Here is a 113,488-nt window from a genome sequence, read left to right on the forward strand (position 1 = left end):
TGGCCAAGCCTCCAACCTGCTGGCAGCGGCGCAATCGAACCTCGCCAGCACGCTGGAGGAGCGGCAGGACGCCCTGCGGACCCTCTCCGTGGGTCTTGTCCAGCGTTCGGAGGAGATCGAACGCACGATGCGCGCGCTCGAGGGCTTCGTCGACGGCGCCTTCCAGCGCGCCGAGGAGCGCTCCGGCCAGGTGGCCGGCAACCTTCGCAGCGGCATCCAGTCCTCCTTCGCCGATGTCGGCCGGCTCCTGTCGAGCACCGAACAACGGGCCACGGAAGCAGCGGAAGCCATGCGCACCGCGCTTGCCGAGGCCGGCGGCGAAGCTGCCGCCTCCGTCGAGGGCGTGTTCGCCCGCGCCGAGGAGCGGTCGCGCCAGATCGCCGACGCGCTGCGCACCGGCGTCGAAAGCTCGATCGCCGACGCAAACAACACGCTGTCTGCAATCGAGGGCCGGGCGCTCAGCGCCTCCGAGGCCCTGCGCCAGGCCGTCGCCAAGGCCGGCGACGAAGCGAACCAGGCGCTCGAAGGCGCCTTCTCCAATGCAGAGGAGCGCGCGAAGGATGCAGCGACCCGCCTGCGTGGCAGCATCGGAGCTTCGGTCTCCGACGTCGAGCGGATGCTGGCCGAAAGCGGCAAGAAGTCGGACGGCGTTGCAACGCAGCTGCGCGAGGCCGTGCGCCAGGCGATCGATGAAGCGATCAACCGCTTCAGCGGCGCGACTGACGACATTCGTCGTTCCGCCGGCGAGATCCGCAAGGAACTCGACATGACTCGCGAGGAGTTGAAGCGCGGCGCCTTCGACTTGCCGGAAGAGGCCAAGGAAAACGCCGCGGTGATGCGGCGTGCCGTTGCCGAGCAGATCAAGGCACTGCAGGAGCTCTCCGAGATCATCGGCAAGTCTTCGACGCAGCTCGAGGTTGCCCAGCCGGTTCGCCAGCAGCCGGCGCTGGCCGCGCCCGCCCCGGTCGTTCAACCTTCCGTCGCGCCGCAGCAAGCCGTGGTCCAGCAGCAGCCGACGGTCCAGCAGCAGCCCGCTGCGCCGGCCGCGGCGCTGCGTGGCAGCCTGGGGCTTGAACAGGCGACGCGTCCTTTGCAGCCCGCCCGCCCGGCGGCCGGCGATGAGCGCGTCGAGGAAGGTGGCGGCTGGATGCGTGACCTGCTTCGCGCCGCCTCCCGCGAGGAGGAGCCGCAGGCCGCGCGTCCTCGGCCGGCTGAGAGCCAGCCTGTGACGCGGACCGGAGACAGCCGCAATCCGCGCCATGTCGTCGAGTCGCTGAACTCGCTTTCGGTGGATATCGCGCGGGCGATCGACCACGACGCGTCGGTCGAGCTGTGGCGCCGCTACCAGCGCGGTGAGCGGGACGTATTCACCCGCCGGCTCTATACGCTGAAGGGCCAACAGACATTCGACGAGATCAAGCGGAAGTATGATCGCGAGCCTGAGTTCCGCACCGCGGTCGATCGCTACATCGCCGACTTCGAAAAGCTGCTTGCGGATGTCGCACGCAACGATCCGGACAAACGCATCACCCAGACCTACCTGACATCAGACACCGGCAAGGTCTACACGATGCTCGCCCATGCGGCCGGACGCTTCAGCTGAAGGCCTGTCGTAATCTGAAGCCGAAGATCGTCACGGCCCCGTCGCAAGGCGGGGCCGCTGTTTTTGGGCGCCTGTGTTCTGATCGAGATCGCTGCATGCCCTGAGCTCCAACGCTCATTGTCGCGAGTCGAGCGTGAAAAGAGGGACCGTTCACTGTAATCTGTCAGAATGGTATCGTGGCGTCCGCAGATCGCCTCTCTCGCATGAAGACACGCGGTATCTTGGGGCGCCTGCACATGGAGGCGGAGATGAGACCGCGAATAAAAGTGCTGACGCTCGCCGTGAACGATCTGGAAAGGTCCCTCGCCTTCTATCGTGACGGCCTGGGCCTGCCGACCAAGGGTATCATCGGCGAGGAGTTTGAAGATGGCGCCGTCGTCTTCTTCCACATGGGCGGTGACCTGATCCTGGCGCTTTATCCGGCGCCTTCGCTTTCAAAGGATGCGAAGATCAGCGTGACGCAGGCGCGTCTCGGCGCCGTATCGATAGGACATATCGTCAGATCCAAAGAGGAGGTCGATACCATCATGAGCCAAGCTGTGGACGCAGGCGCCATTGTCACCGATCCCGCGTCTGACCGCTTCTGGGGCGGCTACTCCGGTTACTTCCACGATCCGGACGGACACTTGTGGGAGATCGCCTGGAACCCGCAATGGACAGTCGAGGACTGACAACAATCCGCAATCGATGCGCGAAACGGCACTTCATGCAAAAGGCCCCGGTTTTGCCGGGGCCCTTGAACAAGGTTTTCTGACAATACCAGCTTCAGATCAATGATCCTTGCTGGCGTAGACCGACTTCTTCGTCAGATAGATCAGGCCGGTGAAGATCAGCAGGAACACCATGACCATGAAACCGGTGCGCTTGCGGTCTTCGAGATGCGGCTCTGCTGCCCACATCAGGAATGCCGAGACGTCCCTTGCGTATTGATCGACGGTTTGCGGCGCACCGTCATCATAGGTGACCTGATCGTCCGACAGCGGTTTCGCCATTGCCAGCGCCGAGGCGCTCACAAAATACGGGTTGTAGTGCGTCCCCTCGGCGACCTGAACGCCTTCCGGCGGCTCCTGGTAACCCGTCAGCAGCGCGTGGATATAGTCCGGACCGCCTTCCTGGTAGGGCCAGAAGATGTCGAAGACGAATTGCGGGAAGCCGCGCTCGATGCCGCGCGCCTTGGCGATCAGCGAGAAGTCCGGTGGTGCGGCGCCATTGTTGGCGGCCGCCGCGGCTTCCTTGTTCGGGAAGGGCGACGGGAAGTGGTCGGACGGTACGGCCTTGCGCGTGAACATCTCGCCATCACCATTCGGGCCGTCCTGCACCTCGTAATTGGCCGCAAAGGCCTTCACCTGGGCGTCGGAATAGCCGAGACCATGCTCAAGCGTGCGGAATGCGACGAGCTCCATCGAATGGCAGGCAGAACAGACTTCGGTATAGACCTTGAGACCGCGCTGCAGCTGTCCCTTGTCGTAGTGGCCGAAGAGGCCGGCGAAGGTCCAATCCTGCTGTTCCGGCTTGTGCAGCGGATAGTGCGGCGTGGCGCCGGCGGCGTGCTCCTCGCCGCCTCCTTCCTCGCCCTGGGCCAAAGCCGCTCCCAGACCGAGACCGGCGACGACAGCGAGTGACAGAATGCCTGTAACAAGCTTTTTCATTGTTGTGAGTTCCTTATCAATCGCTGTTCCGGTCAGGCGTGCGCGGTCTTCGGCTGCGCCTTGGCATTCTGCTTCTCCAGCACCGCCTCGGTGATGGAGTTCGGAATGCGCTTCGGCGTTTCGATCAGGCCGAGGAGCGGCATGATGACGAGGAAGAAACCGAAGTAGTACAGCGTGCCGAGCTGCGACATCACGACGTAGAGGCCCTCTGCCGGGCGGGAGCCGAGCCAGCCGAGCATGATGGCGTTGGCGACGAAGATCCAGAAGAACAGCTTGTACCAGGGGCGGTAGACGGCCGAGCGTACCTTGGACGTGTCGAGCCAGGGCAGGAAGAACAGGACGATGATCGAACCGAACATCACCAGGACGCCGCCGAGCTTGGAGTCGATCGGGCCGATGTTGAAGGTGATGGCGCGCAGCATCGCGTAGAACGGCAGGTAATACCATTCAGGAACGATGTGAGCGGGGGTCTTCAGCGCGTCAGCCGGGATGTAGTTGTCCGGGTGGCCGAGATAGTTCGGCATGTAGAAGACGAACCAGGCATAGACGATCAGGAAGACCGAGACGCCGAGCGCATCCTTCAGCGTCGCATAGGGCGTGAAGGCCACGGTATCGGTCTTCGACTTCACTTCGACGCCGGTCGGGTTGGTCTGGCCGACGACATGCAGCGCCCAGATGTGCAGGACGACGACGCCGGCGATCATGAAGGGCAGCAGGTAATGCAGCGAGAAGAAGCGGTTCAGCGTCGGCTGGTCGACGGCGAAGCCGCCAAGCAGGAACTGCTGGATCCACTCGCCGACCAGCGGGAAGGCCGAGAAGAAGCCGGTGATAACCGTCGCACCCCAGAAGGACATCTGGCCCCAGGGCAGAACGTAGCCCATGAAGCCGGTCGCCATCATCAGCAGGTAGATGACGACGCCGAGTATCCAGAGGATCTCACGCGGTGCCTTGTAAGAGCCGTAGTAGAGACCACGGGCAATGTGCAGATAGACGGCGATGAAGAAGAAGGACGCACCGTTGGCGTGCAGGTAGCGCAGCAGCCAGCCATGGTTGACGTCGCGCATGATCTTTTCGACCGACTTGAACGCAACAGTCGCTTCGGCGGCATAGTGCATCGCGAGCACGACGCCGGTCAGGATCTGGACGATCAGCATCACCGACAGCATCGCGCCGAACGTATAGGCGTAGTTCAGGTTGCGCGGCACCGGATAGGAGACGAACGAGTCGTGAACGAGGCGCGGCAGCGGAAGACGGGAATCAACCCACTTCTCTATGCCTGTCGTTGGCGTGTAGGTTGAATGTTCAGCACTCATTATCAGTAGTCCCCTCAACCGATCTTGATAACTGTGTCGGAAACGAACGAGAAGGTCGGCACGGCGAGGTTTTCCGGAGCCGGGCCTTTGCGGATGCGGCCGGCCGTATCGTAGTGCGACCCGTGGCAGGGACAGAACCAGCCGCCGAAATCGCCGGCCTGGCCGAGCGGGACGCAGCCGAGATGCGTGCAGGAACCGATCATCACGATCCAGTTTTCCTTGCCCTCGCCGGCGGAGCGGTCGAGATCGGTCGCCTGCGCGTCAGTGGTGAGATTGGCGTTGCGCGCGACCGGATCCTTGAGCTCTTCGAGCGGCACGGCCTTCGCGTCCTCGACTTCCTTGTCGGTGCGGTTGCGGATGAAGACCGGCTTGCCGCGCCACTTCGCCGTCAGCGACATGCCGGGCTGAAGGCTCGAAACGTCGACCTCGATCGAAGCCAACGCGAGCGTCGAAGCATCCGGGCGCATCTGGTCGATGAACGGCCAGGCCGCCGCGCCAGCGCCGACGACGCCGGCCATGCCGGTAGCCAGATACAGGAAGTCGCGGCGAGTGGGCTCGCCCAAGGTCTCGCTTGAAGTGTCGTGTTCGCTCACGGCTAAACCATCCTCTCACGCAATGTGCGGAAACCGCATCCGCCCCCGGCGCGTTTCCTGTTCCTTCCCAGGTCTCGGAGCGCGCCCTGTCCTCATGCTGGCACCGACCAGGCTTGCTGCAGCAGGCTCCGGCAGGCGTCAGAATCCAGAGAATCCTGCACGCAGAATCCCCATCAATCCGGCGCGTTCTATGCTCGATCGCGAATTATGTCCAGCCTTCACAAGAGGAGGTGGGCAGATTGTCGCGGGGGAAAGAGGCAGCCAATGAGCACAAGGGCTTGACACAGTCGAGGAGCGCGTCGGGGCCCCCTATTCCGCCGCCTCTTCCTGCGCGATGAAGCCGCCGGACTGGCGCGCCCAAAGTTCCGCGTAGAGGCCGCCGCGCGCAATCAGCTCCGCGTGGCTGCCATCCTCGACGATGCGTCCGCGGTCCATTACCACCAGACGGTCAAGTGCCGCGATGGTCGACAATCTGTGAGCGATGGCGAGCACCGTTTTGCCCTGCATCAGACGCTCCAGATTGGACTGAATGGCGGCCTCCACTTCCGAGTCGAGCGCCGAGGTCGCTTCGTCGAGAACGAGGATCGGCGCATCCTTGAGCATGACGCGCGCGATCGCGATCCTCTGTCGCTGGCCGCCGGAGAGCTTGACGCCCCGTTCGCCGACATGGGCATCGAAGCCCCTGCGGCCGCGCTGGTCCTGCAGATTGATGATGAAATCAGAGGCTTCCGCCTTGCGCGCCGCTTCGATCAGTTGCTCGTCCGTCGCACCGGGGCGGCCGAAGAGAATGTTGTCGCGGATCGACCGATGCAGAAGCGACGTGTCCTGGCTGACCATGCCGATCTGGGCGCGGAGCGATTCCTGTCGGACCGCGGCGATGTCCTGCCCGTCGATCAGGATACGGCCGCCTTCAAGATCGTAGAAGCGCAGCAGCAGATTGACGAGCGTCGACTTGCCTGCGCCCGAACGGCCGACGATGCCGACTTTTTCGCCCGGGCGGATCGTCAGCGAGAAATCATCGATGACCCCGCCACCCTTGCCGTAGTGAAACGCCACCTGCTCGAACCGGATCTCCGGCCGCGTGACTTCGAGATCTGGCGCGCCGGGCCGATCCACAAGGCCGATCGACTGCGATACGAGCTCGGCCGAATTCTGGATGGTGCCGATATTGCGCATGATGGCATTGAACTGCGACATCATCCGACCGAGCAGCATGTTGAGCCGCAGCACCAGCGCCAGAGTGAAGGCAACGGCACCGGAACTGACGGACCCTGCAAGCCACAGATGGACGGAATAGACAGCGATCGCGGCGATCATCAGCCCGGAAACCAGCGCCTGGGAGGCCCGCACGCCCGTCAGCAGCCGGGTAAACGGGATGACCGCACCCTGGAAGCGGTCGAAACCGGCGCGGATATAGCGATCATTTTCCTCGTCGCTGCCGAAGAGCTTGAGCGTCTGGATGTTCGAATAGGCGTCGACCATGCGGCCGTTGAGCATCGACGCCATCTCCGCCGTCTCGCGGGCGTGCCTGCGGACGCGCGGAACGAAATAGCGGGCAAGCGACAGGAAGACCGCGATCCAGAAGGCCACCATCGCCGCCAGCCGCCAGTCGAGCTGGGCTACCAGCGCCATGGTCGACGCCGTATAGATGACGATGAACCAGATGACCTGCAGCAGGGAGACGATCAGGTCGCTCGTCGCTTGCGCGCCCGACCAGACCTTGGTGACGATGCGGCCGGAAAAATCGTTCTGAAAGAAGGTGAGCGACTGCCTGGCCACATGGACATAGGACTGCCAGCGCACCAGGTTGAGGAAGCCGGTGATGATCGCCTGCTCCTCGACCAGAGCCGCGAGCGCCACGGCCAGGAAGCGGAACACCAGCACGGTCAGCAGCATGAAGAGCAGCTCCGGGCCGTTGGAGGAGATCAGTCCGTTCCAACCATCCTGCGGCCGGACGGAGTCGAGCACGTCGACGAGCCGGCCGACGAAATAGAACAGCCCCGCTTCGAGCATAGCGACCAGCCCGCCGAGCGCCGCCATTGCGAGGAACGGACCCTTCGCCTGGCTCGCGTAGAACCAGGCGAAGCCCCAGAGCGATTTCGGCGGCTGCAGCCGGTCGCGCGGCGCGAAGGGTTTGATCCAATTCTCGAAGAGGGTGACGATGGCGCGCAGCATTGTTCAGATAATAGGGAGCTGAGAACGGACGGCAATCGGTTTTCCGCCGCCTGCCGATTACAAATGCGTAAGCTTTTGCCCTGAAGAGAAGCGTGAGGCGGCGGATTACTCCGCCGCCTCCTCTTTCTCGACATCGTCGGCGATGAAGCCGCCGGATTGGCGCGACCAGAGGTCGGCGTAGAGCCCGCCCTTGGCGACGAGATCGGCATGCGAGCCGGTCTCGACGATCCGCCCCGCTTCGAGAACGACCAGACGGTCCATTTCGGTCAGCGTCGACAGGCGGTGGGCGATGGCGATCACCGTCTTGCCAGCCATCAGGGCGAAGAGATTCTCCTGGATAGCCGCCTCGACCTCGGAATCGAGCGCCGAAGTTGCCTCGTCGAGAATGAGGATCGGCGCGTCCTTGAGGAAGACGCGGGCGATCGCGATCCTCTGCCGCTGGCCTCCGGAGAGCTTCACCCCGCGTTCGCCGACCTGCGCGTCGAGCCCTCGCCGGCCCAGATTGTCCTCGAGCGTCTGAATGAACTCCCAGGCGTTCGCCTTCTTTGCAGCGGCGATGACCTGCGTATCGGTCGCCTCCGGGTGCCCATAGGCGATGTTGTCACGGATGGAGCGGTGCAGAAGCGACGTGTCCTGCGTGACGACGCCGATCTGCGAGCGCAGGCTGTCCTGGGTGACGGCGGAAATATCCCGCCCGTCGATCCGGATCACACCTTCCTCGAGGTCGTAGAAGCGCAGCAGCAGGTTCATCAGGGTCGTCTTGCCGGCACCCGAGCGGCCGACGAGGCCGATCTTCTCACCCGGGCGGATGTCGAGCGACAGCCGGTCAATGACCCCTTTTGCCTTGCCGTAGTGGAAGCGCACGTCCTCGAAGCGGATCGCCCCGGTCTCGGCCTTCAGCGCCACTGCCTGCGGCTGATCGACGATGTCGTGCGCCTTGGTCATCATCCCCATGCCGTCATAGACAGTGCCGATGTTCTCGAACAGCGACGAGACTTCCCACATGATCCACTGCGACATGCCGTTGATGCGCATGGCAAGACCGATCGCAACGGCGATTGCACCGACCGAGATCGCGCTGGTGAGCCACAGGTAGAGGCCAAGCGCACCGACAGCGAAAAGCGCCACGCAGTTGTTCGTGTAGACACAAATGTGGAACAGCGTGACCTTGCGCATCTGGCGATAGACGGTGTCGAGGAACTCCTCCATTCCGGCGCGCGCGTAGGACTCCTCCCGCCCTGCATGCGAGAAGAGCTTCACCGTGCTGATATTGGTGTAGCTGTCGACGATGCGTCCCGTCATCATCGAGCGAGCGTCCGCCTGCTCCTTGGAGATCTTCTGCAGGCGCGGCACGAATGTGCTGACGATGACGACATAGACGGCCAACCAGATGGCGAGCGGCGCGACGAGCCGCCAGTCGGCCGCCGCGACGACGACCAGCATCGTCGTGAAATAGCTCACCACATAGACGAAGACGTCGAGGATCTTCATCACCGTCTCGCGCACGGCAAGCGAGGTCTGCATGACCTTCGTGGCGACGCGTCCGGCAAACTCGTTGGCGAAGAAGGTCATGCTCTGCCGAAGCAGATAACGATGCATCTGCCAGCGAGCGATCATCGGATAGTTGCCGAGCAGCACCTGATGCATGACGAACGAGTCGAGCGCCACCAGGCCCGGCAGGCCGACGAGGATCAAGGCTGCCATCCAGGCGAGCTTGCCTCCCTCGGTGGCCAGGAAGGTTTCACGCTCGGCATTGGACAGCCAGTCGACGACGTTGCCGAGAAATTGGAACAGCGCCACCTCGCCGATCGCGATCAGCATCGTGCAAACCGCCATGACGAGAAGCCACGGAGCCGCTGGCTTGCTGTAGTGCCAGCAGAAGGCAAAGAGCCCTTTCGGTGGAAGCGAGGCTTCTTCCGTCGGGTAAGGATTGAGGCGGGATTCAAACCAGCCGAACATTAGCTAAGCTCCTTCAGATATTTTGAAGGAAGGCGGGTCGCCCCGCATTCTTTATCTTTGGAAAATTCGAAACCGGAGGGGACGCCCCGAATCGAGCTGCGACCTCCGGGTAACCGGAGCGCGCGTCATTCGATCTACTGAAGGAAAGGTCGCGGAACCGGTCAGGCCTGGAAGGGCCAGGCTACTCGTGGGAGGCGTGTCAACATCAGAACGATCATGCATGCCTCCGTCGGTTCGCGTTGAAGAGGCTTGAGCTTTACCTCTATTCTCGCCGTTGCGCCAGATTGTCGCAGGCATTTTCCTGCCCATTTTTTCACCGGCATCCGGCCTGTTGCCAATACGGCACAGATTAGCGATGCGAAATTCAGCGATGTCATAGACGGATCTCTGCGGGCCGCACGCGGGTAGATCGGGAGGCAATTCGATGTCATAGGGGCTCGCGCACTTTTCCGTTTCACCAACTTCCGTTTTCGGTCGGCGCTCATGAACAATCTCCGAATCGCCCTCTACCAGCCGGACATTGCCGGCAATACCGGGACGATCCTTCGCCTCGCGGCCTGCCTCGGTCTTGCCGTCGACATCATCGAGCCGGCGGGCTTCGACCTTTCCGACCGCAATCTCAAGCGCGCCGGCATGGATTACATCGCGTCCGTCACGCTCACGCGCCATCTCAACTGGGAGCGTTTCGAGACATGGCGGGCGGAAAGCAGCAGACGACTCGTGCTTGCCTCCACCAGGGCCGCCGAGCCCTACACGCGGTTCGCGTTTCGAGACGACGACATTTTGCTCTTCGGCCGCGAAAGCGCCGGCGTGCCGGATCATGTCCATGACCGCGCCGATGCACGCATCTTCATTCCGATGGCACCCGGCCAACGTTCGCTCAACATCGCGATCGCGACCGCCATGATCGTCGGCGAGGCGATGCGGCAGACCGGAGCTTTCTGAGCCGGACGCACCAATCCTCATGCGGCGATCTCGCTGTAAGGCGTGGTCTTGCGGGCATGTTTCAGCGTGCGCGCCCACCAGGTGAGCCGGTCCATCATCAGGAACAGCGGCGCACGAAGCTCTTCCGGCTTGTAGAGATTGCCGGCCGCGTCGAATTTCGACCATGCCTTCGGAAGCGCCACCCCGTCCCTCAGCGTCACCGCATGCAGCTCTCCGAAGACCTGGCGCAATTGCTCGACGGCGCGGATCCCGCCTGAGGCGCCGCCATAGGAGACAAAGGCCACCGGCTTGGCGTGCCAGGGCTCGTAGACCGCATCGATCATCTCCTTCAGCGCTCCGGGATAGCCGTGATTGTATTCCGGCGTGATGACGATGAAAGCGTCCGCCTCGGCGACCTTTCGCTCCATCCACTCGGCCGAATCGGCCGATTTCTCACTGCGGGAGCTTCTCAAGCGCAATGGATCGATGATGGTCAGGCTGAAGACGTCGGATGTCGAAAGCTCGCGGATGAGCCAGCTGGCGACGGTATCGCAGAACCGGCCCTGCCGCGCGCTGCCATAGATCAGGGCAAGGGTCATCTTTTGTGTCATGCGGAATCAGCTCCTAGTTGTCGGTTACCGGGAGCTCATGCTATAGAACCTCAAGCTTAGTTGAGGTCAATAGCGCCGATGAAAAAAGACGACGGCAGTGATTTCAAGCGCGAACTGACGGTCGGCGAGGTCGCCGAACGCAGCGGCATCGCCGTCTCGACGCTGCATTTCTACGAGACCAAGGGGCTGATCCGCAGCAACCGCAGCCGGGGCAACCAACGGCGGTATCCCCGCGCGGTCCTGAGACGCGTCGCCGTTATCAAGGTCGCCCAGCGCACCGGTATCCCGCTTGCGGAAATTCAATCAGCTCTCTCGGTGCTTCCCGACGATCGGCCGCTGACCGTCGAGGACTGGGGCCGGCTGTCGGAGACCTGGCGGCAGCAACTCGACGATCGCATTGCCAAGTTGACGTCACTGCGCGACCAGCTGACCGGCTGCATCGGCTGCGGCTGCCTTTCGATGCGCGACTGCCCGTTGCGCAATCCCTATGACGTGCTCGGGTCCGAAGGTGCCGGGCCGCGCCTGATGGATCCTTCCGGCAGCGCGGCTGACGCGGAAAGCATACCCGGAGCTTGAGCGGCAGCCGGTCTCATCCGTTTGAGCAGGATCACGCTCGTCAACGTGCCCAGGGAGCAGAGGAGCGCAATCGAAAGGGCCCAGCCGTTCCCCGCTTGGTTGAGGACGAACGAGAAGAACGGAGGGGCGGCGGCAAAGGCAAGGTTGAGCGGCAGGCCGAGGCGCGCCATGACCAACGCATATTGCGCCTGCGAGAAGAAGACGAGCGGCATCGTCGCCCGGCTGACCGACATGGCACCGCTCGAAAGGCCATAGAGCATGAGGAAAAGCACGATCGACCATTCGCTTCCCCCGCCGAGGATCAGGGCCAGCAACGCCAGCGGCATGATAGAAGCCGCTACGAAGCCGGTCGCCAGCCCATCCCACCGGTTGCCGCCGAGGAAGTCGAAAAGCCGCGCCGAGAGCTGGACGAAACCGATCGCCGATCCGAAGCCGACCGCAAGATAGCCCGGCACGGCAAAGCTCCGGAAAAGGTCGATGACCACGAGTTGAAAGCCCCAGGTGACGAAGCCGTTCAGCGCAACTGCCGCAACGATAAGCGCGACAAGCCGCCAATGGCGACGGGCGTCAGGCTGTTCCGGCTTCCCGTCCGCGGCGGACCGAGACGCCCCGCCCGCCCTTTCGCGGCCGGGAAGACCGAAGAAATGCAGCGGCGCACAGACAAGCAACATCACCGCACCGTAGACCACGAGAGTGCCACGCCAGCCGAGCGCTGCCTCGAAGAAAACACTGACCGGCCAGGAAACACTTGGGGCCAGCGCCATGGCGAGCATCTGCGCCCCGATCGCGCGGCGCGCGCCCTCGCCGGCAATCTCGGTCAAATAGACATGGGCAGAGGTCGTCAGCGCTGCGGCACCGGCGACACCAAGAACGGACCAGGCAAAGAAGTATACGAACGGACCATGCGAGCTCGCGAGCAGCCACAAGCCGGGCGCGGCAAGCGCCGAACCGGCCGCGAGCACCAGCCGCGCGCCGAGCCGCGCATAAAGCGGCCCGAGCGGCGGTGAGCACAGCGCCATAGCCACCAGCATCATGGTCGGACCGAGATAGATCATCGATGGTTCGAGGCCGAGATCGCCAGCCATTCCCGCCGCCGTGACCGATACGAACATGAACATCGCGCCCCAGGCGACGATTTGCGTGACGGACAGGACAATGACCGAGCGGAAGACGGGCATGGGGTGGAGGCCGGTGAAGACGCAATCAGGAAGGGTGCCAAGAAGAGCGGCAGCAACTGTTAGCGCGCTCCCGCGGCCTTGGCGAGATCAATTGGGCATCACAGGAAGCTTTTGTCTCACGCACCGCTGGCAACGGAGCAGTCTTCGCCTCGAGCTGGAATGCGGGTCGTTCAGTCGGCGCTCGGCAGCCGCCGCATCGTGAACTCGATCTCGTCGCCTTCGAGTTGGCGCCAGCTCTCGACTTCCGTCCAGTAGGCGGCCTTCGGCCAGGTCTCGAACCATTCGCGCGCCTTGGCTCGGGCCGCACTTCTTTCGAGACGGAAGGTCTCGCGCACGAACAGCTTGTCGCCTCGTGCGGGGTGTTCCCGGCGGTGGCGGGCGATCTGGCGCCGCAAGCCATCGAGCGGCGGTCCTGGGGGTATCTTCGCCATGGCTGTACCTCTGATCATAAAGATAGGATGGGCACCGCTCGTTGGCCAGTCCAGCGTCCTCAGCCATCGCCCCGACCGAAATCGCCGGAGGCGTGTCGATGCGATAGACTGTCACGCGGACGGAGGCGCCGTTGCCATTCAGCTCAAAATATGGACTGTGGCGACGGCGACAGAATCGGGGCTTCCCTCTGCGGGACGCTGCAAATCGGAACCGGAATTCCCATGGAAAGACCGCAATTGCCGCAGGGGCTGCCTGCGGATATCGAAGACAAGAAGGCCGAGACGAAGGCCTGGTTCGAGAGCCTGCGCGATTCGATCTGCGCGGCATTCGAGTCGATCGAGGACGATCTGACCGGGCCGTTGTCGGATCGCCCACCGGGCCGTTTCGTCGGCAAGGACTGGCTTCGCGAGGAAGGCGCCGGCGGCGGTGGGCGCATGTCGATGATGGAGGGCCGCGTCTTCGAGAAGGTCGGCGTCCATACATCGACCGTTTTCGGCGAGTTTTCCCCCGAGTTCCGCAATCAGATCCCCGGCGCAAGCGATGATCCGCGCTTCTGGGCCTCCGGAATTTCGCTGATCGCCCATCCGGTCAATCCCAACGTGCCCGCCGTGCACATGAATACCCGAATGGTCGTGACCACGAGCAACTGGTTCGGCGGCGGCGCGGACTTGACGCCCGTCCTCGACCGCCGGCGCATCATGACCGACCCGGACACCGTCGTCTTCCACCGCGCCATGGAGATCACCTGCAACCGGCATCCGGTTGCCGACCATGCGAAGTTCAAGGAATGGTGCGACGAGTATTTCTTCCTCAAGCACCGGAACGAGCCGCGCGGCACCGGCGGCATATTCTACGACTGGCTGCACTCGCCCGAGGAGATCGGCGGCTGGCAGGCCGATTTCGCCTTCACCCGCGACGTCGGCAAGGCATTCGCCATCGTCTATCCGAAAATCGTCAGGGCAAATTTCAATACCCCATGGACGGAGGCTGACCGGGACGAACAGCTGGTGCGTCGCGGCCGTTACGTGGAGTTCAATCTCCTCTACGACCGCGGCACCATCTTCGGCCTCAAGACAGGCGGCAACGTCGAGTCGATCCTCTCGTCCCTGCCCCCGGTCGTGCGCTGGCCCTGACCACATCTTCGGCCCAACGAGGACGCGAACAAATCCCGGCTTGCGGCGTTTTCTCCGGAACGAGGGAGAATTCGCCGCATGATATTCAAGAAGCGCACATTCTTCGGGCACGAGCCCCAGAGAGAAACACCGGACCATCCGGCGGAGCTGGAGCGAAAGGTTGCCCATTGCCTCGCCGTCGCGCCGGGTCTTGACGCGGCCGACGTCACGGTGACCTGTAACGGCAGCAATGTCCTGCTTGGCGGCACAGTTGCCACGGAGGACGAAATCTTCCGCGCAGAGGAAGCGGCAAAGTCGGTCGCAGGCGTCGGCGAGGTAATCAATCGTATCGGGATTTCGAAAGTCGGCAGCGGTTGAATGGGCCGTCAGACCGCCTCGCAAATTCTTGTGAGTTGTACCTGGGCCGCCTTTGCCCCCTCATCTGCCTGCCGGCATCTTCTCCCCGTGATCACGGGGAGAAGAGGACCAGCCGCAACGTCGGCAATCAACTCAGCGGCGGTGGAGAGATTGATGGTGCGGGGGCGGCTTGCGCTCTTCGCCCCGCTCGCGGGGAGAAGATGCCGGCAGGCAGATGAGGGGCAAAGAACCCGGTCCGGTCCGTCCGGTCAAATCGACTTGAGCGTCCAGCCGACGATATCGGCCGCCACTTGAGCGAAGGCGGCATCGAGAGCGGCGACAAAAGCCGGATTGCCCGCACCCCGGACCGGCGCGACGGCGCGGAACGCCTGCTGCCTGCGGACGGTACCGTTGCGGTCATCCAATATCTTTGCAAAAATCTCGACCACGGCCGTGTCCGGGCCGTTGGTGGATATCTCGAACGCGCGGAGTTCGGTGATCAGCTGATAATCTATGGCCAGTCCCTGGCCCGGCTTGCCGACGCCGCGAACCTTGCCGGTGTTGTCGAAAGTCTGAACGAGCCGATCCTGGACCAGGCGCGGCAGACTGTCGCCCCATTGGGCCCTGGCGAGGAATTGGAGTTCCGACTTCGACAGGCGAACGACGATCTGGTCGCTGCCGAGTGTCTTCAGCGTCGTCGGCTCCGGCACCAGTATCTGGCGATTCGTCGCTGCCGGACGCTCGACCACCGGCACCGAGGCCAGGCTGAACGTGTCATTGACCGCCTGGCGCGTACCGCAGCCGGCCAGCAACGTCGCCAATGAAAGAACCGTGGCAAACCGGGCCGCTCCCGCTCCACGCCACGCTACCAGACCCGGAAAACCCATACGCCAAATATCCCCAAACAACGCGGCGCCGTCCGGCTCCCCGCCCCCACGCAACCGACCCGCGACCGGCGATCGGCGAATCACCGTCGCGTGCGGCCATCATATTGCTTAACTGTCTCGCCGCCGAATAGCAGGCGCTGTGGATTTCTGTCGAAATTGGAAATCGTGCTCTGCAGGCCCTGCACTGTTCGCCGCGTTTCGGAGACGAGCGTCTCCACGTCCCGCAGGCCGGAATTGGAGAAACGCCTCAGGTTGTCGGCAATCGGGCCTATCTGGGCATTGAGGTTGTCGGCCATGCGCCGGAACGATTCGAGCGTCGAACGGGCCTCGGCCGAAAGCGACGGCGCATTTGCGTCGCCGAGGAAACCGTCGATCTTCACGAGAATGCTGTCCACGCGGTTCGATGCCGCATTCAGCTTGTTCGACATCTCCGTGAAATCGGTGATCGTCTGGTCTATGTCCTCCTGGCGGGCGGATATTTTTCCGGCAAAATCGGACACCTGGGCCGCGACCTTGCGGGCATCGGCGCTCGCCGCGGAGATGTCGTTGACGACCAGCCCGACCTTCTGTGTATCGACGGCAGCCACCAGCGCATCGACACGCTTCAATGTCTGCTGCGCGTTCTTGCCGAACTGGTCATAGGTCTCGACGGTGCGCCTGAACCCGGCGATTGCCTCGGAGACGCCGCCGGAAGCGGCCTTGAGGTCTTTGCTCACCTCTTCGACATTGCTGACGATCGTGTCGACCTTCTTCGGATCGACCGCCTTGATCAGCCTGTCGGCGCTGGCAAGCGTGTCATCGAGCTTTTTCGACGCCGCGCTGACGGATCCGGATAGCTCTTCGACACTCTTCAGGAACTTGTCGATCGCGTCCGAATTGTCGGCGAGCGCTTTGGAGAATCGCTGCGCATTGCCGATCGTCGCGCCCAACGGGCCACGAACTTCCGCGACGAAACCCTGAATATCGCCGATGGCGCTGTTCGCTCGATCAAGGATCTGGTCGGCAGTCGCGAGCAGGCTCGTAACGCTGGACTGATCGGCGAGGATACGCGCCTGCGTCCCGTTTTCGAGTGCGGTCTTGAGGATGTTCTCGTCGCCCTTTCGCCCGCCGCTGAGTTCGATATACGCCGCCCCCGTCAGACCCTGGATTTCCAGCGTCGCCCTTGTCGACTTGAGCACCGGCGCATCGGCCGATACCTCCGTGATGGCGATAGAATAGCGCGGATCATTGGCGTCAATGGCGAGGCTGCGGACGGTACCGACATTGATGCCGTTGAACCGCACCGGTGAGCCGACCGACAGGCCGTTGGCAGAGCCCGGAATGTTGACGACGAGTTCGACCATCTCGCCGGTTCGGCCATATTGTGACATCCAATAGACGAAGCCGAAGGCAGCGGCGATCACGAACACCGTGAAAAAGCCGACAATGGCATAGTTCGCTTTAGTTTCCATCGGTTCCGACTACCTCTGCGGCCCTCGCCGCTCTTCTTACCTGCTTCGGCAACAGCTTCCGCCGAACTATTTTACCAGCTTTGCCGCATCAGTCGTGCACGATCGCCCTTGCCCTTTTGCCGCGGAAATAGGATTTCACCCACGGCTCGTCGCAGGCGAGCATGTCCTCGATGGTACCCTCGACCAGCACGCGCTTCTGGCCGAGGACCGCAATCCTGTCGCAGACCGAAAACAGACTGTCGAGATCGTGAGTCACCATATACACGGTCAACCCAAGCGTGTCCCGGAGTTTGGCGATCAACTCGTCGAACTCCGCCGCGCCGATCGGATCGAGGCCCGAAGTCGGCTCGTCCAGGAACACGAGATCGGGATCGAGCGCCAACGCCCTTGCGAGTGCGGCACGCTTGATCATACCCCCGGAAAGCTCGGAAGGATATTTTTCCGCGGCCTCCGGCGCCAAGCCTACCAACTCGATCTTCAGACGCGCCAACTCGTCCATCAGGTCTTGCGGCAGATCGAGATATTCCCGCATCGGTACCTGGATGTTCTCCCGAACGGTCAGTGCGGAAAACAGCGCGCCGTGCTGGAATAGAACGCCCAGCCGCATGTCGAGTGCGAGGCGTTCCTCGTCGCTTACCTTGTCGTATTCCGCGCCGAGGATCTCGATCGTTCCTGAGCGCTTCGGCAGCAGCCGCAGGACCGTGCGCATCAGGACCGATTTGCCAGTGCCGGAAGCGCCGACGAAGCCGAGGATTTCGCCGCGCAGCACGTCGAGATTGAGCTTGTCGAGGACGATGTTGTCGCCGAAGCCCACGGTCAGGTCGCGAACGGAAAGCACGGTCTCGCGCCCCGCCGCCTGTTCCAGTTGCTTCTCCATGACCGCCTGAACCATTTTTTCCGCCTGCCTCAGAAATCGATCGCCGCATAGAACATCGCGAACAGTCCGTCGATGAGGATGACGACGAAAATCGATTTGACCACCGACGATGTCACGCGGCGTCCGAGCGATTCCGCGCTGCCGCCGACCTTCAGCCCCTCGACCGCGGCCACGACGCCGATGATGAGCGCCATGAAAGGCGCCTTGATCATGCCGGCCGCCACGGAGGAGAAATCGACGGCCTCCTGCAGTCGGGCGATGAAAGTCGCTACCGTAATGCCCGAATAGGTCCAGGCAACGAGCGCCGCTCCGACGAGGGCGGCGAAGTTCGCAATAATCGTCAAAAGCGGCAGCGCGATCGTCAGTGCGACAAGGCGCGGAAAGACGAGTACGCCGACCGGGCTCAAGCCCATGACCTTCAGCGCGTCGACCTCCTCGCGCATCTTCATCGAGCCGATCTCGGCCGTGATTGCGCTGCCCGAGCGGCCGGCAATCATGATCGCCGTCAACAGCACGCCGATCTCGCGCAGTTGCAGGATGCCGACCAGGTCGACAACGAAGATTTCCGCGCCGAAGGACCGGAGCTGAAAGGCTCCCTGCTGCGCGATGATGGCGCCGATCAGGAACGACATCAGCGTGATGATGGGCGTCGCCATCACGCCCATGCGGTCGATCTGGTGGACGATCGCGGCCGGCGATACGCCAGCGTGACGCCCGAGCTTCATTTGCGCGCCGCGGACGGCCGAGCCGAGGATGTACATGGCGGCAACCGTGTCGGTCCAAATCGACACCGTCACTTCACCGATCGGCGCAAACAGTCGCTGGAAAAGCGGGTCCTTTCGTTTCGGGCGTTCGGGCTGCCGCAATTCACCGGGCAGTGCGCGCACCAGTTCGACGTAACGCTCACCGCCGTCGCTGAAACCAATCTCGCCCCCGGCCTCGCTGCCGATCCCGTTCATGAAACGGCGGATGATCCAGGCGCCCGCCGTATCCATCGCCGTGATCCCGGAGAAATCGAATTCGTTTCGGCCGCCGGCCGGCTTACCAAGCCGCTTCAGCCTGTCGGCCATTGCTTCTGCCGTCTGATGCCGCCAGTCGCCGCTGAACACATAGCGTCGGCCGGTTCCCCCGTCGGCCTCGGCGAGGGCGACATCGGCATCATTCTGGGAAGGCGCGCGCGTCACGTGATCTTGGTCTTTCCATTACTCTTCGATAACCTCTTAAACCAGATTCGATCTCAGGACAAAATCAGCTAAAAATTCAAAGTCGTACAGCAAGCTTTGTGCGGCCGAAAAGTCACAGCGATCGGCACAACCGACAGAGGGCGCCCGGCACCGCGGGCGCGCCAATTGGCCGGCGCGGATTGGCGGAGAACGCAATGCCGATTTCCCTTTCAGCAGCCGTCGAACACTTCCCCATCGCCGGCACCTTCACGATCTCCCGCGGCTCGAAGACGACGGCAGGGGTCGTCACCTGCCGCATCGGCGACGGCACCGCATCCGGTTGGGGCGAATGCGTGCCTTACGGCCGCTACGGCGAATCGATCGAGTCTGTACTGAGCGAGATCGAAGCCGTCCGGCCGCTGATCGAAGCCGGCATGACGCGGCTGGAACTGCAGCAGGCGATGAAACCGGGCGCGGCCCGCAATGCGATCGATTGCGCACTCTGGGACCTCGAGGCAAAGCAGCGGGAAAGATCGGCGGCCACGCTTGCCGGCTTACCCGATCCGGTCGCCCTGACGACGGCCTATACCATCTCGCTCGCCGAGCCCGATGAGATGTTGGCGCAGGCGACGAAATACGCCCATCGCGCCCTTCTGAAGGTCAAGGTGGGGACGGCTGACGATACTTCGCGGATCCTTGCCGTTCGGAAAGGCGCGCCGGCGAGCCATATCATCCTCGATGCCAACGAAGGCTGGACTTCGGAGAACCTCGCCCATCATTTCGCTGTCTGCGCCGAAGCCGGCATCGCCCTGATCGAGCAACCCTTGCCGGCCGGGCGTGACGAGGCGCTGGCGCATGTGGCGCGCTCGGTTCCCGTCTGTGCCGACGAAAGCGTGCATGCGACTGCGGATCTCAAGGCGCTCGTCGGGCGCTACGACGCGGTGAACATCAAGCTCGACAAGACCGGCGGGCTTACGGAGGCGCTGCGCATGCGCGAGGAGGCCGCAGCGCTCGGCCTGAAGATCATGGTCGGCTGCATGGTCGGCAGTTCGCTCGCCATGGCCCCGGCGATCCTTGTCGCTCAAGGTGCAGACTTCGTCGATCTCGACGGTCCGCTGCTGCTTGCGGAAGACCGCAGCCCGGGCCTCCGCTACGAGGCCTCCCTGGTCTTCCCGCCTGAGCCGAGCCTCTGGGGCTGAAGATACCAGCCGGCGAAGGCGAAGCAGCATCCGGTTAGCGCCACGAGCGACATCGAATAGAAGCCGGAGACGCCGTACCAGGCGTAGAAATAGCCGGATAGAAATGTGAATATCGCCGTGAAAATGCCCGTGTAGAAGAAGTAGAGCCCCTGCGCGGACGCTTCCTGTTCCTCGGCGACGCGCTCCACCAGCTTGTGCTGCATGCCGGTGTGCATGATCGCATAGGTAAAGGCGTGGAAGCATTGGAGGATGAAATAGCCCGAGAAGCCCAGATCCATCGGGAAGATGAGCCATCGCAGCACGGCCAGCAGGCAGCCGGAGAAGATCATCGTCCAGACGCTGTAGCGCTTGATGATCGACTTGGCGAAGAAGAACATCAGCACTTCCGCCGCCACGCCGGCACTCCACAGGGCGCCGATCTGCGTGCCGCCATAGCCGATTTGCTGCCAATAGATCGCCGAGAACGCGAACAGCATCGCATGGCTGCTGTTGACCAGTGTGACGCCGATCAGGAGCAGTTGCAAATCAGGCTGCCGCAGCGATTGCGGCGGCACTTCGGTGATCGCCGCAATCGGCGAGGGCCGGCGCGGGCGGCCGATGCGCGGGGCTGCGCAGGCCATAACTACCGTCAGCCCGAAACCGGCCGCCATCGCCGGCAAGACCATCGAACCGCCGATCAGGCCGATCATCCAGCCGCCGAGCATCGTCGCGCCGATAAAGGCAATCGACCCCCAGACGCGCATCAGCGCATAGTCGAAGCCCCAGCGGCGCACGCCCGACAGCGCAATTGCCTCGACAATCGGCAGGTAAGGCGAATAGGCCGCCGATTGCAGCGCATAAATCACCAGCACCGGCCAGAACTCCTTCGCGAAGAACAGGACGAATGCCAGGGCAAGAGAAAGACAGCCCGACCAGATGAGCACGATCGTGCGCTCGCCGAGGCGATCCGCGAGCACGCCCGCGAGCGGCGCGGTGATGACACGGATGAACATCGGCACGGCGAGTACCACGCCGATCTCGAAATCGCTCATGGACAAAGTGCTGAGCCAGACCGGAAAGTACGGCATGGCGAAGCCGTTGACGATCAACGGCGCGCAGAAGAGCAGCGCGATGCGAAGCGCGAAATGACGCGGCGGAGGCCCCAGGACGGGGGGCGCTGATGCGGGAATCATGGGAGGACCTGATGGCTGTGGGCCAGCTGTAGCACGACTGCCCGCCGGGTCGCCAGTCGCTAGTTTTAGCCACTCCGGTCAGGGCATTGGGCTTCAGGCTGCCTGCGGCGCGGCAAGCTTCACGGGCAAGTCCTCGGCCGAGGTCTCCACCGCCGTCACGCCGCCGCGCAGGCTACGCCAGGTGATCAGTTCCATCGTGCCATCGAAGTGCTCGGCGATCGCCGTGCAGCTCTCGACCCAGTCGCCGGTATTGATGTAGCGGACCTCGTCGATATCCTCGATCACCGCATGGTGGATATGGCCGCAGATAACGCCCTGGGCGTGATGCCGGCGTGCTTCCTCCGCTACGACTTTCTGAAACTCTCCGATGAAGTTCACCGCGTGCTTGACCTGCAGCTTCGCCCAGGACGAGAACGACCAATAGGGCATGCCGAGGCGGCGGCGAATGGCGGCCAGGCCGATATTGATGGCGATTGCCGTGTCGTATGCCCAATCGCCGAGATAGGCGAGCACGCGCGCGTTGCGCACGACGACATCGAATTCGTCGCCATGCAACACGAGGTAGTTGCGGCCATCCGCTCCCTTATGCATGTGGCGTGCCGCGACCTCGATGCCGCCGAAATGGACGCCCGGAAAGTCTCTCATGAACTCGTCGTGATTGCCGGGAATATAGATGACGCGCGAGCCCTTGCGTGCCTTGCGCAGGAGTTTCTGGACCACATCGTTGCAGGGCTGCGGCCAATACCAGCTGCGCTTCAGTCGCCAGCCGTCGACGATGTCGCCGACGAGAATGATGGTCTCGGCCTCATGGTGGCGCAGGAAATCGAGCAGGTAGTCGGTCTTCGCCGCCTTCGAGCCCAGATGGACGTCGGAAATGAACAGCGTCCGCAACTTCCGAACCGGATCCCGTTGAAGTTCCGATGCCGCAGCCATGCGATCCTCGCCTTGTCGAGCCTTGTGTCTCTCGTCAAAACCAGACTCGTGTTTCAGGAAGATGACACCGCATCCAGCCGATCGGCGTCGCACAGAGGAAAAGCGATGCCGTCAAACTGTACGCGCGGGGGAAATCATGCCAAAAGGCCCGCATCCAGAAACAGGGATGTGACGGCATGACCACGGGCGACAAAGCGAAACCTCAATCGGCTCCTGCAAGCGGGGACATCGACCAGCAGGCACTTTTCTTCCACCGCTACCCCCGTCCGGGCAAGCTCGAGATCCAGCCCACCAAGCCGCTCGGCAACCAGCGCGACCTGGCGCTCGCCTATTCGCCCGGCGTCGCCGCACCCTGCCTTGCCATCAAGGACGATCCGGAGAGCGCCGCCGATTTCACGGCGCGCTCGAACCTCGTCGCCGTCGTCTCGAATGGCACCGCTGTCCTCGGCCTTGGCAATATCGGCCCCCTCGCCTCCAAGCCGGTGATGGAAGGGAAGGCCGTCCTCTTCAAGAAGTTCGCGGGCATCGACGTATTCGATATCGAGATCGACGCTCCGACCGTCGAGCGCATGGTCGATGTGGTTTCCGCCCTCGAGCCGACCTTCGGCGGCATAAATCTCGAGGACATCAAGGCGCCTGAATGCTTCGAGGTTGAGAGGCGCCTGCGCGAGAAGATGGAGATCCCGGTCTTCCACGACGACCAGCACGGAACGGCGATCATCGTCGCCGCCGCCGTTCTGAACGGCCTCGAACTCGCCGGCAAGGACATCGAAAAGGCGAAGATCGTCGCCTCCGGTGCCGGCGCCGCTGCCCTTGCCTGCCTCAACCTTCTCGTCACCCTCGGCGCCAAGCGCGAGAACATCTGGGTCCACGACCTCGAGGGCCTCGTCTACAAGGGCCGCGAGGTCCTGATGGACGAATGGAAGGCCGTCTATGCGCAGGACAGCGCCAATCGCGTGCTTGCCGACAGCATCGGCGGCGCCGATGTCTTCCTGGGACTTTCGGCCGCCGGCGTCCTCAAGCCCGAACTGCTCGCCCAGATGGCCGAAAAGCCGCTGATCATGGCGCTCGCCAACCCGACGCCGGAAATCATGCCGGAAGTCGCTCGGGCCGCGCGGCCGGATGCGATGATCTGCACGGGACGCTCGGACTTCCCGAACCAGGTCAACAACGTCCTCTGCTTCCCGCATATCTTCCGGGGCGCTCTCGATTGCGGCGCCCGCACGATCAACGAAGAGATGAAGATGGCGGCCGTGCGGGCGATCGCCGGCCTGGCGCGCGAGGAACCGTCCGATGTCGCAGCCCGTGCCTATTCAGGGGAAACGCCGGTCTTCGGACCCGACTACCTCATCCCCTCGCCTTTCGACCAGCGGTTGATACTGCGCATCGCCCCGGCCGTTGCCAAGGCCGCCGCCGAAAGCGGGGTGGCCACCCGTCCGATCCAGGATTTCGACGCCTATCTCGACAAGCTCAACCGTTTCGTCTTCCGCTCCGGCTTCATCATGAAGCCGGTCTTCGCGGCGGCCAAGAACGCCACCAAGAACCGCGTCATCTTCGCCGAAGGAGAAGACGAACGCGTATTGCGTGCCGCCCAGGTGCTGCTGGAAGAAGGCACGGCCAAGCCGATCCTGATCGGCCGTCCGCAGATCATCGAGACCCGCCTGCGCCGCTACGGTTTGAGGATTCGGCCCGATGTCGACTTCGAGGTGGTCAATCCGGAAGGCGATCCGCGCTATCGCGACTATGTCGACGACTACTTCGCCCTGGTCGGCCGCCTCGGCGTCATCCCGGAAGCCGCCCGCACGATCGTGCGCACCAATACGACGGTGATCGGTGCCTTGGCGGTCAAGCGCGGTGAAGCGGACGCATTGATCTGCGGCGTCGAGGGACGCTATAGCCGGCACCTGCGCGACGTTTCGCAGATCATCGGCAAGAAGCCGGGCGTGCTCGATTTCTCGGCGCTCAGCCTGTTGATCTCGCAGCGCGGCGCGACCTTCTTCACCGACACCTATGTGAGCTATAGTCCCAGCGCCGAAGAGATCGCCCAGACGACGGTGATGGCCGCGGGCGAAATTCGCCGCTTTGGGATCACGCCTCGCGCCGCCCTCGTGTCACATTCGAACTTCGGATCGCGCGAATCCGAAAGCGCCGCCAAGATGCGCGCCGCACTCAAGTTCGTCCGCGAGCTCGCACCGGATCTCGAGGTCGATGGCGAGATGCACGGGGACTCAGCCATCTCCGAAACGCTGCGTGAGCGGGTCATGCCGAACAGCACGCTGAAGGGCGAAGCCAACCTGCTCGTCTTCCCTAATCTCGACGCCGCCAACATCACGCTCGGCGTGGTCAAGACGATGACCGACAGCCTCCATGTCGGCCCGATCCTGCTCGGCTCAGCGCTGCCGGCGCACATCCTTTCGCCGTCGGTAACGTCCCGCGGCGTCGTCAACATGGCGGCCCTTGCAGTGGTCGAGGCAAGCCATCCCGCTTGAGGGATGGCTCTCCGGCTCATCGCGCTTTAGGCGATTCCTCGACCGCCTGCCTCGGAAATGCAATCTTGGATTGAGAAAGCCCAAAGACTTGCACCGATTACGAAATATAGCACTAGACAAAAACCGCCGGGCTAAACCATGTTTATTCTAGGGGCATGAATCGGTGTTACGGCATGACTAATCAACAGGCTGTCCTCGATCTGCTGGATATCGTGGAATATGGCGGGTGCGCGGAACCGCAACAATTCTTCGCACTGATGCGCCGCACGTTCGATATAGCGCATCTCCTTTACCTCGAAGCGGAGTCGACGCCCGAGGGCCTCAAGGTGTGCCGCCTGCACCACACCTTCGGGGCCTATGCCGAGGAGCTCTATCTGTCCCGTGGTCTTCACCGGATCGATCCGATCCTTCGGCTCGCCCTCGGTGGGGTGAGGCCGGTGGAATGGGCGACCGCCCGCCGTCGCTTTCCGGAATGCGAGCCGCTCTTCCAGGCTGCCGAGGACATCGGCTTGTCCACGGAAGGCGTCGCTCTCCCGCTCCCTTCACCGGCCGGTCGCATGGCACTCCTGGCGATCAGCGCCAACATGCCGCCGGCGGAATGGTCCGAATATCGCCGATGCCACCTGCGCGACTTCCAGCTGGCAGCCAATCTTTTTCATGCCTCGATGCTCGAGCAGTCGATGGCAGATGCGATCGACGAGCGCGACACGCGTCTGACCGGCCGGGAGACAGAGGTCTTGACCTGGTCGGCAGCCGGCAAGAGCTATTGGGAAATCGCCACGATCCTTGGCATTTCCGAACGCACGGTTCGCTTCTTCATGAGCAATGCGCGTCGCAAGCTCAACGTCGTGTCCAACACGCAAGCCGTTGCGCAGGCGGTGCGGCATGCGCTGATCCCCAACATCTGACGGGTGAATTTCCCATCCGAGCTCCCGCCGCCAGGCCAGAGACCCCACAAATTTTGTGGGAAAAATCGCCGAACTAAACTGTCACTACCGACAGTTACATGTGTCGCCCGAGCCTGACAGCATCGCTCCATCGCGCAAACACGATGGAGCGAAAGATGATCAGGATAGTGAACGGAAACGCTCGCGGACAGCACCCGCGGGCCATCGACGAGATGTTCCGGTTGCGCAAGCGCGTCTTCCACGACTTCTTGAAATGGGATGTCAAGACCGAGGGCAACTGGGAAATCGACCATTACGACAAGGCCAATCCGCTCTATGTGATGTCGTATTCGCCGGAGACCGGAAAGCTTCGCGGTTCGCTGCGGCTCCTGCCAACGCTTGGACCGAACATGCTGGACGATACATTCCCGATCCTGCTTGGCGGAAATCCGGAGATCCGCAGCGCATCCGTCTGGGAGTCGAGCCGCTTCTGCATCGACCCGGATATCTCCCAGGACCGGTCTTCGAACCAGGTGACGGTCGCCGCCGCCGAGCTTATGTGCGGCGTCGGCGAGCTGGGCCTGGCCTCCGGCATCAGCCACATCGTCACTGTCACCGACGTCTTCCTTGAGCGGATGTTCCGCCGGATGGGCTGCCCCGGAGAACGCATTGCAGAGCCGCAGCGGATCGGCAATGTCTACGCGGTCGCCGTCGCGTGGGAAGTGACGTGGAGCCTTCTTCAAACAATGAAGGCCGTTGCGGCGATCGAGGGCACTGTGCTCGAACGTCCGATGTCGCTCGAAACCGCAAGAGCGGCCTGATCTGTCGCCGGGCCGTTCACTCGGCCCGGTCCCTTTCCTGCGTGGAAACGCGTTAACGCAAACGCCGGCTTGCCGTTGCGCCCTCACGTCAGCGTCGTATTATATAGGGAACACGCTCCCCCGCTTGTCCCGCGGCCAGCAGGGCGAAACGCAGGAAAAGACGAGTGTCAGTGTCCCGTTGTACGGCGTCCTGGGTGAGAATGCGCCTTGTCGCAGCACTCCTCCCGCTTACCTTGGCAACGGCCGGTCAGTCCTCGGCCGCAAGCGTCTGCGAGCGTCTGAGCGCCCGCCTTGCAGATCTGCCTGCCGCCTTCACCACAACCGCCAACCTTCGCGATTTCACCGGCGCAGTTTCGCGTCAGAACATCGAACTTCGCCGCGCCAAGAACGAACGGCGGCGCATGGCATGCAGCAATGACTCCGTCGTCTACATCGACAGCGAAAATGAGGCTGCCTGCGCCGAACTCGATGACGCGATCGCCCGGATGGAGGACAATCTCCGCACGCTCAAGGCGCAACGCCAGCATTTGATCTCGAAAGGCAATGACGACATGCGCCGGCGAATCCTCGCCGCCATGGAATTGAATGGTTGCTCCGGGGAAGCCGGTCTGAACTGGGACGAGACGATGACGGACGAGTTCAGCGCCGAAGAAGCCGGCGTTCACCGCAACATCCTCGAAGATTTCCCGCCGGACGGCGAAGAGTATCCGTTGCTGTTGGACGATCCTTCGACGGACGACTTCACGTTCATGGAAGGCGGCGCAGCAGGCGGCCTCAGGACCATGTGCGTGCGGACCTGCGACGGAGCGTTTTTCCCGATTTCGTCGAACGCCACTCCGGCCGACTTTACCCGCGACACCGAGGTTTGCCGGGCACGATGCCCAGGCGCCGATACGGAGCTCTACTATCACGTTCTCGCCACCGAGGAGAGCGACCAGATGGTTTCGGCGTCGACCGGCCGGCCGTATAAGGAGCTCCCCAACGCCTTCGCCTATCGCACGCGCGGCGTCGGTGCGCCCGGCATCTGCGGCTGCCAGATTCCCAAGGTTGCGGCCGTTGGGGGCAACAGCACCGCGTCGGGAACCAAGCTTTCGGCGGTCAGCCCCTCCGTCGTGACGATCCAAGGTACCGCTTTGCCGGCGTCCGGATCCTCGGCAGCAAAGCCCGTTGAGGAGCGCCCCTACGACCCCGCGACCAGCAAGGTCCGCATCGTCGGCCCTGCCTTCCTGCCGCAGGAAGAGAGCGCGATCGATCTCAAGAACCCCCGGGGGTCGCGCTATCAGCCGCTTCAGGATGAGTGACTTGCTCGCCGTCGGCCGGCCGCTCTCGCCCGTCGCGAACGCCCCATCCGTCCTCGAAAACCAGGTCCTCGAGCGGCAAGCGTTGTCGCCAGCCCTTCACCGCCAATTCCGGTTGCCGGTAGAGACGGTCAACAAAGCCGAGGCACAGCCAGGCGACGATTTCGATGTGATCGGGTATCCCGAGGATCTCCTTGACCTCGTCCTCGTGGAAAATGCTGACCCAACCGACGCCGACGCCCTCGGCCCGCGCCGCAAGCCAAAGATTCTGAACCGCGCAGACTGTCGAGTAGACGTCCATCTGCGGGTTATGCGTGCGCCCGAGCACGACGGCACCGCCCCGCGTCCGGTCGCAGGTTACGCAGATGCTGAGCGGCGCCTTGCGTATGCCCTCGAGTTTGAGCGACCGATATTTCGCCTGTGCCTCGCCTGAAAACATCCCGGCGGCCTCCTCATTGGCGCGGCGGAATGCCTGCCAGACTTTCTCCCGCGTCTCGCTCCGCCGCACGAGCACGAAGTTCCACGGCTGCATGAAGCCGACGGACGGGGCACGGTGCGCCGCGTCAAGCAGGCGGGCGATCAAGGGCTCGGGTAGCGGTTCGGGCAGAAACTCATCGCGTACGTCGCGGCGCGTCTCGATGGCGCGGTAGACGGCGGCGCGCTCGTCCGGCGAAAAGGCACCGGCCGCCGTAAGGCAGCCGCTCGGGTCAGGCAGCATCGTTCGATCCCCAACAATGCGCAACCTCCCGCCGTCCTCGCGGGGCCGGTCTATCTTATCAGGCCGGTCTTCTGACTTCGGATCACTCGACAGCGCCACCTTCCCAGATCACATCAAGATCCAGTGGCAAAGCTCTGAAAAAGTTCAGAACTCCTTGGCGCAGCCGTCACCGTCACAGCGTTGGGCACGTGCCGGAATTCAACCGGCTTCCCGATTCTCCCGCAGCAAGCGGGCACCTGACGGCGCATATGGGCACAGGCGCCGGCGAAAGGCAAGACTGAGCCGTAGCGCGTCAAAGCGGTCCTGTCGGATGCGGTGATGAGTCATAGGCTCCCCAGATCGACTGGTCGAAGCAGATCACCGAGCCGGTCATCAGACCGGACTCGTCGGAGGAGAGATAGGCGCACGCCCGCGCGACCTCGGCGGGATCGACGAGCCGTCCGAAAGGCTGGCTTGCCGCCGCCTTCTCCAGCCAGTCTTCAGGGGCACCGTGAAATTCCCGTTGGATCCGGTCTTCGCCTTCCGACGCCATCCAGCCGATATTGAGGCCGTTGACGCGGATGCGGTTGCGCAGCAGCGCATAGGCCGTGTTCTTGGTCAGCGTCTCGAGGGCGCCCTTGGACGCGCAATAGGCGGCGATGAAGGGTTGGCCGGCCATGGCCGACATCGAACCGATATTGACGATCGTGCCCTCGGTCATCTCACGCCGCATCACCTTCACCGCCTCCTGCATCAGGAAGAAGGGAGCGCGCACGTTTATCGCAAACATGCGATCGAAGAGTTCCGGCGTCGTGTCGAGGATTGTGCCGCGGTCGGTGATTGCGGCAGCGTTGACGAGCGCATCGACACGGCCGAACCCGCGGTCGCAAGCCGCGACCACTGCGCGGGCGTCTCCACCCGCCCCAGATCCGCTGGTACATAGACGACCTTCGCGCCGGTTGCTTCGGCGATCTCGGCTGCCTTTGCCTCGCCCTTGGCCGCATTACGGCCGCAGATGACGATGCCCTTGGCGCCGCGTTCGGCAAAAAGTCCCGCGATGGTGGCGCCGAGCCCCTGCGTGCCGCCAGTCACAATGGCGACTTTGCCATCCAGCCGCGCATGATCTTTTCCCATGAAGTCCTCGCTTGTGTGAGAATGAATGTCGGCCCCCGTTGCCTCACGCTGGCTGATACCGCACGAGGGCGAAGGCATCGCCCGAAGGCGACCAGTTCGGAACGTTGACCGTCCCCTGCCCGCCGAAGAGCTCGAACAGGACGCGCGCATTGCCGCCCGCCGGATCCATCAGCCGGAGCCGAACATCGAGATCGCGGGGATGATCGAAGACATCGCCGTCGTAGGAGAGCACGAGCAGGTGCTTGCCGTCCGGCGAGGGATGCGGGAACCAGTCGCCATAGGGGCTGTCGGTGATGCGCTGGACATCGCTGCCGTCCGGCCGGATCCGCCAGATCTGCATGCGACCGGTGCGGCTCGAATTGAAATAGATCCACGCGCCGTCCGGCGACCAGTCCGGACCATCGTTGCGGCCCTCGCCCTGCGTCAGCCGCCGCTCCTCTCCGCCATCGACCGAAATCGTATAGATATCGAAGACCTGGTCGCGGATACCGCAATAGGCCAGGTTCCGCCCGTCGGGGGACCAACCGTGCCAATAGGACGGCAGGTTGCGCGTGACGAGCCGCGGCGTGCCGCCCTCGGCCGGCAGGAGATAGATCGCCGACTTGCCGTATTCCGTCTTGTCACTGATCGCCAGCGTTTTCCCGTCCGGCGAGATGCCGTGATCATTGTTGCATTGACGGGCGAAGCCCGTGTCGATCTCGGTTGGCTCGGAGCCGTCGAAGCCAAGCCGATGGAGCCGGCCGTCGCCATTGATGATGAGGAATTTGCCGTCGGGCGACCAGTTCGGCGCCTCGACGAGCCGCTCCGTTTGCCAGACGACGCGCGTCTCGCCGCTCGCGATATCGAAGATCTCGACCGAGCTTCGCACCGCTAGCCCCTGTCGCGGAAACGGTTGGTAATCGGGTACCGCCGGTCGCGACCGAAATTCTTCTTGGTGATCTTCACGCCGGGCGCCGACTGCCTGCGCTTGTACTCGGCAATATAGAGCAGGTGTTCGATCCGATGGACGGTCGCCTCGTCATGACCGCGCGCAACGATTTCCTCCGTGCTCAATTCCCTCTCCACCAGGCACTCGAGGATGTCGTCGAGCACCGGATACGGCGGCAGGGAGTCCTGGTCGGTCTGGTTGGGCCGGAGCTCGGCCGAGGGTGCCTTGTCGATGATGTTCTGCGGAATGACTTCGCCGGCGGGGCCGAGCGCGCCCGGCGGCACGGCGCCATTGCGCCAGCGCGACAGGGCGTAGACCTGCATCTTGTAGAGGTCTTTGATCGGGTTGAACCCGCCGTTCATGTCGCCGTAGAGCGTCGCATAACCCACCGACATCTCCGATTTGTTGCCAGTGGTCACCACCATGGAACCGAACTTGTTGGAGATCGCCATGAGGATCGTTCCGCGCGTGCGGCTCTGCAGGTTCTCTTCGGTGATCCCGGGTTCGGTTCCCTCGAAAGTATCGGCGAGCGCGCTGAGAAAACCTTCGACCGGCTCCTCGATCGCAACCACGTCATAGTGGCAACCGAGCGCCTTGGCGCAGGCTTCGGCGTCCTTCAGCGATTCCTGCGACGTATAGCGATAGGGCAGCATGATCGTGCGGACACGCTCCGCGCCGAGCGCGTCTACCGCGAGCGCCGTGCAGATTGCAGAGTCGATGCCGCCCGAAAGGCCAAGGACAACATTCTTGAAGCCGTTCTTGTTGACGTAGTCCCTGAGCCCCAGCATGCAGGCCCGGTAGTCCGCCTCCTCGCTCTCCGGCAGGCGCGGCTGGAGCCCGTCGATGGAGACCCAGCCATCTTCGCCCCGCGTCCACTCGGAGATCGACAGCGCCTCCTCGAACTGGTTCATCTGGAAGGCGAGCGAGCGGTCGGCGTTGAAGCCGAAGCTCGCGCCGTCGAAGACCAGTTCGTCCTGGCCGCCGAGCTGGTTGGCATAGATCATCGGCAAGCCGGTCTCGATCACCTGCTTCAGCACGACCTGGTGGCGCACATCGACCTTGCCGCGGTAATAGGGCGAACCGTTCGGAGAGAGCAGGATCTCGGCACCGCTTTCCTTGAGCGTCTCGCAGACGCCAAGCTCGCCCCAAATGTCTTCGCAGATCGGGATGCCGATGCGGATGCCGCGAAAATTCACCGGACCCGGCATGTCGCCCGCGTCAAAGACGCGCTTTTCGTCGAACTCGCCGTAGTTCGGCAGATCCACCTTGTCGCGGACGGCGACGATCCTGCCCGCGTCCAGGACGGCCACCGAATTGTGCCGCTGCGAGGAGGCCTGACGGGGAAAGCCGATGACGACCCCCGGCCCTCCGTCCGCGGTTTCCGCCGCGAGGTTCTCGACGGCGCGCAGGCAGGCCCTCAGGAAGGCCGGCTTCAGCACCAGGTCCTCGGGCGGATAGCCGGAAATGAAGAGCTCGGTGAACAGCACGAGGTCGGCGCCGTGGCGCGCCGCCTCGGCACGCGTTTCGCGCGCTTTCCTCAGATTGCCGGCGATATCGCCGACCGTCGGATTGAGCTGGGCTACGGCGATCCGCAGCTTTGAAGGTACGGCTTTCTGTGGGGTCATGGCAGGCCTGTCGGTGTTTCCTCGGCGAATGCATCCAGCGTGTGCCTTGTTCTTACCGCATCCGGCGGAAAAAAACCCACTCCCAATCGCAGTGACGCCGGAAAAATCCGAAAAAACCTGCAGTTCCCGGTCTTTAACGAAACTGTCCCGCGGCCCTTCGACGCGGCCGGAACCTGGGGATCATCATAGCCGCTTCGCCATTCATCCCCTGTTCAAGATGACAGTCGTATGACAGTTGAACGAAAGATTTATGAAATTGGAGAGGCTGTTGGCCAGTATCGATTCCGCCGCGAGAGGTTCTCAGGTCTATGTCGAAAGGCCAGGCTTTTCCGTCAGGCACGCCAAGACGCTGGCGGGCACCCGCAGCGCGCTGTTCTCGCTTTCGATAGCGGCGGCGATCGTCTTTGCGGTCGAGCTCATCGTGCGCCAGTCGGTCTCCGACACGATCGCCTATTTCATTGATCCGATGCGGCCGGCCTGGACAACGGTCGCTGCATTCTTCCTCTTCATGCTGGCGCTTGACGCGCTCTTCGGACGGGAACACAAGGGCGCGCTCCTCATTGCGCCCCTCGCCCTCGTGCCGGCCTTCATCTGCCAGCAGAAACAGGTTTTCCTGTCCGACCCGCTTTACCCGACCGATTTTCTCTTCGGCCGGCAGATCATGGAACTGATGCCGGTTCTCGTGAAGGACAGGCCCTGGACCGCCGTCGGCGTCGTCCTCGGCATTCTGGCGACCGTCGTCGTCATCGGTCTGCTGTTGCGCTACGCCTGGCGGAACTTCCCGAAGCTGACGCGCCGGGAGCGTCTCGCGCGGATTGCCTTCGCCCTGCCGCTGCTCGTCGCCTTCTGGAACATCATGGATTACAACCAGTTCTCGTGGGTCCGCGACCGGCTGCGGGTCATCCCGATCATGTGGGACCAGACCGAGAACTATCGGCACAACGGGTTTGTGCTCGCCTTCGCGATCAACCTGCCGATGGCCAATGTGAGCGCCCCGGCCGGCTACATGGCGGATGCGATCGATCGCATTCCCGTAAAGCCGCTTCCCGCCGGTACGACGCATCGCGGCAAGCCGGACGTCATCGTGCTGATGAGCGAGTCCTTCTGGGATCCGACGCGCCTCCCAAAGGTTAAGCTGACGCCCGACCCGATGCCGACCATTCGCGAATTGCAGGGCGGCAACGTCTTCTCGCCGGAGTTCGGCGGCATGACGGCGAATGTCGAGTTCGAGGCGCTGACCGGCTTTTCGAACGCATTCCTGCCCTATGGCAGCATCCCCTACCAGCAATATATCCGCAATCCGATTCCGTCGCTCGCCACCTTCTTCCGCGGCGAAGGCTATGTCTCGCGTGCCATCCATCCCTTTCAGGGATGGTTCTGGAACCGCACCGCCGTCTACAAGGCCTTCGGCTTCGATACGTTCCGCTCGGAGGAGAACATGCCGGCTATGCAGAAGCGCGGAATTTTCGCCTCTGATGAGTCGCTGACGAAGGAGATCATACGCCAGGCGGATGCGCTGGACGATCCATTCTTCTTCTTTGCCGTGACATTGCAGGGCCATGGTCCCTACGAGCCTAATCGCTACGCGAAGAACACCATTAAGGTCGAGGGCAATCTGCCGGAAAGCGATCGCCAGGTTCTCGCCACCTACGCGCAGGGCATCAAGGAAGCCGACGACAGTCTGAAAATGCTGATGCACTGGGCGAAGAACCGGGACCGCGAGACGATCATCGTGCTCTTCGGCGACCACCTGCCGCCGCTCAACACCGTCTATACCAGCACGGGTTACATGAAAGACGTGACGGCGGAGCGCAAAGGGCCGAAGGACCAGATGAAGGCGCAGCACGAAACGCCGCTCGTCGTCTGGTCGAACAAGACCGGTGCGCGCAAGGATATCGGCAGCATCAGCCCGGCCTTTCTCTCCTACCAGATCCTGAAGCAGGCGGGCTACGAGCATCCGTACTACACCGGGTTCCTCGGCAAGGTTCACGACCACTTCCGAATTCTCGACCGCTATATGCTGATCCGCAAGAACGGCAAGGAGGTCGCGGATTGGCTGCGCCAGCCGAAGATACCGCCGTCCCTGCGCGACTATCGCTTCCTGCAGCACGACATGATGTTCGGCAAGCGCTACAGCACCGAGCGCTTCTTCCAGTCCCACGCCGAACTCTTCAATGCCGGCCTTTAACCGGCTTTAGCCGGAACGAGATTGCGTTCCGGCCAGCGATTGGCTTCGCAGCTTCCCGACCCTCGAAGGACGATGTCACCCATCGACCTCATTTCATCGCGGTCGCACGTTTCCGCGAGCTGCCGAACCGGCCAAGCAAGAACAATCAGCAGGCGAGTAAACTATCCCTAAAGTATCAAGTTATCCAAAAGCTTGACAGGCGCAAAAAATCTTAACATTTGATATGCATCTTATAGCTGCAAGGTTGCGCGAAAGCACAGCGGAGTGAGTACGCAGAACGCAGTTTGCCTGCTTTCCAGGCGGCTGCTCGGTAACAGGCACGGTTACCGCGATCTGCGTGCGGCTCCGGCAGGCGCGCCACCACTCGCACGGATGCCAGCATCGGTGCTGGCCCCAACTACGCATGTCGGATTGTGATCGCTTGCTTTCTAACATTTGCGTGAACCCGAACCGCGGGCTTGCGCATTTAGGCCGAGGTGGGATTGTATGTTGGTTGCATCGGAGCACGGGTTGGTCGAGGCGTTCGGTGCTCGGAGAGATCGGGAGCACGCGCAGCAGATGCAGCGGCTTGCTGGAACGGAAAAAGCCGAACGGAAGACTCCACCCCCCTTCACGGTGGATGCCCTCTTGCAAAATCCTCAATTTCTTGAGGTCCTGCAAGCTGGCGCGCGCACGCTGATTTCCATAAACGATCTTTTTCCGCGCATCGCGCGCCTGGTCGCAGCCCACCAGAAATGGATGCTCACGCAGGCCGCCTACGCTCTGCATCTGGAGCGCGAACGAGACAATGCCGATTCAGGCATCACTGCAGCGCGATTGCTGAAAGTCATGCGCGAAACGGGTGCTGCCAGCCGGAACACGACAACCGCGTTCCTTGCGGAACTCCTTGCCTACAAGCTGCTCCGCCCCGCAAACGGCGGCCGCACAAAAAGGACGCGTCCACTCGAACCGACGGAGATCAGCGAGAACGCCATGCGGCTCTGGTTCAAGACGCAGATGAGTACACTCGATTTGCTGGATGGCGGATCGCGGGTGAGATGCGTCGAGACCGATCCCACCATATTCGAGCGTGCCCAGCCCCGTGCCGCAATACGGCTGCTTTCGGACGCAAGATGGACGCAGCCCCCGGAAGGAGTTGCGATTTTCGTCTGGTCGGAGTCCGGCGGGGTTATCCTCGACGACCTGATGGCGCGTCCCACAAATCTTGTCGCTACCAACGGCAAGGTCTGGATTGAGGTCAACCCTGCAAGACTTGCGGAGCGCTACCTGATTTCGAACACGCATATTCGCCGCCTGATCGCGCGTGCCGAAGCCGCCGGCTTTATCGGCAAGGGAGATGGCGGGGCGCGTGGCCGTTACTGGCTGAGCAGCCGGCTTGTCGAGGAATACGCCTCGTGGGAAGCCGTCAAGTTCGAGGCCCTGGCCGAAGCCTTCGACCAATCCGCAGCCCCGCCTCCCTGACGCAAAGCGCGTTACTGAGACGCCTCCGCGAAGCGCGGGAGGTCGTCACGGATGTCGTAAAAGTCACCCTTGTCGGCGCAAAAGATGTGATAGCCGGGCTTGAGCCCGGTCGGCCCGTCAAAGGTTCCCGCCAGGATCGAGGTATAGTCGAGATCGTCCGCCTTCCAGAACAGCGCCGAACCGCAATGCCGGCAGAATCCGCGCCGAGCTGCACTGCTGGAACGATACCAGGTAATCTCGTCGACGCCTTCAACATCCATATGGCTGTCGAGCACATTCGTGGCCGCGTAATAGAGTCCCGTCTGCTTTCGGCATTGGGAACAATGGCAGAAAATCAGCTCCCTCAGTTCTCCCCGCGTCTTGAACCGCACCGCGCCGCAAAGGCAGCCGCCTTCGTGGATATCCGTCATTTCCCTCTCCACTGCAGAAAAAAAGCCGGGTCAACTTCACAAAGCTGACCCGGCCCTGTCAAATTCAGAAGACGCGCCGATCGTTCAGAAAAATTGAGCCATCGGCGCGGCTACCGCATGTTTCCATCGGAGCCGATATAAGGATAAAACACGCAGCATTTCAAAGTGCTACAGCGACCTTTGTGCGCCTGAAAAAGACGCACGGCGCCGTGGGGATCACTCAACCGTTGACCACCATCTTCTTCTCGTCGCGGCCACCCTTCATCCGCTCGGCGAGCAGGAAGGCGAGCTCCAGCGCCTGATCGGCGTTGAGGCGCGGATCGCAATGGGTGTGGTAACGGTCGGCGAGGTCGTCACCGGAAAGCGCGCGAGCGCCTCCGGTGCATTCGGTCACGTCGTTGCCGGTCATCTCGATGTGAATGCCGCCCGGATGGCTGCCCTCGGCGCGGTGGATCTGGAAGAAGCTTTCGACTTCCGAGAGGATCCGTTCGAAGGGCCGGGTCTTGTAGTTGTTGAGCGTGATCGTGTTGCCATGCATCGGATCGCACGACCAGACGACCTTCTTGCCCTCACGCTCGACGGCGCGGATCAGACGCGGCAGGTGCTCTGCAACCTTGTCGTGGCCAAAGCGGCAGATCAGCGTCAGGCGGCCCGCTTCGTTGGCGGGATTCAACAGGTCGATCAGTTCCAGGAGGCCGTCGGCTGTCAGCGACGGACCGCATTTCAGCCCGAGCGGATTCTTGATGCCGCGGCAATATTCGATATGCGCATGGTCCGGCTGGCGGGTGCGGTCGCCGATCCATATCATATGACCGGAGGTGGCGTACCAATCGCCCGAGGTCGAATCGACGCGCGTCAGCGCCTGCTCGTAGCCGAGCAATAGCGCCTCGTGACTGGTGAAGAAATCGGTCTCGCGCAGGCTTGGATGGTTCTCCGAGGTGATGCCGATCGCCTTCATGAAATCCATGGTCTCGGAAATCCGGTCGGCGAGCTTGCGGTAGCGCTCGGCCTGCGGACTGTCCTTGACGAAGCCCAGCATCCATTGATGCACGTTTTCGAGATTGGCGTAGCCGCCCATCGCGAAGGCGCGCAACAGGTTGAGCGTTGCGGCGGATTGGCGATAGGCCATGATCTGCCGCTCCGGATTGGGGACGCGCGCCTGCTCCGTGAATTCGATGCCGTTGATGATGTCGCCGCGGTAGCTGGGCAGCGTGATGTCGCCCTGCTTCTCGACGCCCGAGGAGCGCGGCTTTGCAAACTGGCCGGCGATACGGCCGACCTTGACGACCGGCTGCTGGGCCCCGAAGGTCAGCACCACCGCCATCTGCAGGAAAGCGCGGAAGAAGTCGCGGATCGTGTCGGCGCCATGCTCGGCGAAGCTCTCGGCGCAGTCACCGCCCTGCAACAGGAAGCCACGGCCCTCGGCCACGTTCGCGAGCGCACTCTTCAGACGCCGAGCCTCACCGGCAAAGACGAGCGGCGGAAACTTCGCGAGACGGCCTTCAACGGCCTCGAGCGCTACGAGGTCCGGATAGTCCGGCACCTGCTGAATAGGTTTTTGCCGCCAGCTGTTCGGAGTCCAAGTCTGTGCCATTTCCATCACCTGTTGTCTGACGCGGCTGGGGACCGCGTCGCGGATGCGGGCTTATAAACGTTAACAAGGGGCTTGGAAAGCCATTCTGCCAGAAAACATGGGCTGCCTTCGGGCCAAACGGAACCACGGTTCACGCGACCCGTTCGCCCTTCCTTACACGGTAGCTCGGCTGATACATGGTCACCAACTCCTCCGCCGCGGTCGGATGAACCGCCATGGTGCGGTCGAAGTCATCCTTGGTGCATCCTGCCTTCAGTGAAATCCCCAGCAATTGCGCCATTTCGCCGGCGTCATGGCCGAGGATATGCGCGCCCACGACGGTGCGATCCGCGGCATTGACGAGCAGCTTCATGATCATCTTTTCCTTGCGTCCCGAAAGGGTCGCCTTCATCGGCCGGAATTCGGCACGGTAGACTTCGAGCTCGTCATATTTCCGCGCGGCCTCCTCCTCACTCATTCCAACCGTACCGATCTCCGGCTGCGAGAAGACGGCCGTTGCGATCAGATCATGATCCGGCGAAGTCGGATTGTTCTTGTACTCCGTCTCGATGAAGCACATCGCCTCGTGGATGGCCACGGGCGTCAGTTGCACGCGGTCCGTGACGTCGCCGAGCGCGTAGATCCCCGGCGCGCTCGTGCGCGAGAAGGCGTCGACGATGATGGCGCCGCGCTCGTTGGTCTTGACGCCGGCATGTTCCAGCCCCAGGCCCTGGGTATTCGGCACGCGGCCGAGCGCGAGCATCACCTGGTCGACGGCGATTTCGCCATGCTTCATGGTCGTTGCAATCCGCTGACCGTCGGCGCCCGGCGATACCGACTGGATGATATCCTCGCAGAGGATTCGGACGCCCTTCTCCTCCATCGCCGCATGCAGGCCACGCCTCAGGTCCTGGTCGAAACGAGAGAGGATCTCCTTGCCGCGATAGATCAGTGTCGTTTCGACGCCAAGGCCGTGGAAGATATTGGCGAACTCGACGGCGATATATCCGCCGCCGGCGATCAGGATCGATTTCGGAAGCTCCGGAAGGTCGAAGGCTTCATTGGAGGTGATGCAGAGTTCATGTCCCGGCAGCGCATCATGCGGACTGGGATGGCCGCCAACCGCGATCAGGATACGTTCCGCGGTCACCGTTTTGCCGCTCCCGAGCAGCCGCACCTCGTTGGGTCCGGTGAGTTCGGCCCGCGTGTTCAGGATCTCCGCACCGGCATTTGAAAGCCCCTTGCGATAAAGGCCCTCGAGCCGGGTGATCTCCTGCTCCTTGGCCGCGACGAGCTTCTTCCAGTCGAAGCGGCTTTCGCCGACGCTCCAGCCGAAGCCCGCCGCATCTTCGAAATGCTCCGCATATTGCGAGGCGTAGACGTACAGCTTCTTCGGCACGCAGCCGCGGATCACGCAGGTGCCGCCGTAGCGAAACTCCTCGGCGATCGCCACCTTCTTGCCGAGTGCTGCCGCCAGCCGCCCGCTTCTCACGCCGCCAGAGCCGCCGCCGATCACGAAGAGGTCATAGTCGAAAGCGCTCATGGAGAACTCCTGGAAGAAACTGAATAGGAAGGCCGCCGGTCGGCACTCCGGGATTTGATGCAAGGACGAGCGGGTCGCCTTTTCGCCCTGATATAGTATTGCGATGCAAAAAAAGAAAAGCCCGGATCGCTCCGGGCTCGTGGATGAACGGTGAACCGCTTACTGGTCTTACTGCTGCGCGGGTGCCTGCGTCCCTGCGTCAGCGGCGGGGGCGCTGCCGATCTTCTCGTCGAGCGACTTGGTGGCCTCGTTGGCGAGATCGCGCGATACACCGGCTGCCCAGATGTCGGCTGCCTTCAGCAATTCGCGCGAGGCAATCGGACCGTCGTTCAGGAGCTTCTTGCCGGCCGCCGAGCTATAGAAGGCGGTGATCGCGTTGAGTTCCTCGACCGAGAAGGTCTTGGCGTAGATCGTCGCCGCCTCGCGTTCCAGATCCGAGCGGCGTGCCGCCAGGCCAAGCGCCTTCTCGTCGACGGTCGCAGAGATCAGTTCCTGATGGTTCGGCGAAGCTTGAATGAGCGAGTTCTTCAGACGTTCGGCGAGGTTGGGCAGAATATTGTCGAAGCTGTTGGTGACGCCGAGCGCTCCGATTGTCGCGCGCGCCGCCTTGATCTGATCTTCCGTCACGTCCTGTGCCTTGACCGCAGGCACCGAAACCGAAAGGAGAACGGCCGCGGTTGCGAATGCCCGGGCAAAACCTGTGATTTTGTTCATTTTTATCAATGCTCCTGTGTTGGCACATGTCGCCCGGCCAATTGCCGCCGCCAGGCATTTCATGTGCGGAATTCTCTCTTGCGCCATCGCCGCGGCGCGAGGTCGGACGGGCCTGCCCTCAGCCTGCCGCGAGCGTGCGCGCCCCCTCCGGACCGGCGATGATCGCCAGCGATGCCATGCCGATGAAGAGCCCGTGCTCGACGACCCCCGGAATCGCGTTCAACTCGGCCGCAAGCGCCTCTGCATCAGGAATACGGCCAAAAGATGCATCCAGAATGAGGTGGCCGCCATCGGTCATGAAGGCCCCGTCCCCCGAGGCGCGCACCGCGATCTCGCCGGTCAGGCCGAGACGTGCGGCAACCTTCTCGATCGCCAGCCGCGTCGTCACCTGACCGAACGGGTTCACCTCGATCGGCAGCTTGAAGGCACCGAGAACGTCGACGACTTTCGATTCATCGGCAATGACGATCATCCGTTCCGATGCGCTCGCGACGATCTTTTCACGCAGCAGCGCTCCGCCGCCGCCTTTGATCAGGCGCAGTTTTCCGTCGACCTCGTCGGCACCGTCGATGGTCAAATCGAGTTCCGGCAACTCGTCGAGCGATTTCAGCGGCACGCCGAGTTCGAGGCAAAGTCGCGCTGTCCGCTCGGAGGTCGGCACACCCTGGATTTGAAAGCCGGAGGCGACCTTTTCGGCCAGCAGCCGGACGAATTCCTCGGCCGTCGACCCGGTGCCGATACCAAGCCGCATTCCACTTTCGACATGATCAAGCGCCGCCTGGGCGGCCTTGATCTTCATCTGGCGGGCGTCCATGCGCCACTCGCTCCCCTTCATGATCCGGCCGGCGAGCGGCCATTTCACCGGCTCCCGTCCAATTTCGCTGAGACACTTACACGGCCATCGCAGCAAACAAAAGCCAAAATGCGAGACCCGCAGCGGATTCCGGCAGCGCTCCGGTCCCCGACTCCCGTTGCATTCTCCGCCTACTTCGCATACGCGAACAGGAGGTTTCCCCAACACGAGGTTCCCGTGTCTCCGCCCCTTGTCGTCTTCGATCTCGACGGTACCCTCGTCGACACCGCTCCGGACCTCGTCGCAAGCCTCAACCACGCGGTGACGCAAGCAGGTATCCAACCGGTTACGTACGCCGATCTCACCCATCTAGTGGGCCATGGCGCCCGCGCCATGATCGAGCGGACCTTCGCGCTGCGGGGCAAAGCGCTGAGTGAAGAGGAGCTGGCTTGGCAGATGAAGGAGTTCGTGGACTTCTACCACGGCTCGATGCCGGGTGAATCACTGCCTTATCCCGGGCTTGTAGCGGCGCTCGACCGCCTGCAGGACGCCGGCCTGCGACTCGCCGTCTGCACCAACAAGCCGGAAATGCTCGCGAAGCGTCTGCTCGACGGGCTCGGCCTGATGGACCGCTTTGCCGCCGTTTCCGGCGGCGACACTTTCTCCGTCCGCAAGCCGCACGCCGAGCACCTGCTCTCGACGGTCGCCAATGCCGGCGGCGTCGCGGAAAGAGCGGTGATGGTCGGCGACAGCCTCAACGATATCCTGGTCGCCCGCAACGCCTCGGTTCCATCGATCGCCGTACCGTTTGGTTACTCCGACGTGCCGATCGCGAGCCTCTCGCCGGACAGGATCATCGAGCATTTCGACGAACTGACCCCGGAGCTTGTGAGGACCGTTCTCAGGCGGGAGAAGAAGTAGAGCACCCGCCTGTGGCGTTCACAGGTGCCGTACCTCTGAGGGCCTTTCCGCCCAATTGTCGTTGCGACCGTCATAGTAGGTCACCGGCGCCGACATAAGTTCATCGATGTCGACTGCGTCGAGACAAGCAATACTGATGCTGTAATAGGGGCTGCCGGTCATGTTCGGCACCTCGATCCGTTCAAACGGGTGAATGCCGCAACGCTTGCAGATCCCTTGAAAGTCCGTCAGTTCCCCCTCGCCGGCGACGAGGCGAAAAGCCTCAGGCTTCACCCGGGCTGACCACAGGCGCATCTTGGTGCAGATCGAGCAGTTGCACTTGCCCGTGCCGGCGCTGATATCCAGCTCAGTCTCGAAGCGGATGGCACCGCAATGGCAGCTTCCCGAATAGGTTCTCAGCATCGCATGCTCCCACCACGAGGCGCTGATGTGCGAAGGCCCCGCGCCTGGCGGGGCCTCCTATCTCCTTGGAACGAGACGTCCGTCACCCGTCAGCCCTCGGCTGGCTGCCGGGCCTTACGGGTCGCCTCGAACGCCCGGTCCATGTACATGTCCCGGTCGTAGACGTCGTTGAAATATTCGACCTTGCCGTCCTTGTTCGGCCATGCGGTGAAGTAGGAAACATAGACCGGCACTTTCTGAGGCACCGGCAAGGCCCTGTTGTGCCCAGCGGCGATCTCCTTGCCGACGTCCTCCATGCTGATGCCGAGGACGGCCGCTGCCATGCGGCGCGGCTCGGCGAGGCGGACGCATCCGTGGCTGAGCGCCCGCTGGTCACGCTTGAAGAAGTTCTTCGACGGCGTGTCGTGCATATAGATCGCATGCGAGTTCGGGAACAGGATCTTGAGCTCGCCAAGCGCGTTGTCGCTACTTGGCGGCTGGCGCACCGCGACCGAGTTCGTCGATCCGTACCAGTCCACTGCATAGGACGGAACGACCCGGCCGCCGACCTCGACCTGATAACCCATGCGGTCGAGATAGCTCGGATCGCTGCGCAGCTTCGGCAGCATCTCGTTGACGATGATCGACTGGGGCACGCCCCAATAGGGATTGACCTCGACGGTCTGGATCTCGTCGTGGAAGAAATAGGTCTGGTTCGCTTTCGAGCCGACCACGACCCGCATCGAGAACTGCTCCGCGCCCTGGTCGGTATAGTAGGCCATGAACGCCGGCTGGTTGATGAAGACGTAGCGATTGCCGAGGTCGTTCGGGAGCCAGCGGGCCTGCTCCATCGCGATCTCGACCTTGCTGATCTTGCTGGCGATCGTGTCCCCGCCCGTCAGCACGCGGATCGAGGCCTGACCGACGACACCGTCCGCCTTCAGCCCATGCTCCTTCTGAAAGGCTTCGACGAGGGAGACCAGTTCAGGGGTGTATTCGGGCGTATCCTGGTAGCCGGCGAGGACGACGGCATGCTCCGCCCTCAGCGCCTCTGAGGCCTTCAGCTTGATCCCGGCAACGATGTTGGCGAGCTCCGGATTGCTGTCGCCCGGCTTCAGCAGCGTCCCCGGCGCGATCTCGACACGCGGAGCGGCGTCCGTTTCGGCCCGCAGCTTTTCGAGTTCCTGCTTCAACGCCAGGAACTGCGGGTTCTTCGGATTGCGCTCTTCGATCAGGGCTGCAATGTCGGGGCTTGTGGCGGCCTTGTCGAGGAAGGCGACGAGATCGACGCTCTTGCGCTTGAAATCGTGGTAGCCGGAAATCTTGTTCGGGTCGATGCGGCCCCGAACCGTATCCTGCACATAGGTGAGGACCGCCGCGGACATGGCGATCTCGAATCGCACCAGATCCTTTTCCCGCGCGATCATGTCGGCGCGATCGAAGTCATCGGCCGGAACAGTGACGGCATAGTCCTTCGGGTCGAGTCCAACCTTGGCAGCATCACCAAGAACCGCGAGAGCGGCTCGCGCCCGCCCATTGATGCCGTCGCCTCCGATCCAGACGAAATCGGTCCGTCCGGCATAAAACGCCTCGACCGCCTTTGCCACCTCCGCCGGAGCGCGCACCTCGACTTGCGGCAGAAACTTGCGGGCATCCGCCAGCGGAATCCGCAGCATGGGTGGGAAGCCGTAGCTCTGTACCGAACCCGTCACGACCGGATCGACCAGCCGATCCGTCGCAATCCTGCGCATCTGCTCTGGCTTGTAGGTATAGTAGCGCGGACTGGAAACCTTTGGCGGCTTTACCGCGGTTCTGTCTTCGAGGCGCTGCGGCGCCATCATGTCGTAGCCCGGCTGCGCCGGATAGGCCTGCTCGGGCGTGCGCTTCCTGCCGCCGCGAATGAAATCCATCAGCGTGATGGCTGAGGCAGGCCGCACATCTATGGTTGCAATCGCACAGCCGCTCATAAGCGCCACAATCGCTACCGATCTGATTATTTTCATAAGTACAAACGTCCCCATATCGCGTTGCCGCCGAATTCGGCCGCTGCCAGATTCTCGCCACGCCCTCGTGCCCGAAGACTTATAGAAAAGGATGGTGAATGAAAAGGAAACGACCGCCGTTCGATTTGATCAGCTGCCCCGAAACCGCTCGCCCTTCGTGTCGCGCGCAGCTCCGCAAGCCTCTGATTTGCATCTACTTTGCACCAAACGATTGCGCAGCGACGTTCCCAGCGGCACTCAGGGCGTCACGAAGGAAGGCATCGTCTGTGACAGAAAGGCCACAAGGGATGCACGCGAAGCGGCTGCATTGTGCAACGCCTCCATTCGTCGTCCCGATTGCTGCACCGCAGCAATATTCAAACGATTGTAGCTGGCAGCAGGGACCTGCAGCCCTTTACAAGCCTGCTTCGCCGGGGCAGAGAGATGCCCGGCACCGGGGGAGGAAAACCGGCTGACACCGGCATCTTCGCCTCGGCTTGATGAAGCGCATCACGAAGGCAGGTATCACGATGACATCGACGCGCACGGAAACAGATACATTCGGCCCCATCGAAGTGGCGAACGACCGCTACTGGGGTGCCCAGGCCCAACGCTCACTCGGCAATTTCAGGATCGGTTGGGAAAAGCAGCCGCTGGCGATCGTCCGGGCACTCGGCATCGTCAAGCAGGCGGCGGCCCGCGCCAACGTCGCGCTCGACCGGCTTGATCCGAAGATCGGCGACGCCATCGTCAAGGCGGCCCAGGAAGTGATCGACGGCAAGCTGAACGACCATTTCCCGCTCGTCGTCTGGCAGACCGGCTCCGGCACGCAATCGAACATGAATGCCAACGAGGTCATTTCCAACCGGGCGATCGAACTGCTCGGTGGCGTCATGGGATCGAAGAAGCCCGTGCATCCGAACGACCACGTCAACATGAGCCAATCTTCGAACGACACCTACCCGACGGCCATGCACATCGCCTGCGCCGAGCGGGTGATCCACGACCTGCTGCCGGCTCTCAAGCACCTGCACAAGGCGCTTGAAGAAAAGGTCAAGGCCTTCGACCACATTATCAAGATCGGCCGCACCCATACGCAGGATGCAACGCCCCTGACGCTCGGCCAGGAGTTCTCCGGTTATGCGGCACAGGTCGCCTCCTCGATCAAGCGCATCGAGATGACCCTGCCCGGCCTCTGTGAGCTCGCCCAGGGCGGCACCGCCGTCGGCACCGGCCTCAACGCCCCGGTTGGCTTCGCCGAGAAGGTGGCGGAGGAAATCGCCGCGATCACCGGCATCGCCTTCACCTCCGCTCCGAACAAGTTCGAAGCGCTCGCCGCGCACGATTCGATGGTGTTCAGCCATGGCGCGATCAACGCGACGGCGGCCGCCCTCTTCAAGATCGCCAACGACATCCGCTTCCTTGGTTCGGGCCCCCGCTCCGGCCTCGGCGAACTCGCTCTGCCGGAGAACGAGCCGGGCTCCTCGATCATGCCCGGCAAGGTCAATCCGACCCAGTGCGAAGCGCTGACGCAGGTCTGCGCCCAGGTCTTTGGCAATCACGCCTCCCTCACCTTTGCCGGCAGCCAGGGCCATTTCGAGCTCAACGTCTACAACCCGCTGATGGCCTATAACTTCCTCCAGTCGGTCCAGCTACTTGCCGATGCAGCGGTTTCCTTCACCGACAATTGCGTCGTCGGCATCGAGGCGCGCGAAGACAACATCAAGGCGGCGCTCGACCGCTCGCTGATGCTCGTCACTGCGCTGGCGCCGAAGATCGGCTACGACAACGCCGCCAAGATCGCCAAGACCGCGCACAAAAACGGCACGACCTTGCGAGAAGAGGCTGTCGGCGGCGGCTATGTGACGAATGAGGAGTTCGACGCAATCGTGCGGCCGGAAACGATGACCAGCCCTGCCTGATAGACCCCACGGGGGCCGCAGGCGCCTGCCGGCGCCGCGGCCTTCCCTGCGGCCGGCAAATCCGCCGCGGCTCGCGATATCATTTCGAATTGCATCGGTTCGCTCAAGCAACCGTTAAGACTTCACAAAGCTTTTGTCCCTAAAAAATAGCGGACATTAGAGACATTTAATTTAAAGAGCTTGGTATATGCAGACGGCAACCGCGAATAAAACGCCGACGCCCGATATTGCTGCGCAGATCACCCATGCCATGCGCATGATGGGCGTCGCGCCGATACCGCGCAATTACGAGCTTTACTACGAGGCCTATCTCGGCTCGAATCCGCAGCTGTCGAAAGACCTTGCGACGCTCGGCAGCCGCGCGACGCAGGAAGAACTCGACGCGATCGGCGCACGCTATTTCAGCCATATCCACCATTCTCGCGGGATCGAGCGCGCCCACACCACGCTGGCGGCAAAGCTGGCCGAACTGGTCACTCTCTTGCGGGACGAACAATGCGCGCTCGAGAACTACAACAAGGTTCTCGACGAGGCCTACCTGAACATCACCAGCAAGAGCGTGGCGAGCGCCGACATCCTCCGCCACGCGATTGACATTCTGAGTGAAGCGACTGCCGACACGATGAACCAGGGTAAAGAGCGTGTGCAGACGGTCGTTCAAAAATCCGTCGAGATGGAAGCGATCCGCCAGGAACTGGACGAATACAAGCGCATTGCCAACACAGATTCGCTGACGCGGCTCGGCAATCGCCGTGCCTTCGACGAGACGCTCGCTGCGGTCTACAACAACGAGCAATTGCGCAACTACACCGGCCTGCTCGTCGTTGACATCGACCACTTCAAGAAAGTCAATGACAGCTTCGGCCACCCGGTCGGGGACAAGATCCTCTCCACCGTCGGCACGGTCATTCGCGCAAATCTCCGGCGGGATGCCTTCGTCGCCCGGACCGGCGGCGAGGAATTTGCCGTCATCCTGAACGACAGTACGCAGGAGGAATGCCTGCAGGCCGCCGACCGCATCCGCGCCGTTCTGGCAAACACGCCGTTCAAGAACTCCAAGACCGGCGTCAACTACGGCCCGATTACTCTCTCTGTCGGCGTGTGCATGGCAACGGCGGCGGACGATCCGCTCGACCTCTATCACAAGGCGGATATCGCGCTTTACTCTGCCAAGAATTCGGGGCGTAACAGAACGGTCCTCTTCGAGGAAGGCATGCGCAAGGATTCCGGACGGAACTGGCTGATCTATCGCCGCTGATAGCGTGGGACATCGCGGCGCCGAGGTGCCCATCGGCACGTCCCGGTGACGGCATCAGGCGATCTTTCTGAGGCGAGCCCTTTCTTCACTTTCACCAAGGAAAGCGACGATCTTCTCGATGACCGCGGGCGCGGAAACGATGCGTCGGTGGCCGAGACCATTCGCCCAATGCAACTCGACATTCGGCCCGATTGCACCGTAACGGCGCGCGTGATCGGCGGACACCTCCTTATCGTCCTGCGCGTGGACGACAAGGACCGGCCGTCTCAGGGCACCCAGTACGCGTGCCGCGTCGAAGCCCTCCACGCGGCGGCCGGACAAGCGCTCGACCATGCCTTCGAAAGCTGTTTGAGCGGCCGGCGCAAGGCCCATGATCGTGCCGAAGCCTTTGAAGAGCCATGCCATCTCGCTCGGCGCGCCAACGAGCACCAGCTTGGCCGGCACGCGCGCAGGCACGTCGCAAAGCACACCTCCCGCCGCACAGGCCAGGCCGGCCCCGCCGAAGGAATGGCCGATGCCGGCATCGAATCCATCGAAGTGACGCCAGGCGGCGTCGATCGCCCGCACCGCCTGCGGCATGGTCAGCGAACGGCCGGGCGAGGCGCCATGCCCCGGCCAGTCGAGCGCCACCACCTCGGCGCCCGCCGCCAACAGGCCATCGATCATTGCGGAAAGGTAGTCACTGCGCGATCCCCAGCCATGCGTGAGCAATACGCGCGGTCCCCCTCCGCCACCGCGGCCTTGGAAATGCCGGGCTGAAACCCAACCGCCCGCGAAAGAGAGCGTCACTTTGCGCGATTGCCTCATCAACGGGGCCGCGGCCTTTAGAAGTGTCCTTTCCTTGCCGTTCTTCGGCTTGCGGTTCGGGGTAAGGCAGAATATCCGAAACGCCAATTCGCCGGCGGCGGCGGGAGAGATCGCCGACACGGCCTTGAGCGAGAGACGGATGACCTGGGTCGCAAAGGATGCCATATTGAAACGAGCCTTAAAGGTTCAAGCATGAACATAATTGTACAACGATGAACAAAAAGCAAGTCACGGCCGAACATCGCCACTTTCCCTGGGATCACCCGCGCTTTCGAAGCTGGATCGCCGTAGCCCGCGCCTGTCAGTTGATGCAGCAGACGCTGACGCGCCGGCTGGCTCACCTCGACGTCAAGCCGCCGCATCTGGATATCCTGATCAACCTCTACCGCTTCGACGGCATTACGCAGCAGGAACTCGCCCACAAGCTGCTTGTCGGCCGCTCCAACATGAGCATGCTGCTGCCGCAGCTCGAGCAGCGCGGACTCATCGAACGGCGCGGCGACGCAAGAGACAAACGTGTGTTGCGGCTTTCGCTGACGCCGGCCGGACGGACATTGACCGAGCAGGCGATGGAGATTCAAACGGCGCTCATCGAAAACTCGCTTGGCGGCGCTCCGATCGAGGATTGCATGAAGATCGCAGCCTCGATGGAGCGGATCATCGCCGCGCTTCTCAAAGAGGAGGGCGAGCTTCCTTGATTACGACCACGCTGAATTGATCAGCGCGGCTTTTCGGACCTGTCCCGGGACATGCCCTTTTCGGTGAGCTCCTGCTCATAGGCCCTGAAAAGCTCGCCGCCCTTCTCGCCAAGTTCGCGAAGATAGGTCCAGGTGTAGATACCGGTGTCGTGGAAATCGTCAAAACCGATGCGCACCGCGTAATTGCCTGTCGGCTGCACGGAGATGATCTGGACATTGCGCTTGCCCGGCACGGTCACCCGCTGACCCGGTCCGTGGCCCTGCACTTCCGCAGACGGCGAAAGCACGCGCAGCAGTTCCGCCGAGACGTCGAAGGAGGCGCCGTCGTCGAAGCTCACGGTCAGCCGGTGGCGATCCTTCGACACGCGCAGTTCGGTCGGCCAGAAATCACTCATCGTCATCGCTCCGTTTCTCGTCTCCGCTGTAAAGCAGAATTGATCCGGCGAAAATCGCCCGAAGGCGTCTTTCCCGATATTTGAAACAGTTTGCGACAGTATGCGCCTTGACGCGACCTCCTTTGGCCACGACATTGAGCGCGCAGGGAGAAAAGACTTGAACACGGCCCCCATAGACCGGACCAACGCACGACCGCTCGACAGGATGACCACGCCGATGGTCGATCCCTTCGGCCGCAGCGTCACCTATCTGCGCGTGTCGGTCACCGACCGCTGCGATTTCCGCTGCACCTATTGCATGGCGGAACACATGACCTTCCTGCCCAAGAAGGACCTGCTGACGCTGGAGGAACTCAAGCGGCTCTGTTCCGCCTTCATTGCCAAGGGGGTCCGCAAGCTGAGGCTGACCGGCGGCGAGCCGCTGGTGCGCAAGAACATCATGTTCCTCGTGCGCGAACTCGGCAAGGAGATCGAGGCGGGTCGGCTCGACGAGCTCACCTTGACGACGAATGGTTCGCAGCTCTCGAAATTCGCCGCCGAATTGGCCGACTGCGGCGTGCGCCGGATCAACGTCTCGCTTGATACGCGCGATCCGGACAAGTTCCGCGAGATCACCCGCTGGGGCGAACTGGCGAAGGTCATCGAAGGGATCGACGCGGCACAGGCGGCTGGGTTGAAAGTCAAGATCAACGCGGTAGCGCTGAAGGGCTTCAACGACGCGGAAATCCCCGAACTGATGCGCTGGGCGCATGGCCGCGGCATGGACCTGACGCTGATCGAAACCATGCCGATGGGCGAGGTCGACGAGGACCGCACCGATCATTACCTGCCGCTCTCGGAGATGCGCGAGCGGCTCGAGACAGAGTTCACGCTGCGGGATATCCCCTACCGTACCGGCGGCCCTGCCCGTTACGTCGAGGTGGCGGAAACCGGCGGCCGCCTCGGCCTCATCACACCGATGACGCACAATTTCTGTGAAAGCTGCAATCGCGTCCGCCTCACCTGTACCGGCACGCTCTATATGTGCCTCGGCCAGAATGACGCCGCCGATCTTCGCGCCGCGCTGCGCGCCACCGATGACGATGCCTATCTCTCTCAGGTGATCGACGAAGCGATAGGCCGCAAGCCGAAGGGCCATGATTTCATCATCGACCGCGAGCACAACCGCCCGGCCGTAGCCCGTCACATGAGCGTAACCGGCGGCTGACATAAGGTAACGTCGGCGCGAGAGTATTGCCCCTCATCCGCCTGCCGGCACCTTCTCCCCGCGAGCGGGGCGAAGGGGCATGCCGCGCCGCCTCGCCACCTCTCCCAGCAAGGTGAGTAAAGGGATATGCCGCGCCGCTGAAGTCCCCTCTCCCCGTCTTTACGGGGAGAGGGTTAGGGTGAGGGGCAAGCGTCGACCGGGGTTCAGGCCGCGTAGCCGGAGCCGTAACGCGGCCGGCTATATTCCGCACTGCCGGTGCCCGTCTTGAACCGCTCGATCTTCTCGTTGAGAACCTCCACCTGACGGCGCAGGCCGTGGATCTCGGCGGTGTTCTCCTCCACCATCGCGGCGTTCTGCTGTGTGATCAGCTCGACCTCGTGGACGGCCGCATTGACCTCGTTGAGACCGGTATACTGCTCGGCGGCGGCGCTCTCGATATTTGCGACAAGCTGGTGAATGGTCGCGATGTGATCGTTGATGACCGAGAGTGCATCGCCTGTCTCCTGAACCAGCGCGACACCGCTGCGCACCTGGGCGGAGCTTGCCGAGATCAGTCCCTTGATCTCCCGCGCTGCGCCGGCGCAGCGCTGCGCCAGTTCGCGGACCTCCTGGGCCACCACCGCGAAGCCGCGGCCCGCCTCGCCTGCCCGCGCCGCCTCGACACCTGCGTTCAAGGCCAGCAAGTTGGTCTGGAAGGCGATCTCGTCGATCACGCCAATGATCGTCCCTATCTTTTCCGACGAGCGGTTGATTTCCGCCATGGCATCGATCGCCTTGGCGACGACCTGACCGGAATGCTGTGCGTAGGAGTTGGTCTCGTCGACCGAAACGGTCGTCTTGCGGGCGCTTTCGGCGGTAGCGCGGACGATTTCCGTGAGCTGCCGCAGCGCGCGTGAGCTTTCCTCCAGCGCTGCCGCCTGCTGCTCGGTGCGGCGTGCCAGGTCATCGGCCGATGCGGAGAGATTGCCGGTGCCGCCGGTGATCTCCTCGGTGACAAGGCGGACATCCATCAGCGTGGCGCGCAGAGCGTCGACGGCATTGTTGTAGGTCTGCGCCATGATGACGTAGTCGGCCGGCAGATCCTCCGCCATGCCTTCTTCAAGATTGCCGGCGGCGAGCTGGGCAAGGACGTCCGACAGCGCATTGAGGGCCTGCATCTGCTCGGCCTCGATGCGGGCGCGCTCCGCGGATCGACGCGCTTCCTCCTCAGCCGACAAGGAACGGGCAGCCTCCGCTTCACGTCCGAGCCGCACGTTTTCCAATGCATTGTCCCGGAAGACGGCGACGGAACGCACCATGTCGCCAATTTCGTCGCCGCGATTGCGGCCTTCGATGGCCACTTCAAGGTCGCCATTGGCAAGGCGCGTCATGGTTTCGGTGACCCGCTTCAGCGGGCCGCGCAGCGTCTCGACGAGCATCAGCCCTCCGATGATCGCAAGCAAGGTGCCGGCGACCATTGCGACGATGGAGACCGTCGCCGAACGCTGGCTGTCCTGCTTGCCCGCTTCCTGGGCGCTGCTGACGAAGTTCTCGAGCGTGCCGCTCGCCGCCGCGACGAGGCTCGACGCTTCGCCCTTGGCGGTCTGCCAGCGGGCGCCGACATCGATCAGAGCGGCAGTGCCTTTGTCGATATTGTCGAGCGAGGGTCCGAGTTTCGCCGGCAGGTCGCGCAACGCAGCGTTTTTGGCGCCAAGCTCGGACAATTTGCCGGCCGTTTCGCGAACGGCCTTGATGTCGGCTACGATCGGCTCGCGGTTTGCCGCGTCGAGCCGGCGGTGCAACTCGCTGATGTGCAATCGGGTGCTGGCCAGTCCCCTGAACGTGTCGTCCATCAGGGCGATCAGCGTCTTCAACGTCGAAATCTCCCCGTCCATGCCGACGAATCGCTTGGCAGCCGTATCGGAGTTCTTGGCCGCCTCCTTGGCGAAATCGGCCTCATATTTCGAGAACTTGCTGAGGATCGGCACGAGAGCATTTTTCTTCGCTTCGTTGTCCTGCGCTCCGGCCAGTATCTCCTGGATCTTCTCGGCCTGGTTCTTGATCTCACCGATCGGCTTCTTGACCTTCTCGGAGGCAATCCTCTCCGATTCGCCGATCTGCTTCATCAGGTGCGGCAGCAGCTTGTTTGCCTGTTCGACCTTCGCATCGGGATTGACGGCCATCGTCACCGGCAGGCGGAACTTCTTGATCCGCTCGGCAAGGCCCTGATAGGCGGCCGCATCGAAGAGCAGCGCCTTGGCGAAGGCTTCCTTCTCGCCCGATTCCTTCTGGAGGATATCGATCTGCTTATAGGCGCTATTGCCGTTCCTGGTCATCTCGGCAAGCGCCGTTTCCAGCGATTTCGTGACGTTCTCCCGTTCGAGCTGGACGGCCCAAAGCTTGTCGGCCTGGCTCCGCATCTCACCGCCGAGGGCGACGACGGAGGCGATCTGCGACCTGTCCTCCTCACGCGTCAGCAAAGATTCCAGCGCCTTCACACCCTCTTCCTGCTCGTCGATCATTTTCGCCAGCAGATTGCGGCTTTCCTCGCCCGGATTGTCCAGGAAGCCTTGCAATGCGCTGCGCAACGCCTGGAAATCCGACAGGTTGTTGATGGTTTCGCGCGTCACCGTCATGTGGCCATTGAGGGTGCGGGCGGTAAAAAAGCCGACCAGGCCGATCCCGGCGATCAAGGCCACCAGCGGAACGACGAAAAGGAGGACTTTCGTGACGATGCGCAGGCGCTGCAGAAGACGATCGATGACAGACATTGCGAACCCCGATTTTTGTTATGGAGGGACATGTCCGCGCGGCTGGCATGCTTGACGGCCGCTCGCCTTCGGGCGTTCGAACGCCACGGCAAGGCTGCGGGCTGCCGCATCGAGGCGGCAGCACAAGCATCGACGACTGCCGGCGGAAGCACCTCCCTGGCTCCGGCTGGCAGCTCAGGATCGACGGCAGCAGGTTTCCGAGCCGTCGCCCACCGATCGCGTCATGCGATTGGACTGCGGAATCATCGGGACGATAGGCAGCGAAACTTAAGATTCCGCGAATGGACATCACTCCTGCGGGAGGCGCGTGGCTCCGTGTGGCTTTGGCGCGCATCGAAACGCTTCTGATGCAAGACGTGCTTGAGTTTACGTGCGTGGGAGGCCAAAGCTTTATCGCGGGCGGCAGCATCCGATGGATTCGCCCGATCCCATCCCGAACGCGCCTCAGCCCAAGGTCATCAGGAATGCATTCCTCAGCGAATATCCGCGGCATCGTCTTCATGGCGCTTGCCATGGCCGGTTTCTCCTGCAACGACGCGCTCGTCAAATCCGTTACAGGCGTGATGAACACGGGCCAGATCATGTTCATCCGCGGCCTGATGACGACGCTGATGATCCTTGTGATCGCCCACCGTTTCGGTGCCCTGCGTCCGGTTCGCACCGTCTTCAGGCCGGTCATCATGCTTCGCATCGCCATGGAGGCTCTCGCCTCGCTGACCTACATCTCCGCTCTCGCCCACATACCGCTCGCCAATGCCTCGGCGATCATGCAGGCCTTGCCGCTGGCGGTCACGCTCGGCGCGGCACTGTTTCTCAGCGAACCGGTCGGCTGGCGGCGTTGGTCGGCGATCGTGATCGGCTTCCTCGGCGTCCTGATCGTGTTGCGGCCCGGACCTGAGGGTTTCACGCCGGCCGCATTGACGGTTGTCGCCTGCGTTTTCTTCACGGCGACCCGCGATCTCTGCACCCGCCGCATCGGCAGCGACGTGCCCTCGCTGTTCATTACCGTCACGACCGCACTCGTGACGACGCTCGTGGGCGCCGCGCTCATCGTCCCGTTCGGCGGCTGGCAACCGGTGTCGGCAATGTCGTTCACCCATCTCGCCGGCGCCAGCGTGCTCCTGATGCTCGGCTACCAGACCATCGTGCTTGCCATGCGTGACGGCGACATCTCGGTGATCGCACCCTTCCGCTACACGAGCCTTCTCTGGGCGATCACCATCGGAATGGTTTTCTTCTCGGAGACGCCGGACGGCTGGATGCTGACGGGCGTTGCCGTTATCGTCGGCTCAGGCCTTTACACCTTCTATCGCGAGAGCCTGCGCGGGCGGCACGCCGTGGCGCAGCAATCTCTCGCCGGCCCCCTCGAATAAGGAGCGCAAGGATGGCCGGAAACGCCGCCGATGCGAACCGCCGCCCGCCCGCAGTCATCCTCGCCGGCGGGCGCTCCTCGCGCATGGGCAGGCCGAAGGCAGCAGTCGTGCTCGGCGGACAGACCATGCTTGCCCGTGTCGTCGATCGGCTGTCGCCGCAAGCCGCGAGCATCGCGGTCAACCTCAATGCCGACCCGGGCATTGCTCTCCCGAGCGATCACCCGGTGATCGCGGACACGATACCCGGCTTGCCCGGTCCGCTCGCCGGCGTGCTCGCCGCCCTGCACCACGCCAGCAAGACCGCGCCCTCGGCAAGCCACGTTCTGACGGTGCCGATCGATGCACCCTTCTTTCCGGCCGCGCTTGCCGCACGGCTTCAAGGAGCGCTGCTTGCCGGGGACGAGATTGCCGTCGCCTGGTCCGTCGGGGAGATGCACCCGCTTTTCGCCCTTTGGCCCGTAGCGATCGCCGACGATCTCGAAGCCTGGATCCGCATGGATGAAAAGCGCCGCGTCCGAGCCTTCATTGCTCGTCATCCATCGGTCGCGGTAGATTTTCCGATCACCGCGACGAAAGCAGGGCCGCTCGACCCGTTCTTCAATGTCAACACTCCGCAGCAGCTTGAAGAAGCCGAAGAATGGCTGAACCGCCTCGAGGATTTCGAATTATGACCGCACCCAAGATTTTCGGCATCGCCGGCTGGAAGAACTCCGGCAAGACCGGCCTGATGGTCCGGCTCGTCAGCGAACTGACGCGGCGCGGCTATATGGTGTCGACCGTCAAGCATGCCCACCACGACTTCGACATCGACAAGGTCGGCGCCGACAGCTACCGCCACCGCGAGGCCGGCGCCCACGAAGTGACGATCGTCTCCTCGACACGGTTTGCCATCATGCACGAATTGCGCGGCGCACCGGAGCCGAGCTTCGAAGAGATCCTGGCACGGCTCGCACCCTGCGATCTGGTGCTGATCGAGGGCTACAAGCGCGAGCCGATCCCGAAGATCGAGGCGCGCCGGCTCGAATCGGCGAACCGCGAGCCGCTCGCGCCAACCGACCCGCACATCGTCGCGATCGCCGCCGACCATCCTGTCGCCGGCACCGATCTTTCTGTCTTCGATCTGGACGACACGGGAGCGATTGCCGATTTCGTCGAGGAGACGGTCGGCTTGCGGCGCTGAGCATCGGACGTCGCTCAGTGCTGGTTCAGACGGTCCAGACGCTGCCGCGCCCCTCCGGTAGCTCCTTCGCCGCCATTTTTTGCATCCACTCAGCCGCAAGCGCGGCGCCGCAATAAAAATCGGGGCCGGTTTCCCAGCCCCGATTTCAGTGCAGAAAATTGCTCAGCGGCTTACCGCTGCGCCACCGGCCGCACCAGCGGGGTGACACGGCGGATCGTAACGCGGCGGTTCTCCTGCTCGGCCTCCGGCGTGCGGATCTTCAGGAACCGCTCGCCATAGCCCTGGGTCACCAGGTTTTCAGCCGGGATGCCATAGACCTCGGTCAGCAGTACCGCCACAGACTCGGCACGCTCGTCGGAGAGCACCAGGTTCGACCGGTCGGAGCCGACGGCATCCGTGTGGCCCTCGATGAAGAAGGTTTCACCCGGATCCTTCTCGAGGACCTTGTTCATCGCATCCGCGACGCTGCGCAGCGTCTTCGCCTGCGACATCGACACCTCGGCACTACCAGTCGCGAAGTGGATGGTGTCGAGATCGATGCGGCGGACCTTGTCACGCAGGCGGGCGGAGTTGCGGACCTCGTCGATCGTGTAGACGCGCTCGACGGCCTCGACCGGTGGCTCGGACAGGAACTCATAATAGTCCCGATCCGGATTGTCCGCGTAGTCGACGATGTAGTCGTCAACGGGGATCGTCAGGCGCATCGGCGGCAGCTCGTAGCCGACGTCGATGATCGCCGGCCGATCCTCTTCATATTCCGGCGTATACATCATCACATATTCATTCCCGTCCCGATTGACGCGCGTGCGGGTCAGGATGTCGCCGTAACGATTGTAGACGGTAACGATCTGGTAGCCGCCCGGGCGAACGATCGTTTCCCGGACGCGGCCACCCGAAAGATTGTCGTAGTACGTCTCTTCCGAATTCTGCCGCAGACGCGGCCGGTCGTCGCCCCGGACGAAGATGCGATCGCCAACGCCGAGGATGACACGGTCGTCAATCTCCTCGACCACCTGCACTTCGGTCACATTGTTTTCCGTCGTGTTGTTGATCGTGGTGTTGTTGATAACCGTATTATTGATCACCGTGTTGTTGACGATGTTGCTCGTCTGCGGCACGGCGAAGGCCGGAGCTTCCTCGACCCGCTCGCCTTCCTCCTTAAGCACAGCCTCGATCCTCTGCGGAATTTCTTCCCTGACCTCGGCCGGGATCGCCGCTTGCGCAGCAGCATCGTCTGTCGGAGGTGCTACGCTTTCCTGCGTGGCGCGCAGTTCCTCTCGCTGCTTGCGACGGACTTCCCGCGCCTGGTTACCGCCGGCGTTGTCGGCGTCCTTGTCGCTGTCGAGCACGGCCGCGCCCTTCTCGACGGGAAGTACGACAGTGTCGTCGGATGCCGCCGGGTCCTCGGCGACCTTCTGCTTCTCTTCCGTCGTACGCTCATCGACGACTTCGGGAGCCGGCTGACCCTGGGGCTGCTCGCCCTGAAGCTGCTCTGCGGTCGCAGGCTGCTCCGCTCCGGGGACCGGCTGCTGCTCGCCCTCACCTGTTTGCTGGGCTGGAGCCTCTGTTGCCGGCTGCTCAGCGGTCGTTCCGCCTTCAGGCACGACAGCCGGCTGCTCGGCGGCTTTTTGCTCGTCGGTCTGGCGCTGCTCCTCGGCCTGCTGCTGACGCTTCTTGCGCCGTGGCGTTTCCTGCTCCTCGGCCTGCTGGGGAGTGGCCTCCTCGGCCGCGGGCTGCTGCTCTTCGGCCTGCTGCTGGCGCTTCTTGCGCCGTGGCGTTTCCTGCTCCTCGGCCTGCTGCGGAGTGGCCTCCTCGGCGGCGGGTTGCTGCTCTTCGGCCTGCTGCTGGCGCTTCTTGCGTCTTGGTGTCTCCTGCTCTTCAGCCTGCTGCGGAGCGCTTTCCTCAGCGGCTGGCTGCTGCTCCTCGGCCTGCTGCTGGCGCTTCTTGCGTCTTGGAGTCTCCTGCTCTTCGGCCTGCTGCGGAGCGGCCTCCTCGGCGGCGGGCTGCTGCTCCTCGGCCTGCTGCTGGCGCTTCTTGCGCCTTGGAGTCTCCTGCTCTTCGGCCTGCCGCGGCGCGGCCTCCTCGGCGGCGGGCTGCTGCTCCTCGGCCTGCTGCTGGCGCTTCTTGCGTCTTGGGGCTTCCTGCTCCTCGGCCTGCCGCGGAGCGCTCTCCTCGGCGGCGGGTTGCTGCTCCTCGGCCTGTTGCTGGCGCTTCTTGCGCCTTGGGGTTTCCTGCTCCTCGGCTTGCGGCTGCTGTTCTTCCGCCTGCCCCTGGGACTCCTCCGCACGCTGCTTGCGCTTCTTAAGCAACAGCAGTTCTTCGGGCGATAGTTGATCAGCGCCTTCCTGCGCGACCTCGAACGGCGCCATCAGACTGTCGGCCAGCGCCGGTTGGACCGCAAGAGCAGCCGCGAATACGGGCAAGGCAACCGTTGCGAAAAGTTTGAATCGAATGGACATTGTCTTCCTTCCTCTTGTGGCCCGGCGCCCTCGTGCGCCGCGCCACCAGTTCAAGCCGCATCGCATCGGCACAGGGCCATGACCCGCGGTTCCGACTTTTTTGTGTCGGTCGGAAATCCGTAGCCGAACTCCGTAGCCACGGATCGGTTCCGCCCAAAGGCCCTATCGAAGTCGACATTAACCATTCCTGAACGGATCGTTCATGCGCCTCCTCAACCATGAGACCACAAGAAGAGGACATTTCGCGTTTCGCGGTGGGTGACGCCGCTTTCCTGTTGATTTTTACAGGAAAAGCGTACGAATATCGCCGCAACCGGCGGATACCAGCCGCCGGCGCGATTTGGCATCCGCGCACAAGAACAGACCGGATGCCGGCCAACAGAGAGGATAATCATGCGTATTTCCAGACGGCTGGCAGCCGCCGCATCGGCTGCCGTTTTCGTGCTCATGGCAGGCGCTGCCTCGGCGGAGGGCGAAAAGGTCGTGATCGGCACCGAAGGCGCTTACCCGCCCTTCAACAATCTCGAGGCGGACGGCTCGCTGACGGGCTTCGACATCGACATCGCCAAGGCGCTTTGCGAAGAAATGAAGGTCGAATGCACGTTCGTGACGCAGGACTGGGATGGCATCATCCCGGCGCTGATCGCCAAGAAGTTCGACGCGATCATCGCCTCCATGTCGATCACCGAGGAACGCAAGCAGAAGGTCGACTTCACAAAGAAGTACTACAACACGCCGCCGGCAATCGTCGTGCCGAAGGATTCGCCAATCACCGAGGCGACCGAGGCCGCGCTTGAAGGCAAGGCGCTCGGAGCACAAGGCTCGACCACGCATTCCAACTACGCCGAAGCGCACATGAAGGGTGCCGAGCTCAAGCTCTATCCGACCGCTGAAGAATACAAGCTCGACCTCGTCAACGGCCGCATCGATGCCGCCATCGACGACGTCGTGGTAATCTCCGAATGGCTGAAGACCGAAGACGGCGCTTGCTGCAAGCTGCTCGGAACGCTGCCGGTCGACCCGGCCATCAACGGCGAAGGTGCAGGCATTGCCGTCCGCAAGGGCGACGACGCGCTCCGCGAGAAGTTCAACAAGGCCATCGACGCCATTCGCGCAAACGGCAAGTACAAGCAAATCAACGAAAAATACTTCCCGTTCGACGTCTACGGCAGCTGATCGCCGCGTTTTCCGCGAAGATTCGGCACTCATGCCGGGAAAGTCTCGGTTGATGAAGAAAATGCAACGGCGGATGGGCTTGCCCTTCCGCCGTTTTTGTTTGACAAGAAAACACAAAAATAAGCGCCGTCAGCGCCATAAGAATGACAAGGGGAACGTAACGGCATGAGCGGACTGTTTGCCGCCCTTTATTCCGGTGCAGCCGGAATCCTTTCGATCATCGATCCGTTCTGCGGCCTGGCTGGGGTCTTTCGCTGGTTCGGCGCCGGCACGCATCTGGCATGCGGCGATACCGGCTGGGGCGACGAGATCGCCTACGGCTTCCTGGTGACCGCGAGCCTGGCGATTGCCACCCTGCCCGTGGGGCTGGTGATCGGCTTCTTCGTCGCGCTTGCCAAACAATCGAACGAACGATCGCTGCGGCTTGCGGCCAACATCTACACGACGATCTTTCGCGGTCTTCCCGAACTCCTGACGCTCTTCATCGTCTATTACGGCCTTCAGATTCTCGTCCAGCAATTCCTGGGGACGCTCGGTTATGAGGGGCCCGTTGAAATCAATGCCTTCGCCGCGGGCATGATTGCGCTCGGGGTCGTCTTCTCGGCCTATTGCTCCGAGGTTCTGCTTTCCGCCTTCAAGGCCATTCCGCAAGGCCAGTACGAAGCGGGCGACGCCCTCGGCTTGCACCGCGCCAAGACGATGCGGCTGATCATCCTGCCGCAGCTCGTGCGCATCGCGCTTCCGGGTCTCGGCAATCTCTGGATGGCGCTGCTCAAGGACACGGCGCTCGTTTCGGTCGTCGGCCTGCCCGACATCCTCCGGCAGACGGGCATCGCCGCGCGCGTCACCAAGGAAGCCTTCCAGTTCTTCGGTATCGCCTGCATCCTGTTTCTCATCCTGGCAATGGTCTCTTCTATCGCCTTCTCGGCACTCGAACGCTGGACCAAACGAGCGGAGATGCGCCGATGAGCATCGCCGATACAATGATCCCGCCGCAGGCCCCGCCCCCGGTTCCGCCGAGGCCCTACACATTGACGCGCTTCCTCGGCAGCGTGGCGCTGGGTATCTGGCTGGCCCTTGGCGTCGGCATCTTCTTCACCGTGGTCGAAGGTTGGGACCCGGAAAAACTGTCACGCTATGGACCGAGCTTTTTATCCGGTCTCGGGGTGACCCTGACGCTCGTCACCTCCTCGATCCTCATAGGCGCGGTCCTGTCGCTGCCGGTGGCGCTCGGGCGAATGTCGAAGCACAAGCTCTGGTCCTGGCTTGCCTATGCCTATGTCTATTTCTTCCGCGGCACGCCGCTGATCACGCAACTCTTCCTGGCTTATTACGGGCTCGGCAGCTTCCGCCCGCAACTGGAATCCATCGGCCTTTGGTGGTTCTTCCGCGACGCATGGAACTGCGCGCTCTTCACCTTCGCGCTGAATACCGCCGCCTACCAGGCGGAGATCCTGCGCGGCGCAATCGAGAGCGTGCCGCGCGGCCAGCATGAAGGGGCGGCCGCACTCGGCCTGCCGGAGCGCGTTGCCTTCTTCAAGGTCATCCTGCCGCAGGCGATGATCGTGGCGCTGCGCCCCTACGGCAACGAGATCATCCTGATGATCAAGGGCTCGGCGATCGTTGCAATCGTCACCGTCTTCGATCTCATGGGCGAGACGCGACGCGCCTTCTCCCGCACCTTCGACTTCCAGATGTATGTCTGGGCGGCGGCGCTATACCTGCTGATGGTCGAGTTGCTTCGCAATATCTGGGGTTGGCTCGAAGCCCGCCTGACGCGCCATCTCAAGCGCTGAGGCGCAACGATACATAGCAAAGAGCTTGGCAGCACTCATCACTTTGTGCTGCCAAGCCATTGTTTTTCTGAATGAATTTTCATCTGGACGGCAATATTAGGTCTTGATTAACAAATCAAGCGCTTCATCATAGAGACCAACCTTTGTTAGAAGCGAGGTCCTGATGACAAACGACATGGAACTGCAGCTCAAAGGATATGGCCTGACGACGGCCCAGATACTCTACCGGCTGCCCGACCATCCCGCCCTGTTGCAGACCTATATCTGGCAGCACTACGATATTGCCCCGGACTTTCCCGAGATGCGAAGCTTTCTCAGGTTCTGGCAGGAAAAGCTGGACGGGCCGCTGCATTCGGTCCGCTACGTGCACCGCAAGCTGATATCGGCGACGGAATGGCGGGCACTCAAGGGCGAACTCATTCTCCACTAAGAATACCGCCACCGCTGCGTGCTGTCCGCTGCGGTCAGACATGCACCTCCCCGTGGGCAAGTTCGCCCTCGTGAGCTTCCTTGCGGAGCGAGCCGTAGAGAACGACGGCGTAGAAGAGCGCAACGCCGATCATGACGCTCCAGCCTGGCAGGAGGCCCAGAGCGGCATTCTCCGCAAAATCGATCCAGGATCGGACATGGCCGTATGGCTCGCCGTTGGAGGACATCTTCGGCGAGGAGATTTTCAGCGCCCAGGCAAGAAGCAGGATCAGGTACATCCAGCAGTAATTGCGCTGCAGCCGCCGGCATACGGCCTCCTTGTAGGTCATCAGGAAGGCTGGCCGGCGCAGGCTCTTGGCAATTGCCGCCGACCATTTGAAACTCTGCGTGCCTTCCGGCGCGAGGATCTGTGCGAAATAGCCGCGTTCGAGTTGCCGTACGCGGGCGCGGTAGACATCGAAGAAGCGGTAGCGGCGTGCTTCGATCAGCAGCAGCAAGGTGATCAGCAGCATCGCAAAGAGCAGCACACCGTGATGCGAGGACGGTGTCGACAGCGACACGGAAAGCATCGCCGCAACGACCGTAATCGCCCAGTTGGAAGTACGGTCGATGCGATCCCGCCAGCCGGCCATCCGCCCCATTTCGCCGCGGTAATAGTGCACGATTGTATTGATCGTCTCCTGAGGTGACTGCGGCAGGGATGGACCCTGCCTCTCCGGCATCTCCGTTTCCAATGTCAGCGGGCTCAGATCAGCGGACATCGGCATCCTCCCGATTTCTCATGCCTTTTCATGATCATGACTCCAATCGCTTTCGGGATAAACCCGCCAGGCAAGGCGCCGTCGATTTCTTGAGCATATGCCAAGTGCCCGCCAACAGAATGGACTTGCAAGAAAGGACGGTCGCTGACGGACGATTGCCAAAGGTCTCACGCAGTCGTAAGAAGCGCCCATGACACAAAAGAGCAATAAGATCGACGAGGAGGCGCTGGCGGAAGCCTATAATCGCGCCCTAACTCTGGAAAAATCCGGCAATTTCGACGCCGCCGCGGCGGCTTACCGGGAAGTGCTGGACCTCGATCCCGAAGATCACGGGGGAGCGTCGGTCCGGCTTGCGTCCATGGGTCGGGGCGAGACGCCCCTCAAGGCTCCGGATGCCTATGTCGCGACTCTCTTCGATCAGCATGCGGACGTCTTCGACAATGTGCTCGTCGATCAGCTCGACTATTGCGTGCCGCTTCTCGTCCGCCAGCGCGTTCAGGCCCTGGAGCTCGGTCCCTTCAAGCGGGTACTCGATCTCGGCTGCGGCACGGGGCTGACCGGGGGCGCGTTGCGCGACCTGGCGGAAGACATCACCGGCATCGACCTTTCCGAGAACATGGTCGAGATCGCCCACGAGAAGGACCTCTATGAAACGCTTTACGTCGCCGAAGCGGTCGATTTCCTCGACGACAACGAGGAGGCCCCGTTCGACCTGATCGTCGCTACGGATGTGCTGCCCTATATGGGCGCGCTGGAAGCCCTCTTCTTCGGCGCCGTCGATAATCTCCTACCGGGCGGCCTGCTGATCTTCTCCAGCGAAACCCTGCCCGATGAGACATTCGCGGGGCGCCCCTTCATGGTCGGGCCGCATCAGCGCTTCGCCCATTCGGAAGCCTATCTGCACGACCGGCTGACCGCGACCGGATTCGAGGTCATCGAGGTGACCGACATCACCGTACGCATGGAAGAAGGCGCGCCCATTGCCGGGCAGCTGGTGATAGCGCGTTTTCTCTAGGAACAGGACCGACACGCGGCCTTCCGCCTTCCGCCCAATTCCGCTAAATCTTTGGCCAAATCGAAACAGGAGCATTCGCAATGGCCAAAGTCGCATTCATCGGTCTCGGTGTCATGGGATTTCCGATGGCCGGTCACCTCAAGGTCCGCGGCGGACATGACGTGACCGTCTACAACCGCACGTCCGCGAAGGCCGAGCGTTGGGCGGCAGAATTCGGCGGACGCGCGGCGGCAACGCCGGCCGAAGCGGCAAAGGGCCAGGAATTCGTTTTCGCCTGCGTCGGCAATGACGACGACCTTCGATCGGTGACCACCGGCAAGGACGGGGCTTTCGAAACGATCGCCTCCGGCGCGGTCTTCATCGACAACACGACGGCGTCCGCCGAGGTTGCCCGCGAGCTCTACGCCGCTGCTAGCGCCAAGGGCGCCCGTTTCATCGACGCGCCGGTTTCCGGCGGCCAGGCAGGGGCCGAAAACGGCGTGCTGACGGTGATGTGCGGCGGCGATGCCGAAGCTTTCGATCGGGCCAGGCCGATCATCGAGGCCTATGCGCGCATGGTCGGGCTGATGGGGCCGGCGGGAGCCGGCCAGCTCACGAAGATGATCAACCAGATCTGCATCGCCGGCCTCGTTCAAGGCCTCGCGGAAGGCATCCATTTCGGCAAGAAGGCTGGACTCGACATCGAGAGGGTCATCGACGTCATCTCCAAGGGCGCGGCTGGCTCCTGGCAGATGGAAAACCGCCACAAGACCATGAATGCCGGAAAATACGACTTCGGCTTTGCCGTCGACTGGATGCGCAAGGACCTCGACATCGTGCTAGCCGAGGCGCGGCGGAACGGCGCCAAGCTGCCGGTCACGGCCTTGGTCGACCAGTTCTATGCGGAGGTCCAGGCCCTTGGCGGCAATCGCTGGGACACGTCGTCCCTGCTCGCCCGGCTCGAAAAATGACGCTTTCGCCGGCGTCATCGGCGGGAGAGATCATCGGTCGCGTTAGACGGCCACGAGAACTGAACGGCGCAAGCGTTCGCGAGCGGTTGGCTCTATCCGATTAAGCGTGAACTTACGTGAAATCACCGATGAATGCGGAAGCCAGATCTCCGCATTAACTGTGGCGGACCCTACTCGTCGTTCGATTTCGCCTGATCGATGGCCATGTAGTCGAGCGGCAATTGCGTCGTATACTTGATCTGCTCCATGGCGAAGGCCGAGGAGACGTCGCGAATCTCGATCTTGGCGATCAGCCGCTTGTAGAAGGCGTCGTAGGCGGCAATATCCGGTACGACGACGCGCAGCAAGTAATCGACGTCGCCGCTCATGCGATAGAATTCCACCACCTCCGGAAAATCGGCGACCACTTCCGAGAAACGGCGCAGCCATTCCATGGAGTGGGAATTGGTGCGGACCGAAACGAACACCGTCACCTTGGTGTTGACCTTCACCGGATCGAGCAGCGCGACGCGGCGACGGATGACGCCGTCCTCTTCCATCTTCTGAATGCGCCGCCAGCATGGCGTGGTCGAAAGCCCGACCTTCTTGGCGAGGTCGGCAACGGCCAAAGTCGAGTCCTCCTGCAGAAGGCGCAGGATCTTGCGGTCCAGACGGTCCATGGAAACTCCTCTCGAATATTTTTCCCTCTATAACGCGGAATTCGTGAAGATAAAGAAAATTGTTTCATCGAATGAGCGCTTCGACGCACGCGCGCAGGAAGGGAATCATCTCAGCCTCGAACCACGGATGTTTCCGCAACCAGCCGGTGTTGCGCCAGCTTGGATGCGGCATGGGCAAAACGGGGGTGCCGGAATTGCGCGTCACGTAGCGGCGCCAGTCGCGGACCGTCTCGGTCATGGACTTCGGACAATCCGCCCCAAGGTGCCAGCGCTGCGCATAATGGCCGACCGCCAGCACGAGTTCGACCTGCGGCATGGCATCCATCACCCGCTGCCGCCACAGCGGCGCGCATTCGGCGCGCGGCGGCAGGTCGCTGCCGTGCCTGTCGTAGCCGGGGAAACAGAAGCCCATCGGAACAATGGCAAAGTTACGCGCATCGTAGAATGTGTCGCGATCGACCGCCAGCCAATGCCGCAGCCGGTCACCCGAGGCATCGTTGAAGGGAAGCCCGCTTTCATGCACGCGCAAGCCCGGCGCCTGACCGGCGATCAGGATGCGGGCGGTGGCGGAAAGGACCGCTACAGGCCGCGGCTCATGCGGCAACCGATGGCTCCTTCCGTGCGGATCGTCGCGACACACCCGGCAGGCCGCGATCGCGGCACGCAAGGCCCGCAGCCGCTCCTCCGCGCTAGGCACCGGCGATCTCCTTCGCGACCCTCCAAGCCTGGTCCTCAAGCCACTGCAGGATGAATTCGAGCCAATCGCCCGCCTGGTGCGGCGTCTCCTCGGCTCCGCCCTCAGAGCGGCGCCATTCCTGCGGCCGGACGAAGTCCCCCGCCCACACCCCGGCTCGACGCTCTCGCGCCCGCTCCTCCTCTTCTCGGTAGAGCCCGTAGCTGACCGCATAGCCGGAGAGAACCATCTCGCGGCCGATGTCGCGCCCACCGGCTTCGCACAGGCCGAGTTCACGGCCGTATCGGTCGCGACCATGAAGGCGGCACCGTATCGTCGTTCCATCGATGAGGTCCTCCAGTCGCCGCCGGGCCTCAGCACCGCAGTCCCAACCCGCTCCTTCGCGCTGGCACGTCTGCCCGATCTCCGGGGCATCGATGCCCTCGATCCTCACGCGGCGGCCGTTGAGCCGCAGACTGTCTCCGTCACTCGCGACTGCCGAGCCGCGCAGTTCTCCCGTGACAGTCTTCTCCGGCGGCGGCAGACTGGATGCAACATAGGCGCCAAGGCTCAGCACCATCAGGAACATCCAGCCGCCGATCAGGCCACCTCGTTCCTCCGAGCGGCTGTTCCTTTGCGAAACACTCCCGCGGCGCCCGAAAACGAAGCGCGGGCTGGACGGCGCCGGCTTTCCGCCACGGACAATACGAAACTTGCTGCGCCTCGGGTTCAAGCGGCGACCTCTCTGTCTCTCATCGGCATCGGCTTCATCCCTTGTCACGCACGGACAGGCAAAAAGGTCAATCGCGCCACAATGGTTGTCGAATCCTTCCCGCTGCATGTTTCCCTAAATCATGCGATTTGAGGATAAAAACATGCAGTAATTCAAAGTGCTACAGCGGCCTTAGCGTGTCTGATGAGACGCGCGGCAGCAACTTCTTAAGGATTGCATCCTAGACTGCAAGCCAAACGCAATCCCCGACCCACGAGCATGAGCATCGCCGTCAGCACATCGACTGATAAGATCATCGTCGACAAGTCGCGAAACCCTCGGAACAAGGCCGTTTCGAAGGCGGTGCGCGCGACTCGCCAGCGGCTGCAGACCGGTTCGTCCGCCCCTTCCGGCTTCGATCGCGAAATGCTCCTCCTGCACGTCGATGCCGTATTGCACGGCGCCATCGCCGTCCCCCTGCTCGTCGGCCTGATTTCGGCAATCGGGCTCTATCTTTCCCAAGAGCCGAGCATCCTCTTTTGGGGCCTGATGACGCTTTCGGCCCATGCGGTCACGGTTTACCTGGCGCGCAGGGCAAAACGCCAGAACATCGGCACCGAGAAAGTCGCCATCTGGCGGCGCCGCCTTCTCGCCGGTCAGTTGCTGATGGGGCTTTGCTGGGCGACCTTCGCCCTGCAGGACTGCAGTGCCTGTGGCGAGATCCAGTTCGCTCTCTTCGAAGGAACCGGACTCTTCATCGCGCTCGCCGCCACCGCCATGGGCACGTTTCTGCTGCGCAAAGCCCTGGTCTATACCTTTCTGCCGGTTGTCGCCGCCCTCGGTTTCACGTCATTGGCCGGCGGCGACCCCATTCATGTCGGCATGACCGGAATCCTGTCGCTTTCGCTTGTTTTTCTGGCCTTCATGACCGAGAGGATGAACAAGGCGAACGTACACATCCTCTCGATGCAATCGGAAAAGGACGACCTGATCGCCGAACTCGAGGTGGCGAAGTCCATGTCGGACGAGGCCCGCAGGCGGGCTGAAGAGGCGAACCTGGCCAAGTCCCGCTTCCTTGCATCGATGTCGCACGAGCTCCGCACCCCGCTCAACGCCATTCTCGGCTTCTCGGAAGTGATGTCGACGGAGGTGCTGGGTCCGCTCAACAACCCGACCTACAAGGAATACACGGTCGACATCCACCGTTCCGGCGAGCATCTCCTGAACCTCATCAACGAGATCCTCGATCTTTCCCGCATCGAAGCCGGCCGGTACGAACTCAACGAAGAGGCGGTCGGTCTCGCCGAGATCGCCGAGGATTGCATCGGCATGGTGCAGCTCCGCGCCCGCGGCAAGAACATTACGATCGAACCGCAATTCGAACAGAACATGCCCTCCGTCTGGGTCGACGAGAAGGCAATGCGCCAGGTCGCACTGAATCTCCTGTCCAATGCCGTCAAGTTCACGCCTTCCGGTGGGGAAATCACCGTCAAGGTCGGCTGGACCGCCGGCGGCGGGCAGTACATCTCCATCAAGGACAATGGTCCCGGCATTCCCGAGGAGGAGATTCCGATCGTGCTTTCCGCCTTCGGCCAGGGCTCGATCGCGATCAAGAGCGCCGAACAGGGCACCGGTCTCGGCCTGCCGATCGTCCAGGCGATCCTCGCCAAGCACAACGGTCAATTCGTCCTGCGCTCAAAGCTTCGCGAAGGCACCGAGGCTATCGCCATCCTGCCGCCCCGCCGCGTCCTGCAGAGCCTGCCGCCGGTCGAGGACGTCCCCTCGCCTGCGCGCCGCCGCAAAAGCTTCGCCTGATCGAGCCGCTTACTGTCCGTCGTCAGCCAAGATAGCGCGCCAGAAACACCACGTAGAAGGCGTAGGTGGCGTTGGCCAGGATCAGGCAGAGACAGGCGAAGGATCCGAGATCCTTGGCATGCTTACCCATTTCCGAGATTTCCGGCGAGACGCGGTCGACGATTTCTTCGATGGCCGTGTTGATCGCTTCGAATGCCATCATCAGCAAGAACAGGATAGCCATTACGATATATTGGAAGAAGCCGGCGCCGGAGATGGCGAAAGCGACCATTGCGACGGCGAATGCGATGAGCTCGTGCCGAAAGGCCGCTTCACCGATCAGCCGCTTTGCGCCGCCGAGCGAATAACTTGCGGCCGCAAAGAGATGCCGGATACCGGTATGCTTTGTGACGGGGGCCGTTTGACCGTGACGGGGGGTGGTGTTCTTGGCGTCCATTTCGTCTCGACGAGCTTGAAACTGCGAAGCTTCGACATTCCGATTGCGGCGAATGCGAGGCCGGCATTCAGTTACAGAAGGCGCCAGACATCATCGCGATCCCGGCGCACAGCGCCTTATACCTGAAACCGAAACGTGCCCGCGTCTCCCGATAGGCGAGAAGACACGCCGCATCAAGACCGCAGCCGTCGAGCATAACATGACTGACGGTCGACCGACAGGAATGGACGGAGGCCCGGTGCGTCAGTCCTTGTTGCTGACGCCGGCCTGGGCGAAGGTCGCCATTCCGCCATGGCAGGCGGCCGCCGCCTTGACGATGCCCGCGGCAAGTGCGGCGCCCGTGCCCTCGCCGAGCCGCATGCCGAGCGCCAGGAGCGGCGTCTTGCCGAGCTTCTCAATGGCGCGGATGTGCCCGGGCTCTCCCGAGACGTGGCCGATCAGGCAGTGGTCGAGCGCTGCCGGGTTGGCGGCCTTGAGGATCGCCGCGGCTGCCGTCGCCACATAGCCGTCGATGATGACCGGCACCTTCTGCATGCGCGCCGCGAGAATGGCGCCGGCCATCGCCGCAATCTCGCGCCCGCCGAGCCGGCGCATCAGTTCGAGCGGATCGGACAGGTGATCGCGATGCACCGCCACAGCCTTCTCGACGGCCGCGATCTTGCGCTTCAGGACCTCGCCCTCGGAGCCGGTGCCCGGACCGACCCATTCCTCGGCCGTTCCGCCATAGAGGCCGAGGTTGATGGCGGCGGCGATCGTCGTGTTGCCGATGCCCATCTCGCCGATGCAGAGCAGGTCCGTGCCGCCGGCAATCGCCTCCATGCCGAAGGCCATTGTCGCGGCGCAGTCGCGCTCGGACAGGGCCGCTTCCTCGGTAATGTCGCCGGTCGGATAATCGAGCGCCAGGTCGAAGACCTTGAGCCCGAGGTCATGGGTCACGCAGATCTGATTGATGGCCGCCCCTCCGGCGGCGAAATTCTCCACCATCTGGGCCGTAACCGACGAGGGAAAGGGCGTGACACCCTGCCTTGTGACGCCGTGATTGCCAGCAAAGATCGCGACGAGCGGCCGGTTGACCGCAGGCGGGCGGCCGGTCCAGGCGGCGAGCCAGAAGGCGATCTCCTCGAGGCGGCCGAGCGCGCCCGGCGGCTTGGTGAGTTGCGCATCCCGCTCGCGGGCCGCAACGAGTGCCGGCGCATCGGGTCCGGGCAGGTTACGCAACAACTCGCGGAAATCATCAAACGGCAGGCCGCTGGCACTCATGGGGAATCCTTGCATTATCCGAAGGGTCGTTCGGCGCCGTTCATAGAGGCTGCCATCGTTTCCGGCAACGGCATTTGCGCCAAATGCTGTCGCCGGAGCATGATCCGGCAAAGGGCCGGCGATTCGGGGGCCTTGGGAGAGGCAATGCGCTTTATCCGCGATCTATGTGATGACGTGGCGCGATCGGTGGCGTTCCTGAGCCGCATACCGATGCCGCAGCGGCATTTCGTCGACCATGACGGCCGGCTGGGCCGCGCCGTACGCGCCTTCCCGCTCGCCGGCACTCTGATTGCCCTCCCCGCGGCGTTGCTGGCGGCGCTCCTCGACGTGTTTCAGGCGAGTTCGCTGTTCACCGCTTTCCTGATCGTGGCGGTGCAGGCGCTCGTCACCGGCGCGCTGCACGAGGACGGCCTCGGCGATACCGCCGATGGCCTCGGCGGCGGCCGCGATCGCGAGAGCGCACTGGCAATCATGAAGGACAGCCGCATCGGCACTTATGCGGCGGTGGCTCTCATCCTTTCCTTCGGCTTTCGCGTATCCGCGCTCGCTGCCTTCCTGCCGCTCCTCTCGCCTCTGGGCGCCGCCTCGGCGCTTCTCGCAACCGCCGCCCTCAGCCGCATGGCAATGGTCTGGCACTGGTCGCGCCTGCCGCCGGCGCGCACCGATGGCGTTGCCGCGGCAGCCGGCGTTCCGGAGCCGCGCGCGACATCCCAGGCCCTCGGCTCCGGAGCGCTCCTCTCGCTTCTGCTGCTCTATGCTGCCGGGATTCCACCGATCGCAGCCCTGCTCGCTTTCGCCGCATTCGTCCTGGCGGTGCCGGGTTTCGGCAGGATCGTCTCCCGCAAGCTCGGCGGCCATACCGGCGACACGATCGGCGCCACGCAGCAGCTGGCGGAAATCGCCGTTCTCGGCGCTCTTGCGCTGGCGATCTGAAAGGCCGATATAAATCGACGAACCGGAGAGAGCACGCCAAGCCGATGGAATCCCCCTGCATTCTCGTCTGCGCCATCGATGACCGGACAGGCTACTGTTTCGGCTGCGGGCGTACGCGGGAGGAAATCGGCTCCTGGACGCTCTACACCGACGCCGAGCGGCACAGCATCATGCAAGCGCTGCCGACACGGCTGGAGACCGTCGAGCGCAAGCCGCGACGCGAAACACGCCGGGCGCGGTTGGCGCGGGACCGAAGCGGCGCATGAACCGTTTGACCCTTCTCCTTGCAATCCTCGCCATTGGCCTTGCGCTGCTGATCTTCAATCACGACAGCGGCCAGACCTTCGGCATGAACAATGACGACTTCGGCCAGCTTGTCTCCCTCGCGGCCATTGCGACGCTGCTGGCGGCCGGCGTACTCCGCAGCCGGCGCCATTTCGGGGAGAGTGTGCGGCAGATCGCCATATGGCTGCTGATCGCCGTTGGCCTCGTATCCGGCTATGCCTATCGGGTCGAGCTTCAGGCCTTCGGCGATCGGGTGCTCTCCGAACTGATGCCCGGCCGAACAATGGTCGTCACCGACAGCGACGGGCAGCCGGAAGTCGTGCTGCGCAAGCGTCTCGACGGCCACTTCCAGGCCGACGCGACAATCAATGGCCAGGAGGTCAGCATGCTCGTCGATACTGGAGCCAGCAGCATCGCCCTCACCTATGAGGACGCCGAGCGGATCGGTCTCGATCCTTCGAAACTCGGCTATACCATCACCGTGATGACGGCGAACGGGCCGGCGCTCGCCGCTCCCGTTACACTCGAGGAAATGGCGATAGGTCCGATTGAGCGACGCAATATCCGGGGAATGGTCGCGGCCGAGGGCAAGCTCGACCGCAGCCTGCTCGGCATGAGTTTTCTCTCGACCCTGGATTCCCTGCAGATGCGCACCGACGAGTTGCGGCTTCGGGATTAGCGGTCCCTCAGTTTCGCAGCCTGTAGCCGGTCCGGAAAATCCAAGTCAGCACAGCCATGCAGATCCCGAGGAATGCGAGAATGATCACGGCGCTCGCAAGCGGATTGACGTCGGAGATCTCGAAGAAGCTCCAGCGGAAACCGCTGATCAGGTAAAGCACCGGATTGAAGTGGCTGATGGCCCGCCAGAAGGGCGGCAGCATGTCGACCGAGTAGAAGCTGCCGCCGAGGAAGACGAGCGGCGGCACGACCAGCATCGGGATCAGGTTCAACTGCTCGAAGTCCTTCGCCCATATGCCGATGATGAAGCCGAAGAGGCTGAACGTCACCGCCGTCAGCACGAAGAAGAAGATCATCGCGAAGGGGTGGGCGATGCTGAGATCGACGAAGAGCGACGCGGTGATCAGGATGATCGTGCCGATCATCAGCCCCTTGGTCGCCGCCGCGCCGACATAGCCGAGAACGATTTCCAGCATCGAGATCGGCGACGACAGCACCTCGTAGATGGTGCCGGTGAACTTCGGGAAATAGATGCCGAAGGAGCCGTTTCCGATGCATTGCGTCAGAAGCGTCAGCATCATGAGCCCGGGCGTGATGAAGGCGCCGTAGGAAACTCCGTCGATCTGCTGGATGCGCTCGCCGATCGCCGCACCGAAGACGATGAAATAGAGCGAGGTCGAGATGACCGGGGACACCACGCTCTGCAGCAGGGTGCGGCGCGTGCGCGCCATCTCGAAGAAGTAGATGGACTTGACCGCCTCGATGTTCATCGCCCCGCCTCCACGATCTCTACGAAAATATCCTCGAGCGAACTTTGCCGCGTCGAGAGGTCCCGAAGCCTGACCCCGGTCTCCGCGAGCGCCGCGAGCAGCGCAGTGATGCCGGTCCGTTCGGCGCTGGTGTCGTAGTCGTAGATCAAGCTCTGGCCATCGTCCTCGAGCGTCAGATTGTAGGACGACAGGGAATCCGGGATGCGTTCCAACGGTTGGGCGAGATCGACGCGCAACTGCTTGCGCCCAAGCTTCGTCATCAGCGCATCCTTCTCCTCGACCAGAAGGATTTCGCCGCCATTGATGACGGCGATCCGGTCGGCGATCTCTTCCGCTTCCTCGATGTAATGCGTCGTCAGGATGATCGTCACGCCCGAGGCGCGCAGCCGCTCGACGACTTCCCACATGCTCTTGCGCAGGCTGACGTCGACGCCGGCCGTCGGCTCGTCCAGGAAGAGCACGCGCGGCTCGTGCGATAGCGCCTTGGCGATCAGGACGCGCCGCTTCATGCCGCCCGAAAGCTCGCGCAGCATGTTGTCCTTCTTGCTCCAGAGCGACAGGTCCTTCAGCACCTTTTCGATGTGAGCCGGATCCGGTTTCTTGCCGTGCAGGCCACGCGAGAAGGAAACGGTGTTCCAGACCGTCTCGAAGGCATCCGTCGTCAGTTCCTGCGGCACGAGCCCGATCATGGACCGCGTCTGGCGGAAGTCGCGCACGACGTCGTGGCCGTTGACGGTGACTTCGCCACCGCTCGGATTGACGATGCCGCAGATGATCGAGATCAGGGTCGTCTTGCCGGCCCCGTTAGGTCCGAGCAGGGCGAGGATCTCCCCCTCCTCGATTTCGAGGCTTACACCCTTCAGCGCCTCGAATCCTGAGGCATAGGTTTTCGACAGGTTAGAAACGGAAACAATAGAAGCCATGAAAATAGGATCCGAAAGCGGGGCAATGTCGGCAGGTTGCCGCTCTATATGGGCCGATTCACGCTGTTTTGCAGCCCGTCCCGCGCATTTTTAAGGTGACGCTCCGTCAACTGATAATCACGGCACGCGAGTGCTAAGAGGCCCGCGGCCAAGCCGCGCCCAACAGGCGATCCGTCCGGCAATGCGGCTGACGCCGGCAGTCCGGCCGTTCACGATCATCAGGACCCCCGCCGACAGCCCGATCAGCATTGCCGCCGCAAAGCGCCGCGATATAGGCAGTCATTGCTTCGTCCCCTCGCGGCAGAAGATATCGTAGAGCGCCATGGTCAAGCGTGCAGCCTTTTCTTCGGCAAGACGATAGAAGATCTGCTTCGCATCGCGGCGCGTGGCAACGATGCCCGCCTCGCGCAGCACGGTGAGCTGCTGCGACAAGGTCGGCTGGTGGATGCCGAGCGTCTCTTCCAACTGGCCCACCGAGTGTTCCCCTTCGACGAGCGTACAGACGATCATCAGCCGGTTCTGGTTTGCGAGTGTCTTGAGCAACGCCGCCGCTTCACCCCCTAGCTTACCCAAGTCCGGGCCGACGTTTCTGATCTTCGTGACCGTTCGCATGTCCATCTCCACTCAGCCCCATGCGGCTCCCTTGAGCGCATTGAGCGGAAATTTCAGATAGCGCGCGCCGTTGGCTTCCGGATCCGGCAGGCGGCCGCCGCGGATATTGACCTGCAACGCGTGCAGGATCAGCTTCGGCATCGGCAACGTCCTGTCGCGCGCCTCGCGCAATTGAACGAACTGATCCTCGGTCACGCCAGCAATATGGGCATTGCAGCGCTTCTCCTCGCCGACCGTACTCTCCCAACGCGGCTCCCGGCCTCCTGGCCGGTAATCATGACCGGTGAACATGCGGGTCTCGTCCGGCAGCGCCAGGATCTCGGCGATCGAGCGCCACAGCTGGCGCGCGTCGCCTCCCGGGAAGTCGGTTCGTGCCGTCCCGCTATCGGGCATGAACATCGTGTCGTGGACGAAAGCCGCCTCGCCGAAGATATAGGTAACGGAGGCAAGGGTATGGCCTGGCGAATAGAGTACCCGCCCGCCGATCGACCCGAGGGCGAGGAGCTCTCCTTCTTCGAAGAGATGGTCCCATTGCGACCCGTCCGCTTCAAGCTCCGGCCAATTGTAGATGTTTTTCCAGAGATTCTGGACGCGCACGATCTCGGATCCGATACCGGTCGGCGCTCCGGTCCTTTCCTTCAGATAGGCGGCGGCCGAAAAATGATCCGCATGCGGATGGGTATCGAGGATCCAATCGACCGTCAGACCGTTCTGCGCCACGTAATCGAGGATCAGATCAGCCTGTTCCGTCGCCGTCGTACCCGATTTCTCATCGAAATCCAGCACCGGGTCGACGATCGCGCAACGCTGCGTCAGCGGATCGGAAACGACATACTGAATGCTGCACGTGCGAGGCTCGTAAAAGCCTTTGACGTCCGGTTTTGCAGTTTCAGCTGCAGGCATGGTCGCTCCCCCATATCATCAATATATATTTAAATATAATATATATCGATTAGCCGAGCAAGTGAACCGGGCGGCTCTATCCCAAGTCGCTCGCTATTTCCGGAAGTCGGATTATCGCACAGCTGCGATGACATGGATCGCGCAATTTTGGCGTGGCTGGCGGGGCGATTGTCCGGCTCGGTCACGGCTAGCGATAAAGGCTGTAGAGGAAGCGCAAGGCGATCAAGGTCATGAAGATGCCGAAACCGACCTCAAGCTGCCGCCTGTCCATCGCATGGGCCAGGCGCACGCCGAGTGGCGCCACCAGCAGCGAAACCGGAATGATCAAGGCAACGGCGATCCAGTTGATGAACCCGGTCGAAAGCGGCGGCAGACCGGGCTCGCCCCAACCGGCCCAGACATAGCCGAACAGTCCGGGTATCGAGATCAGCACGCCGACGCCGGCGGACGTTGCAATCGCCTGGTGGATCGGCCGGTTGTACAGCGTCATGAAGGTATTGTTGAGCACGCCGCCACCGACCCCCATCAGGCCGGATAGAACGCCGATCACCACACCGACGAGCCACTTCACCGGATTCTTTGGAAGCTCGGTGCCGAGGCGCCAGCTCGCGCGATTGAATACCATCCTCGACGCCACCAAGAGCGCGATGACAGCGAAGATCAGCCGCAAGGTCTCGCTGCTGACATAGGCGGCGATCACGGTGGCAAGGATGGCGCCGAGCGGAATGGCGAGGATCCAGCTGCGCAACAAGGCCGTGTCGACCACGCCCCGCCTGTAGTGCAACAGGAAGGAGCGCACCGAGGTGGGCACGATGATTGCGATCGAGGTGCCGACCGAAAGATGCATCCGCACGGCGTCCTCGACACCGAGGAGCCCAAAGACCTGAAAGAAGACGGGCACGAGGATCGCGCCGCCGCCGACGCCGAAGAGGCCGGCAAGCACGCCCGACACCACACCGGCCGCGGCCAGCGCCAAGGCAAACATCATCAGTTCCGACAGCGGCGGCATGCGTATCCGATCTTGCTGAAAGCCGGCAGCCGATGCCGCCGATGAGGAAGAGCCCCAGCACTGTCATGAAACGGTGATGCTTTTCAATCACCTTTGGAGGGCGTTGAGCAACCCCGCTCTCGTGATTTGCACGCCGGAGCCTCCCCTATCCTCCGGGCGTTTTCTGGCCGGCCCCGCCGGCCTCTTTTTTGCGCAGCTTCCGCTAATCGCAATGGCGGTAGCCGGATTTCCGGGTCCGCAGGTCAAAGTGGAAATGGTCCTTGTGGAACGGATCGCTGCCGGGGCCGAGCACGGTGTGGAAATATTTGCAGCTGTCGGCGCGAACGGCCTTCAACAGCCCACGCTCCCGGAAGGCGAAGAAGCCTTTCCGGCGCACGTCGATCTCCTTGCCGTTCTTCAGCACGAATTTGCCGACGTCGATCGCATTGCCGCGTGCATGCTCCGACATCGGATTGCCGCGGCGCGAATTCATCGTCCGGCAGGAATAGCCGCCGAGCGGCTTGATTGTCCTGACGCCGGACCAGTAGCGATAACGCGAGGACGGCGCGAGCTCGTACTTCACCCACTTGGCGAAGGCTTCCGTCACCTGGCAATTGAGCTTCACCGCCGGCTTGACGGCAATGTTGCCTGAAAGACCGATGATCTCGACCGGATAGTCGATGCCGCAAGATGGACCGTCATAAATGCGCGGCACATCGCGGAAGACGACGCCGAGCTTCTTCAGCCGCTGGCGGCAGGCGATCTCCGAGCGCGGCATTTCGCCGGTATATTCGGGCGTCGACAGCGGATTGCGGGCGCGCGGCAGGAAGGCGACCTGCTGCGGCTCCTCGGTGCGGCGAATGGTTCGCTGCGGCTCGACACCTCGCGCCCGCTTCGCCTCTTCGGCGGAAATCTGATCGGGCGTCAGCGGCGGCAGATCGGGATCAAAATTCGGACTTGTTTCCGAAACAGGCGTCGGCTCAGCCGGGCCGCCGAGCTGACGCACATTGTCCTCGCCGATACCGCCGACGACGGGCTGGGCGGTGTTGCCTTCGGCGATTTCACCGGCCTGCTCCTGCGCCAGGCCGACAACCGGCTCGACGCCGAGCATCGCATCCATATTGACGCCTTCGGGAGGAACCGTCATCGGACCGGCGCTTGCGACTTGCGTCTCCGCCATCTCCGGCTGGCTGTCCATCATCGGCAGACTGCCTTGCGGCTCGGCGGCACCGGCGGTCCTGTTACTGAAGGTCGACACCGGCTCTGCCGAAGGATAGGCGGCCGCCTCCCGTTCCGGATTGGCAACGACGCGGCTCGGCCTGATGGCGCCGACGCGGGAGGCGCCATCGATCCTGCCCGGTGGCGAAAGGACGTCCGTGCTGCAGGCGACCAGCGGTATGGACAGCAGCAGCGCCGTCAACGGTCGATGGAGAAGAGAAACATACGCCATACCAGTTGCCGCCTTCGTCCATGACAAAGCCACCGCCTGCCCACTATCGAAACGTGACGTGCCGCTATGTCGCCAAGCAGGCAAGCGCCCGAAAAAGTCGGGTTCAAGCCGCACTATAGGCAAACATGGTTAATGAAGCCTTGCCCGCCGCCAAAAGTGGCTCGCACTGGCACATGCCTCCGGCTCGGCTGCCCTGTGTCAGCCGCACTCGCCGCGGCGGACAATCCGGAAGCCGGCCGCGCCGGCCTCGCAGGCATTCGGGAAGGTCGTCAGCCGTCCGCCGCGCTGCCCGCAAACGGGCGCATATTCGCGCGTGCAAAACTGCTGCCCCGGCGCAGGGTCATCGCTGCGGCGGCATTCGCCCGAGCCGATCACCCGGAATCCATCGGCGCGCGCCTCGCAGGCATTCGGAAACGTCCGCCTCAACCTGCCGCGCTCGCCGCACACCGGTGCGTATTCGCGGGTGCAGGCCTGCTCCACCGGCGGACGGAAGTCCGGCCGGCATTCGCCTTGGTGAAGGACGCGGAACCCGTCGGCACGGGCATGGCACGAATTCGGGAAGGTTCGCAGGCGATTGGCGCGCTCGCCGCAGACCGGCGCGTATTCCATCGTACACATTTGCGCCGCCCGGATCGGAGCGGGGGCAGGCCGCGGTTCGTCGACGACGACCGTGCAGGCGGAAAGAACGCCGAGCACCGTCAAGATCGAAGTGGATGGCCGTGAGAGCAAAAGCCTGAGAAGTGACATGGAAATCCTCCGCGATCACGTAGCGCCGAGCCGACGGCAACCGCCGCCCTCTCGCGGCTTGATCTCACCTGCAATGGACGATCCGGTCAAGTTCCGCGAACCGGTCCGCCTGTTTGCAACCGCGGATAGGACCAGAGTCGAAACAAAGAACCCGCGCTCTTTCGAACGCGGGCCAGCTGCGATTGATCTGCTCTTTTGTTGTGTCAGGCCGCCCGGCCATAGGCGGCTTGCCCGTCGCGCAGGCGGAATTTCTGGAGCAGCGCCTTCAGCTGGCGGCTCTCCTGGGCCAGCACCTGGCTCGCGGCGGTCGTTTCCTCGACCATCGCCGCATTCTGCTGCGTCATCTGGTCCATGCTGTTGACGGCCGTGTTGACCTCGTGGAGACCCGTCGCCTGTTCCCGCGCCGCGGTGGCGATCGAGGCGACCTGCTCGTTCACCTGGTTGACGAGAGCCTCGATTTCCTTCAGGGCGTCGCCCGTGGAGCGCACGAGTTCGACGCCCGCGCCGACCTCCTTGACCGACGTGCCGATCAGATCCTTGATCTCCTTCGCAGCCCCGGCCGAACGTTGCGCAAGCTCGCGAACTTCCTGGGCGACGACCGCGAAGCCGCGTCCCGCCTCGCCCGCGCGCGCCGCCTCCACGCCGGCGTTCAGCGCCAGCAGGTTGGTCTGGAAGGCGATCTCGTCGATGACGCCGATGATTTGGCTGATGCGGCTCGAGGAGTCCTCGATCCGGCCCATGGCATCGATCGCGTTGCGCACGATGCCGCCGGATTTCGCCGCACTCGCCTTGGTCTCGTCGACCATGTCGCGCGCCTCGACGGCGCGGTCCGAGGCGTGGCGCACCGTCGAGGTGATCTCGTCGAGCGCCGCAGCCGTTTCTTCCAGGGCGGCCGCCTGCTGTTCCGTCCGCCGCGCCAGATTGTTCGCCGCCTCGGAAATGTCGCCGGCGCTGCCGTGCACGACCTCGGTCGATTGCGAGATCGCCCCGATGACATCACGAAGCGCGGCAACGGCGGTGTTGAAGTCGTGCTTGAGCTTGCCGTATTCCGGCGCGACCCGCCCGACCTCGGCCGTGAGATCGCCGTTAGCCAGCCGCTCGAGGGCGCCGCCGAGCGCTTCCATTGCCTCGGCCTGGGAGGCGGCAGTCGAGCGCTGCAGTTCCTCATTGCCGCGTCGCTCGGCGTTCAGCCGATCCTGCTGATCGACCTCGCGCGAACGCAGTTCCAGCCGCTCCTTCACGGAATCGCGCAGCACCAGCAGCACCTTCGCCATCTGGCCGATCTCGTCGGCGCGATCCGTTTCCGGCACCTCCGAGGAAACATCCTCGTCGGCAATCGCCTGCATGGAGACTTTCAGCTTTTCGACCGGCCGCACCACGCTGCGGACGATCGCCAGCGCCGCCATCAGGATCGCTAGGGCGGCCGCGGCAAGAATGCCGCCCACCTGCCAGGCGCGCTCGCGGAACATCGCCGCGAGGTCGTCGGCATAGACGCCGGTGCCGACGACCCAGCCCCAGGGCTTGAAGCCGGCCACATGCGAATATTTCAACACCGGTTCCTCGGCGCCCGGTTTCGGCCAGTAATAGTCGACGAAGCCCCTGCCCTCAGCCTGCACCGTCTTGACGAATTCGACGAACAGGAATTTGCCGTTCGGGTCCTTGTTCTGGGAGAGATCCTTGCCGTCCAGTTCCGGCTTGATCGGATGCATCACCATCGCTGGCTGCATGTCGTTGACCCAGAAATAGCCGCTGTCCTGGTAACGCATCGCCTTGATTGCTTCCAGGGCGCGCTTCTGCGCCTCCTCGCGCGACAGCGTCCCGGCCTCCTCCTGCTTCTGATAGGCCGCGAACACCGCGACGGCGTTCTCGTTCATCGCCGAAAGCATCGCCTTGCGTTCGGCGACGAGCTTGTCCTGCGCCTGGATCAGGCCGAAGGTCAGCGCCGCCGCCATCGCCAGCAGTGCAAATGCCACGAGCGCGTAAAGCCGCGCCGAAATCCGAAATCGTTTCATCCCCGCCTCCCCTTGAGTGGGCTGCAGGATAGAGGCAGGTATTTGCAAAGCCCCTAACAAATACTTCGCTATATCTTACGGTCGATACTTAACGTTTCGGCAATCAAGGCGAGTGCCGAAGAGGTTGCGAGATTTGGTGGGCCCTCTTTTTCGGATACCTGCCATACGCTACACATTTTACCGACAACGGGAGACAGGCCGGATGAGTGGAGTGATCAAGCCGAACGGCGAGCTAACCTTGCGCACGCTGGCGATGCCGGGCGATGCCAATGCGGCCGGCGACATATTCGGCGGGTGGGTGATGGCGCAGATGGACCTTTCGTGCGGCATTCGCGCCGCCGAGCGCGCCAGGGGCCGCGTGGTCACCGCCGCGGTCAGGGAAATGGCCTTCGCCCTGCCGGTGAAGATCGGCGACACGCTGTGCATCTATACGGACATCGTCAAGGTCGGGCGTACCTCGATGACGCTCAAGGTCGAGGCCTGGGCGCAGCGCTATCTCTCGCATGTGATGGAGAAGGTCACCGACGCCATTTTCGTGATGGTGGCACTCGACGGCAGCGGCAAGCCGACGCCTGTGCCGGCGGAATAGCGCAAGCCGTGGAAGCGCCCGCGCCGGCTCCGGCAATCTTCCCCATATCGCGTTGTCATGGGCATGATCACGAGCATCAGCCTAGCGCGGCTGTTGAGCGGATGTACCGCGCCTTCGACCTGCCGGAGTGAGCGGAGACAAGGCGCAATGCCCCTCACCCTAGCCCTCTCCCCGCACGCGGGGAGAGGGGACGAAGAGCGCGCAGCTTGCCCCTTCGCCCCGCTTGCGGGGAGAAGGTCGCGGCAGCGGGATGAGGGGCAATTCCGAACGGAAAAACTTCACCCCTTGAAAATGAACGACGCGCCGAGCGCGATCAGCGCGAAGCCGATGAATTGGTGCGAGCCGATCGGCTCCTTCAGCCAGAACACCGAGAAGAGGACGAAGATGGTGAGCGTGATCACCTCCTGCATCGTCTTCAACTGGGCCGCGGAATAGACGGAATGGCCGATACGGTTGGCCGGCACCGCCAGCCAGTATTCGAAGAAGGCGATGCCCCAGCTCGCAACGATGACGATATAGAGCGGCGAGGAGGTGAACTTCAGGTGGCCGTACCAGGCGAAGGTCATGAAGACATTGGAGGCGAGCAGCAGCAGCACCGGCCAGACATAGGCGGGATTGATGGCAAAGGACATGAAGACCCCGGGAAGATGCGAATCAGTATCCGAGGATGATCCGGACGCGCTCGCCGTTTCAAGCCTCTCCAGGCCGCGCCCTCCGTAGTCCATGTATCGTCGACAAATCCCTGTCGTCGAAAAGCAACGGCCCACGACACCGTCTCGCCCGCGGCCGCGTGTCGGTCAGAGACGGCTAGAAAATCCACGCCAACCGTTTCCCTTTTGTACTCCTTCCCCCTTGGCATCCGGGCTGACTCTGTCCATATTCCGGACCATGGCCAAATCTCCGAAAAATTTCCCGCCGAAATCACCCAATGGTTTCGAAGAAGCGCCGCAGGCGCCGCTGTCAGGCACGCCGCTCTCGGGCAATGTTTCCGACTGGGTGAAGCAGCTCGAGGCCGAGGCGGAATCCTCCGCCTTCGAGAGCCAGCGCGAGATCGCCTCGAAGGCCGGCAAGCACCGCAAGACGGTGGAGATCGCCGCCTCCAAGGCGGCGCGCAAGGCTGCAGGCGTGGACGAAGAGGCGCAGCCGAAGAAGCCGGCGAAAAAGGGCAAGGTCGAGATCGTCAGCGGTAAGTCCGCGCGCGGTACCTCGATGGGCGGCACCACCGACCCGAAGACGCGCGCCGCTGCCGGGCTGAATCCTGTCGCCGGCCTTGATGTTGCGCTCGAGGATGCCGACAAGCTGACGGCGGGCTCCGGCGTTACCGCCACCGTCGAGGCCCTGGCAAAGCTCATCGAGAGCGGCAACCCGCTCTTCAAGGACGGCAAGCTCTGGACGCCGCACCGCCCTGCCCGGCCGGAAAAATCAGAAGGCGGCATTTCGCTGAGGATGGTGACGGACTACCAGCCTTCCGGCGACCAGCCGACGGCGATCTCCGACCTCGTCGACGGTCTCTCCTCCGGCGAGCGCAACCAGGTGCTGCTCGGCGTCACCGGCTCCGGCAAGACCTTCACCATGGCCAAGGTGATCGAGGCGACGCAGCGCCCGGCAGTTATCCTGGCGCCGAACAAGACGCTCGCCGCACAGCTCTATTCCGAGTTCAAGAACTTCTTCCCGGAGAACGCCGTCGAGTATTTCGTCTCCTACTACGACTACTACCAGCCGGAAGCCTACGTGCCGCGCTCCGACACTTATATCGAGAAGGAATCCTCGATCAACGAGCAGATCGACCGCATGCGCCACTCGGCGACGCGCTCGCTGCTCGAACGAGACGACGTCGTCATCGTCGCCTCGGTCTCCTGCATCTACGGTATCGGCTCGGTCGAGACCTATACGGCGATGACCTTCCAGATGAATGTCGGAGACCGGCTCGACCAGCGGCAGCTGCTCGCCGACCTGGTGGCACAGCAGTACAAGCGCCGCGACATGGATTTCCAGCGCGGCTCGTTCCGGGTGCGCGGCGATACGATCGAGATTTTCCCCGCCCACCTGGAGGATGCCGCCTGGCGCATCTCGATGTTCGGCGACGAGATCGATGCGATCACAGAGTTCGATCCGCTGACGGGCCAGAAGACCGGCGACCTGAAGTCGGTGAAGATCTATGCCAATTCGCACTATGTGACGCCGCGCCCGACGCTGAACGCCGCCATCAAGGCGATCAAGGAGGAGCTGACGCATCGCCTCGCCGAGCTTGAACGGGCCGGCCGGCTGCTCGAGGCGCAGCGGCTGGAGCAGCGCACCCGCTACGACCTCGAAATGCTGGAGGCCACCGGCTCCTGCCAGGGCATCGAGAACTATTCGCGATACTTGACCGGCCGCAGGCCGGGCGAGCCGCCGCCGACATTGTTCGAATATATTCCCGACAACGCGCTGATCTTCATCGACGAGAGCCACGTCACCGTGCCGCAGATCGGCGGCATGTATCGGGGCGACTTCCGCCGCAAGGCGACGCTTGCCGAATACGGCTTCCGCCTGCCCTCCTGCATGGACAACCGGCCCTTGCGCTTCGAGGAATGGGACGCGATGCGCCCCGACACGATCGCCGTCTCGGCGACGCCGGGCGGCTGGGAGATGGAGCAGTCAGGCGGTGTGTTCGCCGAGCAGGTGATCCGCCCGACCGGTCTCATCGACCCGCCGGTCGAGGTTCGTTCGGCGAAGACACAGGTCGACGACGTGCTCGGCGAGATCCGTGAAACGGCCGCCGCCGGCTACCGCACGCTGGTCACGGTGCTGACAAAGCGCATGGCCGAGGACCTCACCGAGTATCTGCACGAGCAGGGCGTGCGGGTGCGCTACATGCACTCCGATATCGACACGCTGGAGCGCATCGAGATTATCCGCGACCTGCGCCTCGGCGCCTTCGACGTGCTGGTCGGCATCAACCTGCTGCGCGAGGGCCTCGACATTCCCGAATGCGGCTTCGTCGCTATCCTCGACGCCGACAAGGAAGGCTTCCTGCGCTCTGAAACCTCGCTCATCCAGACGATCGGCCGCGCCGCCCGCAACGTCGACGGCAAGGTCATCCTCTATGCCGACACGATCACCGGCTCAATGAGCCGCGCGATGGAGGAAACCGCCCGCCGCCGCGAGAAGCAGATGGCCTACAACCAAGAGAACGGCATCACGCCGGAATCGGTGAAGGCGAAGATCTCCGACATCCTCGATTCGGTCTACGAGCGCGACCACGTCCGCGCCGACATCTCCGGCGTCTCTGGCAAGGGCTTCGCCGAGGCCGGCCACCTCGTCGGCAACAATCTCCAGGCACATCTCAACGCGCTCGAAAAGCAGATGCGCGACGCCGCCGCCGACCTCGACTTCGAAACCGCCGCGCGGCTCCGCGACGAGATCAAGCGCCTCAAGGCCGCCGAACTCGCCGTCCTCGACGATCCGATGGCGCGGGAAGAGGCGCGGAGCGCCGAAGGCGCGACGGGGAAGAGAAAAGAAGAGGCAAGGTCACAGGAGGTCCGCAAGGGCGCGGCAAGCGCGACAGGCTCCCTCCCCGCTGTGGGGAGCGTTGGGGAGGGGAAAAGCGAAACCGCTCCCGGCCCTGCGGGCCACCCTCCCCACAATAAGGAGGGAAAGGCCTACTTCGCCAAGCCCTCGCTCGACGACATGGGGCCGGGCACCGACACCGAACGCCCGCTCTTCCGCAAACCCGACCTCGACGAAATGGGCCGCGACGTAGCGGTTCCGGCCGGGCGCAAATCGGAGGGGCAATCACTGTTCAGGAGAAACACCCTCGACGAGATGACCGTCGGACGGACCGAGAAGCCTGTGACCGGAACAATTCCCGAAAAGCCGCTGATCCGAGCCAAACCGGGCGCCGGCTCCTATGAGGACCCGGCAGAGGAGAAGCGCCGCAAGGGACGGACGAAGGGCAAGACGGGCCGGCCGGGACGGTAAGCCTTACGCTCCTCAATCTAAGCTCGGCATGGACATTTCAGAAATTTGCGAGCGCGCCCAGGGGTAGCCGAAGACGACGTCACGCGTGCCGAAGTGGACTGTGCTCGCGAGATTCTGCGAGCGCGCAGAGGCGATATCGGTTCGGCGCTGTTCTTGTCTTCACTCTCGGCCTGCGAAAGACGCTCAAGGTCCCGTTTGGCTTGAACGCGCGCATTGCGACGACGACGCAACTCTGATCCTCACAGAAGCGTGTCGGACCTCAAGTTGCCGATCTCAAATTCGTGAAGCGCCAAGGGCATCAAACTCGCCCCGGCAGGCAGTTGGCGAGACGCCAGGAGCGCCCTTCTAGAGCGGACTTTCATAGAGTTAGATCGTTTCACTGTATCCATGAAACTACGAAACGATCCAGATCTTCGGGCCGGCACCCACCATCAAACTCCCCTCCACGCGCGATCAAAATGCTCGAAATCGGGAACAATCCTGCCGATTACGAATTTCAGTACTTTCTAATTTAGGGAGAACGAAGATGAGACGCCTAGAGGCATTTCTCACGAGCACCAGCCTGGCACTTATGTCGGCTGGTTTTGTTGTATCCGCAGCAGTCCCGGCAATGGGTCAAGAGCGGCCTTTACTTACGGCTGACCAGTGCACTCCGCTTACGGATGCGAATTACGAACTTTGCTGCATGGCGCGGAACAGGGATCAACTCCTGACCGCCGGACAAATAGAGCAATGCCCGCCGCTGGCCACGGCGGTAATTAGCAACCCCTTCTCGACGACGTCCACCAGCACCGTCCCCGGAAGCGATGACAACGGAGGCGGAGGTGGCGCGCCCGGCCCTGGCCCCGGCAATGGCGACGGCGACGGTGATGGCGACGGCGACGGTGATGGCGACGGCGATGGTGACGGCGACGGCGACGGCAATGGCGACGGCGACGGCAATGGCGACGGTGACGGCGACGGCAATGGTGACGGCGACGGCAATGGTGACGGCGACGGCAACGGCCATGGTGACGGCGACGGCGACGGCAATGGTGACGGCGACGGCGACGGCAATGGCGACGGCGACGGCAACGGCCATGGTGACGATGACGACAATGGCGACGACGACGGAAACGGAGGCAAGGGCAATAACGGCTGGGGCAACGGACGGGATTCGACAAATCCCGGCAGCGCTCACGGTAAGGGCGTTTCGCAAGGCGGCCCGGGCGCAGGACAGTCGCAAAGCGGTTCCAAGACGAACGGGAACAGATAATACGAACCGCGGGCGATCATTCCGATCCGCCGATCGATAGATAGACCAGTACGCGGCGCCAGCGTTTTTACGCATGGCGCCGCGCCTCGATTTTTCAGTACCTGATTTGCTCCCCGAAGATATTCTTGCGGCGCAGCGCACTGGTAATGGGAACCCTTGTGCGCCGCGTTGTTAAGTCACTCCGCGGTGCAGGCGCGACACGACTCCCTACTCCGCCGCCCGCGCGTTCACCTCAAGCGGCTCCATCTCATACGAATACCCGTCCAGCATCGCATAAGCCTCTTCGATGACCTCGATCTGCGCTTCGGCATTCTTGATCGCCTCGCCGATCGACTCGCTGCGGGCGCGCAGCATCGAGCCAAGCACGTCTGTATCCGGCCGCCGGCCAAGGCGGTCCAGGTGTTTGCGGACGCGCGAGCGGTGACGCTCCAGCTCGAGGATATGGAAGCGGGTCTTGACGATATCGTCGGAGAGCTTGCGCCGCATCGCTGCCACGGGGTCGAAGCTGCCGGGCTCGCGTAAGTCGAGGATGAAGTCATTGACGAGCGTCTCCAACATCATCAGGCCCTTGAGCTGTTTGGGATCGACGAGCTGGGGATCGAAACCGGTGTCGTCATAAACCTTGCGGCGCACCGGATCCTTGAGGAGATCATAGGCCGCCTGCAGCTTGCCGAACTGCTCGGCGTCACCGCCGCGGTCCGGATGAGCCGTCTTCACCGCCCGGCGGTAGGCCGCCCGAATCGCCCGCTCGTCAGCGTCGCGCTCAATTCCAAGGAGGGCATAGGGATCGATCACGCCGGCCACCTGCTTTTCGTCGACTTGCGATATTCTGTCCGGACCAGACCTACCGGTTCGCTGCGCCAGCAGCAAGCCCGGGGCGATCGCATTGCAGAACGCGCCACGCTCAGCCGAGCGTCGGGGCGAAAATGTGGTGAAAACGAGGCAATCCACGGCATTTCTCGGTTACGCCGGGTTCCAGTAAGTCCCGGAAGTGCCGCTCGCTCAAGGCGTTGCCCAGGCGCCGCGCGAGCCGGAACTCTCCGCTTGCCTTTTTCCGCGAATACTGCCACTCCTAACACCGTTCGGGCGATTTCAATCCCGGAGACTGGACTTTCGTTTGAGCCCGGCCATTGCCGGGTCTGCCGCAAGCGGCATCGTTGACGTCTTTTCCCCGATATCGTGACCACTCGACCTTTTCAGCATATGGCTGAAATCGACCGGTTCGTTTCCTCTTTTTGAGGGCACGAACACACTACCTCAAGCAGCCAAGCCGTGCTATTGAAGCGCTGGGTTGCGGCAAAGACAGACTGAAGGAAAAGGACTTCTTCCATGGCCACCAAGGGCATCGTAAAATTCTTCAACCAGGACAAGGGTTTTGGTTTCATCACGCCGGACGGCGGCGCGAAGGACGTTTTCGTCCACATCTCCGCGGTTCAGGCCGCCGGCCTCGCGACGCTCAAGGATGGCCAGCAGGTCAGCTTCGACACCGAGCCGGACCGCATGGGCAAGGGCCCGAAGGCCGTCAACCTGCAGGCGCTCTAAGCCGGACGGTCCGAGCGGATTTCGAAAGACGGCGCTTCGCAAGAGGCGCCGTTTTTTGTTTGCCTGCGCTTCCCCCCTCATCCGGCCTGCCGGCCTCCTTCTCCCCGCAGGCGGGGCGAAGGACTCGCGGCACGCCTTGTCCCCTCGCCCCGCTTGCGGGGAGAGGGTTAGGTGAGGGGCAAAGCGCACGCAGACCGAGTGAGCCCTACTCCGCCGCCTGGCGGGCCGTGACCGCCTCGAACACCGCGTCGAAGGCGGCATGGATCACCTCCGGCCCTGCGCCCTTGCGGGTGGCGTCTGCGGACAGGATCTGGCGGTAGCGCCGGGCGCCGGGCCAACCCTGGAACAGCCCGACCATATGGCGCGTAACATGGATCAGCCGGCCGCCATTGTCGATATGGGCGGCCGCGTAGGCTGACATGGCGTCGCGCACACCCGCCCAGAACACGAGCGACAGCCGATGGTCGCGATCGGAGTAGGCTTCCGGCTCCGGCGCGGGTGCGGCCCCGGTGAACGGGTGCGCGAAATAGCCGTCCGCGGCCGTGAGCAGGCCGCTGTCATGGTAGGCGGCACGGCCAAGCATGACGCCGTCGAGTGGGGCCGCATTTTCGAACTCGGCCCCGGCAAGCCTCGGTCCAAGCGCAGGCAGCAAACGCGGATCGAGATGCGACAGCGCCTGATCCAGAGTCTGAAGACCGCCATTGAGGCCGATGAAAAGACTTGGGTTCTCGCCCTTCAGGCGATGCACGAGGCCGTAATCGAGCGGCGGGATCTCGCGGTTCTCCCGCGGCGAGAGGCCCTGCAGCCAGGCCTTACGGGCATGCACCCAGACGGCGTCCGTGCCGGCGTCCTTGACGCGGTCGACGAGTGTGCGAAGCGCCACCTCCGGATCCTGGTCGTCGACGCCGATGCGGCACTTGACCGTGACCGGGACCTTCACGGCCGCCTTCATCGCCGCCACGCATTCGGCAACCAGCGCCGGTTCCTGCATTAGGCAGGCACCGAACGTGCCGGACTGCACCCGGTCGGACGGGCAGCCGACATTCATGTTGATCTCGTCATAGCCGAAGCCTTCGGCGATCCGCGCCGCCTCCGCCATCTTTGCCGGATCGTTGCCGCCGAGCTGCAGCGCGACGGGGTGCTCCGAGGCATCATGGCCGAGCAGCCTGGCCCGATCGCCGCGCAGGATCGCGTCGGCAACGATCATTTCCGTGTAGAGCAGCGCATTGCGCGACAGCTGCCGCGCGAAGAAGCGATAGTGACGGTCCGTCCAGTCGATCATCGGCGCAACGGCGAAGACAGGGGCCTTGAAGTATCGGCCCTCCTCCGACGTTCCGACGGGTTGCGACGTCTCTATCATGGTCTGGTCAATTCGCTTTCTCTTTGCCGGCTTTCAGCGCACGTTGCATAGCCAGACGACGCCACTTGGCAGCATCGAATTGGCAGCGACATCCGAGCGAAAGCCCCAGCGGGACGCGGCCTTATACTGCGCCGGCACAAATAAAGCGAGATGGCATAGCCGCCCGCGCGCTGCACACATCGGCGTCCATGCGATAGGATATAGACGCGCCGCAGAGGCTCATCGCCGGACGAACCGGCACGCACCGGCGACCCGCCGCGACGTTTCGCCAGTTACCGAAACCCCGCTTGACGAAACCACTCCTGGACGCCGGCCAGCACCGCCGTCTTGGCGCCTTCGAGCGTCGACGCATAGTGAAAGCCGGTATTGTTCGTACCGTTGCAATGGGAAATCCGCCAGGCCCAGTCGCTCATGGTCTCGCGCTTCATGACGAAGGCGACTTCGTGCCGGCCGAGCATGGCACAATAGGTCCCGTTTCGCAGCGGCAACCACGTCAAACGAATTTCTGCAACCTCTACCATTTGAGCCTCCCCAGCAGAAAACATATAGGCCAGCTATCAAGTGCTTGAAACCCCAGCATTTAAGGGGGCTTGCCGGCGGACAGTGCGAAGAGCGGGCGTCATCGACGGGAACAACCTTGGATAGGGTGCCCGCGGCTCGATAGCGATGCGAGAAAAGCGTGCGCTACACCTCGCCGCGAACCGGCAATCGGTCCTCGGCAAAATTGCGGACAAACGGAAAATCCTGCGCTAGATTGAAGAGCCCACCCGGCAGACGCGCAGAGAGAGCATGGAACCGGGCCAGGGCCGACTACGTTTTTGCATTGAGTCTCGATAAGGCGGGAGGAGCGGTGCGCGAGGAGCCCCTCACCCGGCCCCTCGGAACCAAACGGTACTCCCGTATTCGGGATGTCGCGCCAGGAGGAGAAGCATGCATCAGGTGTTGTGGAACCGTCCAATCGAGCTTGGACTGAATGGCGGCGATATATTCATGGTCAAGGGACCGTCCGACGCCCTCACGTGCCTTGCGGGCCAATGGCCCCGTCGCGGCCCCTATTACGTCGCGGCGCGCAGCGCCTGCCGCGCGGCGATCGCCGGTCGCCGGACTCCTGACGAGGCCCGCAGGCTATTCATTTTCGCGGTTGAGGAAGCGCACCTCACGGCTCATTGAGCCGGCCAGACGCAGCGCAAGCACTCCAGTGTTCAACGTCTGTGTACGCAGAGGCGTTCATTGTTGCGATATGACCGCCAAAAACGCCTGAGCACGCAGAAATTATATTATTATATATAGATCGACGCTCACAAAAATAGTATTAATAGGCTTATTCGACGGCTTTGCTTGAAGATCAAGCCCCTTTCCAATATAAGCAATTGCGCAAAGTTGAAGTCATCGGGATGCCGTCAGGCCGGCCAGCGCAGCGGCCGATCTTGAAATGACACGGAAATATCCGCGAAACCGCCAGATTTCTGTCGTGAAGCGTTCATCAAAAGCACTTATATTTTGAGGTGCCTCATAAAGAACAAGTTCGGAGTGTTTAACTCCGGATCAAAAGGGAAAAGAAAATAATACGGGAGAGACATCATGATGAGTGAGAGCAATCTCCGACGCATCGTCGAAGTCAGCATGAAGCGCGAAACCGGCCGCAAGGACATCGGCATCATGACCGTACGCCAGGCCCTTGAACTTCCCGAAGTGCCGAGCCTCGAATACAGCCACCCGGAACTCAACTCGCGCTCGGACGGTCGCTTTCTTACCCGCGACCAGCTTGAAGCCTATGCCCGCTGCGCCTGACCACAGACTTCGCGGGCCTGATAAATACTCACCGGCATAAGTTTGCCTATTGCCGCAGCCCGTCCGGCTGCTAACGTCCCACCAAAGATTCGCTACAGCACCACCGGCCAGCCCGGCATGGGAGGTCGCTGTAGCGTTTCGACTTCCCGCATATTTCTTTCGCTCGGCGCCAGCCTGCGGTCATGCGAGAACTGGTGGACACCATGGAAACTGTCATACCCCCCTCACCGCCTGTCCTTTTGCCGATTTCCGAGAGCCTCGTCGGCTTTCCTGTGCGGCGGGTCTACTGCGTTGGCCGCAACTATGCCGCCCACGCGCGCGAGATGGGACATGACCCGGAGCGCGAACCGCCATTCTTCTTTCAGAAGAACGCCGACAACCTGCTGCCGCCCGGCCAGGACTTCCCCTACCCGCCTCTCTCAGAGGACGTACACCACGAGGTGGAACTGGTCGTTGCCCTGAGGAACGGCGGCGCGAACATCCCGGTCGAGGAAGCGATAGGGCATGTCTATGGCTATGGCGTCGGTATAGATTTCACCCGCCGCGACCTGCAGGCGCAGGCGAAGGAGGCCGGCCGGCCCTGGACCGCCGCCAAGGCATTCGAGCATTCGGCGCCGATCTCCGCGATCGCCCCGGCGAAGGCGGTTGGCCACCCGACAAGCGGCAATATCTGGCTGAAGGTCAATGGCGAGACGCGCCAACTGGGCGATCTCGCCGAGATGATCTGGACGGTGCCGGAGATCATCGCCGAACTCTCGCGCCTCTTCACATTGGCACCCGGCGACATCATCATGACCGGAACGCCCTCCGGCGTGGGCGCCGTTGAGCGCGGCGATGTCGTCACCTGCGGCGTCGACGGCGTCGCGGTGCTCTCCGTCAAGGTCGTCTGACAAAGCCGACGCGGCGAAACGCGCACGCGTTTCCGTGCAAGCAGAAGGAATGAGCCATGCCACTCTACGCGCTCGGATCGCTGCAGCCAACCACGCCGCCGGAAGGCCGCTACTGGATCGCGCCGGACGCCAATGTCATCGGCCAGGTGCAGATCGGCGAAGAGGTCGGCATCTGGTTCGGCGCGACGCTGCGCGGCGACAACGAGCCGATCCGCATCGGCGCGCGCACCAATATCCAGGAGGCGGTGGTCGTCCATGTCGATCCGGGTTTTCCGGTGACGATCGGCGAAGCCTGCACAATCGGCCACAAAGCGATCGTTCACGGCTGCACGATCGGCGACAATTCGCTGATCGGCATGGGCGCCACCGTCCTGAACGGCGCCAGGATCGGCCGCAACTGCCTGGTCGGCGCCAACGCGCTGATTACCGAGGGCAAGGAATATCCCGACAATTCGCTGATCATCGGCGCACCGGCCAAGGTGATACGCACGCTCGACGACGCGGCCGTGCAAGGCCTGAAGCGCTCGGCCGATCATTATGTGAAGAATTGGCAGCGCTACGCCGCGCAGCTTCACCGGCTGGATTGAGGCTGCAAGCCGCACTTTGAAGCGCGCTTTCCAGCGTCTTCACGCGCTGCGGGTACTGTTCTTATGCATTTCGTTACCCCAAAACCACTGCGCCCACCCAGCGACCATGGCGCATTCCCGGCGTGCCGGCGGATGTGCGCCATAGATCGGCGTGCTCGAATTTCCAGCTGGGGCGAACCGGCAGCGCCCGCGGCGAACTGAGGATGCCTGGAGCGCCTGACGACAGGAAACGATTGCCTTAGGCACAGCTCTTGCAGTGCCCACGGATCTCGATGGTCGTCTTCTCGGTCTTGAAGCTCTGGGCTCGAACCAGCGCCGAAAGCCGCTGTTCGATCCCCTCGTCGTGGAATTCCGTCACCTGCCCGCATCCCTCGCAGATGGTGAAGGCGGTAACGCCGTGGTCGTGCTCATGCTCATGCGGGCAGGTACAGGCCACGAAGGCATTGAGGCTCTCCAGACGATGCACGAGGCCGTATTCCAGGAGCTTGTCGAGAGCGCGATAGACCTGGAGCGGCGCCCGGAAGCCGTGGTCCCTGAGCTTGTCGAGGATCGTATAGGCGCTCATAGGCCCGTCCGAGTGAGCGAGCGCCCCCATCACCAGCGACTGGTTTTTCGTCAATTGGGGCGTGCCCATCAGTGTCCTCCATGCGAAGAATGCGACGCGCGCCCCGGTCGGCCGAGAGGCAGAAGACTCAGCACGAACAGCGCCAGCGCGGCAACCACGATAGACGGTCCGGACGGCGTGTCCCAGTGCAGCGAACCGAAAAGACCGCCGGTAACGGCAAGCGCGCCGATCAGCGAGGCGAGAACCGCCATGATTTCCGGCGAGGTGGCGAAACGGCGCGCGGTCGCGGCCGGGATGATCAGCAGCGAGGTTATGAGCAGAATACCGACGATCTTCATGGCGATCGCGATCACCAGCGCCATCAGCAGCATGAAGAAGAGACGCGCCCGCTCCGGCTTCAGCCCCTCGGCTTCCGCCAGCTCCGGATTGACGGTCGAGGCGAGCAGCGGCCGCCAGAGATAGACGAGCGCCAGGATCACCAGGATGCCGCCACCCCAGATGATGTCGATGTCGGCCTCCGAAACAGCGAGGATATCGCCGAAGAGGAAGCCGACGAGGTCGATGCGGACCCAGGTCATGAAGGCGACGATGACCAGGCCGATCGACAGCGCCGAATGCGAGAGGATGCCGAGCAGCGCGTCCGTCGACAGCGCGCCGCGCTTCTGCAGGAAGAGAAGCAGCAGCGAAACGACCGAGGCGACGATGAAGACGCTGACCATTAGGTTGAGTTCGAGAAGCAGCGACAGCGCCACCCCAAGCAGCGCCGAATGAGCCATCGTGTCGCCGAAATAGGCCATGCGGCGCCAGATGACGAAGCAGCCGAGCGGCCCCGCGACCATGGCGATGCCGACGCCGGCGACGAGCGCGCGAATGAAGAAATCGTCAAGCATCGCGCTTCTCCGCCGATTCGTATCCGTGCAGCCGTGTGTGATGGCCGCAACCGCAGTCGGGATCGTGGTCGTGGACGTTCTCAGCCCCGTCATGGTGATGATGGCCATCGCCCGGAAAACAGCTCTCGGTAATGCTGCCGTCGGCATGCAGCACCCGGCCGTCCGGCAGGTGCGTGTGGTCGTGGTGGTGGCTGTAGACGGCGAGCGCTCCGGCGGCCCGCCGGCCGAAGAGCTTAAGATATTCCGGGCTCTGGCTGACCGCCTGCGGCGTGCCGCGGCAGCAGACATGGCCGTTCAGGCAGACCACCGTATCGGTTTCCGCCATGACGATATGAAGATCATGCGAGATCAGCAGGATGCCGCAGCCGGTGCGGTTGCGGATCTGCTTGATCAGTTCGTAGAGCGCGATTTCGCCGGAAAAGTCGACGCCCTGTACCGGCTCGTCGAGAACGAGCAGATCAGGCTTGCGGGCGATGGCGCGCGCCAGCAGCGCCCGCTGGAATTCGCCACCCGAAAGATGCTGCACCGCGGCCTTGGCCATATGCAGCATGCCGGTCGACGCCAGCGCCTCCTCGATCTCCCTACCCTTCAAGGGCCCGGTCAGTGTCATCAAGCGCTCGACGGTCAGCGGCAGCGTCCAGTCGACGGCAAGCTTCTGCGGCACGTAGCCGACCTTGAGTCCGGCAGCCCGCTCGACACTTCCTTCGTCGGGCTTCAGCACGCCGATCGCAGTCTTCGCGGTAGTCGATTTTCCCGAGCCGTTCGGGCCGATGAGGGTGACGATTTCGCCGCGGCTGATCGAAAACTCGACGCCGCGCACGAGCCACCGCCCATTGCGGCGCACCCCTGCATTCGTGAGGCTGACAAGGGGCGTGATGTCTGGCGATCGGATATTCAGCATCGAAAAATTCCGTTTTGACGGTTGCCTCTGGCTATCGCACACGTTATAGCATAACGCAATTGATGTAATAACATTACACGGCAATGTCGCGCAACCTCGGCGGCGCGAATTCGCTGATACGCTTTGAACTGCAAGCTCGGAGAACCCGATGAAATCGACGCCTGCCCTGCTCTTTGCATCCACGATCCTCCTGTCTTCGCCGGCTTTAGCCGAGCCTCCCAATGTGGTGGCCTCGATCAAGCCGATCCATTCCCTCGTCGCGTCGATCATGCAGGGCATCGGCGAGCCCTCCCTGGTCGTCGAAGGAGCCGCCTCGCCGCACACCTACAATATGAAGCCATCGAACGCCGCCGCGCTGCAGGCGGCAAGGGTGGTGTTCTGGGTCGGCCCCGGTCTCGAAATCTTCCTTGAAAAGCCGCTCGAGGCCCTCGGCAGCGGCGCCAAGGTGGTCCAACTCAGCGAGGCGCCCGGCATCGAGAAGCTGCCGTTTCGCGAGGGCGGTGCCTTCGAACCGCACGAGGACGGCGATGAGCATGGCGAGGAAGAGCACGAGCACGGCGCCGAGGAAGCCAGCCACGAGGGGCACGATGCCGACACCCATGGCGCCGCAGCGGAAGAAGCCGAGCACGGTCACGGCGAAAGCGAATTCGACATGCATCTGTGGCTCGATCCGATGAACGCAAAGGCGATGGCCGCCCAGATCGAGAAGACGCTCACCGAAGCCGACCCCGCCAACGCCGCGGCCTACAAGGCCAATCTGGAGAAACTGAACCGAAGGCTCGATGGTCTGGACAAGAGCCTCGCCGGGACGGTGGCGCCGATCAAGGACAAGCCCTTCGTCGTCTTCCACGACGCCTACCAATATTTCGAGCATCGATACAAGGTGCGGGTCGCAGGCTCGATCACCGTCAGCCCGGAGGTGCTTCCGGGGGCCGAACGGTTGTCCGAGATTCACGCCAAGATCGAGGATCTCGGCGCCACCTGCGTCTTCGCCGAACCGCAGTTCGAGCCGAAGCTGGTCAATGTCGTCATTGAGGGCACGCCGGCAAAATCCGGCACGCTCGACCCGGAGGCGGCCACCCTCGAGGGCGGTCCGGATCTCTACTTCCAACTGATGGAAAATATCGGCGCTTCGCTGAAGGACTGCCTGTCGTCGGCAAGCTGACGTCGTTCTCCTGTGGACTCCACCTTCAAACGTTGACGTGAAGGCGAGGACCATCCCCCTCATCCGGCCTGCCGGCCACCTTCTCCCCGCAAGCGGGGCGAAGGGGACTCGCGGCAAACGCCCTGCGTCCCCTCTCCCCGTTCTTACGGCGAGAGGGCTAGGGTGAGGGGCAAACTCCCGGTAGCTGAATTAGCGGGCTAGGCTGACGATGACGCCGGTTGCCAGGCTGGTCAGCAGGAAGTCGTTGTCGACGCGGACCCATTGCTGGCAACGCGGCGGCGGCCGCAGCCTGTAGGACCCTAGGATGCCCCTCCTGAACAGAATATGAAATGCGACATTACAATTGCGTAATGATAATAGGCATTTACAATCATTTACTGCGAAGCTGTCTCAGACTAAGCCGCAAGCATCTCATACCGAAACCGGTCGAAGTCCGCCGGCATACCGCTACCGGACGTGTCGAAGGCGAACATGCCCGCAAAGGCGCCGGTGAAAGAGCCGTGCTCGCCGCGACCGCCCTCGTCCGAGACGACGCCCGCATCAAGCGCAGGCCCGATGGACGCCCATTCCTCCTCAGCCGTCGCGCGCCAGAAGAATTGGAGGTCATTGTTCTGGACCTCGATCGCCAGGTGAATCGGGCTCTCCGGAACCGCAACGCCGCTACCCGCAGGATACTGCAGGCGCCCGTGCGGAAAATCGCCCGGGCATGAAAGGATGGTGACGACGCGGCCAAGCGTCTCGTGCCAGGTGACGCCGAGAGCATGAAACTTGTGGCGGTTATAGTAGTGCGTCAGCCCCGCGACCTGCTGGTAGGTGTGGGGTGCGAAGTCGACGACCGTCTCGGCACGGAATGAATGATGCTCCTGGCGCCTGGCGACAAGCGCCTGCTCGAACCAACTGCCGATGCTTTCACGGCCGAACAGGCGCAAGTGCCCTTCCCGCCTCTCCAGTGAAAAGATCCGCTCCGGCACCGGGGTACGCAGCCATTGAAACTCGGGCGCGAGCACCCCCTCGTCGAAATCCGTCTCGATAACGGCCGGCTGCGGCGCAGCGGTCGTCTCGGCCGGGGCTGGCACGCTTACCTCCGGGACCACGCCTCCGCTTTCCAGATAAAGCCAGCCGTCCTCGCGCCAGGCGCACTTCTGCAGCGCCGTCTCGCGGCCGAGCGTGCAGCGGCGATGCGGCGGCAGCGGCCGACCGCAAAGATGGGTGTGATAGGCCTGCCCATCCGGCGTCTCGACATATTGGCCGTGGCCGGCCCGCTGCAAGGCCGCTTCCGGATGATCCTTCGACGTGATGAGGTGGGTGTTCGGATGCATCTCATACGGGCCATCGATTGTCCGGGAGCGCGCCATGGTGACCGCGTGGTCGTAGCCCGTCCCGCCTTCGGCCGTGGTCAGGTAATACCAGCCGTCACGCTTGAAGAGATGCGGGCCTTCGACGAGACCGAGCGAACTGCCGGCGAAAATGGTCTTGACCGGGCCGACGAGCTTACGGGACCGCTCGTCCCACTCCTGCAGCAAGATGCCGTCGAAGGCCGGATGCTTCGGCGCGCCACCGAAACTCTCCGTGCGGTGGTTCCACCGCATGTTCAAGAACCACTTGCGGCCGTCGTCGTCGTGGAACAGCGATGGGTCGAATCCCGACGAATTGACATAGACCGGATCGGACCACGTCGCCTCGACCGCTTCGGCCGTGACGATGTAGTTGTGCGCGTCCTTGAAGTTGCCGTCGAAGCGCTTGACGTCCGTATAGACGAGCCAGAACAGCCCGTCGCAATAGGAGAGGCACGGTGCCCATATCCCGCAACTGTCGGGGTTGCCGCGCATGTCGAGCTGGCTCGCCCGCTCCAGCGGCCGTCGGACGAGACGCCAGTTCACCAGATCGCGCGAGTGGTGGATCTGCACGCCCGGGTACCACTCGAAGGTGGATGTCGCGATGTAATAGTCGTCGCCGACGCGGCAGATCGACGGGTCGGGATTGAAGCCCGGCAGCACCGGATTGCGGATCATCGCGGCCATGAGAAAGCTCTCCGCTCATGCTGACTATCAGTCACGTGCAATATGGTCGTGGAGTAGACTGGCGGGAAGGACAAAGCCACCCCGCCACTTCAGCCGTCAGAACTTCGGTGGAGAATCGAGCCCGAAAGACGGCGGCGAATCAAGTCCGTTCTGCGTACCGCCGTCGGCACCCGGCACAAGACTCTTGATCGTATCGAGGTCCTGTACAACCTCCTTGTCGAGGAAGAAGGTTACCATTTCGGGGAAGGCGATCAATAGGCCCACAAGGATAAGCTGCAGGCAGAGCCACGGGATCGCACCAAGATAGATGTCTCGCGTGCGGATCGTCCTGGGGGCTATGCCGCGCAGGTAGAAGAGCGCGAAGCCGAAGGGCGGATGCATGAAGCTCGTCTGCATGTTGGCGCAGATCATCACCCCGAACCAGATGAGGTCGATGCCGAGCGCCGTGGCGGCCGGTGCCAGCAGCGGTATGATGATGAAGGCGATCTCGAAGAAATCGAGGAAGAACGCCATGACGAACACGAAGATGTTCACGAAGATCAGGAAGCCGACGACCCCACCCGGAAGCGAAGTCAGCATGCTCTCGATCCAATGACCGCCGCCAACGCCCTGGAATACAAGGCTGAACACTCGGGCGCCGAGCAGAATGAAGACGACCATTGCGGTGAGCCGCATGGTGATATCCATGCCCTGATAGACAAGGTTCCAGGTCAGCCGCCGGTTCATCCAGGCCAGGATGAAGGCGCCGACGACACCCATTGCACCCGCCTCCGTGGGGGTCGCGAGCCCCATGAAGATCGTGCCGAGCACGACGAAGATCAGCGCCAGCGACGGCACCATGCCTCGGATGCACTTCCTGTAGAGCGGCCAGCCGCGAAGCGTGCGGGCTTCCGGCGGCAGCGCCGGCACATGATCGGGCTTGAAGATACTGAGAAGGAAGACCCAGCCCATGAAGAGCAGCACCTGGATGATACTGGCGCCGGTGGCGCCGATATACATGTCGCCCGGCGATCTCTGCAACTGGTCCGCCAGGACGATCAGCACCAGCGAGGGCGGAATGAGCTGCGTGATCGTGCCCGAAGCCGCTATGACGCCGGTGGCGTGGCGGACGTTGTAGCCGTATTTCGTCATGATCGGCAGCGAGATCAGCCCCATGGCGATCACCGAGGCAGCAACGGTGCCGGTGATCGCCCCGAGGATGGCGCCGACCAGGATAACGGCATAGGAGAGGCCGCCACGCACGCCGCCGAAGAGCTGGCCGAAGCCTTCAAGTAGGTCCTCCGCGAGCCCGCATCGCTCGAGAATGACGCCCATGAAGGTGAAGAACGGGATCGCCAGCAGGAGTTCGTTCGAGACCACCGAAAAGAGCTGGTAGGTCAGGTTGCCGAGGAAGTCGGGCGCGATCAGGCCGAGCTCGATCGCGATCAGTCCGAAGAACAGCCCGACAGCCGCCAGCGAGAAGGCCGCCGGATAGCCGATGACCATGAAGAAGATAAGCCCCACGAACATCAGGGGCGCGATATTGTGTACGAACCAGTCCATCATTGCAGCGGCTTCTCGTAGGCGAATTCACGGACATAGTTCGTGGTCAGCGCCAGGACGCATTTGATGATCTCAGCGACGCCCTGCAGGGCGACCAGACCGAAGCCGACCGGAATGAGCAGCTTCACCGGCCAACGCGGCAGGCCGCCGGCATTGAGGGAACCTTCGTTGGTCACCCAGGACTGAACGAACCAGGGCCAGGTGAAGTAGATCATCAGTAGACACATGGGCAGCAGGAAAAGGATGCCGCCGAGCAGGTCGATCCAGGTGCGCGTGCGCTCGCTGACCCAGCCGTAGAACAGGTCGACCCGCACGTGCTCGTTCATCTTCAGCGCCCAGGGGCCGCCGAGCAGAACGATCGCCGCGAACATGTACCACTGCATTTCCGACAGCGTATTGGAGTTGTTGCGGTAGAGATCGAGCATGCCGCCGAAGATCTGCGCCCCGCCGTAATTGCGCTCCAGCCAGAGCAGCGTGTCGGTGCTGTAGCGAAAGATCGCATTGAAAGCGGAGACCAGCGAACAGAAGAGCACAAGGTAGATGGCGACGATGCCGATGCGCCTGCTCAAGCCGTCGATCACCGCGATGATTCGCAGTGCCAATTGCAATTTATTCCCCTCCCGTCCTTCGAACGGTGTGTTGAACCGGCTCTTGTTCTGGCGTGGCCGGGCTCAGATCACAATGTTCGGATCCAAGGGCTCCAAAACATCGTTATTCACTTCCCAAAGGAAGGCGGGCGAAGACCCGCCTTCCTACTTGTCCAGGTCAAGCCCCTGAGCGTCGGCTCTGGCGTCAACCGAGCTTTCCGCCCCGCTGAAGCTGCATCATGAAGGTGTCGTTGGTGTACTCCGCCACCTGCAGCCACAGGAAATAATCCTTGCGGAACGCCTTGATCGAACTCCAGATCTTCTTGAAGCTCTCGTTCTTTGCTTCCATCTCGGCATAGGTGGCTTCCGCGGCCTCGAAGCAGGCAGTCAGGATTTCCGGGCTGTAGGGCCGCAACTTCGCACCGTTGGCAACAAGCTTCTTGATCGCCGTCGGGTTCAGGTGATCGTATTTCTGCAGCATGTTGGCATCGGTTGCCTGCGCGGCGGTGCGAACCAGCGCCTGGTAGTTTTTCGGCAGTTCGTCGAACTTCGCCTTGTTGAACATCAGATGGACCGTCGGGCCACCCTCCCAGAACCCGGGATAGTAGTAGTAGGGCGCGACCTTCTGAAAGCCGAGCTTCTCGTCGTCATAGGGGCCGACCCATTCGGCCGCATCGATCGTCCCCTTTTCGAGCGCCTGGTAGATTTCGCCGCCAGCGATCTGCTGCGGAATGACGCCAAGCTTGGCGACGATGGCGCCGGCAAAGCCCCCGATGCGGAACTTGAGGCCCTGCAGGTCGGCGACCGTGTTGATCTCCTTGCGGAACCAACCACCCATCTGAACGCCGGTATTGCCGCCTGGGTAGACCACCAGGTTCTGCCCAGCGAAAAATTCGTTGATGAGATCGATGCCGCCGCCGTGGTAATGCCAGGCGTTCATCCCGCGGGCGTTGAGGGCGAAGGGCACTGCCGAAGGGAGCGCCCAGGTCGGATCCTTGCCCCAGTAGTAGTAGGCAACCGTATGGCAGGCCTCGACGGTGCCAGCGGAGACGGCATCGGCGGCCTGCAGACCGGGCACGATTTCGTTGGCCGCGAAGACCTGGATCTCGAAATTGCCATCTGTAGCTTCGGAGATGTGCTTGGCGAAAACCTCTGCGCCGCCGTAGATCGTGTCGAGTCCCTTCGGGAACGACGAGGTCAGGCGCCAGCTGATTTTCGGATTGCTCTGCGCGATTGCCGGTGATGCGAGCGCCGACGCAGCAGCCGCACCCAGGCCGCCGAGGCTCGCGTTTTTGATGAATGAGCGGCGATCCATAGTTCCTCCCTAGTTCCCGCCATGGCGGCTCGACGCGCAGTGTCGCGCGGCCGCCTGTTGAGCCCATTTTCCCAGCCCAATTCGGACCGTCGAAGGGCCTGTTCCTCCTCGTCTGCTGCCGTGCCAAACCTCAGGAAGAGCTTCGCAAATCGGACAACATCAACGCACCATACATAATAGCGAATGCATGTCCAGCGGCGGCATTGTGCCGCCACCCCCCTACTTTTGTACAGGATCCGAAAACCTACTTTGATTGCCCAAAATCGAGGCAAATCAAGGTATTCCGGTGCAATCATCGCTCGGCCGACGATGCCCAGAGATTGATATCCGCTTCGCGGGCATAGAGGTCGATCTCGGCCAGCTCCTCGGCCGTGAAGGTGTCGTTCTCGAGCGCCCTGACGCAATCGACGATCTGCTCGGAACGGCTGGCGCCGATCAGCGCCGAGGTGATGCGGCCGCCGCGCAGGACCCAGGCAAGCGCCATCTGCGCCAGCGTCTGGCCGCGCCGCTCGGCGATAACGTTCAACTTGTGGATGTTGTCGGTAATCGCCGGACGAATGAAGTCCTTCTTGAGGAAATGGTTCTGCGCGGCACGGCTGTCCTCAGGAATACCGTTCAGGTACTTCGTCGTCAGCATGCCCTGGGCGAGCGGCGAGAAGACGATCGAGCCGATGCCGAGCTCTTCCAGCGTGTCGACGAGGCCGTCATCCTCGATCCAGCGGTTGAGCATGGAATAGCTCGGCTGGTGAATGAGGCATGGAGTGCCTAGACCCTTGAGGATCGCTGCCGCCTCGCGGGTGCGCTGCGAATTATAGGAGGAGATGCCGACATAAAGCGCCCTTCCCGACCGGACGATATAATCGAGCGCGCCGCAGGTTTCCTCAAGCGGCGTGTCCGGATCGAAGCGGTGCGAATAGAAGATGTCGACGTAGTCGAGCCCCATGCGCTTCAGGCTCTGGTCGCAGGAGGCGATCAGATATTTGCGGCTGCCCCATTCGCCATAGGGACCCGGCCACATGTCGTATCCCGCCTTGGAGGAGATGATGAGTTCGTCACGCAGGCCGGCGAATTCGGTCCTGAGGATTTCGCCGAAGGCGGTCTCGGCCGAACCGGGCGGCGGACCGTAATTGTTGGCGAGGTCGAAATGCGTGATGCCGAGGTCGAAGGCCGTCCGGCACATGTCCACCTTGCGCTCGTGCGGCGTGTCGCCGCCGAAATTGTGCCACAGCCCCAGCGAGATCGCCGGCAGCTTCAGGCCGCTCCGGCCGCAGCGGTTGTACTTCATCTTCTCGTATCGGTTTTCCGCCGGTTGCCAGGCCATGTGCGATGTTCCTTCCGTTCGCTTCGGTGGCTTTGAATACCCCTCCCCAACCCCTCCCCACAAGAGGGAGGGGCAAGCCGTGCTCGCTGCGACGGCCTGCCGTTTTCAACGTCGCCCCTGGTTGAGAGGTCGAGATGAAGGCGAAACGGCGCGGCTCAGAAGCCCCTCCCCCTTGTGGGGAGGGGTTGCCTTCACCCTCACCGCAGCAACGCCTGCGCCTCCTCGATGCCGAGCGCCGCCGGCTGGGTGCAGGTGGTGGAGAGCGTCACGAAGCGGCCCTCCTCGCCCGATTTCAGGATCGACACCATGACGTCGACGGCGTGGAGGGCGCGATCGAGCGAGCAGCGGGCGTCGCGGCCTGTGAGGATCGCATCCGCCAGGTCGGCGAGGCCGGCGGTGCGGTAGTTGGCGATCGGACCGAGCGGATGCTCCCAGTTGTCGACGGCGAACGGATGATCCCACATTTCCAGAGGTTGGATGTCCTTGTCCCGCCCGCTGGCCTCAACCGTGCCGCCGAAGAAATTCGGATCCGGCACGAACAACGAGCCCTTGGTACCGTAGAGTTCCATGTTGGCGTGGCGGTGCGACCAGACATCCCAGCTTGCCGAAAGGGTGATCGTCGCGCCGTTGTGGAATTCGAGCAGCGCGTGGATATTGGTCGGCGTCTTGACCGGGATCACCTCCCCGTTTCGCGGGTCGCTGGTGATCGTGCGGGTCTGGCTCGCCATCGAGGAAAGCGCTCCGACGCGCTTAACCGGCCCGATGAGGTTGACGAGATTGGCGATGTAATAGGGCCCCATATCGAGCACCGGCCCACCGCCCGGCAGGAAGAAGAAGTCCGGGTTCGGATGCCACATCTCCATGCCGGGGCTCATCACATGGCAGGTGCCGGAGGTGATGCGGCCGATCTTGCCCTGATCGATATGGGCACGGGCAAGCTGGTGCGCACCGCCGAGGAAAGTGTCCGGTGCCGAGCCGACCATCAGCCCCTTCGCCCTCGCGATAGAGCGAAGTTCCTCCCCCTGCTCGAGCGTCAGGACCAGCGGCTTCTCCGAATAGACGTGCTTGCCGGATTCGAGGATTGCCTTCGAAACCGGATGATGCGCGTCCGGGATCGTCAGGTTGACGACGATGTCTATCTCCGGGTTGACGAGCAGCGCCTCGATGCTCTGTGCGCTCACGTCGAATTCAGCCGCGCGCGCCTCGGCGACGGCCGGGTTGATGTCGGCGCAGGCGATGATCCTGATGCCCTTGAAGAGCGGCGCAAGCTTGAAATAGGTGGTTGAAATGTTGCCGCATCCGATGATGCCGACGCCAAGTTCTTTAGCCATGGAGTTCCCTGCTCTTCAATAGGATTGAATGGAAGCCAGCGAGCGCTTGGCGAAACGCCTGAAATCGCTGGGATTGTCGTGTTCCGCGATGAAATACTTGGCCGAGGTCATGGAGAGCGCCTGGATGAGCGCCTTCCAGTCAAGCGTGCCCTGGCCGACATCCGCCCAACCGTCCTCGCTTGCATTCTCGCCCTTCGGCGCGATGTCCTTGACGTGGACGGCGGTGATGCGGCTGCGGTATTTCGAGATCCAGGCGAAAGGGTCGGCACTGCCGCGCACGATCCAGGCGATGTCCGCCTCCCAGGAGAGTTCCGGACCGCCGGCAAATATCAGGTCGAGCGGCACCGAGCCGTCTGCAACCGGAAAGAACTCGAAATCGTGATTGTGCCAGCCGAAATCGAGCCCCGCGTCGCGGAACGGCTTGCCCGCCGCCTGCAGCCGCGCACCGAAGGCGCGCCAGCCGGTCGCATCGGTCGGGCGTTGGTCTGGCATCAGATAGGGGCAATAGACGGCGCGGATGCCGAGCGTCTGGGCGATCTTGAGGACCCGGCCCGGATCCGTCTCAAGCATGTCGATCCCAAAATGGGCGGTCGGCATGGTGAGACCGTGACGATCGAGACCGCTCTTGAAACCGGCGATTTCCCCGTCGGTGAGCGATGCGTAGAGGGCACCGTAGCCTTCGACCTGGGTATAGCCGGCTTCGCCGAGTGCGGAGAGCACTTCGGCAAGCGGCGGGAAGTTGCGGGCGCTATAAAGCTGGAAGCTGACGTCTTTCATTGAAAATCTCCTCGTGGGGCTTTGCAGGAAGGATTGCTGGAAAATGGAAACGACGAACGCCCAACTGTCGGGATTTCGGGGAGCCGCGAGCACTTGCCGGGATGCGCCTCATCCGTCACTCTTTTCCCTGGCAGGATTCGAGGTCGTAGGCACCGAAACGCGGCACCACGCCCTCGGCGAGCGGCGCCTTTGGCGTAAAGCGAATGGCCTTGGATTGGCCGGCCGTCAGATCGAAGGCATTGTCGGAATAGCGGCCTTCGACATCCGCCTCGACCATGACATGCAGGGCAAGACCAGCCGCACTGACCGACACGTCGAAGGAGCCGTCCGGCCGCGGCGCCGCCTCGATCCTCAGGCCGGAGGCCACAAGATCGAGCGCCTTGTAGGTGCCACGGACGTAATGCCCCTCGCCGCGCATGCCGTTCGATGCCTCGAAGGACCAGAAGAGCAGTGTATCCCGAGGAATGTCGCTTGCGGCGATGGTCACAAGCGTTGCCGCCTTGTCCGGCGAGCAGGAGCCCATGGCGGCCAGCAGCGGACGGCGGCTGCCGTCGAGCGATACGAGGGAGGTCTCGAGCTCGATCGTCACCGGCTCGGCCGTGTCGTTTACCACTGAGAAGGCGATTTCCCGGCCGTCCGCCGACGGAACGGCGGCGACGGCGACCGGCTGGAAGAAGCGCCGCGCCATGTAGTGCATGGTCTTCCAATGACCGCCATAGTCGAGGCTCGACCAGGAGGCGACCGGCCAGGTGTCGTTGAGCTGCCAGTAGAGCGTCCCCATGCAATGGGGCTTCAGCGAGCGCCAGTAATCGACGGCCGTGCGGATCGCCAGGCCCTGCTGGATCTGGCTCAGATAGACGAAGCTCGGAAAGTCCTTCGGAAAGCGGAAATAGCGGAACATGGTGCCGGCGATCCGCTCGTTGCCGCCAGCATTCTTCTGGTGCGCCTCCATCACCGGCGAGGCGATGTTCAGGTCGCGGGCCTCGGCGAACTGCCGGATCACCGGCATCGACGTATAGGACTGGAAGCCGAATTCCGAGCAGAAGCGCGGCCGCACGGTGCGGTAATTGTCGAACGACTTGTTCTCGTGCCAGACGGACCAGTAGTGCATGTCGCCTGAACCATCGGCATGCCAGGCATCGCCGAAATTGAGATGGCCGACCGAAGGGCTCGACGGCCACCAGATCGCTTCCGGCGAGGCCGCCTTCATCGCCGTCTCCACGGTTCGGTTCAGCCGGTCGTAGGAAACGAGATAGCGGTCGCGATCCTTGCGGCTTTCCTCGAACCAGGTGAGCGCCCCGACGAGTTCGTTGTCGCCGCACCAGAGCGCGATCGACGGGTGGGACTGAAGCCGCTTCACCTGATAATCCACTTCCGCGGCGACGTTCTCGAGGAAGTCCGGGGTCGACGGGTAGAGATTGCAGGCGAACATGAAGTCCTGCCAGACGAGCAGGCCGAGCCGATCGCAGAGATCGTAGAACCAATCCGGCTCGTAGAAGCCGCCGCCCCAGACGCGGATCATGTTCATGTTGGCTTCGACCGCGGAGCGCAACAGATCCCCGACGCGCTCCGGCGTGACGCGCGACATCAGCGCATCCGCCGGTATCCAGTTGGCGCCGCGGCAGAAAATCTCGCGGCCGTTGACGCGCAGCGCAAAACGGCTGCCGGCCTCGTCCCTGTCGGTGGCGAGTTCGAGCGTGCGGAAGCCGATCAGGCGCGTGACGCTTTCCTCGGGCGTTTCCACCTTGAGGGTGGAGAGCGCCTGCTCGCCGCTGCCGGCCGGCCACCAAAGTCTGGGCTCCGCCACGTTGAACACATGGGTGATGCGTGTCTCGCCCGCGGCAACGCTGCAGTCGAGGCGCTCGCGCAGGCCGTCGAGTTCGAAATGGATCGGCAGGATGCCCGGGTTGCGGGCATAGAGCTCCACCGTCACCTGCAGATCGACAGAGCCATCCTCCAGCAAGACTTGGTGCGTGGTAACATGTTCGATCCGCGCCGTCTCCAGCCGACGGAGTGCCAGCGCGCCATAGACGCCGAGCGGCGCGATGGCGATGTTCCAATCCCAGCCGAAATGGCATTGCGGCTTGCGCAGCATATTGCCGTTGGCGATCGGCGAGTTGCCGTCGTGATAGGGCACGTAAAAGGGCTGCGCCGCCTGGCGCCGTGCGCCGTCGGCAATCGAGGAATGAAGCAGGATGCGGATTCGGTTCTCTCCGGCGACAAGCGCCTGCGAAACATCGGGGCGATGGCGCCGGAAGCAATTGTCCGCCTGCAAGACGAGCCGGTCGTTGACGAAAACCGAGGCGACAGTGTCGATGCTCTCGAAATCGAGGTACCAGTGCCCTTCGAGATCGCCCGCGTCGATCGCCACGGTGCGCTCGAGCACCCAGTCCTTATGTGCGACCCATTGGACGTCCGCCTCGTTCCGGCCGTGATAGGGGTCGGCAATGATGCCGGCGCGCTGGAGCGCGCTGTGCACGTCGCCCGGCAGCGCGATCGTCAATGCATGGCTGTTGTCGGCCGAAGCGAGCAGCCAATCGCCGGAAAGGTCGATACGGATGGCGTCGCGATTGATTTCGGAAGGCATTCCCATGATCCATTGGTTGGCGGGTGATCTCGCGCCGGCTTTCATCCGATGAGAGGCCTTCAGCGGCCCATCGGTTTTCGGTCAAAGACGGTTTTCGCTGACGGCGTCGAAGATGGAGGCGACCGCCATGTCGAAGGAGAGGCGCACCGTGCTGCCCGGAGGGTAGCGCCGCTGGCCGGCGATCCGGACCGACATGGATTGGCCGGCAAGCCTCAGCCACAGGAGATTGTCGGCGCCCATCGGCTCCTCGATGTCGACGACCGCCTGGTGCATCTCATGACCCTCACTCGCCTCGTCGACCCTGACGTGTTCCGGCCTCAGGCCGAGGACCACCTTCTGACCGGGTTGCAGTTTTGTGCGTGCCGGATAGGCGGTGACGTCGAAGGCGACGCCGTCGACCCGCACGAAACTGCGGCCGTCCTTCGCCTCCACGTCGCCGCGGAAGAAGTTCATCGACGGCGAGCCGATGAAGCCGGCGACGAACAGGTTTTCCGGGGCGTTGTAGATCGTCATCGGGTCGGCGAGCTGCTGGATGACGCCGCTCTTCATCACGGCGATGCGGTCGGCAAGCGTCAGCGCCTCGATCTGGTCATGCGTGACGTAGATCATCGTGTTCTTCAGCGACTGGTGCAGCCGCTTGATCTCAACGCGCAGTTCGGAGCGCAGCTTGGCATCGAGGTTCGACAGCGGCTCGTCGAAGAGGAAGACGTCGACGTCGCGCACCAGTGCCCGGCCGATCGCCACGCGCTGCCGCTGCCCGCCCGATAGCTCCGACGGCTTCCGCTTGAGTAATGCTTCGATTTGCAGGATGGCCGCGGCACGCTTCACACGCTTGTCGATTTCCGGCTGCGGAATCTTGGCGACCTGCAAACCGAAGGAAAGGTTCCTCTCGACGGTCATCTGCGGATAGAGCGCGTAGGACTGGAACACCATGCCGATGCCGCGGTCCTTCGGCTCCTCCCAGGTGACGTTGCGATCCTTGATGAAGATCTGCCCGTCGGACACGTCGAGCAGGCCGGCGATGCAGTTGAGCAGCGTCGACTTTCCGCAGCCGGACGAACCGAGCAGAACGAGGAATTCGCCATGGTCGATGTCGAGATTAAGCTTGTCGAGAACCGTGACGGCACCGAAGTTCAGTGACAGATCCCTGACGGAAACACTTGTCATGCTTGCTTATCCTTTCACTGCACCGGCCGCGATGCCGCGGACAAAGAGCCGTCCGGAGACGAAGTAGACGACGAGCGGAACTGCCCCCGTCAGGATCGTTGCCGCCATGTTGACGTTGTATTCCTTCACGCCCTGCACCGAGTTGACGATGTTGTTGAGCTGGACGGTCATCGGGTAATACTCCGGCCGCGTGAAGACGACGCCGAACAGGAAGTCGTTCCAGATGCCGGTCACCTGCAGGATCATCGCCACCACGAAAATCGGCAGCGACATCGGCAGCATGATCTTGAAGTAGATCGTCCAGAACCCGGCACCGTCCACGCGTGCCGCCTTGAAGAGTTCCTCGGGCAAGCCCGCGAAGTAATTGCGGAACAGGAGGGTGAGGATCGGCATGCCGAAGATCGTATGCACGATGACGAGGCCAGTCAGCGTTCCGTAGACGCCCATTTCCCTGAGCACGATCACGATCGGATAGATCATCACCTGATAGGGAATGAAGGCGCCGACGACCAGGATGGTGAAGAAAAGCTCGGCCCCCTTGAAGCGCCAGTTCGCCAGAGCGTAGCCGTTCACAGAGGCGACCGCGATCGAGATGATCACCGAAGGCACGGTGATGCGCACCGAATTCCAGAAGCCGCGGGAGAGCCCGTCGCAATTGAGACCGGTGCAAGCCTCGGCCCAGGCCTTCACCCAGGGCTCGAAGGTGATCTCCAGCGGCGGCGCGAAGATGTTGCCGACGCGGATTTCCGGCATGCCTTTGAGCGACGTCACGATCATCACGTAGAGCGGCAGCAGGTAATAGAGGGCGACGACGATCAGGGTGCCGTAGACGATGATGTTGCGTCGCGAGAGCCGGCGGCGCGGCTTGCGGCCGCTGGGACCGGCTTCGATCCGCCTGGTTTCCTTCTCATAGGCAGTAAGCGTGTTGTTGCTTGCGAACATGTTATCCACGCTTGCGGCCTCCTCCGAATTCCAGATATGCCCACGGCACGATGATGATGGCGACGGTGATCAGCATCATGGTGGAGGCGGCGAAACCCTGGCCCAGGTTCTGGGCTTGGAACATGTAGTCGTAGACGTATTTGGCAGGCACTTCGGATGCGATGCCGGGGCCGCCGCTCGTTTGCGCCACGACGAGGTCGTAGACCTTGACGATGCCGCTCGCGATGATCACCAGCGTGGTGATGAAGACGCCGCGCATCATCGGGATGATGATCAGCACATAGGTCTTCCACATCGGGATGCCGTCCACGCGTGCTGCCTTCCAGATGTCCTCGTCGATGCCGCGGAGGCCCGCGAGCATCAGGCACATGACGAGACCCGTCCCCTGCCAGAGCGCGGCGATCAGGATGCCGTAAATAACGATGTCGGCATCGTAGAGCGGGTCGAAGGAGAAGCTTGTCCAACCAAGCGACCGCACGATCGACTGGATGCCGAATTGCGGATTGAGGAGCCACTGCCAAACCAGCCCGGTCACGATGAAGGACAGGGCAAAGGGATAGAGCATGATCGTGCGGAAGGTATTCTCGAAGCGGATTTTCTGGTCCATCAGCGCGGCGAGCACGAAGCCGATCACCAGGCTGAAGACCAGCGAGAAGAACCCGTAGACCGCAAGGTTCTGGATCGAGATGATCCAGCGCGGCGCCGCCCACAGCCGCTCGTACTGGTCGAGGCCTACAAACGAGAGGCGCGGCAGCAATTTTGAATTGGTGAACGAGTAGACGACGGTCCAGATCGTGCCGCCGAGGAATATGACCACGGCTGTCAGGATCATCGGAATCGAGGCGATCTTCGCATTCAGGTTGCGCAGCCACTGGTTCGGCCTGACCGAACCACGTGTGAGAGCCGTCATGTTTCCTCCTCCGAAACTGCGACAATGTCTGGCGGCGCGCGGCACCGGCGACGAGCAAGCCGCCGATCTTCAACGCCGACCACGGACGTGGCTTCTGCCCTTGTCTGCCATGCCCAACTCATTCTCAGCGGCATCCGAGCACGGCGAAAGGGCGAGCGACGGCCTCGCAGCAGCGAGGCCGTCAGGAAGCTTCGATCAATCCGCCGCGGCGATGATTTCCGCGAAGCGCTTCTGCGCGTCTTCGGGCGTCATGGAGGCGTTTGCAAAGAACTCGGAGAAGAGGTCTTCCTTTTGCTTCTGACTATCGGCCGAAAGCAGTTGGTCGGTTCCCTGGATCACGTTGCCCTTGGCGAGAATTTCTAGCCCCTTCTTCATGCAGTCGTTGGCGGTTGCGAGGTCCACGTCGCTGCGCACCGGCAGCGAGCCCTTCTTCAAATTGAAGGCGACTTGCGTTTTCGGATTGAGGAGCGTCGATGCCAGCACTTCCTGCGCCTTCGACTTCTCCTCGTCCTCGAGCAGCGGGAAGTAGAATGCATCGCCGCCGGTCGAGATCACTTCATTGACGCCGAGACCCGGAAGGCACGTATAATCAACTCCTGCCTTCTGGCCCGCCACCTGGAACTCGCCCTGAGCCCAGTCGCCCATGATCTGGCCGCCGGCCTTGCCGGTGATCACCAGGTTCGTCGCCTGGTTCCAGTCCTGAACATTGGTGCCCTTCGACAGGCGACGTGCATCGTCGGCAGCCTTGAAGACCTTGGCGATCTCCGGTCCGGCTGCGACTTCCTCATCCTTCTTGGCAAAGACCTGCTCGAAGACGTCCTTGCCGGCAATCGCCACCATCAGGACGTCGAACGCACCGGCCGCCTGCCACGGCTGACCGCCGACGGCAAGCGGTATGATGCCGGCCTTCTCGAGCGCCGGCCCGGCCGCAACGAACTCGTCCCAGTTCTTCGGCACCGGAACGCCTGCCTGCTTAAAGGCGGCATTCGAGAGCCACAGCCATTGCCAGGAGTGGATGTTGACGGGCGCGCAATAGATCTTGCCTTCGATCGTGCAGGAGTCGAGCAGGCTGGATGGCTTGACGATCTCCTTCCAGTTTTCGCGCGTGGCGACATCGGTCAAGTCGCGCATCAGGCCCGCCTGCACCAGTTCTTCCGCCTGACGGCCATGGTTGAACTGGGTTGCGCCCATCGGGTCGCCGCCAGTGATGCGGCTGATCATGATCGGCCGCGCCGTGCCACCGGAGCCGGCGATCGCGCCGTCGACCCATTTGTTGCCGGTCGCGTCGAAGGCCTTCGCCAGTTCGGCGACCGCTGCGGCCTCGCCGCCGGACGTCCACCAATGGGTGACCTCCAGGTCGGTTGCCTGAGCCAGGCCGAACGGCAGTGCCACGGTTGCGGCCAGAGCGCCGGCCAAAGAACGTAATTTCATGAGTCTCCTCCCTCACTGTAACGTTACCGGAAAAACTTAGTTCAATCCAATTGCCGACGCAACACCCACAACGGATAATTCAAATTTACTAAATCGCAACATCCCATGATTGCATTTATCGACCGCGGGAGACGTCCCATCCCTCCCGGCCCACATATCGCCTACGCCGGGAAATTTCCATCTAAACACTTGTGTTAAAAACGGAAATTACCGGACGACGAAGTCGAGTTTCCAGCCTCCGCTTCGCACATGCAGCATCGAGCGCCGCGGGTCGCAGATTCAACCCCTTGTTTAGGTTCTTCGCACTGCAGCAACGAAAAAGCTCGACATCGCTACTGTATCGTTACAGATTTCAAGGCGCCCTTCCGCTCCGCCGAATATGGTCACCCCTGACAAATCGTATATAAGGCAGAGACTGGGGCGAGGAGACGGGCGATCGCAAAGATACGGGCACCGCGTTCTGCGGACCGTAACGGTTGCTTTGGAGGGTCGGGGAAAGCGGGCTTTATGGAAGGCAGGACGAGGAACAGGCCAGCGGGAGTCCCGCCAACGGAGGGCGCCAGGCCGACATTGAAGACGATTGCCTTCATGACCGGGCTCGGCATCACCACCGTTTCGCGCGCGCTGAAGGATGCGCCCGATATCGGCGCCGAGACAAAGGAGCGCGTGCGCCTGGTCGCGAAGCAGATCGGCTATCAACCGAACCGCGCCGGCGTGCGTCTCAGAACCGGCAAGACCAATGTCATCAGCCTCGTTTTGACGCTTGAGGAAGAGATCATGGGCATCACCAGCCCGATGGTCATCGGCATCACCGAAATCCTCGCCGGCACGCCGTACCACCTGGTCGTGACGCCCTACAGTTCCTCCAAGGATCCGCTCGGCCCCATCCGCTACATTCTCGACACCGGAGCCGCGGACGGCGTGATCATCTCGCGCATGGAGCCGCACGACCCACGCGTGACCCTGCTCACCGAGCGTCAACTGCCGTTTGCGACGCACGGACGGACCGAAATGGGGATCGTGCATCCCTATCACGACTTCGACAACGAGCGCTTCGCCTACGAGGCCGTGCGCAGGCTCGTCGAGCGCGGCAGGCGCCGGCTGGTGCTCTTGGAGCCGCCGCCGCACCTCACCTTCCATTCGCATATGCGCACCGGCTTCGAACGTGGTCTCAAGGATTTCGGCGCGGAATCGGTCAGCTTCCACCAGGTCAACATCGATTACAGCCTCGTCGCGATCCGCGACGCCTTCGAAAAGCTGATGGATTCTGCGGACGCTCCGGATGGCATCGTCTCCGGCAGCGGTTCGGGTGCGATTGCACTGATTGCAGGCATCGAGGCGGCGCGAAAGAAGCTTGGCGAGGACGCCGACATGGTCTCCAAGGTCCCGAGCGACTTCCTGCGCTGGCTGCGTCCGGAGGTCATGACCATGTACGAGGATATCCGCGTGGCCGGGCGTGAACTCGCCAGGGCCGTGATCGGCCATATCGAAGGCCGCCCGCCCGAAACACTGCAGAGCCTCAGCCAGCCGGAGTTTCAGCCGCCGATGGCGTCGTTGCGCTGAAAGGAATCCGTCAGCCGACTACCATCGGCCCTGCCAGCCGCCTTTGCGCAGACTTTCGCGTATCCGTTCGCGTTGCTCCGGATTGACGAAGCGCGAGACGAGCCCCGCGATGATCTCCTGATACTTGGTAAGGACGCTGAGCGTCGCCTCTTCGTCTTCTGACATCAGACGGCTGTAGCCAGCGACGTCGGCAGCCAGAACAACAGCCGGATGGCGCCCCTTTGCTTCATCCGTCGGCACTGGGCAGCAAGTCTACACCTTGGCGGCCGCCCCGAGCGCGGCACCGACAAGGACGGCCGCACGTGAAAATGGACGCAAGAGTCTAAGAACGTCTCAAAGTACGCAGCCGCATCTCGCGGATCGGGCGTAGGAGACGATCTCGGCGCGCTTGCTGCGCCCGTCGCCGAGGAATTCATCGATACTCGCGGCGACCTCGTCCGGGCGGTTCCGCGCCCAAT

104 protein-coding genes, 2 pseudogenes and 1 riboswitch (2 of these 107 cut by a window edge) are annotated in these 113,488 nt (G+C 62.7%); of the genes and pseudogenes, 40 read left to right on the plus strand and 66 right to left on the minus strand.

Features of this window, described 5'->3' with window-relative positions; translation table 11 throughout:
• Positions 1-1,603, plus strand: partial view of an apolipoprotein A-IV repeat region-like domain-containing protein gene (locus AU381_RS03695; RefSeq protein ID WP_064240452.1) — the end only. It extends 4,679 nt beyond the left edge of the window; the window shows 1,603 of its 6,282 coding nt (coding positions 4,680-6,282); the start codon falls outside the window, past its left edge; the stop codon is at positions 1,601-1,603.
• A gap of 248 nt (positions 1,604-1,851) precedes the next feature.
• Positions 1,852-2,274, plus strand: a complete 423-nt coding sequence (locus tag AU381_RS03700) for a VOC family protein (RefSeq protein ID WP_064240624.1) — start codon at positions 1,852-1,854, stop codon at positions 2,272-2,274.
• A gap of 99 nt (positions 2,275-2,373) precedes the next feature.
• Here the strand turns inward: AU381_RS03700 and AU381_RS03705 are convergent, their stop codons facing one another.
• From AU381_RS03705 to AU381_RS03725, 5 genes are all read right to left on the minus strand, one after another.
• Entirely contained in the window at positions 2,374-3,252 is an 879-nt protein-coding gene (locus AU381_RS03705; RefSeq protein WP_064240453.1) for a cytochrome c1, read from the minus strand.
• Between the two features lie 32 nt (positions 3,253-3,284).
• Positions 3,285-4,565: a cytochrome b gene (locus AU381_RS03710; protein ID WP_064240454.1), complete on the minus strand. Its 1,281-nt coding sequence runs from the start codon at positions 4,563-4,565 to the stop codon at positions 3,285-3,287.
• A 14-nt stretch (positions 4,566-4,579) separates the two neighbouring features.
• Entirely contained in the window at positions 4,580-5,158 is a 579-nt protein-coding gene (petA, locus tag AU381_RS03715) for a ubiquinol-cytochrome c reductase iron-sulfur subunit (RefSeq protein WP_064240455.1), read from the minus strand.
• A 309-nt stretch (positions 5,159-5,467) separates the two neighbouring features.
• Positions 5,468-7,333 (minus strand): ABC transporter ATP-binding protein, encoded by a 1,866-nt coding sequence (locus tag AU381_RS03720; RefSeq protein ID WP_064240456.1) that lies wholly within the window; start codon positions 7,331-7,333, stop codon positions 5,468-5,470.
• A gap of 105 nt (positions 7,334-7,438) precedes the next feature.
• Positions 7,439-9,292, minus strand: a complete 1,854-nt coding sequence (locus AU381_RS03725) for an ABC transporter ATP-binding protein (protein WP_064240457.1) — start codon at positions 9,290-9,292, stop codon at positions 7,439-7,441.
• 483 nt (positions 9,293-9,775) lie between these two features.
• On the opposite strand from AU381_RS03725, the gene AU381_RS03730 reads away from it, so the two are divergent.
• Complete coding sequence (locus AU381_RS03730) at positions 9,776-10,237, plus strand: tRNA (cytidine(34)-2'-O)-methyltransferase (protein WP_064240458.1); 462 nt, start codon at positions 9,776-9,778, stop codon at positions 10,235-10,237.
• Between the two features lie 17 nt (positions 10,238-10,254).
• Here the strand turns inward: AU381_RS03730 and AU381_RS03735 are convergent, their stop codons facing one another.
• Positions 10,255-10,827 (minus strand): NADPH-dependent FMN reductase, encoded by a 573-nt coding sequence (locus tag AU381_RS03735; protein ID WP_064240459.1) that lies wholly within the window; start codon positions 10,825-10,827, stop codon positions 10,255-10,257.
• Positions 10,828-10,905: 78 nt separating this feature from the next.
• On the opposite strand from AU381_RS03735, the gene soxR reads away from it, so the two are divergent.
• Entirely contained in the window at positions 10,906-11,403 is a 498-nt protein-coding gene (soxR, locus tag AU381_RS03740) for a redox-sensitive transcriptional activator SoxR (protein ID WP_064240460.1), read from the plus strand.
• Here soxR and AU381_RS03745 read toward each other — a convergent pair.
• Positions 11,313-12,581 carry an MFS transporter gene (locus tag AU381_RS03745; protein WP_064240461.1) on the minus strand — a complete coding sequence of 423 codons (1,269 nt, stop codon included), beginning with the start codon at positions 12,579-12,581 and terminating at the stop codon, positions 11,313-11,315. The genes soxR and AU381_RS03745 overlap by 91 nt on opposite strands.
• Positions 12,582-12,751: 170 nt before the next feature.
• Positions 12,752-13,012, minus strand: coding sequence for a hypothetical protein (locus AU381_RS03750; protein ID WP_064240462.1), 261 nt, complete (start codon positions 13,010-13,012; stop codon positions 12,752-12,754).
• A gap of 222 nt (positions 13,013-13,234) precedes the next feature.
• Between AU381_RS03750 and hemF the strand changes: the two genes are divergently transcribed.
• Both hemF and AU381_RS03760 read left to right on the plus strand, forming a co-directional pair.
• The gene (gene hemF, locus AU381_RS03755) at positions 13,235-14,146 is read left to right on the plus strand and encodes an oxygen-dependent coproporphyrinogen oxidase (protein ID WP_064240463.1); all 912 of its coding nucleotides are present in this window, start codon (positions 13,235-13,237) and stop codon (positions 14,144-14,146) included.
• A gap of 78 nt (positions 14,147-14,224) precedes the next feature.
• Positions 14,225-14,503: a BON domain-containing protein gene (locus tag AU381_RS03760; protein WP_064240464.1), complete on the plus strand. Its 279-nt coding sequence runs from the start codon at positions 14,225-14,227 to the stop codon at positions 14,501-14,503.
• Between the two features lie 248 nt (positions 14,504-14,751).
• Here the strand turns inward: AU381_RS03760 and AU381_RS03765 are convergent, their stop codons facing one another.
• The 4 genes from AU381_RS03765 to AU381_RS03780 all read right to left on the minus strand — a co-directional run bounded on the left by AU381_RS03765 (position 14,752) and on the right by AU381_RS03780 (position 18,881).
• On the minus strand, positions 14,752-15,369 hold the full coding sequence (locus AU381_RS03765; protein WP_064240465.1) for an ABC-type transport auxiliary lipoprotein family protein: 618 nt from the start codon (positions 15,367-15,369) through the stop codon (positions 14,752-14,754).
• A gap of 80 nt (positions 15,370-15,449) precedes the next feature.
• Positions 15,450-16,820 (minus strand): MlaD family protein, encoded by a 1,371-nt coding sequence (locus tag AU381_RS03770; protein ID WP_064240466.1) that lies wholly within the window; start codon positions 16,818-16,820, stop codon positions 15,450-15,452.
• An 88-nt stretch (positions 16,821-16,908) separates the two neighbouring features.
• Positions 16,909-17,712: an ABC transporter ATP-binding protein gene (locus AU381_RS03775; protein WP_064240467.1), complete on the minus strand. Its 804-nt coding sequence runs from the start codon at positions 17,710-17,712 to the stop codon at positions 16,909-16,911.
• 14 nt (positions 17,713-17,726) lie between these two features.
• Positions 17,727-18,881, minus strand: coding sequence for an ABC transporter permease (locus tag AU381_RS03780; protein ID WP_064240468.1), 1,155 nt, complete (start codon positions 18,879-18,881; stop codon positions 17,727-17,729).
• 194 nt (positions 18,882-19,075) lie between these two features.
• Here AU381_RS03780 and dgcA point away from each other — a divergent pair, with 194 nt between their 5' ends.
• Positions 19,076-20,059, plus strand: a complete 984-nt coding sequence (gene dgcA / locus AU381_RS03785; RefSeq protein ID WP_064240469.1) for an N-acetyl-D-Glu racemase DgcA — start codon at positions 19,076-19,078, stop codon at positions 20,057-20,059.
• On the opposite strand, the gene AU381_RS03790 is transcribed toward dgcA, so the two are convergent.
• Together AU381_RS03790 and AU381_RS03795 are read right to left on the minus strand one after the other, a co-directional pair.
• Positions 20,011-21,231 carry an MFS transporter gene (locus tag AU381_RS03790; protein ID WP_064240470.1) on the minus strand — a complete coding sequence of 407 codons (1,221 nt, stop codon included), beginning with the start codon at positions 21,229-21,231 and terminating at the stop codon, positions 20,011-20,013. The two genes, dgcA and AU381_RS03790, sit on opposite strands and share 49 nt — an antisense overlap.
• Before the next feature lie 93 nt (positions 21,232-21,324).
• Positions 21,325-22,164 carry a UDP-2,3-diacylglucosamine diphosphatase gene (locus tag AU381_RS03795; protein WP_064240471.1) on the minus strand — a complete coding sequence of 280 codons (840 nt, stop codon included), beginning with the start codon at positions 22,162-22,164 and terminating at the stop codon, positions 21,325-21,327.
• A 176-nt stretch (positions 22,165-22,340) separates the two neighbouring features.
• On the opposite strand from AU381_RS03795, the gene AU381_RS03800 reads away from it, so the two are divergent.
• The 4 genes from AU381_RS03800 to AU381_RS03815 all read left to right on the plus strand — a co-directional run bounded on the left by AU381_RS03800 (position 22,341) and on the right by AU381_RS03815 (position 27,662).
• Positions 22,341-24,653 carry an NADP-dependent malic enzyme gene (locus tag AU381_RS03800; RefSeq protein ID WP_064240472.1) on the plus strand — a complete coding sequence of 771 codons (2,313 nt, stop codon included), beginning with the start codon at positions 22,341-22,343 and terminating at the stop codon, positions 24,651-24,653.
• 173 nt (positions 24,654-24,826) lie between these two features.
• Positions 24,827-25,561 carry a helix-turn-helix transcriptional regulator gene (locus AU381_RS03805; RefSeq protein ID WP_064240473.1) on the plus strand — a complete coding sequence of 245 codons (735 nt, stop codon included), beginning with the start codon at positions 24,827-24,829 and terminating at the stop codon, positions 25,559-25,561.
• Between the two features lie 155 nt (positions 25,562-25,716).
• The gene (locus AU381_RS03810; RefSeq protein ID WP_064240474.1) at positions 25,717-26,361 is read left to right on the plus strand and encodes an acyl-homoserine-lactone synthase; all 645 of its coding nucleotides are present in this window, start codon (positions 25,717-25,719) and stop codon (positions 26,359-26,361) included.
• Positions 26,362-26,525: 164 nt separating this feature from the next.
• The gene (locus AU381_RS03815) at positions 26,526-27,662 is read left to right on the plus strand and encodes a DUF2865 domain-containing protein (protein WP_064240475.1); all 1,137 of its coding nucleotides are present in this window, start codon (positions 26,526-26,528) and stop codon (positions 27,660-27,662) included.
• Here AU381_RS03815 and bluB read toward each other — a convergent pair.
• From bluB to AU381_RS03835, 4 genes and pseudogenes are all read right to left on the minus strand, one after another.
• Complete coding sequence (bluB, locus tag AU381_RS03820) at positions 27,616-28,377, minus strand: 5,6-dimethylbenzimidazole synthase (protein ID WP_064240476.1); 762 nt, start codon at positions 28,375-28,377, stop codon at positions 27,616-27,618. The genes AU381_RS03815 and bluB overlap by 47 nt on opposite strands.
• Before the next feature lie 44 nt (positions 28,378-28,421).
• Positions 28,422-28,632: riboswitch (cobalamin riboswitch) on the minus strand.
• 37 nt (positions 28,633-28,669) lie between these two features.
• Positions 28,670-29,490 (minus strand): annotated as a pseudogene (locus AU381_RS03825) (SDR family oxidoreductase).
• 43 nt (positions 29,491-29,533) lie between these two features.
• Positions 29,534-30,358, minus strand: coding sequence for a TolB family protein (locus AU381_RS03830; protein WP_064240477.1), 825 nt, complete (start codon positions 30,356-30,358; stop codon positions 29,534-29,536).
• 2 nt (positions 30,359-30,360) lie between these two features.
• On the minus strand, positions 30,361-32,043 hold the full coding sequence (locus AU381_RS03835) for an NAD+ synthase (RefSeq protein ID WP_064240478.1): 1,683 nt from the start codon (positions 32,041-32,043) through the stop codon (positions 30,361-30,363).
• A 268-nt stretch (positions 32,044-32,311) separates the two neighbouring features.
• Here AU381_RS03835 and AU381_RS03840 point away from each other — a divergent pair, with 268 nt between their 5' ends.
• Together AU381_RS03840 and AU381_RS03845 are read left to right on the plus strand one after the other, a co-directional pair.
• Positions 32,312-34,231: an LTA synthase family protein gene (locus tag AU381_RS03840; protein WP_162273402.1), complete on the plus strand. Its 1,920-nt coding sequence runs from the start codon at positions 32,312-32,314 to the stop codon at positions 34,229-34,231.
• A 486-nt stretch (positions 34,232-34,717) separates the two neighbouring features.
• Complete coding sequence (locus tag AU381_RS03845) at positions 34,718-35,692, plus strand: hypothetical protein (protein WP_082909637.1); 975 nt, start codon at positions 34,718-34,720, stop codon at positions 35,690-35,692.
• Positions 35,693-35,703: 11 nt separating this feature from the next.
• Here the strand turns inward: AU381_RS03845 and AU381_RS03850 are convergent, their stop codons facing one another.
• From AU381_RS03850 to rpiA, 5 genes are all read right to left on the minus strand, one after another.
• Complete coding sequence (locus AU381_RS03850) at positions 35,704-36,102, minus strand: GFA family protein (RefSeq protein WP_064240481.1); 399 nt, start codon at positions 36,100-36,102, stop codon at positions 35,704-35,706.
• 220 nt (positions 36,103-36,322) lie between these two features.
• Entirely contained in the window at positions 36,323-37,696 is a 1,374-nt protein-coding gene (locus AU381_RS03855) for a class II 3-deoxy-7-phosphoheptulonate synthase (protein ID WP_064240625.1), read from the minus strand.
• A 130-nt stretch (positions 37,697-37,826) separates the two neighbouring features.
• Entirely contained in the window at positions 37,827-39,218 is a 1,392-nt protein-coding gene (gor, locus tag AU381_RS03860; RefSeq protein ID WP_064240482.1) for a glutathione-disulfide reductase, read from the minus strand.
• A 168-nt stretch (positions 39,219-39,386) separates the two neighbouring features.
• Positions 39,387-39,932 carry a DUF2059 domain-containing protein gene (locus AU381_RS03865; RefSeq protein WP_064240483.1) on the minus strand — a complete coding sequence of 182 codons (546 nt, stop codon included), beginning with the start codon at positions 39,930-39,932 and terminating at the stop codon, positions 39,387-39,389.
• Positions 39,933-40,050: 118 nt separating this feature from the next.
• On the minus strand, positions 40,051-40,746 hold the full coding sequence (gene rpiA, locus AU381_RS03870; RefSeq protein ID WP_064240626.1) for a ribose-5-phosphate isomerase RpiA: 696 nt from the start codon (positions 40,744-40,746) through the stop codon (positions 40,051-40,053).
• Between the two features lie 216 nt (positions 40,747-40,962).
• On the opposite strand from rpiA, the gene AU381_RS03875 reads away from it, so the two are divergent.
• Complete coding sequence (locus AU381_RS03875) at positions 40,963-41,646, plus strand: HAD family hydrolase (RefSeq protein ID WP_064240484.1); 684 nt, start codon at positions 40,963-40,965, stop codon at positions 41,644-41,646.
• Between the two features lie 18 nt (positions 41,647-41,664).
• Here the strand turns inward: AU381_RS03875 and AU381_RS03880 are convergent, their stop codons facing one another.
• Both AU381_RS03880 and AU381_RS03885 read right to left on the minus strand, forming a co-directional pair.
• Positions 41,665-42,048, minus strand: a complete 384-nt coding sequence (locus tag AU381_RS03880; RefSeq protein ID WP_064240485.1) for a GFA family protein — start codon at positions 42,046-42,048, stop codon at positions 41,665-41,667.
• A gap of 89 nt (positions 42,049-42,137) precedes the next feature.
• A complete protein-coding gene (locus AU381_RS03885; RefSeq protein ID WP_064240486.1) occupies positions 42,138-44,030 on the minus strand; it encodes a L,D-transpeptidase family protein in 1,893 nt (630 codons plus the stop codon).
• A 509-nt stretch (positions 44,031-44,539) separates the two neighbouring features.
• Between AU381_RS03885 and fumC the strand changes: the two genes are divergently transcribed.
• Together fumC and AU381_RS03895 are read left to right on the plus strand one after the other, a co-directional pair.
• Positions 44,540-45,931 carry a class II fumarate hydratase gene (gene fumC, locus AU381_RS03890; protein WP_064240627.1) on the plus strand — a complete coding sequence of 464 codons (1,392 nt, stop codon included), beginning with the start codon at positions 44,540-44,542 and terminating at the stop codon, positions 45,929-45,931.
• Positions 45,932-46,118: 187 nt separating this feature from the next.
• Positions 46,119-47,189 (plus strand): GGDEF domain-containing protein, encoded by a 1,071-nt coding sequence (locus AU381_RS03895; RefSeq protein ID WP_064240487.1) that lies wholly within the window; start codon positions 46,119-46,121, stop codon positions 47,187-47,189.
• Between the two features lie 54 nt (positions 47,190-47,243).
• On the opposite strand, the gene AU381_RS03900 is transcribed toward AU381_RS03895, so the two are convergent.
• Entirely contained in the window at positions 47,244-48,161 is a 918-nt protein-coding gene (locus AU381_RS03900; protein ID WP_064240488.1) for an alpha/beta fold hydrolase, read from the minus strand.
• A 47-nt stretch (positions 48,162-48,208) separates the two neighbouring features.
• Here AU381_RS03900 and AU381_RS03905 point away from each other — a divergent pair, with 47 nt between their 5' ends.
• A complete protein-coding gene (locus AU381_RS03905; RefSeq protein ID WP_064240489.1) occupies positions 48,209-48,694 on the plus strand; it encodes a MarR family winged helix-turn-helix transcriptional regulator in 486 nt (161 codons plus the stop codon).
• 20 nt (positions 48,695-48,714) lie between these two features.
• Here the strand turns inward: AU381_RS03905 and AU381_RS03910 are convergent, their stop codons facing one another.
• On the minus strand, positions 48,715-49,089 hold the full coding sequence (locus AU381_RS03910) for a gamma-butyrobetaine hydroxylase family protein (protein WP_064240628.1): 375 nt from the start codon (positions 49,087-49,089) through the stop codon (positions 48,715-48,717).
• Between the two features lie 157 nt (positions 49,090-49,246).
• On the opposite strand from AU381_RS03910, the gene moaA reads away from it, so the two are divergent.
• Entirely contained in the window at positions 49,247-50,296 is a 1,050-nt protein-coding gene (gene moaA / locus AU381_RS03915; RefSeq protein WP_156528532.1) for a GTP 3',8-cyclase MoaA, read from the plus strand.
• Between the two features lie 203 nt (positions 50,297-50,499).
• Here the strand turns inward: moaA and AU381_RS03920 are convergent, their stop codons facing one another.
• Positions 50,500-53,046, minus strand: a complete 2,547-nt coding sequence (locus tag AU381_RS03920) for a methyl-accepting chemotaxis protein (RefSeq protein WP_064240490.1) — start codon at positions 53,044-53,046, stop codon at positions 50,500-50,502.
• 464 nt (positions 53,047-53,510) lie between these two features.
• Between AU381_RS03920 and AU381_RS03925 the strand changes: the two genes are divergently transcribed.
• Genes AU381_RS03925 through mobB form a run of 3 tightly spaced genes read left to right on the plus strand, consistent with a single transcriptional unit; the run spans position 53,511 to position 55,599 of the window.
• Positions 53,511-54,419 (plus strand): DMT family transporter, encoded by a 909-nt coding sequence (locus AU381_RS03925; protein ID WP_064240491.1) that lies wholly within the window; start codon positions 53,511-53,513, stop codon positions 54,417-54,419.
• An 11-nt stretch (positions 54,420-54,430) separates the two neighbouring features.
• Positions 54,431-55,090, plus strand: a complete 660-nt coding sequence (mobA, locus tag AU381_RS03930) for a molybdenum cofactor guanylyltransferase MobA (RefSeq protein ID WP_064240492.1) — start codon at positions 54,431-54,433, stop codon at positions 55,088-55,090.
• Positions 55,087-55,599 carry a molybdopterin-guanine dinucleotide biosynthesis protein B gene (gene mobB / locus AU381_RS03935; RefSeq protein WP_082909639.1) on the plus strand — a complete coding sequence of 171 codons (513 nt, stop codon included), beginning with the start codon at positions 55,087-55,089 and terminating at the stop codon, positions 55,597-55,599. The genes mobA and mobB overlap by 4 nt, the downstream gene beginning before the upstream one ends.
• A 170-nt stretch (positions 55,600-55,769) precedes the next feature.
• Here mobB and AU381_RS03940 read toward each other — a convergent pair whose 3' ends face one another.
• Positions 55,770-58,058, minus strand: coding sequence for an OmpA family protein (locus tag AU381_RS03940; RefSeq protein WP_064240494.1), 2,289 nt, complete (start codon positions 58,056-58,058; stop codon positions 55,770-55,772).
• A 393-nt stretch (positions 58,059-58,451) separates the two neighbouring features.
• On the opposite strand from AU381_RS03940, the gene AU381_RS03945 reads away from it, so the two are divergent.
• The 4 genes from AU381_RS03945 to AU381_RS03960 all read left to right on the plus strand — a co-directional run bounded on the left by AU381_RS03945 (position 58,452) and on the right by AU381_RS03960 (position 61,460).
• Positions 58,452-59,234, plus strand: coding sequence for an ABC transporter substrate-binding protein (locus AU381_RS03945; RefSeq protein WP_064240495.1), 783 nt, complete (start codon positions 58,452-58,454; stop codon positions 59,232-59,234).
• 165 nt (positions 59,235-59,399) lie between these two features.
• Positions 59,400-60,203, plus strand: a complete 804-nt coding sequence (locus AU381_RS03950) for an ABC transporter permease (protein WP_064240496.1) — start codon at positions 59,400-59,402, stop codon at positions 60,201-60,203.
• A complete protein-coding gene (locus AU381_RS03955) occupies positions 60,200-61,030 on the plus strand; it encodes an ABC transporter permease (protein ID WP_064240497.1) in 831 nt (276 codons plus the stop codon). The genes AU381_RS03950 and AU381_RS03955 overlap by 4 nt, the downstream gene beginning before the upstream one ends.
• A gap of 163 nt (positions 61,031-61,193) precedes the next feature.
• On the plus strand, positions 61,194-61,460 hold the full coding sequence (locus AU381_RS03960; RefSeq protein WP_064240498.1) for an usg protein: 267 nt from the start codon (positions 61,194-61,196) through the stop codon (positions 61,458-61,460).
• Positions 61,461-61,494: 34 nt separating this feature from the next.
• Here the strand turns inward: AU381_RS03960 and AU381_RS03965 are convergent, their stop codons facing one another.
• Positions 61,495-62,220, minus strand: a complete 726-nt coding sequence (locus tag AU381_RS03965; protein ID WP_064240630.1) for a DUF2270 domain-containing protein — start codon at positions 62,218-62,220, stop codon at positions 61,495-61,497.
• Between the two features lie 190 nt (positions 62,221-62,410).
• Between AU381_RS03965 and AU381_RS03970 the strand changes: the two genes are divergently transcribed.
• A complete protein-coding gene (locus AU381_RS03970; protein ID WP_064240499.1) occupies positions 62,411-63,235 on the plus strand; it encodes a class I SAM-dependent methyltransferase in 825 nt (274 codons plus the stop codon).
• Between the two features lie 59 nt (positions 63,236-63,294).
• Entirely contained in the window at positions 63,295-64,185 is an 891-nt protein-coding gene (locus AU381_RS03975) for an NAD(P)-dependent oxidoreductase (protein WP_280137773.1), read from the plus strand.
• A gap of 170 nt (positions 64,186-64,355) precedes the next feature.
• Here AU381_RS03975 and AU381_RS03980 read toward each other — a convergent pair whose 3' ends face one another.
• From AU381_RS03980 to AU381_RS29465, 3 genes are all read right to left on the minus strand, one after another.
• Complete coding sequence (locus AU381_RS03980; protein WP_064240501.1) at positions 64,356-64,844, minus strand: Lrp/AsnC family transcriptional regulator; 489 nt, start codon at positions 64,842-64,844, stop codon at positions 64,356-64,358.
• 64 nt (positions 64,845-64,908) lie between these two features.
• Positions 64,909-65,541: a uracil-DNA glycosylase family protein gene (locus AU381_RS03985; protein WP_064240502.1), complete on the minus strand. Its 633-nt coding sequence runs from the start codon at positions 65,539-65,541 to the stop codon at positions 64,909-64,911.
• Positions 65,534-66,097: a thermonuclease family protein gene (locus tag AU381_RS29465; RefSeq protein ID WP_425288610.1), complete on the minus strand. Its 564-nt coding sequence runs from the start codon at positions 66,095-66,097 to the stop codon at positions 65,534-65,536. Before AU381_RS29465 ends, AU381_RS03985 begins: the two co-directional genes overlap by 8 nt.
• Before the next feature lie 411 nt (positions 66,098-66,508).
• Here AU381_RS29465 and AU381_RS03995 point away from each other — a divergent pair, with 411 nt between their 5' ends.
• Entirely contained in the window at positions 66,509-68,044 is a 1,536-nt protein-coding gene (locus AU381_RS03995; protein ID WP_064240503.1) for a sensor histidine kinase, read from the plus strand.
• Positions 68,045-68,066: 22 nt separating this feature from the next.
• Here the strand turns inward: AU381_RS03995 and AU381_RS04000 are convergent, their stop codons facing one another.
• Both AU381_RS04000 and cobT read right to left on the minus strand, forming a co-directional pair.
• Complete coding sequence (locus AU381_RS04000) at positions 68,067-68,480, minus strand: diacylglycerol kinase (RefSeq protein ID WP_064240504.1); 414 nt, start codon at positions 68,478-68,480, stop codon at positions 68,067-68,069.
• 243 nt (positions 68,481-68,723) lie between these two features.
• The gene (cobT, locus tag AU381_RS04005) at positions 68,724-69,740 is read right to left on the minus strand and encodes a nicotinate-nucleotide--dimethylbenzimidazole phosphoribosyltransferase (RefSeq protein WP_064240505.1); all 1,017 of its coding nucleotides are present in this window, start codon (positions 69,738-69,740) and stop codon (positions 68,724-68,726) included.
• A 144-nt stretch (positions 69,741-69,884) separates the two neighbouring features.
• Here cobT and AU381_RS04010 point away from each other — a divergent pair, with 144 nt between their 5' ends.
• From AU381_RS04010 to AU381_RS04020, 3 genes are read left to right on the plus strand one after another with little or no spacing between them, the layout of a single operon-like run.
• Entirely contained in the window at positions 69,885-70,673 is a 789-nt protein-coding gene (locus AU381_RS04010) for an adenosylcobinamide-GDP ribazoletransferase (protein WP_064240506.1), read from the plus strand.
• A 44-nt stretch (positions 70,674-70,717) separates the two neighbouring features.
• Positions 70,718-70,939, plus strand: a complete 222-nt coding sequence (locus tag AU381_RS04015) for a DUF1289 domain-containing protein (RefSeq protein WP_064240507.1) — start codon at positions 70,718-70,720, stop codon at positions 70,937-70,939.
• A complete protein-coding gene (locus AU381_RS04020) occupies positions 70,936-71,637 on the plus strand; it encodes a TIGR02281 family clan AA aspartic protease (protein ID WP_064240508.1) in 702 nt (233 codons plus the stop codon). The genes AU381_RS04015 and AU381_RS04020 overlap by 4 nt, the downstream gene beginning before the upstream one ends.
• 7 nt (positions 71,638-71,644) lie before the next feature.
• Here AU381_RS04020 and AU381_RS04025 read toward each other — a convergent pair whose 3' ends face one another.
• The 8 genes from AU381_RS04025 to AU381_RS04060 form a co-directional block, all read right to left on the minus strand.
• Positions 71,645-72,406 carry an ABC transporter permease gene (locus AU381_RS04025; RefSeq protein ID WP_064240509.1) on the minus strand — a complete coding sequence of 254 codons (762 nt, stop codon included), beginning with the start codon at positions 72,404-72,406 and terminating at the stop codon, positions 71,645-71,647.
• A complete protein-coding gene (locus tag AU381_RS04030) occupies positions 72,403-73,329 on the minus strand; it encodes an ABC transporter ATP-binding protein (RefSeq protein WP_064240510.1) in 927 nt (308 codons plus the stop codon). The genes AU381_RS04025 and AU381_RS04030 overlap by 4 nt, the downstream gene beginning before the upstream one ends.
• A 279-nt stretch (positions 73,330-73,608) precedes the next feature.
• A complete protein-coding gene (locus AU381_RS04035; RefSeq protein ID WP_064240511.1) occupies positions 73,609-73,941 on the minus strand; it encodes an ArsR/SmtB family transcription factor in 333 nt (110 codons plus the stop codon).
• 12 nt (positions 73,942-73,953) lie between these two features.
• Positions 73,954-74,844: an MBL fold metallo-hydrolase gene (locus AU381_RS04040; protein WP_064240512.1), complete on the minus strand. Its 891-nt coding sequence runs from the start codon at positions 74,842-74,844 to the stop codon at positions 73,954-73,956.
• 187 nt (positions 74,845-75,031) lie between these two features.
• A complete protein-coding gene (locus AU381_RS04045) occupies positions 75,032-75,853 on the minus strand; it encodes a sulfite exporter TauE/SafE family protein (RefSeq protein ID WP_064240513.1) in 822 nt (273 codons plus the stop codon).
• 202 nt (positions 75,854-76,055) lie between these two features.
• Complete coding sequence (locus AU381_RS04050) at positions 76,056-77,282, minus strand: extensin-like domain-containing protein (RefSeq protein WP_064240514.1); 1,227 nt, start codon at positions 77,280-77,282, stop codon at positions 76,056-76,058.
• 198 nt (positions 77,283-77,480) lie between these two features.
• Positions 77,481-78,029, minus strand: a complete 549-nt coding sequence (locus tag AU381_RS04055) for a Kazal-type serine protease inhibitor family protein (RefSeq protein ID WP_064240515.1) — start codon at positions 78,027-78,029, stop codon at positions 77,481-77,483.
• Positions 78,030-78,232: 203 nt separating this feature from the next.
• Entirely contained in the window at positions 78,233-80,041 is a 1,809-nt protein-coding gene (locus AU381_RS04060) for a methyl-accepting chemotaxis protein (RefSeq protein ID WP_064240516.1), read from the minus strand.
• Between the two features lie 202 nt (positions 80,042-80,243).
• Between AU381_RS04060 and AU381_RS04065 the strand changes: the two genes are divergently transcribed.
• Positions 80,244-80,630 (plus strand): acyl-CoA thioesterase, encoded by a 387-nt coding sequence (locus tag AU381_RS04065; protein ID WP_064240517.1) that lies wholly within the window; start codon positions 80,244-80,246, stop codon positions 80,628-80,630.
• A gap of 278 nt (positions 80,631-80,908) precedes the next feature.
• Here the strand turns inward: AU381_RS04065 and AU381_RS04070 are convergent, their stop codons facing one another.
• Positions 80,909-81,262: a DMT family protein gene (locus tag AU381_RS04070; protein WP_064240632.1), complete on the minus strand. Its 354-nt coding sequence runs from the start codon at positions 81,260-81,262 to the stop codon at positions 80,909-80,911.
• Positions 81,263-81,518: 256 nt separating this feature from the next.
• Between AU381_RS04070 and uvrB the strand changes: the two genes are divergently transcribed.
• Positions 81,519-84,590 carry an excinuclease ABC subunit UvrB gene (gene uvrB, locus AU381_RS04075; protein WP_064240518.1) on the plus strand — a complete coding sequence of 1,024 codons (3,072 nt, stop codon included), beginning with the start codon at positions 81,519-81,521 and terminating at the stop codon, positions 84,588-84,590.
• A 628-nt stretch (positions 84,591-85,218) separates the two neighbouring features.
• Here uvrB and AU381_RS29475 read toward each other — a convergent pair.
• Together AU381_RS29475 and AU381_RS04085 are read right to left on the minus strand one after the other, a co-directional pair.
• Complete coding sequence (locus AU381_RS29475) at positions 85,219-85,770, minus strand: hypothetical protein (RefSeq protein ID WP_156528534.1); 552 nt, start codon at positions 85,768-85,770, stop codon at positions 85,219-85,221.
• A 282-nt stretch (positions 85,771-86,052) separates the two neighbouring features.
• The gene (locus tag AU381_RS04085; protein ID WP_064240633.1) at positions 86,053-86,640 is read right to left on the minus strand and encodes a J domain-containing protein; all 588 of its coding nucleotides are present in this window, start codon (positions 86,638-86,640) and stop codon (positions 86,053-86,055) included.
• Between the two features lie 534 nt (positions 86,641-87,174).
• Between AU381_RS04085 and AU381_RS04090 the strand changes: the two genes are divergently transcribed.
• Complete coding sequence (locus tag AU381_RS04090) at positions 87,175-87,387, plus strand: cold-shock protein (RefSeq protein ID WP_012708287.1); 213 nt, start codon at positions 87,175-87,177, stop codon at positions 87,385-87,387.
• A 205-nt stretch (positions 87,388-87,592) separates the two neighbouring features.
• Here AU381_RS04090 and dusA read toward each other — a convergent pair whose 3' ends face one another.
• Both dusA and AU381_RS04100 read right to left on the minus strand, forming a co-directional pair.
• Positions 87,593-88,747 carry a tRNA dihydrouridine(20/20a) synthase DusA gene (dusA, locus tag AU381_RS04095; RefSeq protein WP_064240520.1) on the minus strand — a complete coding sequence of 385 codons (1,155 nt, stop codon included), beginning with the start codon at positions 88,745-88,747 and terminating at the stop codon, positions 87,593-87,595.
• Positions 88,748-89,019: 272 nt separating this feature from the next.
• Complete coding sequence (locus AU381_RS04100; RefSeq protein ID WP_064240521.1) at positions 89,020-89,268, minus strand: hypothetical protein; 249 nt, start codon at positions 89,266-89,268, stop codon at positions 89,020-89,022.
• Between the two features lie 409 nt (positions 89,269-89,677).
• Here AU381_RS04100 and AU381_RS04105 point away from each other — a divergent pair, with 409 nt between their 5' ends.
• The 4 genes from AU381_RS04105 (at position 89,678) to AU381_RS04120 (ending at position 92,015) form a co-directional block, all read left to right on the plus strand.
• Positions 89,678-89,917: a DUF982 domain-containing protein gene (locus tag AU381_RS04105; protein WP_064240522.1), complete on the plus strand. Its 240-nt coding sequence runs from the start codon at positions 89,678-89,680 to the stop codon at positions 89,915-89,917.
• A gap of 411 nt (positions 89,918-90,328) precedes the next feature.
• Positions 90,329-90,538 (plus strand): hypothetical protein, encoded by a 210-nt coding sequence (locus tag AU381_RS04110; protein WP_078070656.1) that lies wholly within the window; start codon positions 90,329-90,331, stop codon positions 90,536-90,538.
• 203 nt (positions 90,539-90,741) lie between these two features.
• Complete coding sequence (locus tag AU381_RS04115) at positions 90,742-91,428, plus strand: fumarylacetoacetate hydrolase family protein (protein WP_064240523.1); 687 nt, start codon at positions 90,742-90,744, stop codon at positions 91,426-91,428.
• 56 nt (positions 91,429-91,484) lie between these two features.
• Positions 91,485-92,015: a gamma carbonic anhydrase family protein gene (locus AU381_RS04120; RefSeq protein ID WP_064240524.1), complete on the plus strand. Its 531-nt coding sequence runs from the start codon at positions 91,485-91,487 to the stop codon at positions 92,013-92,015.
• A 238-nt stretch (positions 92,016-92,253) separates the two neighbouring features.
• Here AU381_RS04120 and AU381_RS04125 read toward each other — a convergent pair whose 3' ends face one another.
• The 3 genes from AU381_RS04125 to AU381_RS04135 are packed head-to-tail and all read right to left on the minus strand — an operon-like array spanning position 92,254 to position 94,371.
• Entirely contained in the window at positions 92,254-92,649 is a 396-nt protein-coding gene (locus AU381_RS04125; protein ID WP_064240525.1) for a Fur family transcriptional regulator, read from the minus strand.
• On the minus strand, positions 92,649-93,470 hold the full coding sequence (gene znuB, locus AU381_RS04130) for a zinc ABC transporter permease subunit ZnuB (RefSeq protein ID WP_064240526.1): 822 nt from the start codon (positions 93,468-93,470) through the stop codon (positions 92,649-92,651). Before znuB ends, AU381_RS04125 begins: the two co-directional genes overlap by 1 nt.
• Positions 93,463-94,371 carry a metal ABC transporter ATP-binding protein gene (locus AU381_RS04135; protein ID WP_064240527.1) on the minus strand — a complete coding sequence of 303 codons (909 nt, stop codon included), beginning with the start codon at positions 94,369-94,371 and terminating at the stop codon, positions 93,463-93,465. Before AU381_RS04135 ends, znuB begins: the two co-directional genes overlap by 8 nt.
• A gap of 148 nt (positions 94,372-94,519) precedes the next feature.
• Here AU381_RS04135 and AU381_RS04140 point away from each other — a divergent pair, with 148 nt between their 5' ends.
• Positions 94,520-95,536: a zinc ABC transporter substrate-binding protein gene (locus AU381_RS04140; protein WP_064240528.1), complete on the plus strand. Its 1,017-nt coding sequence runs from the start codon at positions 94,520-94,522 to the stop codon at positions 95,534-95,536.
• Positions 95,537-95,725: 189 nt separating this feature from the next.
• Here AU381_RS04140 and AU381_RS28210 read toward each other — a convergent pair.
• The 13 genes and pseudogenes from AU381_RS28210 to AU381_RS04200 all read right to left on the minus strand — a co-directional run.
• Positions 95,726-95,830 (minus strand): annotated as a pseudogene (locus tag AU381_RS28210) (RcnB family protein); the annotation flags it as partial.
• A gap of 101 nt (positions 95,831-95,931) precedes the next feature.
• Positions 95,932-97,548 carry a glycoside hydrolase family 43 protein gene (locus tag AU381_RS04145; protein ID WP_483151395.1) on the minus strand — a complete coding sequence of 539 codons (1,617 nt, stop codon included), beginning with the start codon at positions 97,546-97,548 and terminating at the stop codon, positions 95,932-95,934.
• Between the two features lie 105 nt (positions 97,549-97,653).
• A complete protein-coding gene (locus tag AU381_RS04150; protein WP_064240530.1) occupies positions 97,654-99,102 on the minus strand; it encodes a TRAP transporter large permease in 1,449 nt (482 codons plus the stop codon).
• Entirely contained in the window at positions 99,099-99,707 is a 609-nt protein-coding gene (locus tag AU381_RS04155) for a TRAP transporter small permease subunit (protein ID WP_064240531.1), read from the minus strand. Before AU381_RS04155 ends, AU381_RS04150 begins: the two co-directional genes overlap by 4 nt.
• A gap of 184 nt (positions 99,708-99,891) precedes the next feature.
• Positions 99,892-101,001 (minus strand): TRAP transporter substrate-binding protein, encoded by a 1,110-nt coding sequence (locus tag AU381_RS04160; RefSeq protein WP_064240532.1) that lies wholly within the window; start codon positions 100,999-101,001, stop codon positions 99,892-99,894.
• 292 nt (positions 101,002-101,293) lie between these two features.
• Entirely contained in the window at positions 101,294-102,322 is a 1,029-nt protein-coding gene (gene mgrA / locus AU381_RS04165) for an L-glyceraldehyde 3-phosphate reductase (protein ID WP_064240533.1), read from the minus strand.
• A gap of 197 nt (positions 102,323-102,519) precedes the next feature.
• Entirely contained in the window at positions 102,520-103,653 is a 1,134-nt protein-coding gene (locus AU381_RS04170; RefSeq protein WP_064240534.1) for a Gfo/Idh/MocA family protein, read from the minus strand.
• A 15-nt stretch (positions 103,654-103,668) separates the two neighbouring features.
• The gene (locus tag AU381_RS04175; RefSeq protein ID WP_064240535.1) at positions 103,669-104,430 is read right to left on the minus strand and encodes a sugar phosphate isomerase/epimerase family protein; all 762 of its coding nucleotides are present in this window, start codon (positions 104,428-104,430) and stop codon (positions 103,669-103,671) included.
• Between the two features lie 115 nt (positions 104,431-104,545).
• Positions 104,546-107,017 (minus strand): beta-mannosidase, encoded by a 2,472-nt coding sequence (locus AU381_RS04180; protein WP_064240635.1) that lies wholly within the window; start codon positions 107,015-107,017, stop codon positions 104,546-104,548.
• A gap of 81 nt (positions 107,018-107,098) precedes the next feature.
• Entirely contained in the window at positions 107,099-108,184 is a 1,086-nt protein-coding gene (locus AU381_RS04185; protein WP_064240536.1) for an ABC transporter ATP-binding protein, read from the minus strand.
• A gap of 6 nt (positions 108,185-108,190) precedes the next feature.
• Positions 108,191-109,126, minus strand: coding sequence for a carbohydrate ABC transporter permease (locus AU381_RS04190; protein ID WP_064240537.1), 936 nt, complete (start codon positions 109,124-109,126; stop codon positions 108,191-108,193).
• A 1-nt stretch (position 109,127) separates the two neighbouring features.
• Positions 109,128-110,036: a carbohydrate ABC transporter permease gene (locus AU381_RS04195; RefSeq protein ID WP_064240538.1), complete on the minus strand. Its 909-nt coding sequence runs from the start codon at positions 110,034-110,036 to the stop codon at positions 109,128-109,130.
• Between the two features lie 195 nt (positions 110,037-110,231).
• Positions 110,232-111,467 (minus strand): ABC transporter substrate-binding protein, encoded by a 1,236-nt coding sequence (locus AU381_RS04200; RefSeq protein WP_064240539.1) that lies wholly within the window; start codon positions 111,465-111,467, stop codon positions 110,232-110,234.
• 507 nt (positions 111,468-111,974) lie between these two features.
• Between AU381_RS04200 and AU381_RS04205 the strand changes: the two genes are divergently transcribed.
• Positions 111,975-113,030 (plus strand): LacI family transcriptional regulator, encoded by a 1,056-nt coding sequence (locus tag AU381_RS04205; protein WP_064240540.1) that lies wholly within the window; start codon positions 111,975-111,977, stop codon positions 113,028-113,030.
• An 18-nt stretch (positions 113,031-113,048) separates the two neighbouring features.
• Here AU381_RS04205 and AU381_RS04210 read toward each other — a convergent pair whose 3' ends face one another.
• Positions 113,049-113,270: a hypothetical protein gene (locus AU381_RS04210; RefSeq protein WP_064240541.1), complete on the minus strand. Its 222-nt coding sequence runs from the start codon at positions 113,268-113,270 to the stop codon at positions 113,049-113,051.
• A gap of 93 nt (positions 113,271-113,363) precedes the next feature.
• On the minus strand, positions 113,364-113,488 hold the 3' portion of the coding sequence (locus tag AU381_RS04215; RefSeq protein ID WP_064240542.1) for a hypothetical protein. The gene runs 550 nt beyond the window's last position; 125 of the gene's 675 nt are visible here — the last part of the coding sequence; its start codon lies beyond the right edge, outside the window; it ends in the stop codon at positions 113,364-113,366.

The sequence above is a fragment of the Sinorhizobium glycinis genome, assembly GCF_001651865.1.
Taxonomy (GTDB): domain Bacteria; phylum Pseudomonadota; class Alphaproteobacteria; order Rhizobiales; family Rhizobiaceae; genus Sinorhizobium; species Sinorhizobium glycinis.

Excerpts from the sequence above, each read along its gene's own strand:
- AU381_RS03700 (WP_064240624.1), top strand. The coding sequence starts at position 1,852 with ATGAGACCGCGAATAAAAGTGCTGACGCTCGCCGTGAACGATCTGGAA.
- AU381_RS03705 (WP_064240453.1), bottom strand. The coding sequence starts at position 3,252 with ATGAAAAAGCTTGTTACAGGCATTCTGTCACTCGCTGTCGTCGCCGGT.
- AU381_RS03710 (WP_064240454.1), bottom strand. The coding sequence starts at position 4,565 with ATGAGTGCTGAACATTCAACCTACACGCCAACGACAGGCATAGAGAAG.
- AU381_RS03720 (WP_064240456.1), bottom strand. The coding sequence starts at position 7,333 with ATGCTGCGCGCCATCGTCACCCTCTTCGAGAATTGGATCAAACCCTTC.
- AU381_RS03725 (WP_064240457.1), bottom strand. The coding sequence starts at position 9,292 with ATGTTCGGCTGGTTTGAATCCCGCCTCAATCCTTACCCGACGGAAGAA.
- AU381_RS03730 (WP_064240458.1), top strand. The coding sequence starts at position 9,776 with ATGAACAATCTCCGAATCGCCCTCTACCAGCCGGACATTGCCGGCAAT.
- AU381_RS03735 (WP_064240459.1), bottom strand. The coding sequence starts at position 10,827 with ATGACACAAAAGATGACCCTTGCCCTGATCTATGGCAGCGCGCGGCAG.
- soxR (WP_064240460.1), top strand. The coding sequence starts at position 10,906 with ATGAAAAAAGACGACGGCAGTGATTTCAAGCGCGAACTGACGGTCGGC.
- AU381_RS03745 (WP_064240461.1), bottom strand. The coding sequence starts at position 12,581 with ATGCCCGTCTTCCGCTCGGTCATTGTCCTGTCCGTCACGCAAATCGTC.
- AU381_RS03750 (WP_064240462.1), bottom strand. The coding sequence starts at position 13,012 with ATGGCGAAGATACCCCCAGGACCGCCGCTCGATGGCTTGCGGCGCCAG.
- hemF (WP_064240463.1), top strand. The coding sequence starts at position 13,235 with ATGGAAAGACCGCAATTGCCGCAGGGGCTGCCTGCGGATATCGAAGAC.
- AU381_RS03760 (WP_064240464.1), top strand. The coding sequence starts at position 14,225 with ATGATATTCAAGAAGCGCACATTCTTCGGGCACGAGCCCCAGAGAGAA.
- AU381_RS03765 (WP_064240465.1), bottom strand. The coding sequence starts at position 15,369 with ATGGGTTTTCCGGGTCTGGTAGCGTGGCGTGGAGCGGGAGCGGCCCGG.
- AU381_RS03770 (WP_064240466.1), bottom strand. The coding sequence starts at position 16,820 with ATGGAAACTAAAGCGAACTATGCCATTGTCGGCTTTTTCACGGTGTTC.
- AU381_RS03775 (WP_064240467.1), bottom strand. The coding sequence starts at position 17,712 with ATGGTTCAGGCGGTCATGGAGAAGCAACTGGAACAGGCGGCGGGGCGC.
- dgcA (WP_064240469.1), top strand. The coding sequence starts at position 19,076 with ATGCCGATTTCCCTTTCAGCAGCCGTCGAACACTTCCCCATCGCCGGC.
- AU381_RS03790 (WP_064240470.1), bottom strand. The coding sequence starts at position 21,231 with ATGATTCCCGCATCAGCGCCCCCCGTCCTGGGGCCTCCGCCGCGTCAT.
- AU381_RS03795 (WP_064240471.1), bottom strand. The coding sequence starts at position 22,164 with ATGGCTGCGGCATCGGAACTTCAACGGGATCCGGTTCGGAAGTTGCGG.
- AU381_RS03800 (WP_064240472.1), top strand. The coding sequence starts at position 22,341 with ATGACCACGGGCGACAAAGCGAAACCTCAATCGGCTCCTGCAAGCGGG.
- AU381_RS03805 (WP_064240473.1), top strand. The coding sequence starts at position 24,827 with ATGACTAATCAACAGGCTGTCCTCGATCTGCTGGATATCGTGGAATAT.
- AU381_RS03810 (WP_064240474.1), top strand. The coding sequence starts at position 25,717 with ATGATCAGGATAGTGAACGGAAACGCTCGCGGACAGCACCCGCGGGCC.
- bluB (WP_064240476.1), bottom strand. The coding sequence starts at position 28,377 with ATGCTGCCTGACCCGAGCGGCTGCCTTACGGCGGCCGGTGCCTTTTCG.
- AU381_RS03835 (WP_064240478.1), bottom strand. The coding sequence starts at position 32,043 with ATGACCCCACAGAAAGCCGTACCTTCAAAGCTGCGGATCGCCGTAGCC.
- AU381_RS03845 (WP_082909637.1), top strand. The coding sequence starts at position 34,718 with ATGTTGGTTGCATCGGAGCACGGGTTGGTCGAGGCGTTCGGTGCTCGG.
- AU381_RS03850 (WP_064240481.1), bottom strand. The coding sequence starts at position 36,102 with ATGACGGATATCCACGAAGGCGGCTGCCTTTGCGGCGCGGTGCGGTTC.
- AU381_RS03855 (WP_064240625.1), bottom strand. The coding sequence starts at position 37,696 with ATGGCACAGACTTGGACTCCGAACAGCTGGCGGCAAAAACCTATTCAG.
- gor (WP_064240482.1), bottom strand. The coding sequence starts at position 39,218 with ATGAGCGCTTTCGACTATGACCTCTTCGTGATCGGCGGCGGCTCTGGC.
- AU381_RS03865 (WP_064240483.1), bottom strand. The coding sequence starts at position 39,932 with ATGAACAAAATCACAGGTTTTGCCCGGGCATTCGCAACCGCGGCCGTT.
- rpiA (WP_064240626.1), bottom strand. The coding sequence starts at position 40,746 with ATGGACGCCCGCCAGATGAAGATCAAGGCCGCCCAGGCGGCGCTTGAT.
- AU381_RS03880 (WP_064240485.1), bottom strand. The coding sequence starts at position 42,048 with ATGCTGAGAACCTATTCGGGAAGCTGCCATTGCGGTGCCATCCGCTTC.
- AU381_RS03885 (WP_064240486.1), bottom strand. The coding sequence starts at position 44,030 with ATGAAAATAATCAGATCGGTAGCGATTGTGGCGCTTATGAGCGGCTGT.
- fumC (WP_064240627.1), top strand. The coding sequence starts at position 44,540 with ATGACATCGACGCGCACGGAAACAGATACATTCGGCCCCATCGAAGTG.
- AU381_RS03895 (WP_064240487.1), top strand. The coding sequence starts at position 46,119 with ATGCAGACGGCAACCGCGAATAAAACGCCGACGCCCGATATTGCTGCG.
- AU381_RS03900 (WP_064240488.1), bottom strand. The coding sequence starts at position 48,161 with ATGGCATCCTTTGCGACCCAGGTCATCCGTCTCTCGCTCAAGGCCGTG.
- AU381_RS03905 (WP_064240489.1), top strand. The coding sequence starts at position 48,209 with ATGAACAAAAAGCAAGTCACGGCCGAACATCGCCACTTTCCCTGGGAT.
- AU381_RS03910 (WP_064240628.1), bottom strand. The coding sequence starts at position 49,089 with ATGAGTGATTTCTGGCCGACCGAACTGCGCGTGTCGAAGGATCGCCAC.
- AU381_RS03920 (WP_064240490.1), bottom strand. The coding sequence starts at position 53,046 with ATGTCTGTCATCGATCGTCTTCTGCAGCGCCTGCGCATCGTCACGAAA.
- AU381_RS03925 (WP_064240491.1), top strand. The coding sequence starts at position 53,511 with ATGCATTCCTCAGCGAATATCCGCGGCATCGTCTTCATGGCGCTTGCC.
- mobA (WP_064240492.1), top strand. The coding sequence starts at position 54,431 with ATGGCCGGAAACGCCGCCGATGCGAACCGCCGCCCGCCCGCAGTCATC.
- mobB (WP_082909639.1), top strand. The coding sequence starts at position 55,087 with ATGACCGCACCCAAGATTTTCGGCATCGCCGGCTGGAAGAACTCCGGC.
- AU381_RS03940 (WP_064240494.1), bottom strand. The coding sequence starts at position 58,058 with ATGTCCATTCGATTCAAACTTTTCGCAACGGTTGCCTTGCCCGTATTC.
- AU381_RS03945 (WP_064240495.1), top strand. The coding sequence starts at position 58,452 with ATGCGTATTTCCAGACGGCTGGCAGCCGCCGCATCGGCTGCCGTTTTC.
- AU381_RS03950 (WP_064240496.1), top strand. The coding sequence starts at position 59,400 with ATGAGCGGACTGTTTGCCGCCCTTTATTCCGGTGCAGCCGGAATCCTT.
- AU381_RS03955 (WP_064240497.1), top strand. The coding sequence starts at position 60,200 with ATGAGCATCGCCGATACAATGATCCCGCCGCAGGCCCCGCCCCCGGTT.
- AU381_RS03960 (WP_064240498.1), top strand. The coding sequence starts at position 61,194 with ATGACAAACGACATGGAACTGCAGCTCAAAGGATATGGCCTGACGACG.
- AU381_RS03965 (WP_064240630.1), bottom strand. The coding sequence starts at position 62,220 with ATGTCCGCTGATCTGAGCCCGCTGACATTGGAAACGGAGATGCCGGAG.
- AU381_RS03970 (WP_064240499.1), top strand. The coding sequence starts at position 62,411 with ATGACACAAAAGAGCAATAAGATCGACGAGGAGGCGCTGGCGGAAGCC.
- AU381_RS03980 (WP_064240501.1), bottom strand. The coding sequence starts at position 64,844 with ATGGACCGTCTGGACCGCAAGATCCTGCGCCTTCTGCAGGAGGACTCG.
- AU381_RS29465 (WP_425288610.1), bottom strand. The coding sequence starts at position 66,097 with ATGGTGCTGAGCCTTGGCGCCTATGTTGCATCCAGTCTGCCGCCGCCG.
- AU381_RS03995 (WP_064240503.1), top strand. The coding sequence starts at position 66,509 with ATGAGCATCGCCGTCAGCACATCGACTGATAAGATCATCGTCGACAAG.
- AU381_RS04000 (WP_064240504.1), bottom strand. The coding sequence starts at position 68,480 with ATGGACGCCAAGAACACCACCCCCCGTCACGGTCAAACGGCCCCCGTC.
- cobT (WP_064240505.1), bottom strand. The coding sequence starts at position 69,740 with ATGAGTGCCAGCGGCCTGCCGTTTGATGATTTCCGCGAGTTGTTGCGT.
- AU381_RS04010 (WP_064240506.1), top strand. The coding sequence starts at position 69,885 with ATGCGCTTTATCCGCGATCTATGTGATGACGTGGCGCGATCGGTGGCG.
- AU381_RS04015 (WP_064240507.1), top strand. The coding sequence starts at position 70,718 with ATGGAATCCCCCTGCATTCTCGTCTGCGCCATCGATGACCGGACAGGC.
- AU381_RS04020 (WP_064240508.1), top strand. The coding sequence starts at position 70,936 with ATGAACCGTTTGACCCTTCTCCTTGCAATCCTCGCCATTGGCCTTGCG.
- AU381_RS04025 (WP_064240509.1), bottom strand. The coding sequence starts at position 72,406 with ATGAACATCGAGGCGGTCAAGTCCATCTACTTCTTCGAGATGGCGCGC.
- AU381_RS04030 (WP_064240510.1), bottom strand. The coding sequence starts at position 73,329 with ATGGCTTCTATTGTTTCCGTTTCTAACCTGTCGAAAACCTATGCCTCA.
- AU381_RS04035 (WP_064240511.1), bottom strand. The coding sequence starts at position 73,941 with ATGCGAACGGTCACGAAGATCAGAAACGTCGGCCCGGACTTGGGTAAG.
- AU381_RS04040 (WP_064240512.1), bottom strand. The coding sequence starts at position 74,844 with ATGCCTGCAGCTGAAACTGCAAAACCGGACGTCAAAGGCTTTTACGAG.
- AU381_RS04045 (WP_064240513.1), bottom strand. The coding sequence starts at position 75,853 with ATGCCGCCGCTGTCGGAACTGATGATGTTTGCCTTGGCGCTGGCCGCG.
- AU381_RS04050 (WP_064240514.1), bottom strand. The coding sequence starts at position 77,282 with ATGGCGTATGTTTCTCTTCTCCATCGACCGTTGACGGCGCTGCTGCTG.
- AU381_RS04055 (WP_064240515.1), bottom strand. The coding sequence starts at position 78,029 with ATGTCACTTCTCAGGCTTTTGCTCTCACGGCCATCCACTTCGATCTTG.
- AU381_RS04060 (WP_064240516.1), bottom strand. The coding sequence starts at position 80,041 with ATGAAACGATTTCGGATTTCGGCGCGGCTTTACGCGCTCGTGGCATTT.
- AU381_RS04065 (WP_064240517.1), top strand. The coding sequence starts at position 80,244 with ATGAGTGGAGTGATCAAGCCGAACGGCGAGCTAACCTTGCGCACGCTG.
- AU381_RS04070 (WP_064240632.1), bottom strand. The coding sequence starts at position 81,262 with ATGTCCTTTGCCATCAATCCCGCCTATGTCTGGCCGGTGCTGCTGCTG.
- uvrB (WP_064240518.1), top strand. The coding sequence starts at position 81,519 with ATGGCCAAATCTCCGAAAAATTTCCCGCCGAAATCACCCAATGGTTTC.
- AU381_RS04090 (WP_012708287.1), top strand. The coding sequence starts at position 87,175 with ATGGCCACCAAGGGCATCGTAAAATTCTTCAACCAGGACAAGGGTTTT.
- dusA (WP_064240520.1), bottom strand. The coding sequence starts at position 88,747 with ATGATAGAGACGTCGCAACCCGTCGGAACGTCGGAGGAGGGCCGATAC.
- AU381_RS04100 (WP_064240521.1), bottom strand. The coding sequence starts at position 89,268 with ATGGTAGAGGTTGCAGAAATTCGTTTGACGTGGTTGCCGCTGCGAAAC.
- AU381_RS04105 (WP_064240522.1), top strand. The coding sequence starts at position 89,678 with ATGCATCAGGTGTTGTGGAACCGTCCAATCGAGCTTGGACTGAATGGC.
- AU381_RS04110 (WP_078070656.1), top strand. The coding sequence starts at position 90,329 with ATGATGAGTGAGAGCAATCTCCGACGCATCGTCGAAGTCAGCATGAAG.
- AU381_RS04115 (WP_064240523.1), top strand. The coding sequence starts at position 90,742 with ATGGAAACTGTCATACCCCCCTCACCGCCTGTCCTTTTGCCGATTTCC.
- AU381_RS04120 (WP_064240524.1), top strand. The coding sequence starts at position 91,485 with ATGCCACTCTACGCGCTCGGATCGCTGCAGCCAACCACGCCGCCGGAA.
- AU381_RS04125 (WP_064240525.1), bottom strand. The coding sequence starts at position 92,649 with ATGGGCACGCCCCAATTGACGAAAAACCAGTCGCTGGTGATGGGGGCG.
- znuB (WP_064240526.1), bottom strand. The coding sequence starts at position 93,470 with ATGCTTGACGATTTCTTCATTCGCGCGCTCGTCGCCGGCGTCGGCATC.
- AU381_RS04135 (WP_064240527.1), bottom strand. The coding sequence starts at position 94,371 with ATGCTGAATATCCGATCGCCAGACATCACGCCCCTTGTCAGCCTCACG.
- AU381_RS04140 (WP_064240528.1), top strand. The coding sequence starts at position 94,520 with ATGAAATCGACGCCTGCCCTGCTCTTTGCATCCACGATCCTCCTGTCT.
- AU381_RS04145 (WP_483151395.1), bottom strand. The coding sequence starts at position 97,548 with ATGATCCGCAATCCGGTGCTGCCGGGCTTCAATCCCGACCCGTCGATC.
- AU381_RS04150 (WP_064240530.1), bottom strand. The coding sequence starts at position 99,102 with ATGATGGACTGGTTCGTACACAATATCGCGCCCCTGATGTTCGTGGGG.
- AU381_RS04160 (WP_064240532.1), bottom strand. The coding sequence starts at position 101,001 with ATGGATCGCCGCTCATTCATCAAAAACGCGAGCCTCGGCGGCCTGGGT.
- mgrA (WP_064240533.1), bottom strand. The coding sequence starts at position 102,322 with ATGGCCTGGCAACCGGCGGAAAACCGATACGAGAAGATGAAGTACAAC.
- AU381_RS04170 (WP_064240534.1), bottom strand. The coding sequence starts at position 103,653 with ATGGCTAAAGAACTTGGCGTCGGCATCATCGGATGCGGCAACATTTCA.
- AU381_RS04175 (WP_064240535.1), bottom strand. The coding sequence starts at position 104,430 with ATGAAAGACGTCAGCTTCCAGCTTTATAGCGCCCGCAACTTCCCGCCG.
- AU381_RS04180 (WP_064240635.1), bottom strand. The coding sequence starts at position 107,017 with ATGCCTTCCGAAATCAATCGCGACGCCATCCGTATCGACCTTTCCGGC.
- AU381_RS04185 (WP_064240536.1), bottom strand. The coding sequence starts at position 108,184 with ATGACAAGTGTTTCCGTCAGGGATCTGTCACTGAACTTCGGTGCCGTC.
- AU381_RS04190 (WP_064240537.1), bottom strand. The coding sequence starts at position 109,126 with ATGTTCGCAAGCAACAACACGCTTACTGCCTATGAGAAGGAAACCAGG.
- AU381_RS04195 (WP_064240538.1), bottom strand. The coding sequence starts at position 110,036 with ATGACGGCTCTCACACGTGGTTCGGTCAGGCCGAACCAGTGGCTGCGC.
- AU381_RS04200 (WP_064240539.1), bottom strand. The coding sequence starts at position 111,467 with ATGAAATTACGTTCTTTGGCCGGCGCTCTGGCCGCAACCGTGGCACTG.
- AU381_RS04205 (WP_064240540.1), top strand. The coding sequence starts at position 111,975 with ATGGAAGGCAGGACGAGGAACAGGCCAGCGGGAGTCCCGCCAACGGAG.